General features: G+C 65.6%; 118 protein-coding genes, 2 tRNA genes and 1 pseudogene (1 of these 121 only partly in view). 66 read left to right on the forward strand and 55 right to left on the reverse strand.

The window, feature by feature from the left end; translation table 11 throughout:
- Positions 1-85 precede the first annotated feature (85 nt).
- The 3 genes and pseudogenes from EKH81_RS10195 to EKH81_RS10205 form a co-directional block, all read left to right on the forward strand.
- A pseudogene (locus EKH81_RS10195) lies at positions 86-553 on the forward strand (HemK2/MTQ2 family protein methyltransferase); the annotation flags it as partial.
- Between the two features lie 130 nt (positions 554-683).
- On the forward strand, positions 684-1,691 hold the full coding sequence (locus tag EKH81_RS10200; RefSeq protein WP_132058434.1) for a 5-methyltetrahydropteroyltriglutamate--homocysteine methyltransferase: 1,008 nt from the start codon (positions 684-686) through the stop codon (positions 1,689-1,691).
- On the forward strand, positions 1,688-2,755 hold the full coding sequence (locus EKH81_RS10205; RefSeq protein WP_132058435.1) for a methionine synthase: 1,068 nt from the start codon (positions 1,688-1,690) through the stop codon (positions 2,753-2,755). Before EKH81_RS10200 ends, EKH81_RS10205 begins: the two co-directional genes overlap by 4 nt.
- A 521-nt stretch (positions 2,756-3,276) precedes the next feature.
- On the opposite strand, the gene EKH81_RS10210 is transcribed toward EKH81_RS10205, so the two are convergent.
- Positions 3,277-3,618, reverse strand: a complete 342-nt coding sequence (locus EKH81_RS10210; protein ID WP_132058436.1) for a hypothetical protein — start codon at positions 3,616-3,618, stop codon at positions 3,277-3,279.
- Complete coding sequence (locus EKH81_RS10215) at positions 3,615-6,002, reverse strand: penicillin acylase family protein (protein WP_132058437.1); 2,388 nt, start codon at positions 6,000-6,002, stop codon at positions 3,615-3,617. The genes EKH81_RS10210 and EKH81_RS10215 overlap by 4 nt, the downstream gene beginning before the upstream one ends.
- Positions 6,003-6,132: 130 nt before the next feature.
- Between EKH81_RS10215 and EKH81_RS10220 the strand changes: the two genes are divergently transcribed.
- Entirely contained in the window at positions 6,133-6,465 is a 333-nt protein-coding gene (locus EKH81_RS10220) for a hypothetical protein (RefSeq protein WP_132058438.1), read from the forward strand.
- Positions 6,466-6,506: 41 nt separating this feature from the next.
- Here EKH81_RS10220 and ndk read toward each other — a convergent pair whose 3' ends face one another.
- From ndk to EKH81_RS10245, 5 genes are all read right to left on the reverse strand, one after another.
- Entirely contained in the window at positions 6,507-6,971 is a 465-nt protein-coding gene (gene ndk, locus EKH81_RS10225) for a nucleoside-diphosphate kinase (protein ID WP_132058439.1), read from the reverse strand.
- The gene (locus EKH81_RS10230; RefSeq protein ID WP_132058440.1) at positions 6,968-7,162 is read right to left on the reverse strand and encodes a 50S ribosomal protein L24e; all 195 of its coding nucleotides are present in this window, start codon (positions 7,160-7,162) and stop codon (positions 6,968-6,970) included. The genes ndk and EKH81_RS10230 overlap by 4 nt, the downstream gene beginning before the upstream one ends.
- Before the next feature lie 2 nt (positions 7,163-7,164).
- Positions 7,165-7,392: a 30S ribosomal protein S28e gene (locus EKH81_RS10235; protein WP_132058441.1), complete on the reverse strand. Its 228-nt coding sequence runs from the start codon at positions 7,390-7,392 to the stop codon at positions 7,165-7,167.
- Between the two features lie 9 nt (positions 7,393-7,401).
- Complete coding sequence (gene rpl7ae / locus EKH81_RS10240; protein ID WP_132058442.1) at positions 7,402-7,764, reverse strand: 50S ribosomal protein L7Ae; 363 nt, start codon at positions 7,762-7,764, stop codon at positions 7,402-7,404.
- A gap of 208 nt (positions 7,765-7,972) precedes the next feature.
- Positions 7,973-8,518 carry a GNAT family N-acetyltransferase gene (locus EKH81_RS10245; protein ID WP_132058443.1) on the reverse strand — a complete coding sequence of 182 codons (546 nt, stop codon included), beginning with the start codon at positions 8,516-8,518 and terminating at the stop codon, positions 7,973-7,975.
- A gap of 181 nt (positions 8,519-8,699) precedes the next feature.
- On the opposite strand from EKH81_RS10245, the gene phnD reads away from it, so the two are divergent.
- The 6 genes from phnD (at position 8,700) to EKH81_RS19340 (ending at position 15,134) form a co-directional block, all read left to right on the forward strand.
- Positions 8,700-9,812, forward strand: a complete 1,113-nt coding sequence (gene phnD, locus EKH81_RS10250) for a phosphate/phosphite/phosphonate ABC transporter substrate-binding protein (protein WP_132058444.1) — start codon at positions 8,700-8,702, stop codon at positions 9,810-9,812.
- Between the two features lie 4 nt (positions 9,813-9,816).
- Positions 9,817-10,671, forward strand: coding sequence for a phosphonate ABC transporter ATP-binding protein (gene phnC / locus EKH81_RS10255; protein ID WP_132058445.1), 855 nt, complete (start codon positions 9,817-9,819; stop codon positions 10,669-10,671).
- Positions 10,672-10,677: 6 nt separating this feature from the next.
- Positions 10,678-11,493, forward strand: a complete 816-nt coding sequence (gene phnE, locus EKH81_RS10260) for a phosphonate ABC transporter, permease protein PhnE (RefSeq protein ID WP_132058446.1) — start codon at positions 10,678-10,680, stop codon at positions 11,491-11,493.
- A complete protein-coding gene (phnE, locus tag EKH81_RS10265; RefSeq protein ID WP_132058447.1) occupies positions 11,493-12,320 on the forward strand; it encodes a phosphonate ABC transporter, permease protein PhnE in 828 nt (275 codons plus the stop codon). The genes phnE (EKH81_RS10260) and phnE (EKH81_RS10265) overlap by 1 nt, the downstream gene beginning before the upstream one ends.
- A 317-nt stretch (positions 12,321-12,637) precedes the next feature.
- A complete protein-coding gene (gene tmcA, locus EKH81_RS10270; protein ID WP_132058448.1) occupies positions 12,638-14,950 on the forward strand; it encodes a tRNA(Met) cytidine acetyltransferase TmcA in 2,313 nt (770 codons plus the stop codon).
- Positions 14,951-14,972: 22 nt separating this feature from the next.
- Positions 14,973-15,134, forward strand: a complete 162-nt coding sequence (locus tag EKH81_RS19340; protein ID WP_202935109.1) for a DUF8014 family protein — start codon at positions 14,973-14,975, stop codon at positions 15,132-15,134.
- 25 nt (positions 15,135-15,159) lie between these two features.
- Here the strand turns inward: EKH81_RS19340 and EKH81_RS10275 are convergent, their stop codons facing one another.
- Positions 15,160-16,881, reverse strand: coding sequence for a glutamate--tRNA ligase (locus EKH81_RS10275; protein ID WP_132058449.1), 1,722 nt, complete (start codon positions 16,879-16,881; stop codon positions 15,160-15,162).
- Between the two features lie 108 nt (positions 16,882-16,989).
- Between EKH81_RS10275 and EKH81_RS10280 the strand changes: the two genes are divergently transcribed.
- Both EKH81_RS10280 and EKH81_RS10285 read left to right on the forward strand, forming a co-directional pair.
- Positions 16,990-18,960, forward strand: a complete 1,971-nt coding sequence (locus EKH81_RS10280) for a bacterio-opsin activator domain-containing protein (RefSeq protein ID WP_132058450.1) — start codon at positions 16,990-16,992, stop codon at positions 18,958-18,960.
- Between the two features lie 109 nt (positions 18,961-19,069).
- A complete protein-coding gene (locus EKH81_RS10285) occupies positions 19,070-19,474 on the forward strand; it encodes a DUF7344 domain-containing protein (RefSeq protein ID WP_202935110.1) in 405 nt (134 codons plus the stop codon).
- Between the two features lie 119 nt (positions 19,475-19,593).
- Here the strand turns inward: EKH81_RS10285 and idsA3 are convergent, their stop codons facing one another.
- The 3 genes from idsA3 to EKH81_RS19345 form a co-directional block, all read right to left on the reverse strand.
- Positions 19,594-20,649: a geranylfarnesyl diphosphate synthase gene (gene idsA3 / locus EKH81_RS10290; protein WP_132058451.1), complete on the reverse strand. Its 1,056-nt coding sequence runs from the start codon at positions 20,647-20,649 to the stop codon at positions 19,594-19,596.
- A gap of 1 nt (position 20,650) precedes the next feature.
- A complete protein-coding gene (locus EKH81_RS10295; protein ID WP_132058452.1) occupies positions 20,651-22,003 on the reverse strand; it encodes a ribonuclease J in 1,353 nt (450 codons plus the stop codon).
- A gap of 289 nt (positions 22,004-22,292) precedes the next feature.
- The gene (locus EKH81_RS19345) at positions 22,293-22,463 is read right to left on the reverse strand and encodes an HEWD family protein (RefSeq protein WP_202935111.1); all 171 of its coding nucleotides are present in this window, start codon (positions 22,461-22,463) and stop codon (positions 22,293-22,295) included.
- 149 nt (positions 22,464-22,612) lie between these two features.
- Here EKH81_RS19345 and EKH81_RS10300 point away from each other — a divergent pair, with 149 nt between their 5' ends.
- The 4 genes from EKH81_RS10300 to EKH81_RS10315 all read left to right on the forward strand — a co-directional run bounded on the left by EKH81_RS10300 (position 22,613) and on the right by EKH81_RS10315 (position 26,345).
- Positions 22,613-23,263, forward strand: a complete 651-nt coding sequence (locus EKH81_RS10300) for a YbhB/YbcL family Raf kinase inhibitor-like protein (RefSeq protein WP_202935112.1) — start codon at positions 22,613-22,615, stop codon at positions 23,261-23,263.
- Positions 23,264-23,388: 125 nt separating this feature from the next.
- The gene (locus EKH81_RS10305) at positions 23,389-23,718 is read left to right on the forward strand and encodes an EthD family reductase (protein WP_132058453.1); all 330 of its coding nucleotides are present in this window, start codon (positions 23,389-23,391) and stop codon (positions 23,716-23,718) included.
- Between the two features lie 130 nt (positions 23,719-23,848).
- On the forward strand, positions 23,849-24,700 hold the full coding sequence (locus EKH81_RS19570; RefSeq protein WP_238392163.1) for a plastocyanin/azurin family copper-binding protein: 852 nt from the start codon (positions 23,849-23,851) through the stop codon (positions 24,698-24,700).
- A gap of 112 nt (positions 24,701-24,812) precedes the next feature.
- On the forward strand, positions 24,813-26,345 hold the full coding sequence (locus EKH81_RS10315; RefSeq protein ID WP_132058454.1) for a sulfite oxidase: 1,533 nt from the start codon (positions 24,813-24,815) through the stop codon (positions 26,343-26,345).
- Between the two features lie 21 nt (positions 26,346-26,366).
- Here EKH81_RS10315 and EKH81_RS10320 read toward each other — a convergent pair whose 3' ends face one another.
- Positions 26,367-26,846: an FKBP-type peptidyl-prolyl cis-trans isomerase gene (locus tag EKH81_RS10320; RefSeq protein ID WP_132058455.1), complete on the reverse strand. Its 480-nt coding sequence runs from the start codon at positions 26,844-26,846 to the stop codon at positions 26,367-26,369.
- Between the two features lie 95 nt (positions 26,847-26,941).
- On the opposite strand from EKH81_RS10320, the gene EKH81_RS10325 reads away from it, so the two are divergent.
- Entirely contained in the window at positions 26,942-27,976 is a 1,035-nt protein-coding gene (locus EKH81_RS10325; protein WP_162224594.1) for a DUF7551 domain-containing protein, read from the forward strand.
- Here the strand turns inward: EKH81_RS10325 and EKH81_RS10330 are convergent.
- Complete coding sequence (locus tag EKH81_RS10330; RefSeq protein ID WP_132058457.1) at positions 27,973-28,437, reverse strand: DUF7992 family protein; 465 nt, start codon at positions 28,435-28,437, stop codon at positions 27,973-27,975. The genes EKH81_RS10325 and EKH81_RS10330 overlap by 4 nt on opposite strands.
- A gap of 134 nt (positions 28,438-28,571) precedes the next feature.
- On the reverse strand, positions 28,572-30,746 hold the full coding sequence (locus EKH81_RS10335; protein WP_132058458.1) for a CDC48 family AAA ATPase: 2,175 nt from the start codon (positions 30,744-30,746) through the stop codon (positions 28,572-28,574).
- A gap of 205 nt (positions 30,747-30,951) precedes the next feature.
- Here EKH81_RS10335 and EKH81_RS10340 point away from each other — a divergent pair, with 205 nt between their 5' ends.
- On the forward strand, positions 30,952-31,725 hold the full coding sequence (locus EKH81_RS10340) for an NAD(P)/FAD-dependent oxidoreductase (protein WP_132058459.1): 774 nt from the start codon (positions 30,952-30,954) through the stop codon (positions 31,723-31,725).
- Positions 31,726-31,740: 15 nt separating this feature from the next.
- Positions 31,741-32,529 (forward strand): hypothetical protein, encoded by a 789-nt coding sequence (locus tag EKH81_RS10345; RefSeq protein WP_132058460.1) that lies wholly within the window; start codon positions 31,741-31,743, stop codon positions 32,527-32,529.
- A gap of 221 nt (positions 32,530-32,750) precedes the next feature.
- On the opposite strand, the gene EKH81_RS10350 is transcribed toward EKH81_RS10345, so the two are convergent.
- Positions 32,751-33,125: a DUF7344 domain-containing protein gene (locus EKH81_RS10350; protein ID WP_132058461.1), complete on the reverse strand. Its 375-nt coding sequence runs from the start codon at positions 33,123-33,125 to the stop codon at positions 32,751-32,753.
- A gap of 201 nt (positions 33,126-33,326) precedes the next feature.
- On the opposite strand from EKH81_RS10350, the gene coaBC reads away from it, so the two are divergent.
- The 12 genes from coaBC (at position 33,327) to hpt (ending at position 44,373) form a co-directional block, all read left to right on the forward strand.
- Positions 33,327-34,490, forward strand: a complete 1,164-nt coding sequence (coaBC, locus tag EKH81_RS10355) for a bifunctional phosphopantothenoylcysteine decarboxylase/phosphopantothenate--cysteine ligase CoaBC (protein WP_132058462.1) — start codon at positions 33,327-33,329, stop codon at positions 34,488-34,490.
- Positions 34,491-34,563: 73 nt separating this feature from the next.
- Positions 34,564-35,184 carry a hypothetical protein gene (locus EKH81_RS10360; RefSeq protein ID WP_132058463.1) on the forward strand — a complete coding sequence of 207 codons (621 nt, stop codon included), beginning with the start codon at positions 34,564-34,566 and terminating at the stop codon, positions 35,182-35,184.
- Between the two features lie 422 nt (positions 35,185-35,606).
- The gene (locus tag EKH81_RS10365) at positions 35,607-36,677 is read left to right on the forward strand and encodes a monovalent cation/H+ antiporter subunit E (RefSeq protein ID WP_132058464.1); all 1,071 of its coding nucleotides are present in this window, start codon (positions 35,607-35,609) and stop codon (positions 36,675-36,677) included.
- Positions 36,674-36,949 (forward strand): cation:proton antiporter, encoded by a 276-nt coding sequence (locus EKH81_RS10370; protein ID WP_132058465.1) that lies wholly within the window; start codon positions 36,674-36,676, stop codon positions 36,947-36,949. Before EKH81_RS10365 ends, EKH81_RS10370 begins: the two co-directional genes overlap by 4 nt.
- Positions 36,946-37,266 carry a monovalent cation/H(+) antiporter subunit G gene (mnhG, locus tag EKH81_RS10375; protein ID WP_132058466.1) on the forward strand — a complete coding sequence of 107 codons (321 nt, stop codon included), beginning with the start codon at positions 36,946-36,948 and terminating at the stop codon, positions 37,264-37,266. Before EKH81_RS10370 ends, mnhG begins: the two co-directional genes overlap by 4 nt.
- Positions 37,263-37,796 carry a DUF4040 domain-containing protein gene (locus tag EKH81_RS10380; RefSeq protein WP_132058467.1) on the forward strand — a complete coding sequence of 178 codons (534 nt, stop codon included), beginning with the start codon at positions 37,263-37,265 and terminating at the stop codon, positions 37,794-37,796. Before mnhG ends, EKH81_RS10380 begins: the two co-directional genes overlap by 4 nt.
- Positions 37,793-38,290 carry an MnhB domain-containing protein gene (locus EKH81_RS10385; RefSeq protein WP_132058468.1) on the forward strand — a complete coding sequence of 166 codons (498 nt, stop codon included), beginning with the start codon at positions 37,793-37,795 and terminating at the stop codon, positions 38,288-38,290. The genes EKH81_RS10380 and EKH81_RS10385 overlap by 4 nt, the downstream gene beginning before the upstream one ends.
- Positions 38,287-38,643 carry a cation:proton antiporter subunit C gene (locus EKH81_RS10390; protein ID WP_394352040.1) on the forward strand — a complete coding sequence of 119 codons (357 nt, stop codon included), beginning with the start codon at positions 38,287-38,289 and terminating at the stop codon, positions 38,641-38,643. Before EKH81_RS10385 ends, EKH81_RS10390 begins: the two co-directional genes overlap by 4 nt.
- Complete coding sequence (locus EKH81_RS10395; RefSeq protein ID WP_132058470.1) at positions 38,636-40,162, forward strand: monovalent cation/H+ antiporter subunit D family protein; 1,527 nt, start codon at positions 38,636-38,638, stop codon at positions 40,160-40,162. The genes EKH81_RS10390 and EKH81_RS10395 overlap by 8 nt, the downstream gene beginning before the upstream one ends.
- 3 nt (positions 40,163-40,165) lie before the next feature.
- Positions 40,166-41,782 (forward strand): cation:proton antiporter, encoded by a 1,617-nt coding sequence (locus tag EKH81_RS10400; RefSeq protein ID WP_132058471.1) that lies wholly within the window; start codon positions 40,166-40,168, stop codon positions 41,780-41,782.
- A complete protein-coding gene (locus EKH81_RS10405; protein WP_132058472.1) occupies positions 41,782-43,530 on the forward strand; it encodes a Na(+)/H(+) antiporter subunit D in 1,749 nt (582 codons plus the stop codon). The genes EKH81_RS10400 and EKH81_RS10405 overlap by 1 nt, the downstream gene beginning before the upstream one ends.
- A 276-nt stretch (positions 43,531-43,806) precedes the next feature.
- A complete protein-coding gene (gene hpt, locus EKH81_RS10410) occupies positions 43,807-44,373 on the forward strand; it encodes a hypoxanthine/guanine phosphoribosyltransferase (RefSeq protein ID WP_132058473.1) in 567 nt (188 codons plus the stop codon).
- Between the two features lie 45 nt (positions 44,374-44,418).
- On the opposite strand, the gene EKH81_RS10415 is transcribed toward hpt, so the two are convergent.
- The 3 genes from EKH81_RS10415 to EKH81_RS10425 form a co-directional block, all read right to left on the reverse strand.
- Positions 44,419-44,787, reverse strand: a complete 369-nt coding sequence (locus tag EKH81_RS10415) for a hypothetical protein (protein ID WP_132058474.1) — start codon at positions 44,785-44,787, stop codon at positions 44,419-44,421.
- Between the two features lie 482 nt (positions 44,788-45,269).
- Positions 45,270-45,342, reverse strand: a tRNA-Arg gene (locus tag EKH81_RS10420).
- Between the two features lie 14 nt (positions 45,343-45,356).
- Positions 45,357-45,635 carry a Sec-independent protein translocase subunit TatA/TatB gene (locus EKH81_RS10425; protein WP_132058475.1) on the reverse strand — a complete coding sequence of 93 codons (279 nt, stop codon included), beginning with the start codon at positions 45,633-45,635 and terminating at the stop codon, positions 45,357-45,359.
- 108 nt (positions 45,636-45,743) lie between these two features.
- On the opposite strand from EKH81_RS10425, the gene EKH81_RS10430 reads away from it, so the two are divergent.
- Positions 45,744-46,238, forward strand: coding sequence for a redoxin domain-containing protein (locus tag EKH81_RS10430; protein ID WP_132058476.1), 495 nt, complete (start codon positions 45,744-45,746; stop codon positions 46,236-46,238).
- 77 nt (positions 46,239-46,315) lie between these two features.
- A complete protein-coding gene (locus EKH81_RS10435; RefSeq protein ID WP_132058477.1) occupies positions 46,316-47,863 on the forward strand; it encodes a glutamate-cysteine ligase family protein in 1,548 nt (515 codons plus the stop codon).
- Between the two features lie 258 nt (positions 47,864-48,121).
- On the opposite strand, the gene psmB is transcribed toward EKH81_RS10435, so the two are convergent.
- On the reverse strand, positions 48,122-48,850 hold the full coding sequence (psmB, locus tag EKH81_RS10440) for an archaeal proteasome endopeptidase complex subunit beta (RefSeq protein ID WP_132058478.1): 729 nt from the start codon (positions 48,848-48,850) through the stop codon (positions 48,122-48,124).
- A 204-nt stretch (positions 48,851-49,054) separates the two neighbouring features.
- Positions 49,055-49,219, reverse strand: coding sequence for a hypothetical protein (locus tag EKH81_RS19350; protein ID WP_202935113.1), 165 nt, complete (start codon positions 49,217-49,219; stop codon positions 49,055-49,057).
- A 394-nt stretch (positions 49,220-49,613) separates the two neighbouring features.
- Between EKH81_RS19350 and EKH81_RS10445 the strand changes: the two genes are divergently transcribed.
- Positions 49,614-49,988, forward strand: coding sequence for a DUF555 domain-containing protein (locus tag EKH81_RS10445; protein WP_132058479.1), 375 nt, complete (start codon positions 49,614-49,616; stop codon positions 49,986-49,988).
- Positions 49,989-50,070: 82 nt separating this feature from the next.
- Here EKH81_RS10445 and EKH81_RS10450 read toward each other — a convergent pair whose 3' ends face one another.
- The gene (locus EKH81_RS10450; RefSeq protein WP_132058480.1) at positions 50,071-50,607 is read right to left on the reverse strand and encodes a DUF8108 domain-containing protein; all 537 of its coding nucleotides are present in this window, start codon (positions 50,605-50,607) and stop codon (positions 50,071-50,073) included.
- Positions 50,608-50,766: 159 nt separating this feature from the next.
- Here EKH81_RS10450 and EKH81_RS10455 point away from each other — a divergent pair, with 159 nt between their 5' ends.
- The 6 genes from EKH81_RS10455 to EKH81_RS19355 all read left to right on the forward strand — a co-directional run bounded on the left by EKH81_RS10455 (position 50,767) and on the right by EKH81_RS19355 (position 55,027).
- On the forward strand, positions 50,767-51,306 hold the full coding sequence (locus EKH81_RS10455) for a CBS domain-containing protein (protein ID WP_132058481.1): 540 nt from the start codon (positions 50,767-50,769) through the stop codon (positions 51,304-51,306).
- Between the two features lie 78 nt (positions 51,307-51,384).
- On the forward strand, positions 51,385-52,506 hold the full coding sequence (locus EKH81_RS10460; protein WP_132058482.1) for a pyridoxal phosphate-dependent aminotransferase: 1,122 nt from the start codon (positions 51,385-51,387) through the stop codon (positions 52,504-52,506).
- A 76-nt stretch (positions 52,507-52,582) separates the two neighbouring features.
- Positions 52,583-52,828, forward strand: coding sequence for an antitoxin VapB family protein (locus tag EKH81_RS10465; RefSeq protein ID WP_132058483.1), 246 nt, complete (start codon positions 52,583-52,585; stop codon positions 52,826-52,828).
- Complete coding sequence (locus EKH81_RS10470) at positions 52,825-53,220, forward strand: PIN domain-containing protein (RefSeq protein WP_132058484.1); 396 nt, start codon at positions 52,825-52,827, stop codon at positions 53,218-53,220. Before EKH81_RS10465 ends, EKH81_RS10470 begins: the two co-directional genes overlap by 4 nt.
- Before the next feature lie 65 nt (positions 53,221-53,285).
- Positions 53,286-54,137: a UbiA family prenyltransferase gene (locus tag EKH81_RS10475; protein ID WP_132058485.1), complete on the forward strand. Its 852-nt coding sequence runs from the start codon at positions 53,286-53,288 to the stop codon at positions 54,135-54,137.
- Positions 54,138-54,304: 167 nt separating this feature from the next.
- Positions 54,305-55,027 (forward strand): DUF7282 domain-containing protein, encoded by a 723-nt coding sequence (locus EKH81_RS19355; protein WP_202935114.1) that lies wholly within the window; start codon positions 54,305-54,307, stop codon positions 55,025-55,027.
- Positions 55,028-55,040: 13 nt separating this feature from the next.
- Here EKH81_RS19355 and EKH81_RS10485 read toward each other — a convergent pair whose 3' ends face one another.
- Positions 55,041-55,430: a histone acetyltransferase gene (locus tag EKH81_RS10485; protein ID WP_132058486.1), complete on the reverse strand. Its 390-nt coding sequence runs from the start codon at positions 55,428-55,430 to the stop codon at positions 55,041-55,043.
- Between the two features lie 55 nt (positions 55,431-55,485).
- On the opposite strand from EKH81_RS10485, the gene EKH81_RS10490 reads away from it, so the two are divergent.
- Positions 55,486-56,382 carry an alpha/beta fold hydrolase gene (locus EKH81_RS10490; RefSeq protein WP_132058487.1) on the forward strand — a complete coding sequence of 299 codons (897 nt, stop codon included), beginning with the start codon at positions 55,486-55,488 and terminating at the stop codon, positions 56,380-56,382.
- Positions 56,383-56,489: 107 nt separating this feature from the next.
- On the opposite strand, the gene EKH81_RS10495 is transcribed toward EKH81_RS10490, so the two are convergent.
- Positions 56,490-57,032 (reverse strand): hypothetical protein, encoded by a 543-nt coding sequence (locus EKH81_RS10495; RefSeq protein WP_132058488.1) that lies wholly within the window; start codon positions 57,030-57,032, stop codon positions 56,490-56,492.
- Between the two features lie 134 nt (positions 57,033-57,166).
- Here EKH81_RS10495 and EKH81_RS10500 point away from each other — a divergent pair, with 134 nt between their 5' ends.
- A complete protein-coding gene (locus tag EKH81_RS10500; protein ID WP_132058489.1) occupies positions 57,167-57,802 on the forward strand; it encodes a type 1 glutamine amidotransferase in 636 nt (211 codons plus the stop codon).
- A gap of 24 nt (positions 57,803-57,826) precedes the next feature.
- Here EKH81_RS10500 and EKH81_RS10505 read toward each other — a convergent pair whose 3' ends face one another.
- Positions 57,827-59,008: a redox-regulated ATPase YchF gene (locus tag EKH81_RS10505; protein WP_132058490.1), complete on the reverse strand. Its 1,182-nt coding sequence runs from the start codon at positions 59,006-59,008 to the stop codon at positions 57,827-57,829.
- A gap of 163 nt (positions 59,009-59,171) precedes the next feature.
- Here EKH81_RS10505 and EKH81_RS10510 point away from each other — a divergent pair, with 163 nt between their 5' ends.
- Together EKH81_RS10510 and EKH81_RS10515 are read left to right on the forward strand one after the other, a co-directional pair.
- A complete protein-coding gene (locus EKH81_RS10510) occupies positions 59,172-59,882 on the forward strand; it encodes a hypothetical protein (RefSeq protein WP_162224595.1) in 711 nt (236 codons plus the stop codon).
- Positions 59,883-59,998: 116 nt separating this feature from the next.
- Positions 59,999-60,208 (forward strand): dodecin family protein, encoded by a 210-nt coding sequence (locus EKH81_RS10515; protein WP_132058492.1) that lies wholly within the window; start codon positions 59,999-60,001, stop codon positions 60,206-60,208.
- An 89-nt stretch (positions 60,209-60,297) separates the two neighbouring features.
- Here the strand turns inward: EKH81_RS10515 and EKH81_RS10520 are convergent, their stop codons facing one another.
- The 3 genes from EKH81_RS10520 to EKH81_RS10530 all read right to left on the reverse strand — a co-directional run bounded on the left by EKH81_RS10520 (position 60,298) and on the right by EKH81_RS10530 (position 62,896).
- On the reverse strand, positions 60,298-61,065 hold the full coding sequence (locus tag EKH81_RS10520; RefSeq protein WP_132058493.1) for a DUF7979 domain-containing protein: 768 nt from the start codon (positions 61,063-61,065) through the stop codon (positions 60,298-60,300).
- A 38-nt stretch (positions 61,066-61,103) separates the two neighbouring features.
- A complete protein-coding gene (locus EKH81_RS10525) occupies positions 61,104-61,835 on the reverse strand; it encodes a bifunctional helix-turn-helix transcriptional regulator/GNAT family N-acetyltransferase (RefSeq protein WP_132058494.1) in 732 nt (243 codons plus the stop codon).
- A gap of 143 nt (positions 61,836-61,978) precedes the next feature.
- A complete protein-coding gene (locus EKH81_RS10530) occupies positions 61,979-62,896 on the reverse strand; it encodes a dihydrodipicolinate synthase family protein (RefSeq protein ID WP_132058495.1) in 918 nt (305 codons plus the stop codon).
- Positions 62,897-62,996: 100 nt separating this feature from the next.
- Between EKH81_RS10530 and EKH81_RS10535 the strand changes: the two genes are divergently transcribed.
- Positions 62,997-63,269 (forward strand): MoaD/ThiS family protein, encoded by a 273-nt coding sequence (locus EKH81_RS10535; protein WP_132058496.1) that lies wholly within the window; start codon positions 62,997-62,999, stop codon positions 63,267-63,269.
- Between the two features lie 66 nt (positions 63,270-63,335).
- Here the strand turns inward: EKH81_RS10535 and EKH81_RS10540 are convergent, their stop codons facing one another.
- The 5 genes from EKH81_RS10540 to EKH81_RS10560 all read right to left on the reverse strand — a co-directional run bounded on the left by EKH81_RS10540 (position 63,336) and on the right by EKH81_RS10560 (position 66,966).
- Positions 63,336-64,004 carry an HAD family hydrolase gene (locus EKH81_RS10540; RefSeq protein WP_132058497.1) on the reverse strand — a complete coding sequence of 223 codons (669 nt, stop codon included), beginning with the start codon at positions 64,002-64,004 and terminating at the stop codon, positions 63,336-63,338.
- A gap of 78 nt (positions 64,005-64,082) precedes the next feature.
- Positions 64,083-64,493: a CoA-binding protein gene (locus tag EKH81_RS10545; protein ID WP_132058498.1), complete on the reverse strand. Its 411-nt coding sequence runs from the start codon at positions 64,491-64,493 to the stop codon at positions 64,083-64,085.
- Between the two features lie 111 nt (positions 64,494-64,604).
- Positions 64,605-64,949: a DUF6176 family protein gene (locus tag EKH81_RS10550; protein ID WP_132058499.1), complete on the reverse strand. Its 345-nt coding sequence runs from the start codon at positions 64,947-64,949 to the stop codon at positions 64,605-64,607.
- An 85-nt stretch (positions 64,950-65,034) separates the two neighbouring features.
- Positions 65,035-65,685 (reverse strand): RAD55 family ATPase, encoded by a 651-nt coding sequence (locus EKH81_RS10555; RefSeq protein ID WP_132058500.1) that lies wholly within the window; start codon positions 65,683-65,685, stop codon positions 65,035-65,037.
- Between the two features lie 138 nt (positions 65,686-65,823).
- Positions 65,824-66,966, reverse strand: coding sequence for a hypothetical protein (locus tag EKH81_RS10560; protein WP_132058501.1), 1,143 nt, complete (start codon positions 66,964-66,966; stop codon positions 65,824-65,826).
- Between the two features lie 25 nt (positions 66,967-66,991).
- Here EKH81_RS10560 and EKH81_RS19745 point away from each other — a divergent pair, with 25 nt between their 5' ends.
- From EKH81_RS19745 to EKH81_RS10575, 5 genes are all read left to right on the forward strand, one after another.
- Positions 66,992-67,120: a hypothetical protein gene (locus tag EKH81_RS19745; protein WP_274380493.1), complete on the forward strand. Its 129-nt coding sequence runs from the start codon at positions 66,992-66,994 to the stop codon at positions 67,118-67,120.
- A gap of 156 nt (positions 67,121-67,276) precedes the next feature.
- A complete protein-coding gene (locus EKH81_RS10565) occupies positions 67,277-68,584 on the forward strand; it encodes a geranylgeranylglyceryl/heptaprenylglyceryl phosphate synthase (RefSeq protein WP_132058502.1) in 1,308 nt (435 codons plus the stop codon).
- A 134-nt stretch (positions 68,585-68,718) separates the two neighbouring features.
- On the forward strand, positions 68,719-68,892 hold the full coding sequence (locus EKH81_RS19360; RefSeq protein WP_202935115.1) for an FmdB family zinc ribbon protein: 174 nt from the start codon (positions 68,719-68,721) through the stop codon (positions 68,890-68,892).
- Positions 68,893-68,966: 74 nt separating this feature from the next.
- Positions 68,967-69,041: transfer RNA gene (locus tag EKH81_RS10570), tRNA-Arg, on the forward strand.
- Between the two features lie 75 nt (positions 69,042-69,116).
- Entirely contained in the window at positions 69,117-69,905 is a 789-nt protein-coding gene (locus tag EKH81_RS10575; protein ID WP_238392164.1) for a creatininase family protein, read from the forward strand.
- Positions 69,906-70,214: 309 nt separating this feature from the next.
- Here the strand turns inward: EKH81_RS10575 and EKH81_RS10580 are convergent, their stop codons facing one another.
- The 3 genes from EKH81_RS10580 to EKH81_RS10590 are packed head-to-tail and all read right to left on the reverse strand — an operon-like array spanning position 70,215 to position 74,030.
- The gene (locus tag EKH81_RS10580) at positions 70,215-71,264 is read right to left on the reverse strand and encodes an ABC transporter permease (protein WP_202935116.1); all 1,050 of its coding nucleotides are present in this window, start codon (positions 71,262-71,264) and stop codon (positions 70,215-70,217) included.
- Positions 71,257-73,146 (reverse strand): ABC transporter permease subunit, encoded by a 1,890-nt coding sequence (locus tag EKH81_RS10585; RefSeq protein WP_132058503.1) that lies wholly within the window; start codon positions 73,144-73,146, stop codon positions 71,257-71,259. The genes EKH81_RS10580 and EKH81_RS10585 overlap by 8 nt, the downstream gene beginning before the upstream one ends.
- Positions 73,143-74,030, reverse strand: a complete 888-nt coding sequence (locus EKH81_RS10590) for an ABC transporter ATP-binding protein (RefSeq protein ID WP_132058504.1) — start codon at positions 74,028-74,030, stop codon at positions 73,143-73,145. Before EKH81_RS10590 ends, EKH81_RS10585 begins: the two co-directional genes overlap by 4 nt.
- A gap of 345 nt (positions 74,031-74,375) precedes the next feature.
- On the opposite strand from EKH81_RS10590, the gene EKH81_RS10595 reads away from it, so the two are divergent.
- Positions 74,376-74,810, forward strand: a complete 435-nt coding sequence (locus EKH81_RS10595; RefSeq protein WP_132058505.1) for a DoxX family protein — start codon at positions 74,376-74,378, stop codon at positions 74,808-74,810.
- Between the two features lie 73 nt (positions 74,811-74,883).
- On the opposite strand, the gene EKH81_RS10600 is transcribed toward EKH81_RS10595, so the two are convergent.
- The 3 genes from EKH81_RS10600 to EKH81_RS10610 form a co-directional block, all read right to left on the reverse strand.
- Positions 74,884-75,933, reverse strand: a complete 1,050-nt coding sequence (locus EKH81_RS10600; RefSeq protein ID WP_132058506.1) for an NAD(P)-dependent glycerol-1-phosphate dehydrogenase — start codon at positions 75,931-75,933, stop codon at positions 74,884-74,886.
- Between the two features lie 52 nt (positions 75,934-75,985).
- Entirely contained in the window at positions 75,986-76,657 is a 672-nt protein-coding gene (locus EKH81_RS10605) for a hypothetical protein (RefSeq protein ID WP_132058507.1), read from the reverse strand.
- Between the two features lie 183 nt (positions 76,658-76,840).
- Positions 76,841-77,830 carry an NAD-dependent epimerase/dehydratase family protein gene (locus tag EKH81_RS10610; RefSeq protein ID WP_132058508.1) on the reverse strand — a complete coding sequence of 330 codons (990 nt, stop codon included), beginning with the start codon at positions 77,828-77,830 and terminating at the stop codon, positions 76,841-76,843.
- A gap of 213 nt (positions 77,831-78,043) precedes the next feature.
- Here EKH81_RS10610 and EKH81_RS10615 point away from each other — a divergent pair, with 213 nt between their 5' ends.
- On the forward strand, positions 78,044-78,808 hold the full coding sequence (locus EKH81_RS10615) for a GNAT family N-acetyltransferase (RefSeq protein ID WP_238392165.1): 765 nt from the start codon (positions 78,044-78,046) through the stop codon (positions 78,806-78,808).
- A gap of 24 nt (positions 78,809-78,832) precedes the next feature.
- Here the strand turns inward: EKH81_RS10615 and EKH81_RS10620 are convergent, their stop codons facing one another.
- Entirely contained in the window at positions 78,833-79,030 is a 198-nt protein-coding gene (locus EKH81_RS10620) for a DUF5800 family protein (protein WP_132058509.1), read from the reverse strand.
- Positions 79,031-79,150: 120 nt separating this feature from the next.
- Here EKH81_RS10620 and EKH81_RS10625 point away from each other — a divergent pair, with 120 nt between their 5' ends.
- From EKH81_RS10625 to EKH81_RS10650, 6 genes are all read left to right on the forward strand, one after another.
- Positions 79,151-80,242, forward strand: a complete 1,092-nt coding sequence (locus EKH81_RS10625) for a polymer-forming cytoskeletal protein (RefSeq protein ID WP_132058510.1) — start codon at positions 79,151-79,153, stop codon at positions 80,240-80,242.
- Between the two features lie 223 nt (positions 80,243-80,465).
- Positions 80,466-81,314 carry an electron transfer flavoprotein subunit beta/FixA family protein gene (locus tag EKH81_RS10630; RefSeq protein WP_132058511.1) on the forward strand — a complete coding sequence of 283 codons (849 nt, stop codon included), beginning with the start codon at positions 80,466-80,468 and terminating at the stop codon, positions 81,312-81,314.
- Between the two features lie 2 nt (positions 81,315-81,316).
- Positions 81,317-82,945 carry an electron transfer flavoprotein subunit alpha/FixB family protein gene (locus EKH81_RS10635; RefSeq protein ID WP_132058512.1) on the forward strand — a complete coding sequence of 543 codons (1,629 nt, stop codon included), beginning with the start codon at positions 81,317-81,319 and terminating at the stop codon, positions 82,943-82,945.
- Positions 82,938-84,605 (forward strand): FAD-dependent monooxygenase, encoded by a 1,668-nt coding sequence (locus tag EKH81_RS10640; protein WP_132058513.1) that lies wholly within the window; start codon positions 82,938-82,940, stop codon positions 84,603-84,605. The genes EKH81_RS10635 and EKH81_RS10640 overlap by 8 nt, the downstream gene beginning before the upstream one ends.
- Positions 84,602-84,961: a DUF8055 family protein gene (locus tag EKH81_RS10645; RefSeq protein WP_132058514.1), complete on the forward strand. Its 360-nt coding sequence runs from the start codon at positions 84,602-84,604 to the stop codon at positions 84,959-84,961. The genes EKH81_RS10640 and EKH81_RS10645 overlap by 4 nt, the downstream gene beginning before the upstream one ends.
- A gap of 368 nt (positions 84,962-85,329) precedes the next feature.
- Positions 85,330-86,571: a mandelate racemase/muconate lactonizing enzyme family protein gene (locus EKH81_RS10650; RefSeq protein WP_132058515.1), complete on the forward strand. Its 1,242-nt coding sequence runs from the start codon at positions 85,330-85,332 to the stop codon at positions 86,569-86,571.
- 204 nt (positions 86,572-86,775) lie between these two features.
- Here EKH81_RS10650 and EKH81_RS10655 read toward each other — a convergent pair whose 3' ends face one another.
- Positions 86,776-90,033 (reverse strand): methyl-accepting chemotaxis protein, encoded by a 3,258-nt coding sequence (locus tag EKH81_RS10655; protein ID WP_132058516.1) that lies wholly within the window; start codon positions 90,031-90,033, stop codon positions 86,776-86,778.
- A 332-nt stretch (positions 90,034-90,365) separates the two neighbouring features.
- Between EKH81_RS10655 and EKH81_RS10660 the strand changes: the two genes are divergently transcribed.
- Complete coding sequence (locus EKH81_RS10660) at positions 90,366-90,569, forward strand: hypothetical protein (protein WP_162224596.1); 204 nt, start codon at positions 90,366-90,368, stop codon at positions 90,567-90,569.
- Here EKH81_RS10660 and msrA read toward each other — a convergent pair.
- Positions 90,559-91,101 (reverse strand): peptide-methionine (S)-S-oxide reductase MsrA, encoded by a 543-nt coding sequence (msrA, locus tag EKH81_RS10665; protein ID WP_132058517.1) that lies wholly within the window; start codon positions 91,099-91,101, stop codon positions 90,559-90,561. The two genes, EKH81_RS10660 and msrA, sit on opposite strands and share 11 nt — an antisense overlap.
- Positions 91,102-91,158: 57 nt before the next feature.
- Positions 91,159-91,788, reverse strand: a complete 630-nt coding sequence (locus tag EKH81_RS10670) for a rubrerythrin family protein (RefSeq protein ID WP_132058518.1) — start codon at positions 91,786-91,788, stop codon at positions 91,159-91,161.
- Between the two features lie 106 nt (positions 91,789-91,894).
- Between EKH81_RS10670 and EKH81_RS10675 the strand changes: the two genes are divergently transcribed.
- A complete protein-coding gene (locus tag EKH81_RS10675; protein ID WP_162224597.1) occupies positions 91,895-92,572 on the forward strand; it encodes a haloacid dehalogenase type II in 678 nt (225 codons plus the stop codon).
- Positions 92,573-92,643: 71 nt separating this feature from the next.
- Here EKH81_RS10675 and EKH81_RS10680 read toward each other — a convergent pair whose 3' ends face one another.
- Together EKH81_RS10680 and EKH81_RS10685 are read right to left on the reverse strand one after the other, a co-directional pair.
- Positions 92,644-93,039: a universal stress protein gene (locus EKH81_RS10680; RefSeq protein WP_132058520.1), complete on the reverse strand. Its 396-nt coding sequence runs from the start codon at positions 93,037-93,039 to the stop codon at positions 92,644-92,646.
- Positions 93,040-93,064: 25 nt separating this feature from the next.
- Positions 93,065-93,385, reverse strand: a complete 321-nt coding sequence (locus EKH81_RS10685) for a DUF7520 family protein (RefSeq protein ID WP_368407709.1) — start codon at positions 93,383-93,385, stop codon at positions 93,065-93,067.
- A 144-nt stretch (positions 93,386-93,529) separates the two neighbouring features.
- On the opposite strand from EKH81_RS10685, the gene EKH81_RS10690 reads away from it, so the two are divergent.
- Positions 93,530-94,384, forward strand: a complete 855-nt coding sequence (locus tag EKH81_RS10690) for an SDR family oxidoreductase (protein ID WP_132058521.1) — start codon at positions 93,530-93,532, stop codon at positions 94,382-94,384.
- A gap of 93 nt (positions 94,385-94,477) precedes the next feature.
- Here EKH81_RS10690 and EKH81_RS10695 read toward each other — a convergent pair whose 3' ends face one another.
- The gene (locus EKH81_RS10695) at positions 94,478-96,250 is read right to left on the reverse strand and encodes a cytochrome c oxidase subunit I (protein WP_132058565.1); all 1,773 of its coding nucleotides are present in this window, start codon (positions 96,248-96,250) and stop codon (positions 94,478-94,480) included.
- 361 nt (positions 96,251-96,611) lie between these two features.
- On the opposite strand from EKH81_RS10695, the gene EKH81_RS10700 reads away from it, so the two are divergent.
- Positions 96,612-97,988: a sulfatase family protein gene (locus EKH81_RS10700; protein ID WP_132058522.1), complete on the forward strand. Its 1,377-nt coding sequence runs from the start codon at positions 96,612-96,614 to the stop codon at positions 97,986-97,988.
- A gap of 3 nt (positions 97,989-97,991) precedes the next feature.
- Here the strand turns inward: EKH81_RS10700 and EKH81_RS10705 are convergent, their stop codons facing one another.
- Positions 97,992-98,270, reverse strand: a complete 279-nt coding sequence (locus EKH81_RS10705; protein ID WP_132058523.1) for a DUF6684 family protein — start codon at positions 98,268-98,270, stop codon at positions 97,992-97,994.
- 45 nt (positions 98,271-98,315) lie between these two features.
- Positions 98,316-98,675, reverse strand: a complete 360-nt coding sequence (locus EKH81_RS10710; RefSeq protein WP_132058524.1) for a DUF7541 family protein — start codon at positions 98,673-98,675, stop codon at positions 98,316-98,318.
- A gap of 104 nt (positions 98,676-98,779) precedes the next feature.
- Here EKH81_RS10710 and EKH81_RS10715 point away from each other — a divergent pair, with 104 nt between their 5' ends.
- On the forward strand, positions 98,780-99,061 hold the full coding sequence (locus EKH81_RS10715) for an acylphosphatase (RefSeq protein ID WP_132058525.1): 282 nt from the start codon (positions 98,780-98,782) through the stop codon (positions 99,059-99,061).
- Positions 99,062-99,067: 6 nt separating this feature from the next.
- On the opposite strand, the gene EKH81_RS10720 is transcribed toward EKH81_RS10715, so the two are convergent.
- The gene (locus EKH81_RS10720; protein WP_132058526.1) at positions 99,068-99,973 is read right to left on the reverse strand and encodes an NAD(P)-dependent oxidoreductase; all 906 of its coding nucleotides are present in this window, start codon (positions 99,971-99,973) and stop codon (positions 99,068-99,070) included.
- Positions 99,974-100,083: 110 nt separating this feature from the next.
- Between EKH81_RS10720 and EKH81_RS10725 the strand changes: the two genes are divergently transcribed.
- Positions 100,084-100,272: a DUF1918 domain-containing protein gene (locus EKH81_RS10725; RefSeq protein ID WP_132058527.1), complete on the forward strand. Its 189-nt coding sequence runs from the start codon at positions 100,084-100,086 to the stop codon at positions 100,270-100,272.
- A 33-nt stretch (positions 100,273-100,305) separates the two neighbouring features.
- Positions 100,306-100,731 carry an RNA-binding protein gene (locus EKH81_RS10730; RefSeq protein WP_132058528.1) on the forward strand — a complete coding sequence of 142 codons (426 nt, stop codon included), beginning with the start codon at positions 100,306-100,308 and terminating at the stop codon, positions 100,729-100,731.
- Between the two features lie 512 nt (positions 100,732-101,243).
- Here the strand turns inward: EKH81_RS10730 and EKH81_RS10735 are convergent.
- Positions 101,244-101,849: a DUF2391 family protein gene (locus EKH81_RS10735; protein WP_132058529.1), complete on the reverse strand. Its 606-nt coding sequence runs from the start codon at positions 101,847-101,849 to the stop codon at positions 101,244-101,246.
- Positions 101,850-101,910: 61 nt separating this feature from the next.
- Here EKH81_RS10735 and EKH81_RS10740 point away from each other — a divergent pair, with 61 nt between their 5' ends.
- Positions 101,911-102,648 carry an SDR family oxidoreductase gene (locus tag EKH81_RS10740; protein ID WP_132058530.1) on the forward strand — a complete coding sequence of 246 codons (738 nt, stop codon included), beginning with the start codon at positions 101,911-101,913 and terminating at the stop codon, positions 102,646-102,648.
- Positions 102,649-102,657: 9 nt separating this feature from the next.
- Here EKH81_RS10740 and EKH81_RS10745 read toward each other — a convergent pair whose 3' ends face one another.
- The 6 genes from EKH81_RS10745 to EKH81_RS10770 form a co-directional block, all read right to left on the reverse strand.
- Positions 102,658-103,755, reverse strand: a complete 1,098-nt coding sequence (locus EKH81_RS10745; protein WP_132058531.1) for a trypsin-like peptidase domain-containing protein — start codon at positions 103,753-103,755, stop codon at positions 102,658-102,660.
- A gap of 60 nt (positions 103,756-103,815) precedes the next feature.
- On the reverse strand, positions 103,816-104,655 hold the full coding sequence (locus EKH81_RS10750; protein ID WP_132058532.1) for an enoyl-CoA hydratase/isomerase family protein: 840 nt from the start codon (positions 104,653-104,655) through the stop codon (positions 103,816-103,818).
- Entirely contained in the window at positions 104,652-105,539 is an 888-nt protein-coding gene (locus EKH81_RS10755; RefSeq protein WP_132058533.1) for a 3-hydroxyacyl-CoA dehydrogenase family protein, read from the reverse strand. The genes EKH81_RS10750 and EKH81_RS10755 overlap by 4 nt, the downstream gene beginning before the upstream one ends.
- A 33-nt stretch (positions 105,540-105,572) precedes the next feature.
- Entirely contained in the window at positions 105,573-106,265 is a 693-nt protein-coding gene (locus tag EKH81_RS10760; protein WP_132058534.1) for a hypothetical protein, read from the reverse strand.
- Positions 106,266-106,343: 78 nt separating this feature from the next.
- Positions 106,344-107,813, reverse strand: a complete 1,470-nt coding sequence (locus EKH81_RS10765; protein ID WP_132058535.1) for an OB-fold domain-containing protein — start codon at positions 107,811-107,813, stop codon at positions 106,344-106,346.
- Positions 107,810-108,405: the 3' portion of a thiolase domain-containing protein gene (locus EKH81_RS10770; protein WP_132058536.1), read on the reverse strand. 634 nt of this gene lie beyond the right edge of the window; the window shows 596 of its 1,230 coding nt (coding positions 635-1,230); its start codon lies beyond the right edge, outside the window — the gene reads right to left on this strand; it ends in the stop codon at positions 107,810-107,812. Before EKH81_RS10770 ends, EKH81_RS10765 begins: the two co-directional genes overlap by 4 nt.

Genomic DNA, 108,405 nt, shown 5'->3' on the forward strand with positions numbered 1-108,405 from the left:
GGGGGCGCCCCCCCCCCCCCCCCCCCCCCCGGCCCCCCCCCCCCCCCCCCGGGGGGGGCGGGGCCCCCCCCCGCCCCACCGCCCGCTCGCCCTCGAAGTCGGGACCGGGTCGGGCTACGTCGCCGAGCGAGTCGAAGCCGAAACCGGCGTGCGCGTCGTCGGCTCCGACGTGAACCCCCACGCGTGCGTGCAAGCCAGCGAGCGCGGCGTCGAAGCCGTCAGAGCCGACTTGCTCGAACCCTTCCAAGACGAGGTCTTCGACGCGATTCTGTTCAACGCGCCGTACCTCCCGACCGACTCGGACGACGAGCGCGACGACTGGATGGAAGTCGCGCTCTCGGGCGGCGAGGACGGCCGTGCGGTGGTCGAACCGTTCCTCGCGTCCGTCGGGCGCGTACTCGCGCCCGACGGTGCGGTGTACCTGCTGGTCAGTAGCCTCACCGGCGTCGAGGAAGTCGTGGACCTCGCGGCCAGCGAGGGGTTCTCGGCGGCGGCGCTCCGCGACGAGTCGTTCCCGTTCGAGACGCTGACCGTGCTGAAGTTGGTACGATAGACCTCGATTCGCCAGCAGTCGTGCGCTTTCGAGCCGATAGTAGTGGCGAGTGGTACCACATATCTATGAACCTCGGTTATTTTCCTAAGTGGAAAATATTAAGCCGCGGCATTCCGTAGGTGGAGACACCATGACAGAGCGCATCGCTACGACGCCGGGAGTGTATCCGCTTCCGGACTGGGCGAAAGACGACCTCGCCGACCTGAAAGGCCACCAGAAACACGACCTCATCGACGGCGACGAGGGCGACGACGTGGTCTCGGTGTACGACCAGGCCCGCGAGGAAGTCGTCGAACGCCAGCAGGACGCCGGACTCGACCGCGTGGTCGAGGGGCAACTCCGGTGGGACGACATGCTGGCCCACCCGTTCGCGGTCCACGACGCGGTGGAAACTCACGGCATCGTGAGATACTACGACAACAACAACTTCTACCGCGACCCCGTGGTGACGGGCGAACTCACGTTCGACGGCGACATCGCGGCCGAGTTGGAGGCGGCGAGCGAGTTCGCCGATTCGGGGTCCCTGCAAGCGGTCGTCCCCGGTCCGTACTCGCTCGCCGACCTCGCCACCGACGAGTACTACGGCGACGATGCCGACTTCCTCGCCGCGGTCGCGGAGTTCCTCGCCGGAGAGGTCGAAGCGTTCCCCGAGGTCGAGACGCTGTTCGTCCTCGAACCCTCGCTGGTGGAGAATCCGCCGGGCGAAGGCGACGACGAGCGTGCCAGCGAAGCCATCGACACGGTGGCCGACGCCGCGCCCGCGGGTACCGACGTAATCGTCCACACCTACTGGGGCGCGCTGGAGGAGAAGGTACACGCCCACCTGCTTGACGCAGACTTCCACGCCGTGGGCTACGACTTCGTCTCGGAACAGGAGCAGAACCTCTACAACATCAACGAATACGGCACGAAGGACTCCATCGCGGCGGGCGTCGTAGATGGCCAGAACACGCTGGTCGAAGACTCCGAAGCCATCGCCGAGCGCGCCGACTGGCTCGAAGAGAGCACTCCGGCCGCAGACTTCGAGGAAATTTACCTGACCCCGAACACCGAACTGTTCTATCTGCCGTACTCGACGTTCCAGGAGAAGCTCGCGGCGTTGGGCGAAGCGACCGAACTCGCGGAGGTGAAAGCATGAGCCAGAATCGAGACCAGTTCCGACCCGAGAATCACCCGAACGACCACTTCCTGCTGACGACCGTCGTCGGAAGCTACCCCAAGCCGAAGTGGGTGGACCGCGTCAGCGACCTCTACGAGGACCCCGACGCGGACTTCGGCGAAGCGGAGTGGCAGGAGGCGAAGGACGACGCCGCGCGCCTCATCACCGACGAACACGAGCGCGCCGGTCTCGACGTCGTCGTGGACGGCGAGATGCGCCGCAACGAGATGGTCGAGTACTTCGCCCACCGCATCGACGGCTACGAGTTCAACGGCCCGGTGAAGGTGTGGGGTCACAACACCTTCGACAAGCCCTCGGTCGTCTCCGACGTGGAATACGCCGAGACGTGGCTGGTCGATGAGTACGAGTTCACCGCGAGCGTCTCCGACCGCCCGGTCAAGGTCCCCATCACGGGACCGTACACGCTGGCGAACTGGAGCTTCAACGAGGCGTACGACGACACCGAGTCGCTGGCTCATGACCTCGCAGACCTCGTGAACACCGAGGTCGAGAAGCTGGTCGAAGCGGGCGCTCGCTACATCCAGATAGACGAACCCGCGCTGGCGACGACGCCCGACGACCACGCCATCGTGGGCGAGTGTCTAGAGCGCATCGTCGCTGGCATCCCCGACGACGTGCGAATCGGTCTCCACGTCTGCTACGGCGACTACTCGCGCATCTACCCCGAGATTCTGGAGTTCCCGGTGGACGAGTTCGACCTCGAACTCGCGAACGGCGACTACGACCAACTCGACGTGTTCAAGGAGCCGGATTTCACCGCGGACCTCGCGCTCGGCGTGGTGGACGCCCACGACGCGACGGTCGAATCGGTGGCCGAAATCAAGGCGAACATCCAGAAGGGCCTCGAAGTCGTTCCGCCCGAGCAACTGACCGTGAGCCCGGACTGCGGCGTCAAGCTCCTGCCGCGCGAAGTCGCCTACGAGAAGATGACGAACCTCGTTCGCGCGGCCCGCGAGGTGGAGCAGGAACTCGACGCCGGTGAGATAGAAGTCGAGAAGTCGGCCGTGACCGCCGACGACTGATGGCGATTCGGGAGTTGGGGTCTTGAAGGCGACGCGCTGGCGGTCGTCCGGAGCGCCGCGCGCCGCACAATCGCGGGTGCGCTCCGGCCTGATTCAGGTCACGAGGAGGATTGGTCTCGTTTTCGTACTTGAAGCTTAGGCCGGTCGAACCGTCGAGTCACGCGGTTGAATCTCCCGCCCGACGTCTGTGTGAGCGAAGCGAACACAGGCTCGGAAGACGCGGTTTGTCTTCCGGCGCGTGCGGGCGCGACCTCGTGTCGCGCCCAACCGCGCGAGGGGCGAGTAGCGCAGGCCTCTGGCCGAGCAACGCAGTCGGTTGGGGAGGTGTGAGGCTTGCAGTGCGGTGCTGTGCGGTTTGATTGGCTCAAGCAATAGCTAGCTCGTCCACAGTTCCCCTGGGGGTACGCGCAGTTTTTCTTCCGCCTTCCACTCAGAATCGGAGCTAAACGCAACCTCGGAAACTAAACACAATCACTGCCAGCGAAACCGTCAGCCAAAACCCCACAATCACATCGCAACCTTCAGACGACGCCTCGCACGAGCGACCCGAGTCCGGCCGCGACGACCGGAATCGCCGCGCTGACGCCGAGCACTTGACCCATCTCGACGTACTTCAAGAGCGCGCCGTTCGACGCTAACACCCCGGCGAACACCACCCACGCGAGAATCCCGAAGGCGAGTCCGGCGAGCAGTGCGCGCTTGGTGTCCTTCGAGACGAGTCCGACCAGTGCGCCGCCGAGGACGAAGCCGTACCAGTGAATCTGGGCGACCGCGAGACCGATGGCCACCGCGGTCGCCACGGCGAACCACCGGGCGCGGCGGTCCTCGCGGAGTTCGCCGAGCCACGCACGAAGGATGCTCATTCGTCGCCCTCCGTGGTCTCGCCGTCCGCGGATTCGAATTCGATTCTCGCTTCGCCGTCGGTGTCGCGGCCCATCGGCTTGTACTCGCCGTCGGCCCACATCCGGAGTTGGTCGTCGTAGTGGTCCGAGAAGTAGTCGCCCGAGTTGCCGCCCGGAAGGATGCAGACTGACTCCTCGCGCTCGGCCATCGGGCAAATCATCCGCCAACTGCTTCCGACCGCCGACTCCCTGCGGTAGTTGTTCAGGGTGTGGGCCGAACCGTCGGTCGCGTACTCGGGGTAGTTCAGGAACGACTGGCCGAACGGGTGGGTAATGGCGGCGGTCGTGTTGCGGTCGCCGTAGGTCTCGCCGTCGTCGATGTCTTCGAGCGCGAGGCGGAGCGCGCGGGCCATCACCACGCTTCGCCCTTCGTCACCGAACCACCGACTCTCCTCGGGGAGCGCGGCGAGAATCCAGTCGTCGGGGTAGTAGCTCTCGTCGAGACCGGCCGCTTCGAAGTCGTCGGCGAACGTCTCCTCGCGGAAGCGGTCGAACCACGCCGAGAAGACGAGCGCGGCCCGCGAGTCACGGTCCATCCGGTAGTCCCAGTCTCGGAGGGTATCGGCTGCGGCCTCGAGGTCGTCGTGAGCCTCTGCGGCGGCGACCAGTTCGTCGGTGACCTGCTCGGCGCGCTTCGAATGGGTGTCGCGCTGAAGCTCTTTCATGAACTCGGGGTCCATCGGGTCGTCCGACTCCGCCCGCGCGTCGAGCAGTTCGTAGAGGCGCTGGCCGCGATAGGGGGTGGCGTACCGCTCGCCGACGTAGTGTTCCGGGTCGTCCGTGATGCGCTGATTCGCGGTCCCGAGGTAGTCGGGGTTGACGGCGTGAGGCTTCTCCTCAAAGGGAACGAATCCCTCCCACGACGAGACGCCGAAGGGTTCGAAGCCCTCCCACTCGGCCTCTCCGGCCGACCCGTCGAAGACGCGGGTGCCCCACACCTCCTCGCCGTCGATGGTCCGAATCGGAATTCGGCCCGTAACGTAGTAGAGGGCGTTGCCGTCGCGGTCGGCGTAGACGACGCTCTGAGTCGGGAGGTCCATCTGCCGGGTCGCGTCGAGGAAGTCGTCCATTCCGTCCGCCTTGCTGTACTCGTGGATTGCTCTCGACGTTTCGGTCGCGGTGTGGCCGGTCCACGCCACGCCGACCCGTTGGCCCTCGCGTTCGAGGACCGGCCCGTGAACCGTCTTCCGGACCGTGACGGTTCTGTCCTCGGCGTCGGCAACTTCGACGGTCCGCTCCTCGGTGTCGAACTCGCGCCACTCGCCGTCGTACCGATACCGGTCGCCCGAGTCGTCGGTTTCGTAGGTGTAGAAGTCGATGATGTCGGCCCCCGCGTTGGTGAACCCCCACGCGCACGAGTCGTTCTCGCCGATGACGACGAACGGAACGCCCGGAAAGGTGACGCCGCGGACGGCGATCTCGTCGGTTCTGAGGTCCATCTCGTACCAGACCGGCGGGGCCGACAGCGCGAGATGGGGGTCGTTGGCGACGATTGGTGCGCCCGAATCGGTGTATTCGCCCGAGACGACCCAACTGTTCGACCCGACGCCGCGCGGACTCTCGAACGCTCGAAGCCACTCGAGGAGGTCGGGGTCGTCGAATCGTCCCGCGGGTTCGACCACCCGGCGCTCGATGCGCTCGCCGCCCGCGCCGTCTCGGATTATCGGCGCGTCGTGGTCGAGTCGGAACGGGTAGAGTTCGTCTGCCGCGTCGTCGCCGAGTTCGCTCGCGAGGAGTTCGCGTTCGAGCGTCCAGAAGTTCCCGGTCAGCGTCCACGAAATCTGGGTCTCCATCAGCATCGTGTCCGTGGGCGTCCACGAATCGGGTTCGTATTCGAGCAGGCCGAACTCCAGCGGGAGTTCCTCGCGGTCGATACAGGCGTTGACGCCCGCCGAGAACGCCTCGACCAGTTCGCCCGATGGCGTCCCGTCGAGGAGTTCGAGATTCGCCTCCGACCCTCCGACGAAGTCCATCTTGACGTTGAATTCGTCGGAGTCGAGCGTGGCCTCGCCCACCACTTCCGAAAGCTGACCGCGCATCACCCGGCGCTGGAGGTCCATCTGAAACAGTCGGTCGGCGGCCTGCACGTAGCCGACTGCGAAATAGAGCGCCCGCTCGTTCGCGGCCTCGACGTGGGGCGTGCCGTACTCGTCGTACCGAACCGTCGCTTCGCCGTGGGGACTCTCGACCCGACGATTCGTCGGGTCGGTCGCGTCGCGCCACGCCGACCCCGAGAACGGCGCGAACCGGTCGAGGTAGCCCCGGACCGGCGAGAGCGACCCGCCAGCGACCCCGCCGCCCACGATGGCGGCCAGCAGGGCGCGGCGGGTGATGTCGGTGTTCATGCTCGTGACGTTCGTATCACTCGCATAAAACGACTGTTCCACGCGATGTGGGTTGTCGGAGGTTTGTTCGAGAAGACTACTCACTCCAAAATGTAGGAAGATTTTAATTATTTCGGGCTGGATTTCGGGTATGGCTGCCCTCCCGTCACTGAACTGGCCCCTTCTAGCGGTCGTAGTCGTCGCGGCCGGGCTCGCGTATCTCGCATACCGAGAGTTTCGCCACGATTACGAATCCGGAGAGTACCACTTTACATGGGGCGTCGGAGTCGTGGTACTGTTCCTTCAGGGTCTCGCGCCGGGAGTGGTCGGTCTCGGTCTCTACCTGACCACCGAACGCGGATATCCGGTTCACTGGCTGTTCGCATCCGTGGTCGTCTCGCTGCTCATCTTCGGATTCCTCGATGTCGGGGCGAGCGCGACTGCTGTCGGAGAGTCGCTCGGTGGGGTCGCTACCGGGAACTGAAAAATTGAAGCAAAACCGAAACGAGAAAACCGACCGCTATCTCACTCGTACAGCCACGTCTCGTCGCTGCGCTCGTACTCGACCAGTTCGTCGTCGTCGAAGAACAGGTCGATTTCGCGCTCGTTCGCGCCCTCGTCCTCGTGGTCCGAACCGTGGATGACGTTCCGACCGAGGTCGAGTCCGTAGTCGCCCCGAATCGTGCCGGGGGCGGACTCGGCGGGGTCGGTTTCGCCCATCATGGTGCGGACCTGACGGGTCGCGTCTTGACCTTCCCACACCATCGCGAAGACGGGACCGGACGTGATGAAGTCCACGAGACCCTCGAAGAAGGGCTTACCCTCGTGTTCGCCGTAGTGGTCGTGGGCGAGGTCTTCGTCAATCTGCATGAACTTCCCGGCGACGAGCTTCAGACCGCGGTCCTCGAATCGGGAGACGATGTCTCCGATGAGGCCGCGCTGGACGCCGTCGGGCTTGACCATGACGAAGGTGCGCTCGGTCTCGCTCATTGTTCGGTCGTCTCCTCGTCTCTGCCGTCCTCGGTCCACTCGAGGTTTCGGGGTTCGCGTCCGAGGTCGGCGTTCTTCTCACACTTCGCGGAGCAGAAGTGGGTGGTGGTGCCGTCGGTGCGGACGAACATCGTGCCCGTTCCGGGTTCGATGTCCGAGCCACAGAAGTCACAGTCTCGGGTCTGGGGCATTGTCACTGACCTCCGATGGAGTCGGCTTCGCGAGCGGTCTCGCGGAGTTGGATTATGTCGCCCTCGCGGACCGGACCGAGGCAGTTCCGCGTGATGATGCGGCCCTGGTTCTCGCCCTCGCGGATGCGGCACTTGACCTGCATGGCCTCGCCGTGCATCCCCGTCTTGCCGACGATTTCGATGACTTCGGCGGGCGTGGAGCCTCCTTCTTCGGACTCTTCAGCACTCATGGGTCACACTCACCGAAGTTCCTCGACCTTGCTGGCGATGTCCTCCACGTCGTCGTCGGCCTCGCCCGCATCGACGATGGCCGCGGCCGCGCTTCCGACTTCCAGCCCGGCGGCGTGGCCGATGTCGTCCTGCGTATCGACGAAGATGAAGGGGATGCCCTTCTCGTCGGCGAGTTCGGGCAGGTGCATCACGATTTCCTCGGGCTGAACGTCCTCGGCGACGTAGATGAGGTCGGCGTTGCCGCGCTCGATTGCCTTGGTCGTTTCGTTGGTTCCTTTCTTCACGGTTCCCGTGTCTCGGGCGACCTCGAGCGCCTCGACGGCGCTGTCTTGGAGGTCGGCCGGAACGTCGAAGTTTACGTATACTGGCATTGGTTGTTCACCTTCCCGCACGTCGGCTCAAGCTCCCCTGCCGGAGTAGTCCTATGCGGCTAGGAGCATCATCAACCGCGCGCAGGTTGTACGACTTGGTAGTTCGTCACCCCTTAAAAGCGCTTTCAAATGCTGCTGGGGCGTGCGAAACGAAGACAAGGGGACATCGGTCGTGGACGAGGGCAGTGTCGGTCGTTTACGGGAGCGCTCACTGTCGCTCGGCGCCGTCCCATCCCTCGCACAGCAGACCGTAGACCACCACGTCGCGGTACTCACCGTTGAGAAATTCGTGGTCTCGAAATCGTCCTTCCTCCGAGAAACCGAGACGCTGGAGCAACCGCCGAGAGTCGTCGTTGAAATCCACGACTTTCGCATACAGTCGGTGGAGTCCGCGCGTCTCGAAGCCGTACTCCAACAGTAGGGAGGCCGCCCCGGTCGCGTACCCGTGGCCGCGAGCGTCGGCGTCGAGCCAGTAGGCCACTTCGGCGTGGTCGCGCTCGACTCGAAACAGATTGGCTTCGCCGATGGGTTCGTCCTCGCCGTCTCGGCAAATCAAGAAGTTCGCGTCGCCGTTATCCGCGGCAATCGTGTTCTCGTAGAACTCCTCGACTTGCTCGCGCGTCTGTGGTTCCGTGAACGTCAACGGCGTCCGTAAGTCGGGGTCGCTTCGAGCGCGCTGGAGGAAGTCGATGTCCTCGCGCTCGGTGACTCGGAGGTCGACTCGCTCGCCGGAAAGGTAAACGGGGCCGGGCATGTCTGATTCGAGGGACGGCGCGACCAAATGCGTTCGGGAGAACGTCGCCCGGTTCTCACTGCGAGCGGTATTCCTAGATACATTTCCAGATTGAACACTCACACCTAGAGAAACTATCTAAACGGAGGCCAATATATGAAAAAGCTTGAAAAGGGGTGCTGCGTATTCGCGGTTACCGCCAATGAGCAAGAAAAGATTGTCGCGTCGGTCGCTGTTGGCTTCCACAACCGCAACGGTCACCTACGGTCTCGCTGGCTGTATCCAAGGCGAGGGCGGCGACGAGGCGACCGAAACCGAGACGAGCGCGGGAGACTCAGAGTTCGACCCGGCGAACCCGGAGTTCCCGCAGTCGATGCAGGCGCTGATTCAGGCCGGGTACGAGACGGGGGCCATCGAGGACCTCGAGAATATGGAGGAGCGCGACGAACCGCGCTACGGCGACCCCGTCCAAGAGACGCCGTCGAGCGACGACGACTTGCTCGACCCCGACAAACTCGCGTTCGCGATGACGCCGACGGAGGACCCGGCGGCGTACCGCGACACGATGCAGCCCCTGATGGACAACATCGCCGAGGAGACCGGCAAGGACGTGGAGTACTTCCCGCTCCAGTCGTACGCTTCCATGATTGAGGCGATGCGCTCGGAGCGCCTCCACGTCGGCGGATTCTCGACCGGTCCGACCCCGTTCGCGGTCAACCTCGCGGGCGCGGTTCCGTTCTCGATTCAGGTGTCGGACGACGGCGCGTTCGGCTATCGGCTCTGGCTCGCGACCCAGTCGGACAACGACGAGATAAACGCGCTCGAAGACCTGGAGGGCAAGCGAATCGCTCACGCCGAGCCCTCGTCGAACTCCGGGAACCAAGCACCTCGGGCGCTGTTCGAGAACGAGGGCGTCGTCCCCGACGACGACTACGAAGTGTCCTACTCGGGCGGCCACGAACAGAGCATCCTCGGCGTCGCCAACGGCGACTACGACGCCGCGCCCGTGTGTAGTACGTGCGTGACGCGCGTTGCGGACGCCGACAACGTTGACCCGACGAACATCAAGGTCGTCTGGGCGAGCAACCCCTTCCCGACGACGAGTTTCAACTATCGCTACAACCTCACGCCCGAGATTCAGGAGGGTATCCGGACGGCGTTCCTCGAATACGACTACTCCGACACCGACATAGCCGAGACGTTCGAAGGGCGGGGCAAGTGGGTCGAAATCGACTACGCGACCGCCTACGACATCATCCTCCAGATTCAGGAGAAGAACGGCGTCGAGTACGAGACCGGTAATCTGGAGGAGTGAGGCCATGATACGGGTCGAAGACTTGGAGAAGGTGTACGATTCGGGCGACCGTGCGCTCGACGGCGTCTCGATGGAAGTCGGTGGGAACGAAATCGTCGCAATCATCGGCCCGAGCGGCGCTGGCAAGAGTACGTTCATCCGGTGTATCAACCGGCTTACCGAACCGACCGGCGGGAGCGTCTGGCTCGACGAAACGGAAGTCACCGCGCTCGGCGGGTCGGAACTGAAGCAGGCCCGCCGAGACATGGGGCTGATTCACCAGGAGTTCAATCTCATCGAGCGACTGACCGTGATGGAGAACGTCCTCTCGGGGCGACTCGGCTACATGAGCGCGTGGCGGGCGTTCCGCCGGGACTTCGACGCCGAGGACATCTCCCGGGCGCGCGAGGTGCTCGACCGAGTGGGTCTCGGCGGCCACGAGAACAACCGGGCCGACGAGCTGTCGGGCGGCCAGCGCCAGCGCGTCGGCATCGCTCGCGCGGTCATCCAGCGACCCAAGATACTGCTGGTGGACGAACCCACCAGCGCGCTCGACCCCGAAACGTCCATCGAGGTGATGGACCTGCTGACCGAAATCGCCCGCGAGGACGATATTCCGGTTCTCATCAACATCCACGAGGTGGACCTCGCCGTCGAGTACGCCGACCGCATCGTCGGTTTGAGCGACGGTCGAGTCGTCTTCGAGGGGACGCCCGAGGAACTCGACGAGCAGGCCAAAGACACCATCTACCGAGGCGGCGAGTCCCGAGAAGAGCGTGACGCCGCCGCGGAGGCGCGCGACGCGAACGCAGGCGGCTCGGACGACCGGGACGACGGACTCCCCGAGGACGTGACCCAACGGACCGCGAGGGAGGGGTAATCCCGAATGGCGACTCACTCGAATCCCGAGTACGACGGCGAGTGGCACCGTCCGACGGCGTTCTACAATCGCTACGTCAAGTACGCGGTGTACGCGCTCATCGTCGGGTTCGTGCTGTTCAGCATCTGGGACCTTCGAGTCTCACTCGACAGATTCCTTCAGGGGATGTCGGCCGGCGCGACCCTCGTCTCGAACATGCTCCCGCCCGCCGCGACCCCCTCGCAGTTCCAGTTGATGGTCCGCGGCGTCGTCGAGAGCATCGTGATGTCGATACTCGCGACCGCCATCGGCGTCGTCGTCAGCGTCCCGGTCGCGTTCATGGCCGCGAACAACCTCGCGCCCAAACCCGTCTACGCCGTGGGCCGAGGCATCGTCTCGGTCACGCGCGCGTTCCACGAACTCATCGTCGCCATCGTGATGGTGAAGGCGGTCGGGTTCGGGCCGCTGGCTGGCGTCCTCGCGCTGTCGTTCAAGACCGTCGGCTTCTTCGGCAAACTGCTCGCCGAGGAAATCGAGGACATCGACGTGGGCCAGATGGAGGCGGTCGAAGCGGTCGGCGCGGGCAAACTCCACATCTACATCTTCGGCGTCCTGCCGCAGGTCATTCCGCGAGTCATCGGTCTCACCATCTACCGACTCGACATCAATCTCCGCCACAGCACGGTGGTCGGCATCGTCGGCGCGGGCGGCATCGGCATCACGCTGCTGAACTCGTTCCAGAAGTACGACTACCAGTTCAGTTCGCTCATCATCCTCGTCATCGTGTGTCTCGTCATCGTGGGCGAAGTGGTTAGCGCCTACGCGAGACGGAGGGTACAGTGATGTCGGACTCGACGAACACGGAATCCGGCCCGAAGACTCCGACGGGCGACGACTGGCACCGCCACTCGCGCCGGGAGCGACTCGCCCGGTACGGTGCGGTCCTCGGAACGCTCGTGATTCTCGCGGTCGCGTGGCGGTCGATGGAGGTCAACTACGACTACGTGGCGTCCGCGCCGCGCGAAGTCGGCGACCTCGTCGCTCGGATGTACCCGCCGGACGTGGCGTACACGACCGAAATCGTGGGGCCGCTCATCGAGACCATCAACATCTCGATACTCGGCACCGGACTGGCAATCGTTCTCGCGGTCCCGGTCGCGTTCCTCGGGGCGGAGAACACGTCGCCGAACCGCCTGACCTACTGGTTCGGGAAGTTCATCATCTCGTTCACCCGGTCGGTGAACGTCATCATCTGGGCGCTCATCTTCGTCGTGCTGTTCGGACCGGGCGCGCTCTCGGGCGTCCTCGCCATCGCGGTCCGGTCGGTGGGCTTCACCGCGAAGCTCATCGCGGAAGCCATCGAGGAAATCGACCACGGGCAGGTCGAGGCGGTCACCGCGACCGGCGCATCCACGGTTCAGACGTTCGTCTACGGCGTCGTCCCGCAGATAAAGCCCGCGTTCGTCTCGGTCGCGACGTTCCGGTGGGACATCAACGTCCGGGCCTCGACCATCATCGGATTCGTCGGCGCGGGCGGCATCGGCGTCGCGCTCCAGACCAACATCAACTACTTCAACTGGTCGGCGGTCCTGACCATCCTCATCGCCATCCTCGGCATCGTCCTCCTGAGTGAAGGCATCTCGGCCTACCTCAGGAAGAAAGTGACGTGAGGTAGCGGACCGCCGCCGCTCGTTTCGCGAATCCGTTTTTCGACACTGCACTGACTGACGCAAACCACCGTGAATCGCCCGGAGAATCATCCACCACGAATCGGCCGGTGACACAGACAACGGGTGGGACTTCCGAAAGACGCGTCTTTCGACTTCCCGCTCGGTCCCCTCGCGGGAATGAAAGGGGCCACCCGCTCGCGCTTGCGCGAGCGGGCGGGGGCTTTCGAGACGACACCGACCGCGATTCCACTTCACCTCGAGGATTCTCGCCGGAGCCGAAGGAAAACGCCCTTCTTTCGCCCTTTCCAACGACGAGCATGGACGTAGCCGGGGTCGCGACCGCCCTGCGAGCGGAGGCCCGTCGGACGAACGAGCGCCGCCTGCTCGTGCTCGCGGGCGACCGGGAGGCGTGCTACGACGCCGCCGACCGGGCGCTCGACGCCGCCGAAATCGACCGCGAGGCGACCACGCTCGTCGGAACCGGGTGGCTCGACTGCGAGCGGGTCGGGCCGAAGCGCGCCGGTCGCCTGCTCGGCACCACTCGGGAGTGTGTGGTCCTCGACTGCCACGCCGATTTCCGACCGAACGCGGTCGGTCGAATCGTCGGCGCGGTAGACGGTGGCGGCCTGTTCGTACTTCTGATGCCCTCGCTCGACGACTTTTCGGACTGTCGGACCGACTTCGACCGGACGCTTGCGGTCCCGCCCGCCGACCTCGAAGCCGTGACGGGGCGCTTCCGACGGCGATTCGTCGGGACCCTTCTCGACCACCCCGGAATCGCGGTCGTTGACGTTGACGGCGAGACGGGAACGGTCGAGCGCGACGGCCTGACCCACCCCGCGCCGCGACTCCCCGACGAACCGCCCGAGCCGCCAGACGACCACGCGTTCCCCGCGAAAGCCTACGACGCCTGTCTCACGGGCGACCAGATGGCGGTGGTCCGGGCGTTCGAGGCCCTTCGGGACGACGACTCGCCGACCGCCGTGGTCGCGGAGGCCGACCGCGGTCGGGGGAAATCGAGCGCGGCGGGCATCGCGGCCGGGGCGCTCGCGGCCGAGGGGACCGACGTGCTTGTCACGGCACCGGAGTACCGGAGCGCGCGCGAGGTGTTCGTTCGGGCGAAGGCCCTCCTCGAATCTCTCGGGAGAACTATCGAGACCGACCGCGACCCGCCGCGCGAGATTCGGCTTCGCGGCGAGGGGAGGGTTCGCTTCGAGAAACCGACCGCGGCCGCCGACCTCCCGGGCGACCCCGACGCGGTGTTCGTGGACGAGGCCGCCGCGCTCTCGGTTCGGTTGCTCGAACGGTTTCTGTCGGCCCGGCGGGTCGCGTTCACCACGACCGTCCACGGCTACGAGGGCGCGGGCCGGGGGTTCTCGGTCCGGTTTCGCGACCGACTCGCCGAGACCGACCACGAGGTCACCGAGACGCGCCTCGACGAACCCATCCGGTACGCGCCGGGTGACCCCGTCGAGACGTGGGCGTTCCGGGCGCTCCTGCTCGACGCCCGGCCGCCGGTCGAGCAGGTCGTGGCCGACGCCGACCCAGATTCGGTCGCGTATCGCGCCCTCCCGCCCGACGACTTGCTCGCCGACGAGACGCTCCTCCGGGAGGCGTTCGGCCTGCTCGTGCTGGCCCACTACCGTACCGAACCCGACGACCTCGCGCGACTCCTCGACGCGCCGAACCTCGCGGTTCGGGCGCTGACCCACGGAAATCACGTCGTCGCGGTCGCCCTGCTCGCTCGCGAAGGGAACCTCCCCGCGGACCTGCGCGAGCACATGTACGAGGGTGGGCGCGTCCGGGGCAACATGCTCCCCGACGTACTGACCTCCCAACTCCGCGACGAGGCGGCCGGAATCTCGCAGGGAATGCGAGTGATGCGAATCGCCACCCATCACGCGGTCCGGTCGCGGGGACTCGGTTCGCACCTCCTCGGGGACATCCGGGCGGAGTTCGAAGACGACCTCGACTGGCTCGGGGTCGGCTACGGTGCGACCCCCGAACTCCTCGACTTCTGGCGCGAGAACGGCTATCGCGCGATTCAGCTCTCGACCACCCGCAACGACACCAGCGGCGAGTACTCCGCGCTCATGCTCGACCCACTAACCGAATCGGGGGCCGACCTCCGAGACCGCCACGCCCGGTGGTTCGTCTCCCGGTTCGCGTCGATGCTCGCCGACCCGCTCCGGGACGCCGACCCCGACGTGGTCCGGGCGCTCCTCCGGTCGGTCGAGGCCCCGGTGTCGCTCGAACTCTCGGCGTGGGACTGGCGGGCGGTCGCCGCGAGCGCGTACGGTCCGGGCCAGTACAATTCGGCCCCCCGGCCCTTCCGTCGGGTCGCGCTCAAGTATTTCGTCGATTGCGCGGCGGCGGCCTCGGAGAACTCCGAGGCCGCCGCGGGAGAGTCGGTCCCCTCTTCGAGGGACTCGACCCGGCTTTCGACCCGCGAGGAGCGCCTGCTGGTCCGAAAGGTCCTGCAGGCGCACCCGTGGGAACGGGTCGCCGACGAACTCGGCTTCCACTCGACGGGCCAGTGCATGCGGGCGCTCGGCGAAGCGTATCAGCCGCTGGTGGACGCCTACGGCGACGAAGCCGCCGAGACCGAAAAGCGGCGATACACCGATTAGGGAGCCGCGAGTACGTGGGACCGTGCCCGAGTGCGCCGAAGAAGAGTGTTCGGAGTCTGCCGGGGTCAGACTACACATTCCGTGGGCGGAGAGCCGCGAGGTCTGTGCGGCCCACGCTCGCGTGCTGGCCCGAACGGACGGCATCGTCGCCGAACCGCTGGAAGAAAATGACGAGTGGCCGTGAACGGAGTTCGATTCGAGAGTAGCGACTACTCGTGGGCGAAGTACGCGACCGACTCCTCGCCCGCTTCGTGATGGTCCACTCGCACGAAGCCGACGCGCTCGAACTGGACCATCTCGTCCGCGTCGGTGTCGGCGAAGCCGGGTTCGGCGTGGCCCTCCTCGTCGCCGTGAATCGTCCGGAGTCGGGTCGGCACCGCGCCGTCGGTCGGGACCCAGTGAACCACGTCCACGCCCTCCTCGCGGACCGCGGCGATGTCGTCGCCGGTGTAGCGCAGTCCGTCGTCGCCCATTCGGAAACAGCCCAGGCCCTTGAGCCAGATTCGGTCGTCTTCGGCGGGAACGTCGCCCTCTTCGAGAAGGACCGCGTCACCGACCGGGATGTCGCGGGTGCCCCGGTCCTCGTGGTCGGGGTGGACCGGCGGGTGGGCGGCGTCGGGCGCGTCGTCCGATATCGGGACCTCGACGCCGTCGCGCACGAAGAAGTAGCGGGCGGCATCGTCGTCTATCAGCTCGCGGTTCTTCGCGTAGACCGTACTCATCGCCAAATCGACGTTGCTCGTGGAGGTGCCGAGTTCGACCATCGAGTCGGTGAGCGCCGACCCCCGGATGCCCCGGCGCTCGACGCTCAGTAGCGTCGGCGCGCGCGGGTCGTCCCAACCGTCGAGTTCGCCGTCGTCGATTAGCTGTTTGATGGTCGAGGTGGACATCTTCACGTCGTACTCGTCCACTTGCACGTGGCCCCAGTGGATGACCTCGGGATACTCCCAGTCGAAGTAGTCGTAGACGAACCGCTGGCGCTTCGCGGAGTCTTGGAGGTCGATACCCCGGATGATGTGAGTGACGCCCGTTAGGTGGTCGTCTACGCCAGACTGGAAGTCGAGCATCGGCCAGCACCGATAGTCGGCGGCCTCCTCGCGCGGGTGGGGCGTGTCGATGATTCGGAACGCCACCCAGTCCCGGAGCGCGGGATTCTTGTGCTCGATGTCGGTCTTCACCCGGAGGACCATCTCGCCCGAGTCGTACTCGCCGTCTATCATCGCTTCGAACTCCGAACGAGTGGTCTCGGCGTCCTTCTCGCGGTGGGGACACGCCTTCCCGTCGTTCTTCAGGTCGGAGAACTCCCCGGCGGGACACGAGCAGGTGTAGGCCCCGCCCTTCTCGATGAGGTCGCGCGCGTGGTCGTAGTAGATTTCGAGGCGGTCGCTCGCTCGATAGACTTCCGCGGGTTCGAATCCGAGGTACTCGATTTCGTCGAGGATTTCGTCGTACACCCACGGAATCGGGCGCTTGGTCTCGGGGTCGGTGTCGTCGAACCGGACGATGAACTCGCCGTCGTACTCCTCGGCGTAGGTGCCGATGACCGCGGGCATTCGTGCGTGGCCGACGTGCCACGGGCCGTTGGGGTTGGGCGCACACCGCATCCGAATCTCGTCGTACTCGTCTGCGTTCGGAAGGTCGGGCAGGACCCGGTCGTCGCCCTCGTCGTCGCTCTCTAACTCCTCGACCCACTCGGGGTCGAGTTCGACCAGACGCTCCCTGCGCTCGTCGGGCGCGAGGTCGTTGACTCGCGAGATGACCGGCGCGATGACGCCGGGAATCTCGTCGCCGTGCTGGCGGAACTCGGGGTTCTCGCCCATCAGCGGTCCCATTATCGCGCCAACGTCGGCCTCGCTGTCGTGTTTGACCGCGTTCGCGAGCGCGTGAATCTCTGCTTCCGTCTCGATTCGGTCGCGAAGTTCGTCGTCCATTGGCGGGCAATTGGAGCGTCCGGGGGAAAACTGAACCGGATTCGTATCGACGTGTAAACGAATCGACCGGGACGTTTAGGTGAATCCGCATTCATCGGTTCAAAGCGTGTGACTCTCGACTCGCCCCGGAACGCGGTCCGCGTCCTCTACGTCGATAGCGACCCGCCGCCGGACGAACTGCCCGACGAACGCCTGAACGTCACTGCGGCCTCCAGCGCCGCGGCCGCGCGCGACCACCTCGCGGACGCGAGCGGCGTCGATTGCGTGGTCAGCGAGTACGACTTGCCCGAATCCGACGGCATCACGCTCCTCGAAACCGTCCGCGACGACTACCCGAATCTGCCGTTCGTCGTGTTCACCGGGTCGGGAAGCGAATCGGTGGCGAGCGAAGCGGTCGGAAAAGGGGCCTCCGACTACCTTCCGAAGTCCGCCGGACTCGACTCGCTCCGCGACCGGGTGCGGCGGGCGGTCGCCACGAACAGCGTCGAGTCCGACTCGGGGCTGACCGGCGACCGAATGCGCGAACTCACGAACGCGTTCCCCGACGTGGCGTTCATTATCGACGAGACCGGGCGGTATCTCGAAGTCCTCTCGGGACCCCGAACGGCGAATCTCAAAACCGTCGAGCAGGAGCGACTCGTGGGTCGAACGCTCCACGACGCGTTCGAGACCTCGAAGGCAGACCGATTTCTCGACCTCATCGAAACCACGCTCGAAACCGGGTCGGTCGAGACGCTGGAGTACCGGGTCGAGACCGACGCCGGCACCCGGTGGTTCGAGAGTCGAACCGCGCCGCTCGGAACCGACATCGACGACCGAGGAGCCGTCGTCTGGGTCGCCCGTGACGTGACCGACCGCCTGACGAACGAGCGACGGTTGGCCGCCCGGAGCGACGAACTCGAAACGCTGACCCGAATCAACGGCCTGATAAATCGCATCTTCCAGTCGCTCGTCGAGTCGGCGTCCCGCGAGGAGATAGAGCGGACCGTCTGCGAGGGACTGGCAAACTCGGAGTTCTACCAGTTCGCGTGGATAGGCGGGCCGTGGGTCAAAGACGAGCGGATGACTCCGGGCGTCATCTCGGGGGCCGACCCCGAAGCGGTCGAGCGCCTCGTGGAGGCCACGAGCGCCCGTCCGAATTCGGAGAACTCCTTCGCCGACGTCGTGACCGAAGGCGAGTCGGTCGTCGTGCGCGACGTGCCCGAATCGCCGCAACTCTCGGAGGCCGAGCGCGAGCAGATGCTCGAGCTCGGCATGCCGTCGGCGGTCCTCGTCCCGCTGAGTTACGGCAACACCAACTACGGCGTTCTCGGCATCAGCGGCGCGTGTACCGACACGTTCGGCGACCGGGAGCTGACCGCGCTCGAAACGCTCGGCGTCGTCGTCGCGTTCGCAATCAACGCGGTCAAAAACCGAAATCTGCTCTTCTCGGACACTGCGGTCGAACTGGAGCTTCGGGTCCCGCAGTCGAAATCGGTGTTCGGCCAACTGTCGGCGACGCTCGGATGTGAGTGTACGCTCGAAGGGTTCGTACCGATTGCCGACGACCGCCTTCTCGAATACGTCACGGTCGAGGGGGACGCCTCGACCGTCGGCGACCTGCTGACCGACGCCCCGAGAGTCGAGGAGCATCGCATCGTCAGCGAGGGCGAGGCGTGTCTGGTCGAGGTCGTCCTCTCGGAGTCGGGCGTGGCAGAGCTTATCAAGGCCGGGACGATGGTGAAGTCGGCGACCGCGAACGGCGGGACGGTACGACTCGCGGCCGAAGCGCCGTCCGACGTGGGCGTGCGGTCGGTCATCGACAGCTTTCGGCTGGCGTATCCGGACTCCGAACTGGTGAGCAAACAGGAGGTGAACCACCCGGTCCGTACCGCCAGGGAGTTCCGCCAGACGCTGACCGAGAAACTGACCGACAAACAGCGAACCGCGCTCAAGGCGGCCTACTTCGCGGGCTACTACGACTACCCTCGCGGGAGCACCGCCGAGGAGATAGCCGACTCGCTCGACATCTCCTCGCCGACCCTCCACCAGCACCTCCGGGCGGCCCAGGGCAAACTGGTCGGAACGTTCCTCGATTGATTAGGCGGCTGATATTGGGCGTTTGACACCCTCTCCCGACCGTACCTAACTATTGAGGCATGGGTTTGTTCCCTCCGCTGGTAAAAACAACCGTTGGAGGTCACCCGCCATGAGTAACGATTCACTCCGTCCGAAGACGAACGAGGGCGAACACGTCCTCCAGCGTGGTCGCGCAGTCAGAACGCTCTCGTTCGACACGATGTTCGACCTCCTCGCGGCGGACCTGCGTCGGTACGCCCTCTACGCGTTAGTGGGAGCCGACGACGGGTTCGCGGAAGTCGAGGCGCTCGCCGACGACGTCGCGATGTGGGAGGCCCGCGCGGACGACGTGACTATCACCGAGTCCCGCCGAACGGAGATTGCGGACGAACTCCGCCACAAACACCTCCCACGTATGGCCGACGCCGACCTCGTGGACTACGACTCGCGGAGCGACGTGGTCCGCTACTGGCGACAGCCGACGCTCGAGGAGTATCTCGAACACACACACTTCAAAGAATTTGCAGGCGAGTAGTCTCTCGCCCCCGTTGACGTTTTTCGGTCTCCATCCGTTTCCGCCGACGAGCGCGTTCACGCGCTCGTCGGCAGAATTCCGATTCGGTAGTCGCGACTGAGTCGGTAGCCGTGCCCGACTCAGTAGTCGCGCTCGACGAGGTAGTCCGCGATGCCTTCGAGCAGGTCTCGGGCGTCGTTCTCGGGCAGCACTTCGAGTCGGTCCTTTCCGCGCTCGACCAACTCTCGGGCCTTCTCGCTGGCGTAGTCGATGCTCCCGGCGTCTTCGAGCGCCGCGACCGCCTCCTCGATTTCGGCCTCGGTGACGGCTTCCACGCTGTCGGTGGCGACGAGCGAATCCACGTCCACGCCCTGCTCGCGGGCGTGGAGCGTGATGATGGTCCGCTTGTTCTCCACGAGGTCGCTCCCGCGCTGTTTGCCGAGTTTCTCGCTCGGGACCGTCAGGTCGAGCACGTCGTCCTGAATCTGGAACGCCCGGCCGACGTCGATGCCGTACCGGTAGAGCTGCTCGACGGTCTCGTCGTCCGCGCCGAGCAGGATGGCTGGCATCGACGCCGCCGCGGCGTACAACACCGCTGTCTTGTCCTCTATCATCGTGAGGTACTCCTCGGGGAGCACGTCGGGGCGCTCCTCGAACTCGATGTCGCGGGCCTGGCCCTCACAGATGTCGGTGCACGTCGTCGCCAGCACGTCCATCGCGCCGACGACGCGGTCGGCGGGAGCGTCGGCGTTCAGCAGGATTTCGAACGCCTTGGAGTAGAGCGTGTCGCCCGCCAGAATCGCGGTCTCGGTGTCGTACGCCCGGTGGACCGCGGGAACGCCCCGCCGGAGGTCGTCGTCGTCCATGATGTCGTCGTGGATGAGCGTGAACGACTGGATGACCTCGATGCTGACCGCGGCGCTCATCACGTCCACCGCGTTCCCGTCGAGGTCTGGGAACGCGCGATACGCCGCCGCGTCGGAGTCCGCGTCCGCGAGCGCCTCGGCGACCAGCAACAGCACGGTCGGACGCAGACGCTTGCCGCCCGCGTCGAGCAGGTAGCGAGCCGCTTCGTAGAGGCGTTCGGGTTCCTCGACGGGGAGGTCTTCGACGATGGCGTCGTTGACCAGTTCGCGACGCTGTTCGACCGCCCCTAACACCTGCTCCTCTAGCGTCTCGGCGCTCGCGTCTGTCATATTATTCGACGAGTTGGATGATATTCCCGTTGCTCGTCACGTGAACGTCTCGACCCAGCTTGTACCCCTGACTCTCGCAGAGATTGACGTAGGGCGAGAAGCCGGGCATGTCCTGGTGGGCCGGGATGACGTGCTGGGGCTGGAGCGCGTCGAGCATCGTGTAGTGGCCCTCCTCGCGGAGGTGGCCCGAAACGTGAACGTCGTCGTAGATGCGCGCGCCCTGCATCTTGAGAAGGCGCTCGGACTGGTAGCGCTGGCCCTCGTTCGTCGGCTCCGGAATCACGCGGGCCGAGAAGATGACCTTGTCACCGTCCTCGAGGTCGTAGGGCGTCTCGCCCCGACCCATCCGGGTCAGCATCGCGCGCGGTTCGCCCTGGTGGCCCGTGACGATGGGGAGGTAGTTCTCCTTGCCCTCCTTCATAATTCGCTTGAAGGTGCGGTCCACCGACTTCCGGTGGCCGAACATCCCCATGTCCTCGGGGAAATCCACGAAGTTCAGGCGCTCTGCGGTGCCCGAGTACTTCTCCATCGACCGACCGAGCAGCACCGGTTCGCGGCCGATGTCCTTCGCGAACTCGACGAGGCTCTTGACGCGGGCGATGTGGCTGGAGAACGTCGTCGCCACGATGCCGCCGTCGTAGTCCTCGACCGAGGTCATCACGTCCTGAAGGTGGCGGCGCGCCACCGACTCGCTCGGGGTGCGTCCCTTCCGGCCCGCGTTGGTGCAGTCTTCGATATAGCAGAGAACGCCCTCACCCTCGCGGCCGATTTCGCGGAACCGCTTCATGTCGATGGGGTCGCCGATGACCGGCGTGTGGTCCATCCGCTTGTCGAGACCGTAGACGACTGCGCCCTCGGGCGTGTGGAGGACGGGGTTGATGGCGTCGATGATGGAGTGAGTCACGTTGACGAACTCCATCTCGACCTGCCCGGAGTCGCCGATTGTCATCTTCTCGCCGGGGTCCATCTTGACGAGGTCGTTCTCGACGCCGAACTTCTGCTCGCTCTGAATCTCCTGTTTCACCAGTTCGATGGTGAACGGCGTGGCGACGATTGGCGCGTTGTACCGGTGTGCGAGCTTCGAGATGGCCCCGATGTGGTCGAGGTGGCCGTGCGTGGGCACGATGGCCTGCACGTCGCCTTCGAGGTCCGACATCACGCGGTCGTCCGGAATCGCACCCATGTCGATGAGGTCGAGGCTGTGAAGCTTCTCGGTCTCCACGTTGTCGTGGAGCAACACCTTCGAGAGGTTCAGTCCCATGTCGAAGATGACCACGTCGTCGCCCGCTCGAACCGCAGTACACTGTCGTCCGACTTCTTCGTAACCGCCGATGGTTGCAATTTCGATTTCCATAGTTTCACCTGTTGTACGCAAAGCCACGTCGCGTCTTCGTCGCGAAGCCACGCGGCGCGGCGTCCGTACGTACCGAAATCCACTCGCGGCGACGGGGTCCCGGCCCCGGCGTCTTACAGCCGTCGGTGGGACCGCGCGGTGGCGAGGCCACGAACCCGCGATTCTCGGTCTATGACGGGGTTACGCGTCCCGGTAATAAAAACTGCCGGGATTCGGCGAGTCGTCGGAGAACGCTGACGAAGAGAATCGTCAGGAGAACGGAAACGAGCTGGGCGTCGGTGTAACGGCGTCAGTCTCGAACCGGGGAGTACGCCCCGGTGATGTTCCACTCGTGGATACAGAACGTGTCGCCGATGGACTCGTCCGCAGCAATCGTCCAGTTTACTTTCGCGTCGTCCCACGCCTCCTCTCGGCCGCACCGGTGACACTCTCGTTTCTTCGGCGGATCTAGCGTCGTCATTGCATGCTATGTGGGAACAAGGATACTTAAATTAGACCCCTGCATCAGCATTTGCCACCACCCAGTTCGGAGACGTGTGTCGCCGCCGAGAGGTCGAACGATTCGCGGAGGCCCGGACGTATTTCACGGTCGGCGTGGAAACCGGTCGCATGCGCAGACGCACGCTTCTGCGCTCGGCCGCGGGGGCCGCGACGATGGGGGTCGGCGGGTACGCAGGCGCGAGCAGGGTCCGCGGCGAGCAAGAGACCGGGACCGACGGCGAACAGACCACGACTGATGGCGAAACGATAGCAGAGGGGGAGACGACGACCGCCGAAACCGACGGCGTCTCGATTTCGTCTCCAGCGTTCGAGAACGGCGGGACGATTCCGACCGAGTACACCTGCGACGGCGAGAATCTGTCGCCGCCGCTCCGAATCGAGTCGGTGCCCGAGGAAGCCGAGTCGCTCGCTCTGGTGATGGACGACCCCGACGCGCCGAGTCCGCCGTTCGTCCACTGGCTCCTGTGGGACGTTCCCGTCGATGCGGGCGAGATTCCGGAGAACGTTTCGCCGGGCGAGACCGTCGATGCGCTCGACGGCGCGGCGCAGGGCGCGAACGGCACCGGGGAACTCGGCTACGTCGGGCCGTGTCCGCCCGAAAACGACCCGCAACACACCTACCTGTTCACGCTCTACGCGCTGGAGGAGTCGCCGGGCTTAGACCCCGGCGCGGAGTACGAGGAGGTCCTCGAGGCCGTGATTCCGCGAGCAATCGACCGCGACCAGTACGTCGGCCAGTACGAGCGCGCCGACCAGTAAATCACACACTCGGTCCGAAGCGGACCGCGCGCGGTCCGCTTCGGACCGAAAACTCCGAGACGAAAACCACGGACCGAAAATCGCGGACCGATAGACCGAAGTTCGCGGCCGTCGCGGGTGAAATTATGACCGTGAAACTGGTCGATTTGCTCGTCCGAAAGGAGGGCCTGACGCACGAGGAGTTCGTCGAGCGCTGGCAGGGCGACCACGCCGACCTCGCCGAGCAGTTGCCCGGCCTCCAGAAGTACGTCACGTCGGTCCCGAAAGACCACGAGAAGGCGGGCTACGACGGCCTGCTCGAACTCTACTTCGAGGACACCGCCGCCATCGGCGCGGCGTTCGACTCCGAGGTGGGCCAAGAAGTTCAGGCCGACGCCGCCGAGTTCGTGGACATGGACGCCGGACCGACGCTCGTTGTGGACGAGACGGTTCAGTTGGACGACTTCGACGAATAGCGCCCGAACGCTTTTGCTCGGAAACGCCGACAGTACTCGCGTCATGGGGGACCGAAACGACGCGAATCCGACGGAGAACTCGGCAAATCGCACGAAAACCGGCGGCACGCGCCGCACATTTCTCCGTGCGATGGGTGCGGCAACCGCGCTCACCGGAACTGGGGCCATTGCTGGCGCACAGGAGACGACGACCGAGGAGGAAACGACCGCGACCGACGACGGGGAGACGACCACCGCTTCCGACGCGACGCCTATCGTTCTTGGCGCGCGAACATCCGGCTGGTACGGCCTCGCTCCGGCGAGCCTCGAGGGCGAGCAGAACCCGACGCTCGCACTTCGGGCGGGTGAACCGTACCGACTCGTCTGGATAAATCTCGACGGCGAAGAACACGAGTGGCATCTCGAAGACGAGGCCGGAAACGTCGGCGACCGAACCGAATCGGCTCGACAGGTCGGGGCCACCCGCGAAGTCGTCTTCGAGGCGAGCGAGCAGACGACGGCGTATCGGTGCGAGTTCCATCCCGAACAGATGGTCGGCACGGTCGAACTCGGCGGGGGATTTGAAACGACCGCCGAATCCGAGGAAACGACGGCCGACGGCGAAACTGCGACGGATGAAGAAACCACCGAGGACGGCGAGACGACCGCCTCGGGCGGAGGCGTCACCGAAGTCGCGGTCGGCCCGGAGGGGCAGTACCTGCGCTTCGTACCCGAAGAGGTCGAAATTTCGGTCGGCGACACGGTTCGCTGGACGGCCGAGAGCGAGGGCCACAACGTGAGCGCCAAACCCGAGGCGTCGAGCAAGGTCGAACTCCCCGACGGCGCAGAGCCGTTCGCCACCTACGAGGGGTCGCGGTCGTTCATGGTGATGGAAGTCGGCGAGACCTACGAACACACGTTCACGACGCCTGGCACGTACGTCTACGTCTGTGTTCCGCATGCAGGCCAAGGTATGGTCGGGACGGTGGTCGTCACTGAGTAACTTCTCTCAGTTACGCGTCGAATAGTTTGAAGAACGGCGCGTTCGATTAAACGTCGTTCAGTTTGCACGTCAGCCGGACGCTTATACGGGTTGCTGGCGGTACACATGGTGTATGTCTGGGGGCCAGGGGGAAGACGACACGGGAGAACAGACGCGGCGACAGCAGTATCTCGACCGGCGGCGGTTTCTGATGGCGAGCGGCGCGCTCGCCGGAGTCGGGGTGCTTTCGAGCAACGTCGGGGGACAGGACGACGAAACGACGACGGAGGGCGGAGGAGAAACCACGACGGCCGGAGACGACGAACCGAGTCTCCAAGAGCAGTATCCGGGGCTTCGGATCCTCTCGGAGGACCCACAGAACGCCGAGGCCGCCGCGCGGGCGACCTACGAGAGCTACATCACGCCGCGGGAGGAACACTACATCCGAAACCACTACGCGACGCCCGACATCGACGAGAGCGAGTGGACCGTTTCGCTCACCGGCATGGTCGATGAGGAAGTCGAACTATCGATGGAGGAGATACGACACGGCTACTCGACCGAGAGCGTCACCCACACCATGCAGTGTTCGGGCAACGGTCGGGCGTACTTCGACCCGCAGGTCGGCGGCAATCAGTGGACGTTCGGCGCTGTCGGCAACACCGTGTGGACCGGCACGCCCATCAGCGAGATTTTGGAGGAGTACGGCGCGAACACCGAATCGAATATGTGGCTGTCGGTCATGGGGGGCGAGGCCCCGGAGGGCGAGGACATCTTCACGCGTTCTATCCCGATGGAGAAGGTGATGGACGACTGCCTGCTGGCCTACGAGATGAACGGCCAACCCATGACCGGCGACCACGGATTCCCGGTCCGACTCCTCGTCCCGGGGTGGTTCGGCAACAACAACGTCAAGTGGGTCGACCGAATGCACGTCATGGACATGATGGTGTACGGCGAGGAGTGGGAGGAAGGAGACCAACAGTTGTACACTCACTGGCAGCAGTACTCCTACCGGCTCACGCCCATCGACGAGGAAACCGAGCAGTTCGAAACTATCGACGTGTTCGACATCGAAGACCAGATGGCATCCGACGAGATTCGCCACCCGTACATCTACGACCAAATCGTGAAGTCGATAATCGGCTATCCGGGCGAAGAAGCGACCGTCACGCCCGGTCCGGGCGGCACCGTCGAAGTTCTCGGAGTTGCGTGGGCGGGCGACGACGACGTGGAGGCGGTCGAAGTATCGACCGACGGAGGCGAAAGCTGGGAGGAGGCGGAGTTCTTCGGCCCGGTCGAGAATCCCTACTCGTGGCGGCAGTTCCGGTACGCCTGGAACGCCGACCCCGGCGAGTACACCGTCTACTCGCGGGCGACCGACAGCGAGGGTCGGACTCAGCCCGCGACCATCTCGGACCCCGACGAGCAACTGGTCGAGATTACCGACGACCAGTTCCCGTGGAATCAGGGCGGCTACTGTGCGACGGCGTACGAACCCCACGGCGTGACCGTCACGGTCGCGGCCGACGAGCAAGCGACCGAGGAGGGAACTGAAACGACTGCTGAAGAAGAGACTGAAACGACTGCTGAGGAGGGAACCGAAACGACGGAGTCCGAAACGACCGAAACCGCGACGGTGGTCGAAGAGACGACAACCACGTAGGCGTTCGACCGCGCCGATTTTTCACTCGTCGTCGAAACTATCGAGTAGTTTCACCGTTAGCTCGACTGGGACGCCAGCGAGTTCGTGATTGAAGTCTATCGTGACCGTCTCGTCGCCGGTCTGAGTCACCCATCCGGTTTCGCCGGTTTCAGCGCGAACGAGTTCTCCGACTTCGGCGGCCGAATCGCTCCGTTCTTCGAGCGGTTCGCGCGGACGCTCGACGATTCGGTCGTCGTCGTACTCGCCGAAGGCGTCGACCGGGTCGAGTCGAACCGTTCGCTCCTCGCCCACCGTCATCTCCCGAACCGCGTCTTCCAACCCCGAGAGGACGTTGCCGTCGCCGACTCGAAACTTGAGCGGCTTGTAGTCGCGGTGGTCGTGATAAATTCCCTCTTCGAGCGCCACATCCACGTCGGTCGTATCGAAAACCTCCCCCGCGTCCTCACCCTCCGCGATACGTCCCGTAAAGTGGACGACCGCTATCTCCCCTTCGGAAGCCATACGATACCAATCGACGCCCTCGGCCTTGAGTTCGGGGGGTGGGACGGGGCCGACCCTATACTTATTTACCCCGCCAGAATTTAGGTTAGCCTAAAATGGTCGGCGGCACGCTCCGAGAACTGCGCCAGCGAATCGTGGAGTACAGCACGGAGACCGGACGTTACTTCGTCAGTTGCGCTCGAACCGGCGAGCGACCCGTCCCGGTCGCGGGACAACGATTCCCCGACCGGGAGGGGGCGGCCGAGGCCGCGCGGGCCGCGGCCGCCTACCGGGCCGAACTCCGGCAGTACGACCCGCAACTCCCCTGTTACGACCTCGTGGTCTCCGAAGACCCCGGTCGCGGGGGGGGGGGGGGGGGGGGGGGGGGGGGGGCGGCCCCGGGGCGAGGGGGGGGGGCCGCGCCCCCCCCCCATCGCCCGGTGCACGACCCGGGGGTCCCGGCACCCCCGGGTCGCGCGGCGTCGTCCTCCGAGTCGGAGGACGACGCCGCGATTGACCGGGGTGACGCCGAGACTACCGGCGACGGCGGAACTATCGCCGACGGCAGAACCACCGGCGACACCGGAACTACCCTCGACTTCTGTCACGACGTGGCGGCCGCGACGTTCGAGTCGCTGTCGGAACTCGGTCACAGGGACGCAGAGCGCGGGACGATGGACGCCTACCTCCACTCGGCCGAGGCGATACCCGACCCCGACGACCTCTGTCTCGTCCTCCTCTCGACGATGGCGACCGAACTCGACGCCCGACTGTCGCCCGACCAGCAGGCCGAGGTCCTCGAAGGCGCGGCCGACAGGCTCGGGATTCGCGAACGCGCGAACGACCCGGTGACCGCGACGCTCGCGCGGTTCGACGGTCTCTCGTTGGTGGGCGACTACGCAGTCACGCCTCGGAGCGAATCCGGTGCGAGTCGGTCGTGGCGAGTCACGCTCGACGGTTACGCCTTCGACCGGTCGGGCGGTCGCCTGCCGACGCTTCCGCTCGCGGTCGAACTCCTCCGTCACCTCCCGGACCGAACGCTCGCGGTCACGGACGTTCGAACCGTCGGCGACCGGTCGTGGCAGTGCGTCGTCACCGCCGGTGCCGACAGGGCGGCGGGAGTCGCGAACGCGGTTCCGACGACGGATTAGGTGTCGAAATCCGGCAGGTCGTCGGGGGCCTCGTACTCGGCCTCCCAGTCGATGTAGTCGGTCTCCAGCACGTCGCAGACGATTTGGCCGAGTTCGGTCATCGCGGCGTTGATGCCCGAAACCGTGTTCCACGAGTCGAGGTCCTCGTGGTACTCCTTGACCTTCCAGTCCTCGGAGATACCGGGGGCGTGATACCCCACGCGGTCGGCGAAATCGTCCCAGAAAAAGTCGAACTCCTGAATCAGGCCGAGGTCGCGGACGATGGCGTACTCGTCGGCTTCGAGGTCGGTGTGTTCGGTCCACTCGCCGAACGCCTGGCCCCACGCGCCCTCGCGCAGGAACGTCTCTAATTCGGACCGGCGGTAGTCGGTGTCGCCGCGAATCTCAACGTCGTCGTACTCCTGCATATCCGTTTCGTCTCCGAGTTCCGGCGGGTCCGGAACCGACACGTCGAGTCCCATGCCCGCCGGTACGCACGGGACGCCGATAAGCGTTCCCGATGTGGTAGTCCGGATATAGTAGCCCGCTCGGCCGCCTGCGCTCGCGCTCCGGCGCGAGCGCAGGCGAGTCAGCCGTCGCTCGAGGTTGACCGCACTCACTCCTCGGTCAGGGTCGGCCGAATCTTCTCGACGGCGGCGTCGAAGTGCTTCTGCTGAATCCGAATCTCGTGGGCGTTCGCGTCGGCCTGCTCGACCCCCCACGCCTCGGCGGCCTCTCGAATCGCGCGCATCGAGGCGTCCCGGACGACGGCTTCGAGGTCCGCGCCGGTGTACCCCTCCAGGTCTGCCGCGAGTTCGTCCAAGTCCACGTCGTCGCCGATTGGCTTGTCGTCGGCGTGGACCGCCACGATGGCCTTCCGCCCCTCGGCGTCGGGCGCGGGCACCTCGACGTGTTCTTCGAGTCTGCCGGGTCGGAGCAGCGCGGGGTCGAGCGCGTCCCGGCGGTTCGTCGCCGCGAGGACCACGAGGTTGGGGTTGTCGGTCAGGCCGTCCATCTCGGTCAGGAGTTGGGAGACCACGCGCTCGCTGACCTCCGCGCCGCCGCCCATTCCGGACCCCCGTTTACCGGCGAGCGCGTCGATTTCGTCGAAGAAGATGATGGCGGGACTCGCCTGCCGGGCGCGCTCGAACAGTTCCCGGACCGTCTTCTCCGATTCGCCGACGTAGCGGTCGAGGAGTTCCGGCCCGTCGACGTGGATGAAGTTCACGTCGCTCTCGCCCGCCAGCGCCCGCGCGAGCAGGGTCTTGCCGGTGCCCGGCGGGCCGTGGAGCAGGATTCCGGCGGGCGGTTCGGTCTTGGTCGCTTCGAACAGGCTCCGGTAGGCGAGCGGCCACTCGACCGCCTCGGTCAGCGTCTGCTTGGCCTCGTCCAAGTTCCCGACCGCCGAGAAGTCGATTTCGGGCGACTCGGCCACGAACTCCCGCATCGCCGAGGGATCCACCGACGCCATCGCCGTCTCGAAGTCGGTGCGGGTCACCTCGACGTCCATCAGGGCGGCGTCGTCGGCCCCGGCGTCTCGCGCCCGCCGGAGCGCCGCCATCGCGGCCTCGGTCGAGAGCGCGTGGAGGTCCGCACCGACGAAGCCGTGGGTGCTGGCGGCGAGTCGTCCCACGTCCACGTCGTCTGCCAGCGGCATCCCGCGGGTGTGAACGTCGAGAATCTCGCGCCGCCCCGCCTCGCCGGGCACGCCGACTTCGATTTCCCTGTCGAACCGACCACCCCGCCGGAGCGCCGAGTCGATGGAGTCCACGCGGTTGGTCGCGCCGATGACGACGACTTCGCCGCGCGATTCCAGTCCGTCCATCAGCGACAGGAGTTGGGCGACCACGCGGTTCTCCACGTCGCTCTCCTCGTCGCGCTTGCCCGCGATGGCGTCGATTTCGTCGAAGAAGATGATGGTCGGGGCGTTCTCCTGGGCGCGGTCGAACACCTCCCGGACCCGCTCTTCGCTCTCGCCCTTGTACTTGCTCATGATTTCCGGGCCGGAGATGGTGATGAAGTGGGCGTCCACCTCGTTGGCGACCGCCTTCGCGATGAGTGTCTTGCCGGTCCCCGGCGGGCCGTACAGCAGGACGCCCTTCGGCGGCGAGATGCCGAGTCGCCGGAACAGCGCGGGGTTCGACAGCGGGAGTTCGACCATCTCGCGCACCCGCCGGAGTTCCTCTTCGAGACCGCCGATGTCCTCGTAGGTCGCGCCGGTCGGCTTCTGGGATGCGTCGTCGCTCGCGCTCGTCACCGGAATCGATGTCGGCTCGGTCTCGCCGTCGAGCGAGACCGAGACGCGCGTGTCCGAGGACACCCGGACCACGCCGTCGGGGTCGGTGGCCGTGACGTGGAACGTTCCGGAGTCGCCGAGACGCTCGATGCGGACGCGCTCGCCCTCCTTGACCGGTCGGTCGCGGAGCGCGCGCTTGAGCGCGGTCTCCAGCGTGTCGCGGTCGTCGGCCGAGAACGTCGCGGTCGGCGAGAGCGTGACGCTCCGGGCGTCTTCGACCGCGATTTTCCGGACCGTCACGCCGTCGCCGATGCTGACCCCGGCGTTCGCACGGGTCTCGCCGTCTACCTGGACCACGCCCGACCGGACGCCAGCGCCCGCGGGCCAGACCTTCACTACGGTGTCGCGTTCGCCTTCGATGACCACAGTGTCGCCGCTCAGCACGCCCAGCGTCGCGCGGGCGGATTCGGGGATGCGGGCGATTCCTCGACCCGCGTCCCGCTTCTCCGCGCCTTGGACGGTGAGTTCGACCGCCGCGGAACCTTTCGCGCTCATGTCAGACCGTCGTAGCTCTACCGTCTTGAGGATTCCCCCTTCGAACGTGGGGGTCGGTGAGTGCGAGTAGCCGTGTTCGGAATCCGAGGAGCGCGAGAATCGTCACGGGGATTGTCGCACAGGCGCGGCACAGGGATTGTCGCACAGGCGCGGCAGGAAAACCGAAATCGCACACTTTGTATTCTCCTGAATGCAACCCTCACTCATGCCAGAAGAACCCACGGAAGACGAATCCACGAAAGACGAGTTCACGGAGTACGACGTGGCGATAGTCGGCGGCGGTGTCGCGGGCCTTTCGGCCGGGGTGTACACCGCGCGCCACGGTCTCGAAACCGCGATTTTCGACGGCGGCGGCTCGATTCTCCGGCGGAACGCCCACCTCGAAAACGTCCCCGGTTTCCCGGCCGGGGTGAACTCTCGGCTGTTCCTCGATATGCTCTCCGACCAAGCCGCCCAGGCCGGGTGCACATTCCGGGAGACCACGGTCACGGCGGTCCGCGAGGCCGGCGACGGCTTCGCAATCGTGACCGCGGCGGGTGAGAGCCACCGCGCCGCGTACGTGGTTGCGGCGACCAAGAACGCGACCGACTACCTCGAACCCCTGCCGGGCGTCGAACTCGTGGACCGCGGCAAGACGTTCGTCGAAATCGACGACCGGGGGCGAACGGGCAAGGAGGGCGTCTACGCCGCGGGCCGAATCGCGGGCAAGCCCCACCAGACCGCGGTCGCGGCGGGCCACGGTACCGAGGTCGCAGTCGCGCTTCTGGAGGACGACGACCGGCCGTTCTACCACGACTGGGTCGCTCCGGAGGGCTACTTCACCGGGCGCGACCGCGACGTCCCGCCGGGGTGCGAGGAGATAGACGAGGCCGAGCGCCGCGAGCGCGAGGACGAGTCGCTCGAAGTGATGGCCGAGTACTTCGAGTCGCCCCACGACGAGAAGCCCGAACAGCACCCGAGCGTCGCGAGCGAGGACTGAATCGCTCGCCACGTCATGGACCACTACGACGAGTTCGAGGCGACCCATCGCATCGTCGCTACGAGAGGTGGAGGCGTCACCGAGTGCAAGCGCACAGTGATTTCGAATCTGTGCGACCTCGCGACCGAACTTCGCGCCGTCGTCCACTCGACGGTTCGCGAAGGCGTCCCGGAAGCCGTCACCGAACTCGATTTAGTCGCGCCGAACCGGGCGGCGTTCGGGGACGACGTGACGGAGCGAGAAGGTCAGCTCCCCGACGCCGAGCGCGCCGTGAACGCCGTGCTCGCTGAGATGGACGACGACGGCCGCCTCCCCGTGACGGCGCTCGGTTTCGCCGGGAACGGGTTCGAGGCGGTCGTGACAGCCAGTACGAGCCACAGCCACGTCGGGAAGTTCGACTGCGACGACCCCGGTCTGCTCGACGAGCTTTCGGACGCCGCCGCCGGAGTCGGCGCGGTCGTTCCCGACGGTCCGTCCATCGGCTGGGAGCGCGGCGGAACGTACTTCGAACTCGACGGTCCCGACCTCTGCGTGTACGCCGAGCGCCCGGCGAGCGCCGAGGAACGCCCGTTTACGAGCCACTCGTGTCACGACCTGACTCGGCTTACCGCCGTCTCTGCCGACGAAACCCGGAACCGCATCGAACTGTCGTGGCGCGACGGTGATTCGCTCTCGGAGAGAGCAATACGGGCACTCTTCGGTCGGCCCCCGGTGGAACTCGTGGTGCCCGGCGACGACTTCGACGCCGTCGAAGCGTATCTCGTTCGCTTCCTTCCCGAGTCGGACTCGTCGGCCGAACCGTAGCGTCGGGTCCACTTCCGAAACGCAAGCGCAGTTCCGTTCCGAATTCGAACCCCGGAACGAATGGACGACATCACGGACGACGCGGGCGCTCACGCTGGTCCCGCACGTGGTGCTCGGTATCGCCACCGTGGTGCTCGGTTTTCGAATCGACGTGTCCTTCGACCTCCCGCAGGTCCCCGTGGTGTGGGTTCCCGACGATATCTGAGTTCACCTTCCCGGCTTCACACGTTCGCTCGCGAGACGTCGGCCCCGGCCGGTGGCGACGACTCCCGCTCGCTCGTGTGCCGGAGGTACGGTTCGAGGTCGGCCGCCCGCGGGGTCAGCGTCACGACGTCGCGCTCGCGGTCGTACTCGACCGCGCCCGCGTCTTCGAGTTTCGGGAGGTGAGCGTGGACGAGCGACGTGTGAACCGCTTCGGGCGACGGTCCCTCCTCGTCGCCCTGCCACGCAGCGATGCGCTCGGCCAAGTCGGCCACGGTCGCCGCGCCGTCGCGTCCGACCGCGTAGAGGACGCCGCGACGACGGGCGTTCGCCAGCAGGTCGAACGTCGCGCTCACGTCGGCCGCCGGTTCGTTCGCGAGGATGCGTTCTGTCATACACTCACCCCGTGGTGTCGGGGGTATATCAACCGGGAGTTCGCTCCCGGTGCGTTCGGCCCGGGCGTCCCGACCGTTGCAACTGTTTCAATGCCCGATTTCTATTTTTAATAGCTCCGGCACAGTTCGCGTGACGGCCGCGAACCGGACCTTCGAGTGAACCCCCACCAATTTAACGTGACACGCTCCGAACGTCCGGCAATGCTCTCGGGAGTCAACGTCGCGTTGGGCGTGACGGGCAGCATCGCGGCGGTGAAGGTAGTCGAGTTGGCCCACGAACTCCGGAGGCGCGGCGCGTCGGTCCGGGCGGTGATGACCGACAGCGCCACCGGCATCGTCCACCCGTGGGCGGTCGAGTTCGCCACCGGCGAGTCGGTCGTCACCGAAATCACCGGTCGAGTCGAACACGTCGAACTCTGCGGTCGGGACGGGTGGGCCGACGTGTTTCTGATAGCTCCGGCGACCGCCAACACGGTCGGGAAGATGGCGGCCGCCATCGACGACACGCCGGTCACGACGACCGCGACCACCGCGCTCGGCGCGGACGTGCCGGTCGTGGTCGCGCCCGCGATGCACGAACCCATGTACGACCACCCCGGCGTGCTCGACGCCATCGACCGCGTCGAGTCGTGGGGCGTCGAGTTCGTCGCGCCCCGAGTCGAGGAGGGGAAGGCCAAAATCGCGACCGAGGACGCGGTCGCGCTCGCGGTCGCTCGCGCGACCGCGCCCGACGTCTTCGACGGCGCGAACGTCGTCGTCACGAGCGGCGCGACGAGCGAGCCAATCGACCCCGTGCGGGTCCTGACGAATCGCGCGTCGGGCAAGACCGGTCGAGCGGTCGCACGCGCGTGCTACGCGCTCGGCGCGGACGTGACGTTGGTGCACGACGGCGGAGACGTGCCCTACGCCGAAACCGTACGCGTCGAGACCGCCGCCGAGATGCTCGACGCGGTCCTCGACCGGGCGAGTGCGGGCGCGGCCGACGCGGTCGTCTCGGCCGCCGCCATCGGTGACTACACGGTCGAGGCTAGCAACGAGAAGATTCGGTCGGGACAGGACCTCTCGCTCGATTTGACGCCGACCCCGAAACTCATCGACGCGGTCCGTGCAGAGAGCGACGTTCCCGTCGTCGGATTCAAGGCCGAGACCTCCGGCGACGATGACTCGATGGTCGCGAAAGCCCGCGAGACGCTTCGGCGGGCGGACCTCTCGTTCGTGGTCGCCAACGACGCGAGCGTGATGGGCGACGACGAGACGCGGACGCTGTTCGTCCGCGAGAACAGCGTCCGCGAGTACGAGGGGACGAAAGCCGAGTTAGGGAGAAAAGTGGCCGAGCAGTTGGCGGTGGAATTGAAGACGCCGTAGACGGCCGTTCAAGGTAAATCTCAAGGCGAAACAGGAAGAATTTTGTCAGTCGGGATTTCAGATTAGGTATCCGATGACGGAGGATAACGGCGGCGAAGTTTGCGGTCGCATCTGTCAGGAGGCGCGTGAGACACTCGACAAGCAGATATACCGGAACGAGAATGTAGACCGAAAAGCCATCGGGATATTTCGATTAAACCTTTTGCTGGCCGGTCTCCTCCTCACCGTGTTTACGCTGATGGTAAACAATCCCGAACTTCCCGAGAACGAATTTATTAATGTGTGGTCGGTCGCTGCGCTCGTTTCGTTGCTGCTTTCGACGGTTTTTGCGGCGATGACGTACACCTCCACTTCGTACGACATCGGCATCGGTCCGGACATCATCGAAGACTCGAAATTCGGCCGATACGATTCCTCAGCCGACCTTGAACGGGAACTCCGCGAAGTGTATCGGGGGGCCCTAATCCACAACCGTAACGTCGGTCAGTTCAACGCATACTTCATCACTATCGCAATTGCGGCCCTCCTCGATTCCGTAATCCTGTTCGTCGGTGGTGGCGCGGTTACATTCCTTGGGTACTACGACACGTACACTGCGAAGGGTTTCTTTATCCTATCCGTGTTTGGACTGGTCATATTAAATCTCGTTATTTGGAAGGCAGACTGGATATTCTCCCAGATGTACACGGAGTAATGCTGGGACCAAAGAGGGCAAAACATTTATATCAGACGCCGAAGAATCCTAAAATAGAATCATGACCTCGAGTGGCGAAAATTCAGATCGGTCGCGTAAGGGGTCGGCGAAACCGATGCGAATGTCGAACTCACCCGACCTTGGCCCGCTCACTGCGGCGAAGACTGTAGCGCGTAAACTCCGCAGCAGTAACGACGAGTGACGTTCCCGCCTCGCGAGAATCGAAGGGCAGAGTCCTGACGAAACGACCAAGCGTATTTTGGTCGAGACGCTTTGTTCGTATTCCTACGACTACGCCGAGGTTCGAAAACCGAAGCAATCTTTAGACACTGGCCGCCCTACTCAAACAGAGTATCTACGATGGTCGGACACGCACAGGTGTATCGTCGTTCCGAGAGAGTCACGCCCCGAGAGCCACTGCAATGACCGAGGCCCGAATTCTGGTGCCGGTGCGCGAATCGAGTACGCTCCGAAACACGGTCGCGTACGCCGCGGACCGCGCAATCGAGGCGCTGGAGAGCCACCGACCGGCGATTCACTTCGTCTATCCGGTCGCCCAGCGGGTCCGAGAGAACGGGCTTCCCGACGAGGCCGACGAACTCCTCGACCGAGTGGACGCGTGGATAGCGGAAGACCTCGGAGACCACGCCGGAGACGTCGAGGTCGAAACCGCGTTCGTCGGGCGAAACGAGTACCTGTTCAACCCCGGCGACTACGCCGACGTACTCCGTCGGTACGCGACCCGAAACGACATCGACACGGTGTTGCTCGACCCCGAGTTCAACCCTCTCGGCATGACGCCGCTGTTGCCCCCGCTCGAACACGAACTCGAACGGGCGGGCTTCGAGGTCGAAGTCGCGCCGGTCGAGCGCCCGACTCGGCGCTTCCCCATCGTCCGCCGAGCCGGACTCGGCCAGTTCGTGGTGCTGTTCTGCTGGTCGTTCGGCTTCTACCTCCTCATCGGGGGGAGCCTCTCGACGTTCGACCTCGCGACGGGTGCCCTCAGCGGACTCATCGTCGCGAGCCTCCTCTGGCGAATCTCGCTGAGCGGCTTCGCGAACGTGCCCCGACTCCTCGCCCGCATCGCTCGGATGGCCGTGTACGCGCCGTTCCTGCTGTGGGAAATCGCGAAGGCGAACCTCCAAATCGCGTACGTCGTCCTCCACCCGGACCTCCCCATCGACCCCGAGATGGTCGAGTTCGACGCCGCGGTGTGGTCCGAACTCCCGGCGACGGTGCTCGCCAACAGCATCACGCTCACGCCGGGGACGCTCACGGTGGACGTGTCGCGGCGACACTTCACGGTCCACGCGCTGACGACAGACACGCGCGACGACCTCCTCGGCGGGACGTTAGAGCGGGCGGTCCGGTTCGTCTTCTACGGCCGGTCGGCCGCGCGCATCGCGAGTCCGGCCGAGCGAAGCGCCAGCGCGGAGGCGGCCGATGCCGACCGCACCGAATCCGCTGAGCCGACGGACGGTGAGAACGAATGACATTTATTGCCGACGTACTCCTGTTGACCGCGGCGGCGTTCGTCCTGATTTCGCTCGCGGTCGTCTACCGACTCGTTCGCGGGCCGACGATGCAGGACCGCGTCATCGCGGTCAACGTCATCGGGTCGAACATCGTGGTCATCATCGCGCTCATCGCGGCCGCGAACGACGACCCCTCGGCGCTCGACATCGCCATCGTGTACGCGCTGTTGAACTTCCTGATGAGCATCGCCATCTCGAAGTTCACGGTCGAGCGAGGTGGTGTGCTGTGACGCCCCGAGAAATCGCAATCGCGGCGCTGGCGGTCGGCGGCGTCTTCTTCGCCGTCGTCGCCGCGGTCGGCGTGATTCGCCTTCCGGACCTCTACACCCGGTCGCACAGCGCCTCGAAGAGCGACACCTTGGGCGCGGGGATGGCGCTCGCCGCCGTCGCGCTGACGTTCGGAGCCGACATCTCGACGGTCAAGACCGTACTTCTGTTGCTGTTCATGTTCATCACGAATCCGACCGCCGCCCACGCAATCACGCGGGCGGCCGCCGAGGAAGGTATCGAACCGTGGACCCGCGACGACGAGGAGGTGGACGAATGAGCGCGGTCGAGTTCGCGCTGATAGCGTTCGTCCTCGCCTGCGGGGTCGCGACCGCGATGCTCCGCGACGTGCTCGCGGCCATCATCGCGTTCGCCGCCTACAGCCTCGGCATCGCGGTTATCTGGATACTTCTGCGCGCGCCCGACGTGGGTCTCACCGAGGCCGCGGTCGGCGCGGGCGTGACGACCGTGCTGTTCTTGCTCACCATCGCGAAGACCGTCCGTCCGGCGGGCGAGCGCACGCTCGAACGAATCGACCTCCCGGCGCTCGGCGTCGCGGTCGTACTGGTCGGCATCCTCGCGACGACGCTCGGCGCGCTCCCGCCCGTCGGCGGGGCCGAGACCCCGGTCATCACCTCCGAGGTGACGCAGTACTACCTCGACAACGCCTACACCGAGACCGAGGTCAAGAACGCGGTGACGGCGGTGCTGGCGGGCTACCGAGGGTTCGACACGCTCGGGGAGGCCGTCGTGGTGTACGCCGCCGGAGTCGGGATTCTGGTCGTCCTCCAACGCGAGGTGTTCGCATGAGCGACGCCTCCGCGAACGGCGCGCCGTCGAACGACGAGACCGAATCCGACGAGCGCACGGTTCGGCCGTACGTCGAGAGTCCCATCATCATGGCGACGGTCCGGGTCGTCGCGCCGTTCGTGTTCACCTTCGGACTGTTCATCATGTTCCACGGCGCGGACTCCTCGGGCGGCGGGTTCCAGGGCGGCGTCATCGTCGGCACCGTCATCCTGATGCTCGGCATCGCGTTCGGCATCGAACCCACCCGCGAGTGGGTGGACCCCCGGACGCTCGTCTCGCTCGTCGGGGTCGGCGTGCTGGTGTTCCTCGTCATCGGATTCGGAACCGTCGTGGCTGGCGGCGGCTTCCTCGACTACGACGCGGTGGACATTTACCACGCGAACAAGTACGGTATCGAACTGGTCGAACTCGCCATCGGCGTCATCGTCTCCGGAATCATCACCGGCCTGTTCTTCGCCATCGCGGCCGGGGCGTCGGGAGGTGAGTCGGCGTGATGGACGTGCTCGCGACGCGGTACTACTACCTCGTCACGTTCGTCGTGTTGGGACTCGGTGCGTACATGATGATAGCCAATCGCAACATCGTCAAGAAGATTATCGGCATGAACGTGTTCCAGACGGGAATCTTCCTGTTCTTCATCGCGGCGGCGTACCTCGACGGTGCGAACCCGCCCGTGCTGACGGCCGAACCGCCGTACGTCAGCCCGCTCCCCCACGTCCTCATCCTCACCGCCATCGTCGTCGGAGTGAGTCTGACCGCGGTCGCGCTCGGACTCGTGGTTCGCATCTACGCCGAGTACGGCACGCTCGACGCCGAACTCATCCGGGAGGTGCGCCACGATGAGTGACCTCGTTCCCATCGCCGTCGCGGTCCCGATATTCGCGTCGGTGGTCGCACTGTTGGCGGGACTCGTCCGGCGGAAAACCGGGTGGCACGTCGCAGTCGCCGGGTCGGTCGTCCACGTCGGAATCGCGCTCGAACTCGCCCGGCGCGCGCTGTTCGACGAGACGGTTCGGTACGTCGTCGGCGGATTCACCAGCCCCTACGGTATCGAACTCGTCGTGGACGGTCTCTCGGCGACGATACTAGTCCTCGTCGCTGTCGTGTCGCTCGGCGTCCTCGGCTACGCGAGGGTCGCCGGGCCGCGTTCGAACGCGTTCTACGCGGCGTACCTCCTGCTCACCGCCGGACTCACCGGCCTGAGCGTCACCGGCGACCTGTTCAACATGTACGTCTTCCTCGAAATCACGGGGCTGGCGGCGTACGTGCTGGTCGCCACCGGCGAGGGCGGGCGGTCGGCGGTCGCGGCGCTCCGGTACCTGTTCATCGGAACCGTGGGCGCGTCGCTGTTCCTGCTCGGACTGGGCTACGCCTACATCGCCACCGGGACGCTCAACATGGTCCACCTCTCGGAACTGCTCGCGGAGGTCGGCCACACCACGACGCTGGTCCAGACCGCGTTCGCGTTCATCGTGGTCGGCCTGTTCATCAAGGTCGCCATCTTCCCGCTCCACACGTGGCAGCCGGAGGCGTACGCGAGTTCGCCCGATTCGGTGAGCGCGCTCATCTCGGCGCTCGTCTCGACCGTCTCGGCCTACGCGTTCGTGCGCGTGGTCTACACCGTGTTCACCGCCGACTTCCTCGCGGCGAATCCGCTCGCGCGGGACTTCCTGCTGGTGGCGGCCGCGGTCAGCATCGTCGCGGGAAGCGCGTTGGCCGTCGCCCAGTCGGAGGTCAAGCGGATGCTCGCGTACTCGTCGGTCGCACAGTTCGGTCTCATCGTGGCCGCGGTCTCGCTCGTGAGCGAGACCGCGATGGTCGGGGCGGTCGTCCACCTCGTCGGCCACGGCCTGATGAAGGGCGGCCTGTTCCTCGCGGCCGGAATCGTCGCGACCGCGACCGGCGCGCGGACCGTCGCCGACTACGACGGACTCGCCGACCGCATGCCGGTCGGCGCGGGGGCGTTCGGCGTCCTCGCGCTCGCGATGGTCGGCGTCCCGCCCGCAGTCGGGTTCGTGGGCAAGTGGTACATCGCGCTCGGCGCGGTCGAGTCCGAGGCGTGGGGGCTCACGGTAGTCATCGTCGCCAGCACGCTCCTGACGCTGGCGTACTTCGCGCGACTCGTCGAGCGGATGTTCTTCCGGGAGGCCCCCGAGGTGGTCGCCGACGGGGCCGACGCGACTGCCGAAGGCACCGTGACGCCGGCCGCGGCCGACGGCGGCGACGAGTCGCCGCCGACCGGCCGCGTGACGCTCGGGATGTACGCGCTCGTGGTCACCGCCGCGATACTGTCGGTGGCGCTCGGTGCGGGCGTCGTCGGGTACGAACAGCTCATCGAATCGACCGTGACCAGTCTCCTCTCCTGAACAATGACAGAAATAGACTCTCTCCGACCGGTCGCCGCGGTGTTGGTTTCGCTCGTCGCAATCGCACCCATCCTCGCCTCCCACGCCCGCCCGAACGTCCGGGAGGCGTGGACGATGCTCGCGGCCGGAGCCACGTTCGCAGTCGTCGCCAGCATGGTGCCGGGCGTCCTCGACGGCCACACCTACGTCACCGACTTCGGAACCTTCGTCCCCGAAGTGTCGTTCGCGCTCCGGGCCGACGCGCTCGGCATCCTGTTCGCGCTGCTCGCCAGCACCCTCTGGGTCGTGACCAGCCTCTACAGCATCGGCTACATGCGCGGTCTCGACGAACACGACCAGACGCGATACTTCGCGGCGTTCGCGGGGAGCGTGGCGTCGGCCATCGGGGTCGCGTTCGCGCACAATCTGGTCGTGCTGTACGTCTTCTACGAACTGCTGACCGTGGCGACCTACCCGCTGGTCGCCCACGACGAGACCGACGAGGCCCGCGCCGCCGGTCGGAAGTACCTCGCGTACACCTTCGGCGGCGGGGTCGCGGTACTGGCCGGAATCCTGCTCGTGTTCCTCTCGACGGGGACGACCGACTTCACCGCGGGCGGCATCTCGGCACTCGCGAACGCCGACCCCGCGATTGCGCGTGGGGCGTTCGGCCTGCTCGTCGCCGGATTCGGCGTGAAGGCCGCGCTGATGCCGATGCACTCGTGGCTTCCCGACGCGATGGTCGCGCCGACGCCCGTCTCGGGACTGCTCCACGCGGTCGCGGTCGTGAAAAGCGGCGTGTTCGGCATCGCCCGCGTCGTCCTCGACGTGTTCGGCCCGGACCTCGTGGGCGACCTCGGGATGGGGCTTCCGCTCGCGGCGGTCGCGGCGTTCACGCTCGTCGTTTCGAGCATCATCGCGCTCAGACAGGACAATTTGAAGCGCAGGCTAGCATTCTCGACAGTGAGCCAGCTTTCGTACATCGTGTTGGGACTCGCGATACTCCACCCGTTTGCGCTGATAGGCGGCCTGCTCCACATCCCCGCCCACGCGTTCATGAAGCTCACGCTGTTCTTCTGCGCCGGGGCGATTCACGTCGAGACCCACACCGACGACATCTCCGACATGGCGGGCATCGGAAAGCGGATGCCGCTCACGATGGGCGCGTTCGCCGTCGCCGCCGCGGGGATGGCCGGAATCCCAATCGTGGCCGGGTTCGTGAGCAAGTATTTCCTGCTCATCGGCACGGTGTCGGCCGGACAGGTGGTGTTCACGGGCGCGCTGTTGCTGTCGGGCGTGCTCAACATCGCGTACTTCTGGCCCATCGTCTACGCCGCGTTCTTCGAGTCGCGGGGCGACGAGGACGAAAAGCCCCTGCTCGAAAGCCCGCTCGGCGGCCGGTTCGCGAGCGACGCCCGGGCCGACGGCGGGGAGACCCAGAGTAACTCCGACCACGGACACGGCCACACCGGCCCGTGGGAGCGTCGCGCGCCCACCGGCGCGGAATCGACGTGGTTCATGCTGTTCCCGATTCTGTTCGCGGCCTCGGGGTCCATCGTCCTCGGCGTCGTTCCCGACGCCGCGGTGTTCCTCCGAATCGTCCGTCTCATCGTCAGCGGCGCGACGGGGGTGAGCGTCTGATGGAACCGATAGTTCCCCCGTTCGTTCCGGTCCTGCTCGCGGCGCTCCTGTTGCCCTTCCTCGGGCGGCGGGTCGGCCACGCGCTCGGCGTTCTGGCGACTGCGGCGGTCGTTCCCTACGTCTGGCTCGTTCCCGAAGGCGCGCACATCCCGGCGGAGCTGTTCGGCTTCCGCGTGGTGCTGTTCAATCTGGACGCGTTCAGTCAGCTAATGGGCCTCATCTTCGGGTTCATCGGCGCGGTCGCGGTGCTGTACTCGTACGCGAGCGAGGCCGACAACCTCCAGACCGCGTTCGCGCTGAGCTACGTCGGGACCAGCCTCGGAGCCGTCTTCGGCGGTGACTGGCTCTCGCTGTTGTTCTTCTGGGAGCTAATGGCGGTCACCTCCACCCTGCTGGTGTGGCACTACGGCGGGCGCGCGATTCGGGCGGGCTACCGGTACGCGCTTCTCCACGGCATCGGCGGCACGCTCCTGATGGGCGCAATCGTCTGGCACTACGTCGCGGTCGGGAGCTTCGCGTTCACCGGCGACGGCATTGTCGGCGGGTTCCCACAGGTACTGGCGGCCATCGGCATCGGCGTCAACGTCGGCTTCGTCGGGCTTCACACGTGGCTTCCCGACACGTACCCGCGCCCGCACATCGCCGCGAGCGTGTTCCTCTGCGTCTACACCACCAAGACCGGCGTGTACGGGATGTACCGGGCGTTCCCCGACGGCGAAATCGCCATCGCCTACATGGGCGGCGCGATGGCGGTCTTCGGCGCGACGTACGCCCTGTTCCAGAACGACATGCGTCGCCTGCTCTCGTATCACATCCAATCGCAGGTCGGCTACATGGTCGCTGGCGTCGGCATCGGGACGGCGCTGGGTCAGGCCGGTGCGATGGCCCACGTCTTCAACCACATCCTCTACAAGGGTCTGCTGTTCATGACCGCGGGCGTCGTCATCTACCGAACCGGCCAGGAGAGTCTGAAGAAACTCGGCGGACTCGGCCGCGAGATGCCGGTCACGGCCGCCGCGTTCACCGTCGCCGCGCTCTCCATCGCTGGGTTTCCGCTGTTCAACGGCTTCGTCAGCAAAGGGATTATCATCTCCGCGAGTCACTACACCTTCGAGGCCGGACCCCTCGCAGTCGGCGACTACCACACCTTGGAGCTACTTCTCCTGATTGGGGGCGTCGGCACCTTCCTCTCGTTCATCAAGTTCGGCTACTACGCGTTCCTCCACGGAGAGTACGACGGAAGCGTCGAGGACGCCAACCGCGGCCAGACGGTCGGGATGGTCATCGTGGCCGCGCTCTGTGTCTTCTACGGCATCTTCGACGGCGCGCTGTTCGCGATTTTGCCCTTCGACGTGACCAGCGACGCGGTCGTCTCGCACGTGTACGTCACCTACACGGTCGCCCACGTCGTCGAGGGACTCACGCTGGCGGCCATCGGCCTCGTCGGGTTCGTGCTCATCAAGAAGCCACTGAGCCGGTACGGCGGGGCGGTTCCGGACATCGACGCCATCTACAACCCCGCGGCGTTCTACGGCACCCGGTCGGTCGTGGTCGGGGTCACGGAACTGTACGCCGCAGTTGATAGGCTCGCGGTCCGACTCGCCGACGGGACTGGCCGCGCCGTCCGGACCGTCGGGTCGGGGACGTTCGATGTGGCGGGGCGTCAGGTAGCGGTCCACGTCGATATCCGCAACAGCGTTCTCGTCATCGTGGTCGCGCTCGTGGTCGCGCTCGCGGTCGTCCTCTGATAAGGTCGGTTGTAGTTCTTCACCGGCCTGCATCCGTCGCTGGACTGTACCACACCCGGTTCACCGCAAATAGCGTGCTCGGTTGATAATAGTTACAACCGTCTCTCTGATAGTGATTGCTGTGATTAGTTTCAGTACCCGATAGAAATTTTGAGGTGTCGAGAAGTGAAACCGTCGAGTTGTGACTGCCTCCCGGTACAGAGTCACAGCAATCACTATGACGCCGTCCCGCGATTGATTCCGTCACCTTTTATTGACGGGTCGAGTATCCCCAACATGGATAAGCTGAGGCAGTCTCTGCTCGACGCGCCGATTATCGAGAAGGACGGCTACCACTACTTCGTCCACCCCATCAGCGACGGGATTCCGATGCTCGAACCCGCCCTGCTCCGGGAAATCGTCATCCGAATCATCCGAAAGGCCGAACTGGAGGACGTGGACAAAATCGTCACCCCCGCGGCGATGGGCATCCACATCTCCACGGCCGTCTCGCTGATGACCGATATTCCGCTCGTGGTCATCCGCAAGCGCGAGTACGGACTCGAAGGCGAGGTCGCGCTCTCCCAGCAGACCGGCTACTCCGAGAACGAGATGTACGTCAACAACGTCCACGATGGCGACCGGGTCCTCCTGCTCGACGACGTGCTCAGCACGGGCGGGACGATGAAGGCCATCACCGAGGCGCTCGAACACATCGGTGCGGACGTGGCCGACGTGCTCGCGGTCATCAAGAAGGAGGGTCCGAACGAACTCGACGGCACCGACTACGATGTGAAGACGCTCATCAACGTGGACGTGCAGGACGGCGAGGTCGTCATCGTAGACGAGGACGGCGACGGATAGGGCATTTTTCGGACTTTTTTGGGTTCGACTTCGGCGTCGAACGACCTACGCTCCGGTCGCGCGAGTCTCGTCGCGCAGGAAGAGATACACCGCGAGAACGACGAAGGTCGTCGCCACGACACCGGCGGCCACCCCGAACGCGAGGAACTCCATTCCGGCGAACAGCCAGACCGCACCGAGATACAGCGCGAAGGCCGCTCCGAGGAGGTAGAACACCGGCCGCCAGTAGGTCGTGAAGTAGAAGAGCGGACCGACGAGGAGCGCGAGCGCGATGCCGACGAACTGGGTTTCTCGGTCGCCCGGCACGAACGGCGCGAACAGCCCGAGATACAGGTGAATCCCCGCGAGCAGGAGCGTCACGAGGAGGAAGAGCCAATCGACGGCGTCGGGTTTCCGTGAGGTTCGAAGTTCCATAGTGTAGCGGCGGCCGTTGACTGAACTGTCCACGCCCCGCGAGAAGGAAAAAGTTCCCCCGTGGACCTCGGATTTCGATTTCGGTCGCGTTCCGTCGTCGCTCGTCTTCCGGTTCGCTCGTCGCCCCGCGACTCGCTGCACGGGCGTGACGGGACCGAGCGAACGCGGTTTGTTCGCGAGGGTCGTCACGCCCGTGAGGCTGAGCGAAGCGAAGCCGAACGGGCGTGACGGGAGTGAGCAGACCTCCGGTCTGCGAACACCGAAAGGCGCGCTGCGTCTTTCGGAATTCGAACCGGAGCAAGACGGTCCGGGCATGCGGCGCTTCGCGCCGTTCCGGGCGTGCGACTTGCAGGGTTCGAACCCGCACGCTTCGCTGTCGGTCTCGCGTTGCTCGACACGACAGCGGGCGTGACGGGAGTGAGCGAACGCGGTTTGTTCGCGAACTACGTCACGCCGGTGAGGCTTCGCGAAGCGAAGCCGAACGGGCGTGACGGGATTCGAACCCGCGGTCAGAAGGTTAGGAACCTCCTGCCCTATCCACTAGGCCACACGCCCCGCGAAAAAGCAGTTCAGTTGGTCGTCTCGGTGTCCGTCTCGGTCTCGGTGGTCGGCTCCGCGCTCGACTCGCCGACGGGGTCGGAGTCGGTTTCGACGCCGCCCTCCTGCATCTGCTGTAGCTCTTCTTCGACTTCCTGACGCCCCTTCTTGAACTCGCCCATCGCCTCACCGGTCGAGCGCGCGAGTTTCGGAATCTTGTTCGCGCCGAACAGCAGGACGGCGATGAGGAGAATCACCATCATCTCCATCCCGCCGGGAATCGGGCCGAACAGTGGAATCATCTGTACCATCTCTACGTGAGGATAGCTGATTCTGAATTATAGGCTTTTTGCTCGGTATCCGTATGCAATCCCGGTTCCGGAACTGCCTTCCGTCGGAGAACTCTATGCACGGACGAAATGGTCAGCCAAGGCGACGACGCGCCCGACTTCACCGCACCGCTCGCAGACGGCGACGTATCCGAGTTCACCCTCTCGGAGAATCTGGACGACGCGCCGGTCGTTCTCGCGTTCTTCCCCGGCGCGTTCACCAGCGTCTGTACCGAGGAGCTGTGTACGTTCGAGTCCGAACTCGCCGCGTTCGAGGACGTGGGCGCGACCGTACTGGGCGTCAGCGTGGACTCGCCGTTCGCGCTCAACGAGTTCCGCGACCGGGAGGGTCTGAGCTTCGGTCTCGTGAGCGACACGAACAAGGAGATAATCGACGACTACGGCGTGGAGATGGACTTCGCCGACCTCGGTTACTACGGGGTCGCCAAGCGCGCGGTGTTCGTCGTGGACGACGAGGGCCAAATCGTCTACGAGTGGGTCAGCGACGACCCCGGTGTCGAACCCGATTACGCGGAGGTCACGGCCGCGGCAGTCGAAGCCACGACGGTCGAAGCCGCCGACTGAGTTCGGCGTGTGACGCTCCGAACACCTCCGAGCGCGTAGCCCGTGGATTGAAGGCGATTCCATGAGACCTACACGGTATGCCAGAATCGGACCTCGCCGCGCAGGTCGAAGACGTAGGCTCGGTCGACCCCGAGTCGTTTCAGTCGCGAGTCGAGGAGGACGCCGAGGTCATCGCGGAGGAAATCGACGCGGGAACGTTCGACAATCCGCAGGCCATCATCGGCTTCGAGTACGAATTTTACGCGGTGAACGCCGAGACCGGCGCGCTGACTCGGGTGCCGCGACGGCTCCTCGACCTCATCGGCTTCGAGAAGGAACTGGGGCTTCACAACGCCGAGATGTCCACCAGTCCCCAACCGCTGAACGCCCACGGTCTCGCGTCCCAGGAGTCGGAGGTCAAAGCCCGGCTCTCGGCCGCCGAGGACCGGACCGGCGCGGAGGGGATGCGACTGGTCAGCGACGCGATGTGGACCATCCCGCCGGAGGGCGAGACCGCCCGCCGATACCTCACCGACAGCGTCGAGGACCGCGGGGTTCGCATCGCCTCGAACATGAGCGACTCGGTGCGATACCACGCGATGGCGAACACCGACGCCGACGCGGGGATGGTTCTCGACGCCCCGCACGTCAGTCTGGAGGCCGACACCGTGATGCCCGAGAGCCTCATCACCTCCATCCAGCCCCACTATCAGGTGCCCCACGCTCGGGACCTCCCGACGTACTTCCAGTACGCGCTCCGAATCGCCGCGCCCCTGCTCGCGCTCGGTGCCAACTCGCCGTTCTTCCCGCCGGACCTCTACGACTCCGACGCCGACCCCGAAGAGATTCTGGCCGACGGGTGGGACGAGAACCGCATCCGCGTGTTCGAGACGGTGCTGAACGGTCGGGACGACGACGCCGACAAAGTTCGATTCCCGAGAGACATCGAGACGGTCGAGCAGGCGGTCGAGCGCATCGCGGCCGACCGCACCATCGTCCCGATGCCGGTCGAGTCGAGCGACCGCTTCGACGACGAGTTCGCCCACTTCCGACTCAAACACGGCACCTACTGGCGGTGGGTTCGGCCGGTGTTCGGCGGGGCCACCCGGTCGGCCGCGAACGCGCGCATCGAGTTCCGGCCCATCGCGGCCCAGCCCACGGTCCGGGACTCCATCGCGTTCCAGGCCGCCTTCGCGGGCCTACTCGAATCCACGTTCCGGCGCGAACACCCCGTGCGCCACCTCGACTGGGTCGTCGCCAAGGACAACTTCTACGACGCGATGCGCGACGGACTCGACGCGGACATCTACTGGATTACGAACGCGGGCACCGAGACGACCGACCGCGAGGCGGTGTTCGCCGACATCTTCGCCCACGCCAAGGACGGCCTCCAAGCCAGAGGCCTCTCCGACGAGGAGGCCGCGAAGTACCTGTGGCCGCTCCGCCAGCGCGCCCGCCACGGACTCACCCCCGCGAGCTGGAAGCGCGAGCGAGTCCGAGACCGACTCGACGACGGCGAGAGCTTCGAGGACGCGGTGTACGGGATGCAACGCGACTACATCGAACGCCAGTCCGAGACGCTCATCGACGGGACTTTCGCGGACTGGGTCGGACGGGGCGGGACGGAGATGAAACGTGAAGAGTGACGCGACGCCTTCGTCCACCTCCGACGAGCGACCGAGCGAAGCGAGGGAGCGCGCACGAGTAACTGTGGCGCACCAACGATTCGACCGCGACGAGCGATAGCGAGGAGCGGACCAAGGAACCTTCGATTGAGCGAGAGCAAGGCGGCTCCGCCGCCTTGCTCGAAGCGAAAGAGGAGGTGACGCCGGTTTTTGGTCGAGCTTTTACCAGAGAGGAAATCCGCCGGAGGCGGATTTCCGAACGCAGTAAAAGGTCGTGGTTTACAGCGCGTCGTCGTAGTCGTCGTACTCCGAGATTCCGACGCCGTCACCGGTCATCTCGGCGAGCCACATGCCGTTGCCGGAGGCGGTGTCGCGCTCGACCGCGCTCTTGAGCGCGCGGACCGCGACCTCGCGGGCCTCGTCCTGACCGATGTCCTCGTGGTAGTCCTGTTCGAGGACGCCGAGCGCGAACTGCGACCCGGACCCCGAGACGGTGTAAGTCTCCTCGGTCACGCCGCCGAGCGCGTCGAAGGAGTAGACGTGGCCGCCTTCCTCGTCCACGCCGCCGAGGATGGGGACGACGATGAGGAACGCGCCCGAGCGGAGGAGGTTGGCGGTCAGCGTCGAGAGCGCCTCCATGCTCATGTCCTCGCCGCGGCGGGCCTCGTAGAGATTGTTCTCGACTTCGAGCGTGCGGATGAGCGACTGGGCCGCCGACACGCCGCCTGCAATGGTGAGCGCGCCGTTCGGGTGAATCTGCTCGACCTTCTGTGCGGTCTTGCTCGAAACCATGTTACCGAGGCTGGCACGCTTGTCCGTGACCATGACCACGCCGTCGGTGGTCGTCAGACCGACCGTCGTGGTACCGGTCTTCAGTTGCTCGACGTCGGAGGTGTCAACCGAGCGGTCCGGAAGCGAGCCGAGTTCGGGCTCGTAAGGGTTCGGGCCGTCGGTCGCGAGACGCGCGGTATTCTGGGAGAATTCGGAGCCGTGCATTGGGTTGCGCATTATCAGTCCGTAGTCCGTCAGCACTGATAAAACCAACCCTTCGGGCGGATGCGCCCGGAAGGCGCGCCGGCCCGAGGAGTCGAAAAGCGGTCTCGTAGCGATTGCTGTGAGTATTTTCGGTACCTCTCCAGAAGTCTCGGGGTATCGAGGAGTGAATCCGTCGGTCTGTGACTACCTACCGGTAGAGAGTCACAGCAATCACTATCAGGCGGCGTCGTAGGCCTGCCCGAGTCGGTTCACCACGCGGTGGACGGGGAGCTGGAGGCCAGCCTGCTTGGCCAGAAGTGCCAGGGGCAGGAGGCAGATGCTGATTGCGACGCTCATCTGGTACAGGGCGAACAGGGTTGCGCGGTGAAGCCGTGTGGGCATTGGACTGCTACCTCGTTCGGGGGTCAGCCCACCCTACATAAAAGCGTTTCTGAATGTTATATTTCATAATCATCTATCGCCTTCCTCGACATCGCCGCCCGCTTGCGATTCAAGCGAGGTTGCGTTACGCCCAACGAAACTGGGTGCGGGATGCGCGCAGACGTAGGCACGGACTTGGCGACACCGGGCGTACGCATAACTTATGAGGATTATCGGTCTCTCGTGCGCGACTCGCGCGCAGGTCGCGTGCGCCGCGAACGCCTGCCAGCACGCGAGACAGACTCTCTCACTCGCGTTGGTCTCGCCCACTCGCGCTGGCCTACCCGGTCGTAATTTCGAATCCCACGCTCCGAATCATCACCCCTATGTGTAGCGACCACCGAGTAGTGACTCAATGAGTAATTATCTCGTTGCGATGGAGGCGGCATGGCTCGTACGCGACGTCAACGGAATCGACGACGCAATCGGCGTGGCGGTCAGCGAAGCAGGGAAGCGACTCAACGACCAGAGCATGGACTACGTCGAAGTCGAGGTCGGCGCGACCACCTGCCCCGCCTGTGGCGAGCCGTTCGACTCGGCGTTCATCGCGGCCGGAACCGCGCTCGTGGGGCTCCTGCTGGAGATAAAGGTGTTCAACGCCGAGGGCGAGGAACACGCCCAGCGCATCGCCAAGAGCGAAATCGGCGGCGCGCTCCGGGACGTGCCGCTCGAAGTCGTCGAGACCATCGAATATCAGGACGACGAGAGCGTCGAGTTCGGCGACGAGTGAGGACCCGACCGGAGAACCCTCCGAGACCGAATCCTTTTCGAAGACTCGCCGTACAGCGGCGAGTCCGCACCCGAACGGCGAGTCACGGCTTCGTCGCGGATTCCGGGTCGGCGCACTCCCCGGTGCTCTCGGGGGAGCGAGAGTGAGAATCAGGGTGGGAACGGGCTTCCGAGTCCGTCGTCGCGCACGCGGGACAGTAGTAATTGAACCCTTCCGAGAGCGTGTACACCGGAACGCCAGCGAGCGCGAACTCCTCGCGGTAGCGCCGAATCAGACCTTCGCGCAGTTGCGAGTCACACCCCACGCACTGCTCGGACCGACCTTCCGCCGAACGGAGAACACGAGCATCGACGCTCCGCACCCGACCGAACCGACCGACAGCGTGACGGCGGTTCAGTCGCCGACGAAACCGCGGGTTCACGAAAACCCCGAGCGAGACCGAGAGCATCGAGACGACGAACACGACGACCGGGGCGAGACTCGGCCGCTGAATCGCTCCGCCGACGGCCGCGACGACGCCGAGCACGCCGAGACCCACCAGTAGCCATCCGGCGATGCCGTAGAGCAGTTCTGAGACGGCGTCCGCGAGCGCCACGACGTTGGAGGGCGTGTCCGTCATGCGTCTGCTTCGGATTTCGGCGCGAGTAATCTAATTTCTGTCGTGTTCTCTCGGGATGCGAGTCGGCTCGAAGGGAGTTCGCCGCGTCGGAACGCCGCGCCAAAGGCGAGTCCGGACGTAGTCCGAAGCTTTATCCATAACCCGTGGTTATCAGGCGGTATGGAACTCCCGACCCCACAGGATATCCGGGAGCGACGAACCGAACTCGACCTGACTCAGAGCGAGTTGGCCGACCAGGCGGGCGTCTCGCAGCCGCTCATCGCACGCATCGAAGGCGGCGACGTGGACCCTCGTCTCTCGACGCTCCGGCGAATCGTGGACGCGCTCGACCAATCGGAAGGCGACATCGTTCGCGCGGGCGACCTGATGCACGAGCAGGTCGCCCACGTCGCGCCCGACGATTCGGTCAGCGCCGCAGTCGCCGAGATGCAGGACGCGGGCTACTCCCAACTCCCGGTCATCGAGAACGGCGTCCCGGTCGGCTCTATCAGTTTCGAGGACCTGATGAGCGTGGACGAGGACGCCCGCGACCGGCCGGTGAGCGAGTACATGGGCGAGAGTTTCCCGACCAAGTCGCCGAACGCCACGCTCGACGAAATCAGCACCGACCTCGGCCACAACAAGGCGGTCATCGTGACCGAGCGCGGCAACACGGTCGGAATCATCACCGAGGCGGACATCGCGGCGCGACTGTCGTAGGGTCCATTTTGCGGTCGATTCGGCTGGGGTCGCCCCGGAACACCAACAATTATCGTTCGGGAACGCACAGTTCGAGCCATGACGGACTTCTCCGAGCGAGTCGAGCAGGTCTCCATCAGCGGCATCCGCGAAGTGTTCGAGGCGGCGGGCGACGACGCCATCAACCTCGGCCTCGGCCAACCCGACTTCCCGACGCCCGACCACGCCCGGCGGGCCGCAATCGACGCCATCGAGGCGGGCGACGTGGACGCCTACACCTCCAACAAGGGGACGCTCGAACTCCGCGAGGCCATCAGCGCGAAACACGAGCGCGACAACGGCGTTTCGGTCCCGCCGGGCAACATCATCGCCACCTCCGGGGGAAGCGAGGCGCTCCACATCGCCATCGAAGCCCACGTGGACGCGGGCGAGGAAGTCGTCTTCCCCGACCCGGGCTTCGTCTCCTACGACGCGCTGACCCACCTCGCTGGCGGGACTCCCAAGCCGGTCGCGGTCCGCGACGACCTCACCCTCGACCCCGCGGCGGTCGAGGACGCGATTACCGACGACACCGCGGCGTTCGTGGTCAACAGCCCCGCGAACCCCACGGGCGCGGTCCAGTCCGAAGCCGACGTGCGCGAGTTCGCCCGCATCGCCGACGAGCACGACGTGCTCTGCATCTCCGACGAAGTGTACGAACACTTCGTCTTCGACGGTGAACACCACTCGCCGCTGGAGTTCGCCGACTCGGACAACGTGGTCGTGGTCAACGCCTGCTCGAAGGCGTACTCGATGACCGGGTGGCGACTCGGATGGGTCACCGGGAGCGAGGAGCGAATCGAGCGCATGCTCCGGGTCCACCAGTACGCCCAGGCCTGTGCGAGCGCCCCGGCCCAGTTCGCCGCGGAGGCCGCTCTCTCCGGCCCGCAGGACTGCGTAACCGAGATGGCCGAGGCGTTCGAGGAGCGCCGCGACGTGCTTCTCGACGGCCTCTCGGACATCGGTCTCGAAACGCCGACCCCCTCCGGCGCGTTCTACGCGATGCCGAAGGTTCCCGAAGGCTGGTGTGACGAGGTCGTAGAGCGCGGGGTCGTGGTCGTCCCCGGTGAGGCGTTCGGCGAACACGGCGCGGGCTACGCCCGCATCTCCTACGCGACCGACATGGAGCAGATAAAGGAGGCGCTGGAAATCATGGGCGAGGCGGCCGAGGCGGTTCGGTAGGCCGTCCGGTTTCTCGAAGAATCGTTCGTGCAAGTCACGCTAACATTCATGTAGACGTAGACAGCTACGTGTACACATGGGGACGAAAACGATTCGGGTGAGCGAGGAGATTTACGACCGACTCGAAGCCCGAAAGCGAGAGAGCGAGAGTTTTACCGACCTTCTCGCACGTCTCACCGAGGAAGAGCGCGACATTTACGCCGGGTTCGGCGCGTGGGCGAACACTGATGCCACCGAGAAGATGCGCGAAGCACACGAAAATCTGAACGAATCACTGGACGACGACACGAGCGAGTTTCGAAACTCCGAGGCGAAGCGATGAAATGCTTCGACAACACGTTCGTAGTGGACTATCTCGATGGAAGACCGGAGACCATCGAATACTTGGAGCGTTGTTCCACTGATAGTCTCTATCTTCCGTCTATCGTTCTGTACGAAGCACTTCAGGGACAAGTACGGAGTACTGGGCCGACGGAGTTCGAACAGACTATCGGCCATCTCACGTGGGCGGATATTGCTCCGTTCCGGAAGACCACCGCGAGAGAGACCGGAAAGCTACAGGAAGAACTCGCGAACAGAGGCCGCGAACTTCGGAGTGCGGACGCGATGATTGCAGGCACAGCACGCGAACTCGATGCAACGCTCGTGACCGCCGATACTGATTTTGCGAACGAGGACGTGCGGACGGTTCTCGACGTTGCCGAGTACCGATAATCGACACTACCGCGCTCCGCTCGCCCGCCTGAGTTTTTATTTGTGTCGCCACTGTGGATAGTTCTATGCCCATCTCTCGCCGGGGGTCCGGCGTCGTCCCCGCGATTCGCGCGCTCGCCTCGCAGGTCCACCCGGTGTTCATGCTCCCGCCAGTCGCCTGCTCGCTGTTCGGCGGCGTGTTGGCTGGCGCGTTCGCCCCGCTGGCGGGCGTTCTTCACACGACTGCCATCTTCGCAGCGGTGTACACCGCCCACGTCAAGGACGGCTACGTGGACTTCCACGTCCGGGGCGAGGACGACGACCACCCCCTGACCGAGCGCGGATGCAAGCGGGCGCTCGCCGCTTCCACCGGCCTGTTTTTCGCGTGTCTCGCGGGCCTGTGGCTCGCGGTCGGTTTCGGCGCTGTCGCGCTCACGCTCCCGACGTGGCTCGTGGCGTACCACCACGCGCCCCAGTTGGACACCAACCCCGTGACCGCGACCACGGGCTACCCGCTCGGCATCGCGCTCGCCATCCTCGGGGGCTACTACGCGCAGGCCGGGGCGCTCGGCGCGGTTCCGGTCGCGTTCGCCGCGGTTTTCCTCGTCCTGCTCTCGGGCGTGAAGGTCATCGACGACGCGCAGGACTACGACTACGACCGGTCCATCGACAAGCGGACCGTCGCGGTCGCGCTCGGTCCCGAGCGCGCCCGCACCGCGGCCTACGCGCTGATGGCGACTGCGCTCGTCCTCGTGGTCGGCTTCGCCGCGCTCGCGGTCTTCCCGCCGAGCAGCGTGGCCGCCACCGCCGGATTCGGGGCCGTGGCGGTCGTCGCGCGCCGGGCCGACCCGACGCTGGCGACCATGTTGCTGGTCCGGGGGTCGTACGTCTTCCTCGCGCTGTTGTTGGTGGCGGTGTGGTTCCGACCGCTCGCGTAGTCGCTTCGCCCCTGGGGATGGCTTCCGAGACGACGGTTTAGCCCCGGCCTATCGCCTCGAAAATCGACGTTACGGCCGCGAAAACTCGGATTGCCCCGGAGTATTCGGTCGTTCACGCGATGAACGGTAGAGCCGTTTCTTTCCGAAACTCGGCGTGTGTCGAACCGATGGTACGAAAAACAGCACTCGTCGCGCTCGTCGCGCTCCTCGTCGTCGGGGGTTCGGCGGCGGCGCTCGGCGCGACGCCCGCGGCGACCGACGCACCGGCGGTGCAGAACGACGCGCCGATGGTGCAAGACGACACGACCGAGGAGAACGAGACCGACGAGGACGACGAAGACGACGAGGAGACGACTGAGATGGACGACGAAGACGAGGAGACCACCGAGATGACGACGACGGTGGCCGAGAACGAAACCGAGAGCGCGACCGTCACCTTCGAGAATCAGACCTCGAACGGGTCGGCTGTCGTGGTCAACGAGACGAATCTCCCCGAGGGCGGATTCGTGGTGATTCACACCGCTGCGAACGTCACGGGAGAGACGTACGACGACCCCGCGAACGCCTCCATCGGCCCGGTCGTCGGGAACTCGACCTACCTCGAAGCCGGGACTCACGAGAACGTGACGGTCGAACTCAACGAGACGCTCGAAGAGAGCCAGCCGCTCGTGGCGATGGCCCATCAGGACACCGACGACGACCAGGAGTACAACTTCCCGGAGGCTGACGGTCCCTACACGCAGGACAACCTCCCGGTAGTCGATTTGGCGCTCGTGACGCTCGAAGACGGTGAGATGAACGAGACGACCGAGATGACGGAGACGACCGAAGAAGACGAGATGACGACCGAGATGGACGACGAGGACGAGGAGACGACGACCGAAGAGTAGACCGAACCGACGGCTACTCGCGGTCCGCGACCGACCGACACCGAGCGACCCACTTTTTTTCGAAGGCGTCCGCGCTCACTACTCGACCGGCGAGGTCGCCGATTTCGGTGACGCCCTCGTCCTCGCACCACTCGACGCACCGCCGATACGTGCCCATCGGGAGGTCGTCGTCGTCCCGAGTCGCGCGGAGTTCGGTCGCACCCGAGAGGAAGGCGACGAACGCACGAGTGTGGCCGTCCGTGAGGGTCCAGCGCCCCTCGATTTCCCGGACCGGAAGCGGGTCGTAGTTCGGGTCGTCGAAGTCGAACCACTGCGTTACGAGCGCGAGTTTGCGTCCGTTGAGGTAGAGTTGGCTCGGTCGAACGCCGGTGAGCGGAACTGCGAAAACTTCGGCGTCTCTCATGTGTCGGCGTCGTGACTCCTCAAGCCTTAATCTACCGGCGAACGAAGATTCTCGCATGAACGTCGAGGGGCCGTGGACACACGAACAGGCCGTGGTGAACGACGTGCGACTCCACTACGTCGAGGCGGGCGAGGAAGGCGACCCGCTCGTGGTTCTCCTCCACGGCTTTCCGGAGTTCTGGTACTCGTGGCGACGCCAGATTCCCGCGCTCGCGGACGCCGGATACCGAGTCGTCGCGCCCGATATGCGCGGGTACGCGACCTCCGAGAAGCCTCGCGGGGTGTCGAGCTACCGAACCGAGAAATTGGTCGGCGACGTGGCGGGACTCGTCGAACACTGCGGCGCGGAGTCCGCGCGCGTGGTCGGCCACGACTGGGGCGGACTGGTGGCGTGGGAGACCGCGATTCGACGCCCCGACGTTGTGGACCGATTGTCGGTCCTGAACGCGCCCCACCCCGGTCGGTACCGCGAGGAACTCCGACGAAACGCCGACCAGATTCGCCGGTCGTGGTACGTGGGATGGTTTCAGGTTCCGCGCGTCCCCGATTTCCTGCTCGGTGCGCGCGACGGTGCCGGAGTCGCGAAACTGCTCGAAGACACCGCAGGCCCGGACACCTTCTCGAAGACCGACCTCCGGCGCTACCGCGAGGCGGCGAGCCAACCGGGAGCCGTGACCGCGGCGCTGAATTACTACCGCGCGGTGTTTCGTGAAGGTCTCGGCGAGGAGGTCCGGGCGCTCGTCGCCGACGAGCGCCCGGACCGCGAGGTTCGAGTCCCGACTCTCCTGCTCTGGGGCGAGGACGACCCGGCGCTCGGCGTGGCGTTGACCGATGGACTGGACCCGTGGGTGGCCGACCTCCGAATCGAGCGGTTCCCCGACGCGACTCACTGGCTTCAGCACGACCGACCCGAGGAAGTCACCGAGTCGCTCCTCGGGTTCTTCGGCGAGTAGTGACTGTTCACTGGCGAGTGGCGACCGTTCGCCGACGGGTAGCGACTCGCGGGCCGCGAGTCGCTACTCGTTTCGCGAGGCGAGACACCAGTCGTCTCTCGGAGTCGCTACACGGCGTCCTCCGGAAGTCGGACGATTTCCTCGGGGTTCTGGAACGCGTAGAGGACCAGCGACCCGTCCAGTCGCTGGCTCCGGAGGAGGTCGCGGGCCGCGCCGCGGTCCACGTCCGCGATGATTTCGACCGCGGTCAGCAGGTCGTCCTGATTGATACCGAGTTCGCCCCTGTCGATTTCGACGCCCTCGGGCGCTCGCACGCTTTCCAGCATCACCCGCACGAACTCCGCGAGGTCGGTGGTCTCGGCGAGTCGCTCGTGCCACGACGCCGGGTAGATGCTGACTCTCCCGTCGAGGTCGTAGAGTCGCTCGCCCGGTTGCCACGTCCGAGCGTCGGTCAGGCGGTCGTCGAGCGAGGTCCGTATCCGGTCGAGGTCGTAGTCGAGTTCCTCGGCGTACGCCTCCACGAGGTCGCGCGGAATCCCCGGTCCCTCGACGGGGTGGTGGCGTTCGAGATACTCGACCAGTTTCGTCGCCGTGAAGTAGTCGTCGTGGTGCGAGAGCCGGTCCGCGAGGTCAGAATCGACGGCTGTCATAGCACTGACCCACGACGCCGACCGTCAAAAGCGTCCGCGTAAGGAATCTGAGAGGCGCGAGTCGGCACGGTCTCCTCGTCGCGGATTTCCGCGGGAGATAGTCTTTTGGCCCCGCGACACGCGATTGCTACCAGATGCTACTCGTCCTCGAAAACGAGGTGGACCCCGACACGCGCTACTTCGTCCCCGAAATCGTCCGGTACCTATCGGAACACGACGTGTACACCTACGCCGACGAGGGCGGTCAACCGTCCGTAGAGGACGTGGACGGCGTCGTGATAAGCGGGAGCACCGCGGGCGTGTACGACCGCGAGGACTACCCGTGGATGGACGAACAGGCCGAACTCGTCCGGGAGTTGGTCGAGCGCGAGATTCCGACGCTCGGGGTCTGCTTCGGCCACCAGATAATCAACCACGCGCTCGGCGGCCGCGTCGAACACCGGGGGCTGACCAACCGACTCGTTCGGGCCGACTTCGACGACGACCCGCTCTTTTCGGGCGTCAACGACGTGGTTCCGATGGTCCACGGCGACCACGTCGTCGAGCGCGGCGACGGGATGGAGCGAATCGGGTCGGCCGACTACTACGAGAATCTCGCCACGCGCCACCGCGATGCGCCGGTCTGGACGGTCCAGTACCACCCGGAGTTCACCGACCGACTCCTCGGTCGGATTCGCGACGACTTCGGATGGGAGGAAACAGATTTGTCGTTCTCGGACGTGAGCGTCGAGGAGACGTTTCGGAATTTCGAGCGACTGGCGAGCGAGTGACCTGCCGGGAAGCGAGTAACCGAACTACTTCGCGGTACTCACAATTTTCACCACGTCGCCTTCCTCCAGTTCGTAGTCGTCGCTGATGTCGCGGTTCGTCTTGCCGTTGACGGCGTGGAGATAGCCGTCGCCGATATCGGAGTGGACCGCGTACGCGAGGTCCTTCGGAGTCGAACCCCGGCGCAGGAGGAAGGCGTCGGGGAGGACGTTGCCCTTCGCGTCGGTCCACTTGGTCTCGTTCTGGACCGGGAAGGCGGTGATTCGGTCGAGCAGACCGTACACCGCCTCGTCGAGCGCGTCCTGCACGCCGGTCCCGCCCCAGTCGGTCATGACCTCCCGAATCTTGTTCAGGCCCGCCTCCTGTTCTGCCGAGAGGTCGCCGACTATTTCGAAGTCCTCGTCGCCGGGGTCGTACTCGACGACTCCGGCCTCCGCGGCCTGCCGGAGCGCCAGTTCGCCCTCGGCGGTCGCGGGGATGACGGGCTTGCCGGTCGCTTTCAGGGCCTCGATGTTCTCGGGCGGGGCCACGTCGGCCTTGTTCGCCACCAGGATAATCGGTTTCGTGCGCTCGCGCACGTCGCGGGCGAGCGCGACCCGGTGGTCGTCGGTCCACTGAATCGGGTCGTCGGGGTAGTCGAGTTCGCGGAGGCTGGCGGCCACGTCGGCCTCGCTCGCGCCGAACCCGGTCAGCATGTCGGCGAGCGCCTCGTCGATGTCGAAGTCGGGCGACCGCGACTGGCGCTCGACCGTCTCCCAGTTTCGGTCGATGATGCCCGCGAGCCACTGGTCCATCTCCTCCTCGATGAAATCGACCTCCTCGACCGGGTCGTAGGAACCGACCTCGACCGGTTCGCCCTCCTCGTTCGTCCCACCGGAGGCGTCCACGACGTTGATTATCGCGTCGGCGTTCGTGAGTTCGTCCAGAAATTGGTTGCCGAGACCCCGCCCCTCGTGCGCGCCGGCGACGAGTCCGGCCACGTCGAGGAGTTCGATGGGGACGTATCGCTTGCCGTCGCGGCAGTTCTCGTCGCCACAGCGCTCGTCGCGTTCGAGGCAGGGACAGCCGGTTCGGACGTGGCTCACGCCCCGGTTCGCGTCGATAGTCGTGAAGGGGTAGTTCGCCACGTCCACGTCGGACATCGTGGCGGCCTTGTAGAAGGTGGACTTGCCCGCGTTGGGCTTGCCCGCGAGCGCGATGGAAATCATGCGCGTGACTACCGGCGTGTCCGGGAACTGCCTTTCGGTTCCGTAGACCGGACTCACCGACGGTCACGACGCTCCCTGAATCGGTCGCTTGCGCCAGCGAACGCGATTCATCTGCCCGAATACTTTTCCACGGATTCGGCCTACATCACCCGTGGGGGAAACAATGAGTGAGAAAATGGGACGGAGTGGAACGGAAACGACGAAAGAATCCGTGATTGGGGCGGTTTCGAGGGTAGCCGACCGAATCGAGACGAATCGGTCGAGCGGGGCGTCGAGACGCGGAATGTCGGGGCCGTTCGTGGTAATCGACCTCGGGCCGGTCGCGGAGCGATTCTTCGGCGACTCGAACTCCGAGGGGTTAGAAGAGCGCGCCGAGTCTGCCCTCGACGCGGTGAACACCGGAATGCAGGCGACGAGTAGTTCCGACCGGGATGGTCAGAGCCAAGGCCGAGGCATGCTCTCGCGACTGTTCGTCGTCGGTCTCGTCGTCGGTCTCGGATACGTACTCCGAAGACGAGGTGGGTCGCTCGGCGGAGTACTCCGCCGAGCGACCGAGCGCATGCGCTCGACCGCGGACGAGACCGCCGACCGAACGGACGAGGCCGCCGACCGAACGGAAACCGTCGCCGGAACGGCCGCCCAGCGAATCCGAGAGACCGGCGAGATGGCGGCCCAACAGGTCGAACAGGGGAGCGAGATGGTCGCCACCCGAATCGAAGAGGGCGGCGAGACGGCGTCCGACCGCGTCGAAGAGAGCGGCGAAATGGCCGCCGACCGGATGGAGGAGGCCGCGGACACGGCCGAAGAGACCGCCGAGGAGGCCGAACAGGCGTCCGCCGAGATGTCCGATTCCGGCGAAGAGACCGAAGAATAACGCGGACTCGGGCGACCTTCGCGAACGCCGTTTTGACCCGGCGAGCGGAGCGGGTCGCTCGTCGGGTCGGCCCCGGCCACAAAGGGCTACACCAACCTCGTCGTACCACCGATGCCATGACGGCAGTGAAAATCATCAAAGTACTCGGCACTTCGGAGGAATCGTGGCAGGACGCCGCCGAAGAGGCGTTCCGGCAGGCGAGCAAAACCGTGGACGACATCAGCGGCGTCGAAGTCGAGGACTGGACCGCGAACGTCGAGAACGGCGAGATTACGGAGTACCACGCGACCGCGGAAATCGCGTTCCCGGTCCACGACGAGCAGTAGCGACCGGGATTCGACTTCGACCCGACACGGAACCGACCTCGATTCGCTCAGAACCGACCTCGATTCGCTCAGAACCGACCTCGATTCGCTCAGAACCGACCTCGATTCGTCAGTAGAAAGCCGAATACCACCGCCGGGAAGGCGAGCGGCGCGGCGACGAAGCCCGCCATCCACGGATTTGCGCCCGTCGCGAACGCCGCGACCGACCCGACGAGAGCGAGGGCGACGACGAACCCGATAGCTCGCCAGTCGTCGCGGGAGAGCGCCGACCCGGCCGCAACTCCGAGGAGCGCGACCGGACCGAACGTCTCCTCGACCATGAGAAACGATTCGGACGCGCCCGAGAAGACGGTGTCGTAGGCGTTCGTGGCGGCGACGGCGACTCCCGCGACGACCGGGACCGCGAGCGCCGACCGAGGCGCGAGCGGTCGAAACGACCCGGTTCGTGCGACCAGCGCGCCGACGACGAGCGCGAGCGACCCGAGTCCGGTCAGGAAGACCCGAATCGAGGTTCCGATGCCGGAGATGATACCGCCACCATACCCCAAATCGTACTCGTAGTAGGTGCCGTCACGGTCGAGATACTGGGCGTCTCCGAGCGCGTCGATTGCGGCGTCGTCGTCGCCGCGCCACAGCGTCGAGGATTCGCTCTCGTGTGCGGCGTCGAGTGCGCGCTGGGCGTCCGGCGGGAGGTCGGCGTACGCGACGACCGAATCTCCGGGAGGTTCGCTTCCGACCTCCTCGTACTGGAGGACGAACACCGACGACTGGCCGTGGTGCGGAAAGAGGTACAGCGGGTGTGCGAGAACCGCGAGTCCGAGGACCACGAGGAGGACGGCGACGCGACGGTGGGACATACCGCCTGATTTTCAGCCAGCCGACAAATTTCTTGCGTCTACAACTCCACGGCCATCATCACTTCGTCCACGTACTCGCCGTCGATTTTGTAGTGGTCCTCTCGGACCGCCTCGGTCTCCCAGCCGTGTTGGCTCAGGAACTCGATGGCGTCGTCGTTCGAGGACGGGACGCTGTTGTACACCTTCTCGTAGCCGTTCGAGGCCGCCCAGTTCAGGCCGCGTTCGAGCAGGTGGCTCCCGATGCCGTGGCCCCGGTACTCTTCGAGGACGCCGACCGTGAGTTCGGCGGTGTGCGCGAGTTTGTCGAGTTCGGGCGCGTGGATGTGGACCCACCCGACTACCTCGTCGCCCACGGTGGCGACGAAGAACATCCGAGATTCGAGTTCGTTGTGCCGGAGCAGGGTGTCCTGATGGTCCACCTCGTCGGCCACGCTCTCGGCGACGATGTAGCGCCCCTGCTCGGCGACCCGCCGAATCGCGCCCACGATGCCCGAGAGGTCCTCCTGACGCGCGGGCCGGATAGAGAACTCGACGCCCGAGTCCTCGTACTCCTCGACCGCTCCGGCCTCGAACGCCGCCCGAAGCCGACCCTCGTCCTCCTCGACGTAGCCGTCGCGCTTGAGGATGGCGACGTGGTGGCGGAAGCCGCCGGGGTCCACGCGCAGGCGGTCGCGCACGTCGTCGGCATCCACCTCGCCGTGGCTCTCGACGAACTCGTAGATTCGCTTGCGGTCCTCGTGGCCGAACTCCAGCGTCTCCGAGAAGTTCATGGTTAATGATAACACTTCGCAGTTACTTAATCCTTACTCGGCCCCGATGGTCGTGTTGGGTTGGACAGAATCGAATGACTACGACCGGACACCCCCCATTTACCGACCGTTCCGGCGGTACAAACGTCCGAGCGAAGCGCGGCTCAAAGTAGGCCGAGGTCGGTGAGGTCGGCGGCGAGCGCCTCGCGGTCGGCGTCGTCCATCTTCCGAAGCGGACTCCGGAGCGGACCGGGGTCGAAGCCCACGTCGCGGAGGTCGAGCGCGGTCTTGACACCCGCCATGTACGGGCCGCGCTTGAGCGCGTCTCGGACCGCGTACACCTCGCTCTGGAGTTGCCGGGCGCGCTCCTCGTCGCCGTCGTCGTAGGTCTCGTAGAGGTCCACCACGAGTTCGGGGAAGGCGTTCGCGACTGCGCTGACCATTCCCGCACACCCGAGTTCGAGTCCGGGGAACAACAGCGAGTCGGACCCCGCCAGGAACGTCTTCTCGGGGTGGGCGTCGATGGCTTGGCCGAGCCACGGCACGTCCTTGCTCGAATCCTTGAGACCGACGAGATTGTCGATGTCCGCGAGCGCGTCGAGCGTGTCGAGCGACAGCGAATTGCCGGTCTTGCTCGGGATGTGGTAGACGTACACCGGGAGGTCCACCGACTCGGCGACTCGCCGGTAGTGGGAGACGGCCGCGTCGTGGTCGAGCGGGAAGTAGTACGGCGTGACGACGACCACGCCGTCAGCGCCCGCCATCTCGGCGCGTTCGGCGTGGCCAACCGTCTCGCGCGTGCTCGGCGCGCCGACGCCCGCGATGACCGGCGCGTCGTCGCCCACGGTCTCGACCACGGCTTCCACCACGTCGTCGCGCTCCTCGGGCGTCAACAGGGGGAACTCGCCGTTGGTCCCGAGCGGAAAGACGCCGTGCGCGCCGTGTTCGACGACGAACCGCGCGTGGGCCGCGGTCGCCTCGTAATCGACCGACTCGTCCTCGTCGAACGCCGTAATCGTCGGCGGGACCACCCCGTGGAGGTCGAGGGGGTCGTCCGCGCCGGGTGCTGGTGCGTTGCCCATACCCGTGGCGTCGAGAGCCGCGTCCTTAAGCGGTTCCGTCTCGGCAGGACTTTTTCGGGCTTGAGTAAACTTTTAGTTGGTGGGGGCCACAGAAAGTGATATGAACGTGACGGTCAAACTCACGGGGACGTTGGTCGCCCGCACCGGCACCCACGAGGCCCGCGTGGCGGTGCCCGCGGGTGCGACGGTCCGCGACGTGGTCGAAGCACTCGCAGACTCCTACGGCCCGCAGGTCCGCGCGGGCGTCCTCGACGGCGAACGCCTGCGCTCTGACACGGTCGTCGTGCGCGAATCGGTCGATTCCACCGAGACGCTCTCGACCGCGACCTCGCTGGAGAACGGCGACACGGTTCGGTTTCGGCTGAACGTCTAATCTCTGTCCGGCACTTCTCGATTCTCTCGAACTCGTTTTACGATTCACTCCGCCCGCAGGATTATCTCACGCCCACGGCGGCGAGCGAAGTTCGTGCATCGAGTCGATGGTGTGGTCCGGCGTGTGGTCGGTCGCCGGGTCGGCCCCCGCGAGCCACACCGACCCGACTCCCGCGGCGTGTGCGCCCGCCACGTCCGACCGGAGGGAGTTGCCGACGTGGACCGTCTCGGCGGATGAGGCGCCCATCGCGGTCAGTGTTCGGTCGAACGGCTCGGGGTCGGGCTTGACGGGGCGACCCGGTTCGGCGAACGTCGCGGTCTCGAAGTAGTCGGCGATGTCGAGCGCCGCGAGTTTCGCCTCCTGTGTCTCGCGCCCGCCGTTAGTCACCAGCGCGAGGTCGTAGTCGTCGGCGAGCGCGGCGAGGGCCGTCTCCGCACCGGGGAGGAACTCGACCGACTCGGGGTCGGGGTCCTCGTACGCGCGAGCGACCGCGGTCGCTCGCGCGGGGTCGATACCGTACTCGTCGGCGATGCCGCCGAAGCACTTCTCCCGGAGTTCGAGTTCGGTCTCGGCGACCACTTTCGGGAGCCACCGCCGAAAGTCCGACACGTCGAAGAAGGGTTCGACGCCCGCGAGTTCGAAGGCGTCGGCCAGTCTGTCAGCGGTCGAGTCCGAGTGGTCGCAGATGGTTTCGTCGAGGTCGAAGAAGACCGTCGAGACGTCCGCAGTACTCATTGGTCGGGCTACGCGCTCGAACGTCAAAAGCGACTCGTCGGGCGAGCTCGGCGAGTGAATCCCGCGCAGAAGGGTCTCTTAGGCGACCAACCGCGAGTGTTCGACTTTCAGGCATCTATCCTGCACGACGCGCTTTCCGGCGGCCTCGGCGCGCTCGGCCGCCTCGTTGTCGGCGATTCCCAGTTGGGTCCAGATTACTTTCACGTCGTCGCGCTCGATTGCCTGCTCGACGATGCCCGCGACCTCGTCGCTCGGCCGGAACACGTCCACGATGTCCACCTCCTCGTCCACGTCGGCGAGCGAGTCGTACGCCTCGCGGCCGAAAATCTCGTCGGCGTAGGGGTTGACCGGAACCACCTCGTAACCCGCGTCGAGCAGGTACTTCGGCACGTCGTGGGCGTCCTTGCCGGGCGTGGTCGAACAGCCCACGACCGCGATTCGCTGCATTCCGAGGATTTCGCGGAGTTCGGCGTCGCTCTCGACTGGCATGGTGTGTGAACCGAGGGGTGGGTCGTGCAAAAGCGTGTGGGGTCGGTGCTATTGAGATAGCGATTCCAACGAAGTGGAACGTGATACGTTCGTAGTGCGTATCGATTACTGCTACGGTAGTTCCGGGTTATCCAAGTGATACAGCAAGTCGTAGTCTCCGACGTTTTCTCCGTTTTCGAGTACGTCCAACATCACTTGTTGGTGTTCTTTATCGATGGCGTGCGAAGATTCCTCGTACGCTTCGTACACTCGCTGGATGTCCTCTGCTTTCATATAATAGACCAAGAAATCACCCTCGTCCGTGTGTTCGACAAAGGCTGTTTCCGCGTACACCCCCTCGTTCCGTAATGTTTCGACTGCCTCGGCTTCGCGGTCGCGGACTTCCTGTGCCCACTCCTCGAGCCGTTGGGTTTTCTCGGCCTCTATTTTCTGCTTCAAGAGAACTACATCCACCATATAAAATAGTAGAACACATACACTATAAGAATGGGCCGGATCGAACAGTACTCCGCACTGCTTCCCCAGCAAACTCGCTCCGCCCTCACGCCATCGGTCGCCACTCGGACTCCGTTCCCACGCCCGTCACCCGGAGCTCCGACCCGCCGTCGTCGTCCTCGCGGATTTCGATTTGGCCGTCGAAAAGCTGTTTCAGCGTGCTCATCGTCTGCTTGTCGTGTGTCGTCGAGTCGATGACGAACACGCCGAGCGCGTCCGCACTCTGGACGCGCCCGGTGAACACGTGGAGAAACCGGAACACGGTCTGGAGATTCGAGTACATCAGCAGCGTCGAGAGCGAGTGAAGCAGGATGCGGTTGCGCTTGATGCCCTGGTCGCGGTAGAACGACTGGAGGAACTCCGAGAGCTGAATCCCGATGCCGGTCATGTCCACGGGCGAGGAGGCGTACTTCACCTCGGAACTCGACGAGGGGTTCGTCCCCTGCTGTTTCGAGACGCAGTCCACGATGCCGAGCGGTCCACCCTCCTCGCGGCCGAGTAGCTCACGGAGGGACGTACGCACGTCGTCGCCGTCGTCTTTCGTCGTGACGATTATCGACCCGTCCCCTCGGCGACTGCCGTGCGCGAGAACCTCTAATGCAAGATTTCGCTTACCCGTCATCGGCGGCCCGGCGACCAAGAGGTTCGTTCCCGGTTCGACCTCGACCCCCGGACAGGCCGCACCCAGTTCGTACATGGCGGTTCCTCGTAGCGAATCCACGGGAGACACCACGTAGTGAGTCCCGGTGGCGTCTTGGCGTAAAATATCCTGTTCCGCTTATATTCTTTTTGATTGCAGTCTGGCATTTGGCACGCTTCGACCCCCATTCGGGAGTCAGAGCGCGAGCGCGTCGATTCGGTCGAGCGACTGCTGGCGGATGTACTCGACCGCGATACGCGTTAGATGGTCGTCGGATTCGGCGCAGGCGTCCGCGCGGTCGAGGTAGCCGTTCACGATGCGCCGAACGTTCTCGACGCCCGCGTCTCGACTCTCGGCGATGTTCAACTCCGCGGTCACGGGCGTCAACTGCGTGCCCCTGTCCTCGGGGTAGTCGTCGGTGTCGTCGAGTCCGATTTGCGCGCCGACGACCATCAGCACGATGGCGCGCTTGAACCCCTCGCCGAGGTCCATCCCGAGGTCGGCCTCGTACATGTTGAGCATGTCCTCGTAGAGGATGCCGACCCGGGCGTACTGGGTCGCGAAGTAGGGGAGGTCGGCGTCGGCTTCGAACAGGTCGGCGTCGAGCGGCGCGAACTTGTACTCCTCGCGGATGGCGTCGGCGGCCGCCTCCCGGTCATCATTTCCGGAACCGGCGTTCGCGTCGGCCTCCCGATACCGGTCGAGCAGGTCGCGAAAGCCCTCGTCTTCGTCCTGATGTCGTTCGGAGAGTTCGACCGCGTGCTCGTAGTGTTCGCGGACCTCCTCGGGAGTGTCGTCGTCCTCGAACCACGATTCGACGCCCTCCCGAAGGCTCTCTTGGGCGACTTCCGCCACGCGCTCGCGCGGGCGGAGGTTCGTCTCGAAGTCCTCGTACTCGTCGTCGTTGATGGCGTCGCGCATGTCGCCGTCGAGGAGCGCCCGAACCACGTTTCGAGTCGTCTCGCGACCGCGCGCCACGAGGTCGCAGTCCACGTCGCCACGGATTCGGGCCACCGGCACGTCCCCGGCCAGCACGCGAATCCGACCGAGGGTGAGGAGCGCCGGGAGGACGAGTCGCGTGTCGTAGTCGAATCGAGCGCGCTCGCCGTCCGACCCCGGCGCGAATTCGAGGTCGCCAGCCTCTCGCGCCTGTTCGAGGTCGTCCTCGACGTCCAAAAACAGGCGCTCGACCATCGCGTCGATGTCCGACTCGACCTCGTTACGGAGCAACACGACCGACAGCACCCGCGGGTCGCGCGCCTCCGCGAGATGATTCATCAGTGCCCGAGCGGTCGCCGGTACTCGGGACCGGACGGTGCCGACCATACCCTGTGTCACGTGCGTGAGTCGCTCGTCGCGTTACATGAGTATTGTGAAACTCGGGTCGGGCGCGTTCGGAAACGATGACGCCCGCCGAACCAATCCACGGGACTCGCTCGGCGAGACCGACAACAGGGCGGGAATGAAAGGGGCCGCCCGGTCGCGGGCCTGAGGCCCGCGACCGGGCGGGGCTTTCTGGCCGTCGCAGTTCTACCGTTATCTACGGCTCGTAGCGACCGGACTGAGATTTTTCGAGGGTGCGTTCCAAATTCGGAGGGTTGCAGTTCGTAGCGAGTGACTTATGTGGGTCACGCGACCCTTCGGGTACATGACGAACGCCGACGAGTTCGCTCGGAGTGTCGGCCGCCTCGCCAGCGGCGCGTCGCTGGCCGCGCGGACGGTCCTGCCGGTGGACACCAACCCGGTGCCCGCCGAGTGGACCCACATCACCAAAATCGACCCCGAAGAGGACAAGAAGCTCCCGCTGCTCTACCCCTGCTATCTCCGCCACACCAGCGCGGTGTCTGTCGGCGGGTCGGCCGACGTGACCGCCCGCAACACCGAGGAGACGTTCGACCTGCTCGAACCCGCATCGGTGCCGGTGTTCCACGAACCCAGCGGCCCCCGGCACGTCACCCGCCAGACCCACGAGCAGGCCGACCTGCTCGCGATTCCGGAGGTGCTGAACGGCGATTCGGAGTCGCTCGTGGGCCAACTCGGCGAGGCCGTCGAGTACGTCCGCGAGGAGATGGCTCCCGACATGCTCGGCGACAGACTCCCGTGGCTTCCGAGCGTCGCGGCCGACGCGCTCGCGAACTTCGCCACCTCGTGGCTCCTCGCCGACGCGGTGTTCGAGGCGTACATCATCCAGAACCCCGACAGCGCCGCGGCCCGCGAGGCGAACGTCGCTCCGGACGACCTGCTCACGCCCCGGGAGGCCAAACAGCGCGCGATGGCGGCCGAACGCCACCTCGAAAGCGAACTCGTCTACCTCGAATACTCGGGGACCTACGGCGGTGAGGAGGCGGTCAAGACTCTCCGGGCCATCTCCGAAAGCCTATCGTGGTCGCGCCTGTGGTACGGCGGCGGTCTCGACTCACGCGAACACGTCGCCGAGATACTCGCCGCGGGCGCGGACGCAGTCGTGGTCGGCGACGCCTTCCACCGAATCGCCGAGGAGGAGGCCGACGTGTGCGCGCGAGCGGCCCGCGCGCTCGACCACGACGCCTCCGAATCGGAAGCCCGCGAGTGGGTCCGCGACAACGTCGCCCTCGAAGACTCGCACGCCGCGAAGTATCTCGCCACGACGCCGTCCGTGGCCGACCCCGAGCGACTCGCCGAGCGATATCTCGGTGCCGCGGTACGGGCGTCCCTCCGCCTGCACGACCGCGCGGCCGAAATCGGAACGGACGACGCTCCGAGCGCCGCGTCGAACGCTTCGACCCGCCGCCGCGTCCTCGAAGACGCGGACGGCGAGTGGGTCGGCGACGGAATCGACCTCGCGGGCGACGACGCGGAACTGCTCCGGCGGTGTCTGGTCGCACTCCTCGCCGACGAGACGGGCGTCGAGACGACCGACTCGCTCTCGACGACCCACTTCGCGCTCTCGCTATCGCAGACCTCGAATCCGGCGTAACCGGGGCTCTCGGATTTCGAGACGTTCGAACGTTGTTTTCGAGTAATATTTTTAAGTACCAGAAGTAGAGAATGGAAAGGTCTTGAGGGGAGTCTTCGTACGCCGCGGTACGCCTCGTCGAGAACAGACGAAATATGGGTCTCACAATCAAACTCGCGCGGGCGGTTCGAGCCGCCGGGAAAACCGGCCGAAGAGACGCCTACGAGTGCCAGCACTGCGGCGCTCGATTCGACCTCGACCGCCAGACCTGCCCCGACTGCGGCGGGTGTACCATCGACCGCACCGAGTGGAGCGGCCAGCCGAACTGACGGTTCGATACCGAATCGCACACCCGGTTCCAAACCACGGTGTTTAAAACCGACCGGCCAGTACAATCAGATGCGGGCGCTTAGCTCAGTCTGGACAGAGTACTTGGCTTCGGACCAAGCTGTCGCGGGTTCAAATCCTGCAGCGCCCATCATCCTACGACAACTCCGCCCGACCGATTTCCGCTTTCAGTCACGCTTTTGTCCGACCTCGCGAACGCTCCGATATGAGCGACGACTTCGACACCGACGCGTACCGAGTCGCCGAGATGACGTGGCAGGAGGTAGAGGCGGCGGTCGAGCGAACCGCCACCCTGCTGTTACCGGTCGGGAGCACCGAACAGCACGGCCACCACATGCCGCTCGGCGTGGACGTGTTCATGCCCGAGGCCATCGGCGAACTGGTCGCAGAGCGGAGTCCGGCGCTCCTCGCGCCGCCGATTTGGTACGGCGTCAGCCCGCACCACACCTTCAAGCCGGGGACGTTCACGGTCTCGACGGAGACGTTCCAGCGCTACGTGACCGACGTGTGCGCGTCGGCGAGCGAGTGGGGAATCGAGCGCGTGCTCCTGCTCAACGGCCACTACCTCGGACAGGACCCCGAACTCGAAGTCGTCGTTCGCACGCTCCGAACCGACCACGGCGTGGAGGCGTTTCACGTTCCGCTCGTGAACCTCTTCGCGGAGGTCGCCGAGGAGATTCGCACGGGCGAGGTGTCGTTCCACGCCTCGGAGTTCGAGACGAGCATCCTGCTCTCGCTCCTGCCCGAACTCGTTCACATGGACCGCGCGAAGTCGGTCGAACCGCCCGACGATTCGCTTCCGCTGACCGACTACGACGCGCTCGGCGACAACGAGGTCGGGTGGTCGCTCACCGCCGAGGACATGGCGGAACTCACGCACGCCGGAAATATCGGCGACCCGACGGTCGCCACCGCCGAGAAGGGCGAGAAACTGGTCGAGGCCGCGGTTTCGAACATCTGCCGACTCGTTGACGAACTCGAATCGGAGGAGTGAGCTTCGTAACAAACGGTTCCCGTGAGCACCGTCTTTTCACCGAAGCGTCCCGCTCCAGCCAAAGCGTCCTGCTCGCACGTCACATGTGAAGACCGCACAGCACCGCGACCGCAGGCCACGCCCTCCCCAACCGACTGCGGCCTCGGCCTTCGCTTCGCTCCGGCCTGCGGTCCTCGTCCCTCGCGCATATTGGCGCTCCACGAGGGAGCGCCAGCGCGCGCCGAGCTGGAAGGTCAGTCTCAACCGAGATGGAAAGTCGGCCTCGAAACCGACGTAAAACGCTCAGCTCCCGAAAATCAGTCGGCCGACCTACTCACCCAGTCCGTTCGCCCCGACGAAGCGCCGGACCGCCGCGTAGCCCGCGAGCGCGACGACGAGGTAGACGCCGACCATCGCGTGGGTCAGCGTCGTCGGACTCCCGATGGCGAGCTTCGCCACCGAGTTCGCGGGCGACTCGGGCAGGAGGTAGGTGGAGCTAAACACCACCAGAATCCCCATCGAGAAGAGGAACTGGGCCTGTTTTCGGTCGCGGAATCGGAGCGCGGCGAACGCGCCCATCGACACCACGCCGACCGAGAACCCGGTCACGAGCAGGAGGATTTCGACCGGATTCGAGACGCTCGTACCGTTGAACGAGAGGAGCGCGAGCCACGCGCCCGCCTGCAGGGGCGCGAGGAGCCCCATCGCGAGCATCTTGCCGTCCACGATGTCGGTGCCGGTCAGCGGCGTGACTCGGAGGAGTTCGAGCGTGCCGCGGTCGTACTCCTCGGCGATGGCGTCCACCGCGACGCTCCCGCTGAGGAACACCGGCAGGAACATCAGCAGCGGGAGCAGGACCGTGTAGGTGAACCCGAAGTAGGGACTCGACTCGCCCTCGGGCGGGAGCGGAATCGGTGTGCGTTCGAGTCGCGAGTCCAGACGGGCCCGCTCGGAGCGCTCGAACGCGGCGAGCGCGTCCCGAATCTGTGTCACGACAAGCGTCGTTCGGATGTTGCCGTCGGGCGCGACAGCCTCGACGTCCGCCCTGCCGTCGGCCGACCGACTCACGTGCAGGACGGCGTGTACCTCACCCCCGCGGAAGTCGTCCATCGCGTCGCCGTAGCTGTCGTACTCGACCGCCTCCCAGCCGTCTTCGGCCTCGATGACCGGCGTGAGGTCGTCGCTCGCGTCGCCCGAGACGCCGAACTCCACGACGAACCCGTTCGACACCGAACCGGGGTCGTACAGCGACACGAGTCCGACCGCGAGGAACGACGAGAACGCCGCCACGAACAGCTGAATCAGAATCGCCAGCACGATGGTCTTCTCGCTCCGCAAGGATGCGAGTTCGCGCCCGGCGACCGTCAGGCGGTTATCCAACGTAGCTCACCACCGTGAGGTTGTAGGCCGCGTGAACCACCGTCGCGAGCGCGAGCGCGACGAAGTAGCGATTCCGCCCCCGACTCGCGCCGAGCGCGGTCATCGTCGCCGTCACGGCGTGGAGCGCGAGCGGCGCGAACAACAGGCCCGCGAGCAGGAGGGGCGACGTTTCGATACCGAGTCCGGTCACGGTTCCGAACGCCGCCCGACCGAGTTCGAGGTTCGGCAGCCCCACGAGCTGGGCGACCGCGGTCGCCTTCTCGCCGAGGAAGAAGCCGAGTCCCGAGAGGAACCCGAGCAAGCCGACCGACCCGAGCGACCGGTCGAATCTGGCGTGGGCGAACCCGGCGTAGATGCCGACGCTCTTTGCGACCTCCTCGATGAACGCGATGACGACGAGCAAGACCGGCATCGACACCGACACCGGAAGCGCGAACAGGAGCGCGACCGCGAGGAGTTCGGCCACGAACACGAACGGAATCGAGAGCGCGCTGAGTTTCGCCACGCTCCGGGGCCGCGAAAGCTGGCTGTCGAGCGCGTCGAGGAACTTCAGGGGAATCGACCGCTGGGTGAACATGTCCTCCTCGCGGTAGACGCCCACGCCGAGTGCGAACAGCACGCCCGCGGTCAGGTAGAGCGGGAGCGTCGAGAACGCGTAGTCCGAAAGCGCGAGTCCGCCGCCGCCGAGGACGCGCACCACGAGCGTCAGCGGCGAGATGGCCGCCACGGGATGCACGTCGGTGAAGATGGCCGGGATGAACGCGTAGGAGGTCAGGAACACCGAGAGCGTCACCGTCACGAAGGTGAGTTCCTTGAACGACCGCGCGAACATCGCGCCGACGAACGAACTCGCCAGAAAGAGGAGCGCGATGGGAACGACCGCGGCGACTGACGCCGCCGCGGTCCGCGCGATTTCGAGCGGCGCGTCGCCTCCGGCGGGGGTCAGCCCCGCGATTCCGACCGCCGTGACCGTGGCGATGGCGACCATGCCGAGGAAGTACGGCAGGGTCTTGCCCGCCACGATGTCGCCCCGCGACACCGGTGAGACGAGCAGGAGTTCGCCCCTGTCGTTGATGCGCTCGTTCAGCACGCTGGAGGCGTACGCCTGAATCACGAAGTTCATCGGGAGGACGAACGCGAACGCCAGCACCAGCGACTCGAAGGGGAACGGCGGCGTGATATCCGAGGGCGTCCCGCCCGCGGTGTCGCCGCCGAACAGCGACGACCCGCTTCCGACCGACGGGGCTTCGACCGCGCCGTCGGAGGGGGAGGATTCCGACCCGTCGCCGCTCTCTCCGGCATCGCTACCGCCATCGCCGTCGCCTGAATCGCCGCCGTTGCCGTCGCCGGACTCGCCACCGCCGAGACCGACCTCGCCGTCGTCGGGGGTCGAATCGGCGTCGTCCGAGTCGCCGCCCGACGCCGCGAGCGACGCGTTCTGCTCGACGTACCGGACCGAGACGTTCACCGGGAACGCGGCCTCGAAGTCGGACTCGTCGGCCATCGTCCGGTCGTTGTACGCCTCGACGCTCCCCCGGAGTTCCGAGAGGGCGGCCTGTCCCTTCTGCGAGCGGGCGGGAATCGGCGGCCTGTCGGGGAGGACGAGCACGTCTATCTCGCCCGACTGGAACGCGCGGGCGTCGGGTTCGACCGCCACGAACGTCGGGTCCTCGACCACGGGGTCGTGGTACGGACTGTCCTCGGCGACGCCGACCCGGTAGATGCCGTCGTCGAGCGCGATGCCCTTGCTGGCGACCATCGGGGTGAGCACGGCCACCAGCACGAGGACGACCCCGATTGCGGCGAGCGTCCGGCGGTCGAGTTGGCCCGCGTTCTTCGAGACCTCCCACCGGGCGATTCGGAGGGTCTTGTCCGGCTTCACGGGCGGCCCTCCACGTCCGGGGATTCGGCGGCGAGTTCGAGGAAGATGTCTTCGAGGCTCGGGGTTCGGGTCTGGATGTCTTCGACTTCGCCCCCGGCGGCGGCCGCGAGGTCGCGGGTCTCCTCGACGCCGTCCATGCTCTCGACGACCCGGCAGTACGCACCGTTCTCCGCGATTGCGCCCTCGACATCGACCGTGGTGTAGACGCGGTACTCGGTTCGGCCGTGTTCCTCGCGTATCTCTTCGACGCTCCCGCCCGCGACGATGCGGCCGTCGTTCATCACGACCACGCGGTCGCAGATGCTCTCGACGTGAAAGAGATTGTGCGCGCTGAACACGACCGTCTTGCCCGATTCAGCGAGGTCGCGGGTGAACTCGATGATGTAGTTCGTCGTCAGCGGGTCGAGACCGCTCGCGGGTTCGTCGTAGACGAGGACCTCGGGGTCGTTGACCAGCGACCGCGCGATGGCGACCTTGCGGGCCATCCCCTTCGACACGTCGCCGAGTCGCCGGTCGCGGTGGTCGAGGTCGAGTCGGTCGAGCGTGTCGTGGATTCGGTCGGTCGCGACCTTCGACGGCACGTCGTAGAGGTCGGCGAAGAATTCGAGGTACGAAATCGGGGTCATGTCCTCGTAGAGCGGCGACTCCTCGGGGAGGAAGCCGAGGTACTGGCGCATCTCGGAGTCCTGAGCGTCGTAGCCCGCGACTCGCGCCGAGCCGCTCGTCGGCTCGACCAGCCCAGCCAGCATCTTGAGGGTGGTCGTCTTGCCCGCGCCGTTCGGGCCGATGACGCCGAACACCTCGCCGTCCGCGACCGAGAAGGTGCTCCCCTCGACCGCGGTGAAGCCGCCGTACTCCTTTCGCAGATTCTCGACTTCTATCATCGAACGTTCGACAGTGTTCGCCGGGGTGACTTCATTTTGTGGTTCGCGGGTAGGAAATCGTGATATTCGTTGTGGTGGAATAGCTTCGTCCGGTCGCAATCGCTCGAATCGTGAACAGTAGAGCAAAAAACACCTCGAAAGCCCCCGCCCGGTCGCGGTCGCTCAGCGACATATCGCCGCAAACCGCGCGGCGATAGGGGTCGCTGAGACGACCAAGCATTGCGCGACCGGGCGGCCCCTTTCATTCCCGCCCTCCGCCGGTGGTTCGCCGGGCGATACCCGACCCAAATTCGGCCTGCCGAGGCGGCGAACAGACGTAAGTCCGACCTTGGCGTAGCCCCGTCGATGGCATCGAAATTGGTCGAACGCACGCCCGAAGCCGAGTCCGAATCCCCGGAACCGAGGACGGATTCGACCGCCTTCCGACTCGCGCGTCTGCTGTTCGGGGGCGCGACGACGCTGATGGCGGTGGACAACTTCCTCTCGATGGAGGGGACCGTCGAGTACGCCGAGGGGACCGCACCCGCGCCCGAGCGGACGGTTCCCGCCATCAGCGGCGCGCTCCTGTTCGGCGGGGTCGGCATCGCGCTCTGGAAAGCTCCGAGGCTCGCGGCGGGCGCGGTCGCCACCTTCCTCGTGAGCGTCACGCCGACGATGCACGACTTCTGGACCGTCGAGGACGACCAGCAGCGCGAACAGCAGTTGATTCACTTCCTGAAGAACGCCGCGATGCTCGGCGGCGCGCTCGCGTTTCTCGGCGTGGCCGAGGACGAGCGGTAGGAGAGAGGTACGAGCGATACGAAAACGGACGAGCGAGAGAGGACACCAGACGGGCGAGCGGAGACGACCGGCGTCAGATGACGCCGGTCGTCTCCGCGGCCTCGAACGCGGCGGCCTCGCTCATCCCGTTGCCGAGAATCGTGTAGCGGTCCCGAATCTCGTGGGCCGAGGTCAGCGCCTCCACGACCGTCTCGGCGTCGATGCCGAGTTCCGCCGCGGTCGTGGGCGCGCCGATGGTCGCCAGCGCGTCCCGAACGCCCTCCCAGTCGCCGCTGTGGAGGTACTCGGCAATTATCGTCCCGACGCCGACCTGATGGCCGTGGAGCGCGGCGTCCGGAACCATGCGGTCGAGTTGGTGCGAAAACAGGTGTTCGGACCCGCTGGCGGGCCGCGAGGAGTCGGCGATGGACATCGCCACGCCCGAGGAGACGAGCGCCTTCACGACTATCCACGCCGACTCTTCGAGACCCTGCTTCACTGAATCGGCGTTGTCCACGAGCATCTCGGCGGTCATCTCGGCGAGCGCCGCCGAGTAGTGGGAGTACTCGACGTTCTGAAGCCGGTTCGCCAGCCGCCAGTCCTTGACCGCGGTGTAGTTGCTGATGATGTCGGCGCACCCCGCCGTGGTGAGTTCCCAGGGGGCGTCCGACAGAATCTCGGTGTCGGCGACGACCGCGAGCGGCGGGGCGGCGGCCACGCTGTGACGGGTGTCACCCTCCGGGACCGACCCCCGGCCCGACACGATGCCGTCGTGGCTCGCGGCGGTCGGCACCGAGACGAATCCGGTTCCGAGTTCGTCGCTCGCCATCTTCGCGATGTCGATGGCCTTCCCGCCGCCGACGCCGACGAGGTAGCCCGCCTCGGCGTCCCGAGCGACTTCGATGACGCGCTGGACCGCGTCGAAGGTCGCGGTCTCGATTTCCACGATTGCGGGGTCCTCGCCCGCGTCCGCGAAGTCCTCGGCGACTCGCTCGGCCGCGACCTCACGGGGCGTCGGACTCGTGACCACCAGCGGTCGGCCGTGTAGATGAAGCTCAGAAACGGCCTCGACCGTCCGGTCGAGGACGCCGTGGCCGACCACCACGCTCCGGGGCAGGCGAATCCACGTCGATTTGTCGAACATACCTCTACTCTCTCGCGGGCGGGGAAAACAGTTTACGTCTCTCCGGACGCGCCTACTCCGGCGGCGTCCCCCACGACGACCGCCAGCCCACGCGCTCGACCTCCCGCGACGTTCGGAGCGCGTACCGGACCGCGAGCGCGTGCTGGACGACCAGCACCACCGCGAGGAGCGCCCCACCGACGACCGCGCTCGACGGGATGGTGCCTATCGAGACCGGGGCGAACCACTCGGGAATCGCGACTCGCTCCGAAACCACGAGCAGCCACGCGGTCGCGCCCGCCGCCTCGACCGCGGCGAGTCCGGCGGGCACGCGTCCGACGAGCGACGAGAGCGCCCGCCGACCCCGGAGGAGATTGTCGGTGACGGTGTGACGAACCACGAGCGCGACCGCGAGTGCGAGACCCAACAGTCCGATTTCTCGGAAGTCGCCGACCTGCCGAAACGCCGCGAACCACGCGACCCACAGCAGGGTCTCGCCCAGCGCGAGGAGCGCGACCGACGGCGACGGGGCTTCCCGCCGCCACCCGTTCACGGTGACGTAGGTCAACAGACCTTCCACGAACAGTCCGGCCGCGAGCGCCGCGACTCCGACTATGACCGCGAGCGAAATCGGCGGCGCGTCGGCGACGAGACCGAACCACACCGACAGCGCGGCCACCTCGACCGCGGTCAGGAGCACGACGCCGACGCCTCTGACGGTCGCACGAAGCGCGGAGCGTATCATCGTCCTGTTCGGAACGAGAATCGTCGCGTCTCGGTCGGAGCCGTTCGCGGACGACGCGAGAGTGTCATGCCCTATCAATCGCGGTCGGGGGTGTTTGTTATCACCCACCTGATAGGGTTAGCGGGAGCCTTCGAACGGTCGAACGCTCGGATTAACGCGGAAAGAAGCGAGTTCGCGGTCCTCTTAGAGCGTGTCCAGCACGCCGAGCACGCGCTCCTCGGCGTCGCGTCCGGGGTCGTGCTCGCTCCCGTCGCGGTCGCTTTCGAGGTGTTCTTCGACGGTTCGGGCCATTGCCTCCTCGACGGGCGTGGAGGTCCACCCGAGGTCGGCGAGTTTGCCGGTGTCGAGGACGTGCGGGTAGTCCCGGTAGAGGATGAAGTCGTCGAGCGAGAGGTCGGCGGCCGCAAGTTCGCGCCCGCCCGCGTGGACGATTTCGATATCGGTGTCAAGCGCGTCGGCGATGAGTCCGACCATCTCGTCGATGGTGACGATGCGACGGTCGCCGACGTTGTAGGCCTCGCCGGGCGTCCCCTCCTCGGCCACGATGCGGAGCGCGCTCGCCACGTCCTCGACGTACGCGCGGTGCCAGACGTTGTCGCCGTCGCCGGGAACGACCACGCGGTCGTGGTTCGCCACGCGAGATATCCAGTAGTCGAGTCGCTCGGTGTAGTCGTAGGGACCGTAGACGATGCACGGCCGGACGCTGAGGGCGTTCACACCGCGGTCGGCCGCCTCGAAGATTGCGCGGTCGCCCTCGGCCTTCCGGTTTCCGTACGTTTCCCCTGTGTCGTCGGTCGCCTGCTCGGGCGTGCAGTCGTGGAGCTCGGTCTCGCCCTCGCGCTTGGGAATCTCCTCGGAACCGTACGCGCCGCCGCTGGAGATGTAGACGTAGGCGTCCGCGTCGGCGAAGATTTCGGTCGCGGCCCGAACGTCGCGGGGTTCGTAGGCCACGCAGTCGAAGACCGCGTCGGGTTCGACCTCGTCCCTCGCGGCTTCGAGCGCCGAGTCGTTCGTCCGGTCGCCCTCGAAGTGGGCGACTGCGTCGTTCTCGGCGAAGGGGTTGTCGTGGTTGCCGCGGTTGAAGAGTGTCACGTCGTAGCCGTTATCGAGCAGGTCGGCGACGAGGTGGCGGCCGATGAACCGCGTCCCGCCGACGACGAGTGCTGTGTCCATAGTCGGCGATGACCGTCTCGGGTCAAAACCCTACCGAACTCGGAACCGACGACGCGGAATATCTGCCTCGTAAAATTCCCGATTCGCTCTCGTTCGGGATATATCTGGATAAACATCCAATTCTGCAACCGCTCTCGAACGTATCTCGAATACACTTCGGACATGAATGTACGGGTACAACATTTATCACTCGGAACGTCGTACGTCGGTGGCATGGCACCGAGTGAGGCCGATTCGGACGGCATCGAAATCCGCGAAGCATCCCCCGACGACGTGGACGGCATCCGAACCGTGGCGGCGAGTTCGCTCCACGCCTCGTACGACGACATCCTCGGCGCGGACGCCATCGACCGCGCGGTCTCGGAGTGGTACGGCGACGACGCCGTCGAGGCCGAACTCGAAACCGACGGCATGCTGTACCTCGTCGCGGAGGCGGGCGGCGAAATCGTGGGTTTCTCCCAGAGTACGGTCGCGCCGGAGGACCCGGTCAGCACCGTCCTCTGGCTTCACATCGACCCCGATAGCCGCGATACCGGAATCGGCTCGACCCTCCTCGAACGGACGCAGGCCGAACTCGCCGACCGCGGGGTCGAGCGAGTCACCGCCGAAGTCCTCGCGGACAACGAGGCTGGCAACACCTTCTACGAGACCCACGGCTTCGAGAAGGCGACCGACCGCGACACCCAAATCGGCGACAGCACCTACACCGAGAACGTCTACGTGCAGGCGGGCACCGAGAAGTTCGAGGTCCGCGAACTCGGCGACAAGACCCTCTACGTCGACTGGACCGAGAGCGGCCGCGGGTCGAAGGCCCCGTTCTACGCGGCCTACAGCGACGAGAGCGAGGAGGACCTCTACGGCTGGTACTGCTCGAACTGCGGGAGCTTCGACACCGCGATGGACTCGATGGAGCGACTGGAGTGCAACAACTGCGGGAATCGGAAGAAGCCGGTTCGGTGGGACGCGGCGTACCTCTAAACGCGGCGATAGAGCAGCGTGACGCTACTTGAGGATGTCGCCGATTCGTCGCGCTTGGCCCGACACCTCGGGGTTCTCCTCGACGATTTTCAGCACCTCGTGGTCGGTCACGTCGAAGTACGACTTCTGAGTCGCGTCCTCGATGAGGTCCTTCGAAAGCCTGAATTCGGTCCCCTCGTAGACGACATCTACGCCGTCGTCCTCGAACGCGAGCGTTGTCATACACTCGGGTTTGGCCCGGTCGGTTAAAAACCCTCAGAACCGCGGACGGGCGACAACCCTCCGAAAACTGGGGTGTCGTCTGACGGAACTTTATTAGGGGCGAGCGGAACAGGTGATGGTGTGTCGCTCCGCTCGGACCCGCTCGACGGACTCTCGATTCCCGACGGTACGACCGTCGAGGAACACGACCTCGTGACCGACGGCGACGTGCTCGTCGGCGGCCAGAGCACGGTCGAGTTCGGCGTGCGCGGGCACAACGTCATCGCGGGCGAGCGGGTGCAGTTCGGCGGCCACATCGAGGCCGAGGCCGACTGTCGCCTCGACATGTGGTGCGACGTGGACGGCAACGTCCTCGTCGGCCGGGACGCCTACCTCGGCGAGCGCGTCCACCTCGCGGGCCGCCTGATGGTGTCGGGCGACCTCGACATCGGCGACGACGTGAACATCGAGGAGGGGTTCGAGGCCAACGGGTGGATAGTCATCCGCAACCCCATGCCGACCATCGTGTTCGTGTTCGTCTACCTCTCACAGCTCCTCCGAATCGGCGAGGAGGAGGCGGCCGAAGAAGTCGTCTCGGACCTGCTCGAAAACGAGGAAATCGAGGCCGAACCGCTCGTGATTCCCCGGAGCGGGTCGGTGTCCGACGACTCGTGGCGGGTCTCGACGCCCGCGACCATCGGCGACGACTGTCGGCTTCACGGCAACTTCCGGGCCGAATCCATCGACGTCGGCGAGCGAAACGAGGTGTTCGGGAGCCTCCGCGCCCGCAGTGACATCGCGGTCGGCGAGGACACCGTCATCCACGGCGACGTGACCACCCGGAACGGGACGGTCGAACTCGCTGACGGCGTCGAGATTCGCGGCGACGTGTCGTGTGAGGACCTTCGGTTCCACGACGGCGCAATCGTAGACGGCACGATGCGCGCTGGCGGCGAGATGACGATTGTCCAACCCGGCGGAACCAAGCGTATCGCGGCCGACGGCGATGGGGGGTCGGACTCCGATGAGAGTTCAGACTCGGAGGGGAGTTCCGAGTTGCGGGAAACGCCCGACTCCGAAGGGTCGTCGGACTCGGATGAGACGCCCGACTCCGATGAGACACCCGGCCCTGAAAGCGACGAACGCGCGGCGTCCGAGTCGTCGGACGACGACTCGGACGCCGGGGAAGACACCCCGGCAGACTCCGTTGAGTCCACCGAAAGCGACGAGTAGCCGTCTGCATTTCGACTCTGTTCTTTTTTGGCTTTTCGAACGCGTCGCTCGCGAGCGACGCGTTCGGTAGAGCCATCCCGAGACGTGGATTGGGCGCTCGGCGAGAGGTGTCACCGCGAATCGTGGTCGTACAGACACAGTTCCGGGGTTAATGTAATAAACGATGGGCACGAATACCGAGAGTACGTATGGGAGAGAAGCTCATCCGTGAGCGGTGGTGTCGATGCACTCGGTAGTGCTGACGAAGGGCGTCCCGGACTTCCGGGAGGGGAAGGTGTCGTTCGACGAGGACGGCCACCTCGAACGCGGGGCGACCCCGACCGTGATGAACCCGAACGACGAGTTCGCGTTACAGGCCGCGCTCCAGACGAAAGTGAAGCGGGGCGGGCGCGTCAGCGTGATGAGCATGGGACCGCCGGGTTACGAGAGCGTCCTCGAAGAGGCGATGGGCGTCTACGCCGACGACTGCTACCTCCTGTCGGACCGCGAGATGGCGGCGGCCGACACGTGGGCGACCGCCATCACGCTCTCGGCGGGCATCGAGAAAATCGGCGACCCGGATTTGGTCATCGCGGGGTTCAAGACCGCGGACGGCGAGACCGGCCAGACCGGCCCCCAAACGGCGTGGTGTCTCGACCGGCCCATCGTGACTCACGTCATCGCGATGGAGGTGGACGAAGATGCGGGCACCCTCCGCGCGAAGCGACTCGTCGAGGGCGACGTGGACGAAATCGAGACCGTGGAGGCCCCCCTCCCGGCGTTCGTCGTGACCGACCCCGAGTTCGACACGTCCTATCGGCGGGCAGAACACCGACTTCGGCACAAGCAACTCAAAGCAGAAACCGAGGCGCGCGCCGAGAATTACGAAGACCATCTCACTTCGTGGAGCGCCGAGGAACTCGAACTCGACCCCGATTTCATCGGTCTCGACGGGTCGCCCACCATCGTTTCGGCGGTGGACCCGATTCCGAAAGCACCCTCCGAGCGCGAGGCCACGATGGTCGAACCCGACGATTCGGAGGGGATGGGCGAAGTCCTCGAAACGATGCGACCGCTCGCGGGGGGTGACTGACGATGGCCGACGACGCCACCGACGACCTCGAGGTGGACCTCGACCCGAGCGAGTACACCGTGGACGAACTGGAGGAAAAACTGAATGCCGTCTCGAACCCCTCGGACCTCGACGCAGTGCTGGCGGCCGAGCAGGGCGACAAGGACCGAAAGACGGCGAAGGAAGCGATTCAGAAGCGAATCGACGACCTCCAAGAGGCGACCGAAGGTGGCGAGGCGGCCGCCGATGCGGACAGTGAGGGGGAGTACGCCGACAAAGAGGGAACGGAGCCTCCGGAGGATGCCGGAGACGCCGACGAAGGCGAAGATGCGCCCGGAAGTGAGGGCGAAGACGAGGCGGGCGAGGCGGACGAAGGAGAAAGCGAGGAAGCGCCTTCCGAACCCCCGACTCGCGACAAGAAGCACGTCCGGGCGCTCACCGACGGTACCTACGGAGATATGTGGGTGTACTGCGAGACGCAGGGCGGCGAACTCCTCGACGTGTCGAAGGAGATGCTCGGGAAGGCCCGAGAGCTGATGGACGGCTACAACGACGACTACGATTCGGAGGAGCGCGTGGTCGGCATCCTCGTCGGCAACGACATGGACGACCTCGCCGACGAGGTGGTCGCGTACGGCGCGGACGTGGCACTCTACCACGACGACGAGCGACTCGAACGATTCCGCCACAAGCCGTACACCGAAATCGTCTCGGACATGGCGAGAGGTGGCGCGGAACCGCCGAACTGGGCCACTGGCGAGGAAGGGACCGAACCTACCGCCGACTGGCGCGACTACGACAAGCCCCGGTACTTCCTGTTCCCGGCGACCAACAACGGTCGGGACCTCTCGGCGCAGGTACAGGGCGAACTCGACTCCGGACTGGCGAGCGACTGCTCGGGACTCTTCATCGAGGAGGAACTCATCTCGAACCCGGTCAAGACCGGCGAACCCGGCGAGAAGGTGGAGTTCGACCGCGTCCTTCACATGAAGCGTCCCGACTTCTCAGGGTTCGAGTACTCCACGATTCTGTGTCTCGACAATCCCGGACGTGACTTCCACCCGCAGGGGTGTTCGGTGATTCCGGGGAGCTTCGACGCCCTCGACCCCGACTTCGACCGCGAGGGCGAGCGAATCGAACACGACCTCGACCTGCCCGACGAGTGGTTCCGGGTGGACGTGACCGAGTGGGACCGCCTCGATTCGGGCGTGGACCTCACCGGCCACGACGTGGTCGTGGCCCTGGGCCGGGGCATCGGCGACGACCCCACGAAGGGCATCGAACTCGGTCTCGACCTCGCCGAAGCGTTCGAGGACGCGGCGCTCGGCCTCTCGCGTGGCGTGGTCACGGCCTCCTACAGCGTGGACGGCCACGTCGAGCGCTACGTCGCTGAGGAGCGCCAAATCGGTGAGACCGGCCAGATGGTCGAACCCCGACTCTACATCGCGGCCGGAATCTCGGGCGCGATTCAGCACAAGGTCGGGATGGACGAGTCCGACACCATCGTCGCCATCAACACCGACCCCGACGCGCGAATCCGAGACTTCAGCGACTACTTCATCGAGGGCGACCTGTTCGACGTGCTTCCTCGCCTCACCGAGTCGATTGAGGCGGGCGAACTGACGATGCAAGCGGAGGTAAGCGATGACTGACGAGTACGAACACTACGAGGCGGTCGTCGTCGGGGGCGGACCCGGCGGGGCCGCAGCGGCGGCGACGTTGGCGCGCAACGACGTGGAAACGCTGGTCCTCGAACGCGGCGTCGAGGCCGGGTCGAAGAACGTGACGGGCGGACTCGTCTACGCCGAGGAGTCCGCGCCGTACACCATCGACGGCCTGTTCCCCGACTTCCGCGAGGAGGCCGCCGAGCGACCGGTGACCGACTACTACCTCCACAACGTCGCGGGCGAGAAGGTCAAGACGTTCGACATCTCCGACCTGCACGACCACGACACCGAGTGGGCCGACGCGGTGCTCCGCCGGAAGATGGACTCGTGGGTCGCAGACCGGGTCCACGAGATAGCGAGCGAGACCGGCGGCGGCCTCCTGACCGACGTGCGAGTCAACGGCCTCCTGCGCGAAGATGGCGAAATCGTGGGCGTGACCTGCGACGAACTCGACCCAATCAGGGCCGACTTCGTCGTGGCGGCCGACGGCGTGAACTCCGAACTCGCACGCGACGCGGGCCTGATGGACTGGGAGGACCCCGACGAGTGGTTCCAAGGAGTGAAGGCGGTCGTGGACGTGCCGCCCGAAGTCATCGCCGAGCGATTCGACATCGACGACGACGAGGGCGAAGCCCACCTGTTTTCGGGCGACCTGTTCGAGGACGTGCGCGGCGGCGGGTTCGTCTACACCAACGAGGACTCCTTGTCAATCGGGACGGTGTTCCACCTCGACAGCCTCGTCGCCGAGGAGGCCGAACCCCACGAACTCCTCGACAGTCTGCTGACCCATCCGCTGATGGCGAACTGGCTGGAGGGCCACTACGACGAGGTCGAATATAGCGCGAAGTTGGTGCCCGATTCGAAGAAGGCGGCCCATCCGTCGCCCCACGACGGCCGACTCGTCCTCGTGGGCGATGCGGCCGGGCAGATGCAGGCGCAGGGACCGATTATCAAGGGGATGAACCACGCTGTGACCGCGGGCGCGCTCGCTGGCGAGGCGTTCGCCGAGGCGCGGATGCGCAACGACCCCGAATCGGTCGGCGACCTCTACGAGCGAAAGCTCCGCGACGAGGGCCTGATGGCGAAGCTCAGACCCTCGGGCTACCGCCTCGCGAGCGCGCTCGGCGAGCACGCGCCCGTGACCGCCCTCACGGATTCGGTCCTGACTTCGGGCGTCGGTCGCGCGGCCGTCGGTCTACTCGGCGACCGACTGGAGAGCCTCTACTCGTCGCCGACGCTCTCGCAAATCGTGCCGGACACTCGGACACCGTACGTCACGATGCCGACGGTCATCGCCGAGGAACTCGGCGAGCGCGTCGAAGGCGAGGCCGACTACGAGCCAAAGAGCCTGCTCGACCGAATCGGCGACCTGACCTACGACACCGACGTTGGCAACCCCCACATCCGACTTCGGGACGCCTCCGCGGAGGCCAGCGGCGCGGCCGTCTCGGCGTGCCCGGTCAGCGCCCACGACTTCGGCGGCGGGTGCTACCGCGAGGAGACGGTCGAGACCAACGGCGACGAGGAAACTATCATCAGCCTCGACACTCAGCCCTGCGTCGAGTGCGGGACGTGCGCCGTCGTGGCCGACACCGAGTGGGAGCACCCCCGCGGCGGGAAAGGCGTCGAATTCAAACAGGGATGAGCGACTACCGCGACCGAATCGCGGCGCTCGCGGCGCGCGCCCGCGAGGACCGCCGGACGTTCGACGCGCCCGACGACCCTCCCGACGAGGAGCGCGCGGTCCGAGTCCTCCGCGAGGGCGTCGGGGACGTGGTCGCCGTCTACGTGGACGCCCGAACGGGAGAGTTCGCACCGCTCGACCGCGAGGAGATGGCGCTGCTCGAACGCGCGTTGAACGACTGGCTCGAACTCTACACCCGGTGTCACGGCCGCGAAATCGACACCGAGTTCACGGTTCGGGAGGTCGCCGAACTGGCCGTGGACACCCGCGACCTCGCCGACACCGCACAGCTTCTGACCGGGGTTCCGGGGCGGTAGGTTCGATGAGCGACAGCGTCAGGAACTTCGCATCCGCTGATTCTATCGAACTTGACACGGATGCCGAAACCACCGGAAGTTTTAAGCGACGTGTGTGCTAATTATTAGCATGATTTTGGAGCGCACGACGCCCCGCGGACACCACGAAATCACTCATGACACCGAACACCCGTCGCGTGGATAAGCGTACCGTCCTCGGAATCGAGTGTTGGTCGGTCAGTGCGCTGAGCGCGCTCGCACCCGAAAACGTTGGTTTCACCCTCCTGATGGCTGCAGTCGGCGCGTCCCTCGTATTCAGACCCGACTGTCGAACGTCCCGCGCGGCGACATCCTCCAAACTTTTACTCCAGGCGAAGTAAGTATCTCGCATGGTGCGAAACTACGCGGAGTTACACGACCCGAACGCCGAGTACACGATGCGCGACCTCTCGGCCGAGTCGATGGGTCTACAGGCCGACCGCGGCCCCGGACCGCGCGACCTCGAAATCACGGACGTACAGACCACGATGATAGACGGCAACTTCCCGTGGACGCTCGTCCGGGTGTACACCGACGCGGGCGTCGTCGGCACCGGCGAGGCATACTGGGGCGCGGGCGTCCCCGAACTGATTCAGCGAATGCGACCGTTCCTCGTGGGCGAGAACCCCCTCGACATCGACCGCCTCTACGAGCACCTGATTCAGAAGATGTCGGGCGAGGGGTCCATCGAGGGCGTCACCGTGACCGCCATCTCGGGTATCGAAGTCGCGCTCCACGACCTCGCCGGAAAAGTGCTCGACCTGCCCGCCTACCAACTGCTCGGCGGGAAGTACCGCGACGAGGTGCGGGTCTACTGCGACTGTCACACCGCTGACGAGGCCGACCCCGACGCGTGCGCCGACGAGGCCGAGCGCGTGGTCGAGGAACTGGGCTACGACGCGCTCAAGTTCGACCTCGACGTGCCCTCGGGCCACGAGAAGGACCGCGCGAACCGCCACCTCCGAAACCCCGAAATCGACCACAAGGTCGAAATCGTGGAAGCCGTCACCGAGCGCGTCGGCGACCGGGCGGACGTGGCGTTCGACTGCCACTGGACGTTCTCGGCCGGGAGCGCAAAGCGCCTCGCCAGCGCCCTCGAATCGTACGACATCTGGTGGCTCGAAGACCCCGTCCCGCCCGAGAACCACGACGTACAGAAGAACGTGACCCACTCGACCACCGTTCCCATCGCGGCGGGCGAGAACGTCTACCGAAAACATGGCCAGCGCCGACTCCTCGAAGAGCAGGCCGTGGACATCATCGCGCCCGACATGCCGAAGGTCGGCGGGATGCGAGAGACCCGGAAAATCGCCGACATGGCCGACACCTACTACACGCCGGTCGCGATGCACAACGTCTCCTCGCCCATCGCGACGATGGCGTCCGCACACGTCGGCACCGCCATCCCGAACTCGCTCGCGGTCGAGTACCACAGCTACCAACTCGGCTGGTGGGAGGACCTCGTCGAAGAGGACGTTATCGAGGACGGCTACATCGAGATTCCCGAAAAGCCCGGACTCGGCCTGACTCTCGACATGGACGTGGTCGCCGACAAGATGGTCGCGGGCGAGGAACTGTTCGACGAGGAGTGAGTCACACCCGACAGTCTCGATACCGTCACTTTTGACGCCCTCGATGTCGTCGTCTTGGACGCCGTCGATATCGTCGTCCACGTCTGCGCCCCCGCTTTGGCGTTCGCTCTGCTGTCGGGATTTCCGGTCGGAAATCCCGACGGTCACCGACCGGAAACCCCGACGCTCTCCGACCCACCGCGAATTTCGCCGTTCGAAGCGAGTCTACTGACTCTCGCCCGCGTTACCGGGCCGGGGTCGCTCCCTATCGTCGAACGAGACGGCCGCGTCGTCCCCTTGCGTGGTGGTCTCACCGAGGCCGCCGTCGGAGGTCACGTCGTCGGGTTCGCTCTCGACGGTCGCTTCGTCGCGCTCGCCGACCTCGAACTGTCCGACGAGTTCCCGGAGTGACTTCGCTGACCGGGAGACGCGCTGGACGTTCCCGGCCACCTCGTCCACGACTGCGGCCTGCTGCTCGGTCGCCGCGGAGACGGTGCTCGCCTCCGACGCCGTCTCCTCGCTCACGCTGGAGATGTCATCGACCATCGTCACGACCTCCTCGGTCGAGACCGACTGCTCCTCGGTCGCGGCCGATATCTCCTCGATGCCGTGTTCGGCGTCTCGAACCGCCTCGTCGATGTGGTCGAACATCTCGATGGCGCTTCCGATGGTCTCGGTGCCGGTTTCGACGCTGTCCTGCATCGACTGCATCTCGCCGACCGTCTCGTCGGCGCTCTGTTGAATCTCGTGAGTCAGCACCTCGACCTCCTCGGTCGCCGCTTCGGCCTCGTTCGCGAGCGCCTTGATTTCGTCGGCGACGACCGCGAAACCCTCGCCAGCCTCGCCCGCCCGGGCCGCTTCGATGGAGGCGTTGAGCGCGAGCAGGTTCGTCTGCTCGGCGATGCGCTGTATCAGTTGGACCATCTCGTTGATTTCGGTCACTTGGTCCCCGAGGCTCTCGACCTGCTCGACCGCGGTGTCGGCCTCCGATTCGATTTCGGAGATTTCCGCGGTCGCGTCGGCCGCGTACTCCCGACCTTGGTCGGCTAACTCGACCGCTTCGGTCGCGGTATCGACGACCCCGTCGGCAGACGACGCCACTTCCTCGATGGTCGCCGAGAGGCTGTTCATCTCGTTCGACGCCGCCTGCAGTTGCTCCGTCTGTCGCCCCGCCCCGTGTGCTATCTCCTCGACGGAGTCCGCGATTTCCCTGCTCGCGGATTCGATTTCCTCGGTACTCGCGGCGGTCTCGGTACTCAGCGCCGCGAATCGGTCCGCGACGTCGCGGACTTCGGCGAGGCTACGCCCGATTTCTGTCAGCCCAGTCTCCACGTCGTCCATCACTGCACCGTACTGACCGGGGAGGTCGGTTTCGAGTTCCTGGTCGAAGTCCCCCTCGCGTAGCTGGCTGCTCGCACTCCGTATCTGGTCGAAGCTGTCGGCGAGTTGCTGGACGCCCGCGTCCAAGTCCGCGAGGACCGCTCCGTACTCGCCGGGCAGTTCGGTGTCCACGTCTTGGTCCAACTTTCCGTCTCGGATTTGCTGGCTCGTGCGCCGAATCTCGTCGAATCCCTCTTGGAGTTGCTCGACGCCCTCCTCGATGTCTGTCATGATGGCCCCGAACTCGCCCGGGAAATCCGTTCGTACTTCGCGGTCCAGTTCGCCCGCCCCGAGATTCTCGCTCACGCTTCGGAGTTCGGTCACCTGCCGTCGGAGGTTCCCCTGCATGTCCGAGAACGCGTCTACGAGTTCGCCGACCTCGTCGTCGGGCGCGGAGATGTCAACTTCGTCGTCGAAGCGGCCGTCGGCCAGCAATTTCGCTCGGTCTCGGAGTCGCTCTATCGGCGTCGAGATGTACCTCGCGGACCCGTATCCGACCGCCACCGCGACCACGACCACGCCGCCGATTAGCGCGAGGAGGAAGTCCCGCGCGGCGGTGGTGCGGTCGCTCAGACTTCGACCGAGCGCGAGACTCGGCCCCGTCACGTCCTCTTCGGGCACCGTCGCGAGCAGCGACATCCGCTTGTCGCCGATTTCGATTGGCGCGTACGCCACGTACCGACCCGCCCGTTCACCACTCGCTGTGGTTTCGTACGTCGTGAGTCCCCGTTCGCCTTCGAGAATCCGATTTTCCGAGACGTTCGCGAGGGTTCCCGCGTAGTCTTCGTCCGTGATGTACGTCTGGTTCTCGACCACCGAACTCTCGGGGTGGCTCAGTATCCGCCCGTTGTCGTTCACGATGCTCAGATGGCCGTTGTCGCCCACCGTAACGTCGTTCGTTATCTCCGAGAAGATGTCGTAGTTGAATCGGAGCGCGATGTAGCCCGCGAACAGATTGTCGTGATAGACTGGCGTCGTGACGTACATCACCGACTTCCCGTCGACGGTCTGGACCTCTCCGAAGTGTACTTCACCCTGGTCGAGCAACGACGTTTCCAGGAACCATCCGGCATCGCCGTACGTCTCGGCTTCGACCGATTCGGTGACGACTTCGTCGCCCGACCTGTGTGCGCGAAGGACGCCGCGGCCGTTCTTGTCGGTGAGGAGGATTTCGTCGTACGCGGGCATCTCGGTGCCGTCAACCGTCACCGAGCGCGTGTCGAGATAGCTCTCGAACGATTCGTTGATGCCGTCCTTGGCGTCGTTCACGGCGGTCGTCTGGAGTTCGTAGTAGAAGACGCTCGGGGAGAGTATCCAGTCGAAGTCCTCGTGGTAGGCGTACGCGACGAACATCTGCTCGACGGGGTTGCCCTCTTGGGTGGTGTCCTGCCACTCGTACTCGGCGATGCCCCACGCCTCGCCGTTTCGAATTTCGGAGTCCGACCGGGCGTTCGCCCGGATGTCGTCGTAGACCGCTAGCGACCCGTCCTCTCGGTAGTTGTAGCCGTCCGGGAGGCTGTGGTGGACGACGACGTTCGAATCCCCGTCGGTCACTTGGGCGTAGCCGGTGTCGCCGATGTAGCCCGGTTGGAACGCCTGAGACATCGTGCCGTCTGCGTCGGTCCCGTTACCGCTGGTCCCGGCGATAACGCGCTCGGTCTTCGCCTTGACCCGCCGCTGTTCTTCGTCGGTCAACTCCTCCCAGTCCCGGCCGTCGTACTCCTCGTCGAGAATCGTTCGCTTCGTACTCTCGACCGTACTGTGCATCTGGAGGGCCACGTAGCCGACCTGCTGTCTGCTCTGGTGTTGGATGAGTTCCATCTCACCCGCGCTCGCGGCCTGATAGTTCTGTACCGGCGTGGATTCCGCCAACGAACGCGCATCCACTCGCCGAACGTCGAACAGGTTTTCGAACTCCTCCTGTCTCGCACCAACCGTGTTGTTCAACTCTCCGGTTATCTGGTCCTCCAAGTGGGTCGCGCTCTGGTCCTGTGCGTACGACCCCACGGACTCCATGTTCTGTAGCCCGCCAGCGCCGACGACGAGGACCGGAACCATCGAAATGAGGAGGCACAGGCCGATGAGCTTCGTTCGTATCTTCATTGCTCCTCCCGAATTTCGGTATCCGACCGCTCGACGGGACTGCGTCGGTGACAGCGACCGGTTCCTGAGAATCGACCGCGACGACTGTGCGCTTCGGGTTCCGACAGACTCGACGGTCTCATACCCGAGGTAGCTGAAAGCGAAGTCTTAAAAATTTGGACGTGATTTTTACGTGCGATAACTATACCCTTGTATTTTCTCAAAGGACGGTATTTTCTTGTGCGCATCCCCATCCGGACGGGACCTCACGCTTCCGAACTCACGCTCTGGCGAGCGACGCCACCGATACGCCTCCGGCGTTCTCGAGTCTCGGCATCACGCTCGACGTGGACGTGGCTGCCGACAGGATGGTCGCGGGCGAGGAACTGTCCAACGGGGGCTACTCGGTCGCGGGCCTTCGAGGGCGGAGCCTGTCTCGAAACGCGACTCCATCTGCGATTGCAATCGCGGCGACCCACACGCCGACGATTATCATCGCGGAAGCGTCACGTGAGGCTAGCGCGCCGAAAACGGAGTCCTGCGTGGCTACTGCGTGACTTTCTCGGCGAACTGCTCGCGGACCTTCTTCACCTTGGGTTCGGCCTGTATCGAGCAGTACTGGTCGTCGGGATTCTTCTCGTAGTAGTCCTGATGGTACTCCTCGGCTTCGTAGAACGTGTCGAGGGGTTCGACCTCGGTCACGATTTCGTCCTCGTCGTAGGCCCCCTCGGCTTCGAGCGCGTCGATGAATCGCTCGGCGGTCTCCTGCTGGTCGTCGTCGTGGGTGAAGATGGCCGACCGGTACTGGGTGCCCACGTCGGGTCCCTGTCGGTTGAGTTGGGTCGGGTCGTGGACCGTGAAGAACACCTGAAGGAGGTCCTCGTAGCCGAGTGTTTCGGGGTCGTACTCGACCTGCACGACCTCGGCGTGGCCCGTCTCGCCCCGACAGACTGCTTCGTACGTGGGGTCCTCGACGTGGCCGCCAGCGTATCCGGAGGTGACTTCCGAGACGCCATCGAGTTCCTTGAAAGCCGCTTCGGTACACCAGAAGCACCCGCCTGCGAGCGTGGCTCGTTCGGTTCGAGTCATGGTCGGACGTAGGCACCGCGGACGGTTAGGTTTGCGGGAAGCGGTCAGAACGCGGAGTCAGCAGATGGGCTTCGGGTCTAACCCCATCCCTGTCAGCGTCTCGGCGTAGGCGTCGTAGGCGACCCGAATCGTCTCCTCGGCCGTCTCTCTCGCACGCTCCCAGTCGTCGTCGGCGTCGCACCGACCTGCCAGCAGTTCGACCCCCGTCTCGACGCCGTCCTGCGTGTCCGCGCGCAGGCCCCGAAAGAGGTCGGCCCGGCGCTCGTCGGCGTCGTTGACGAAGAAGTTCACGACCTGCAACTGGGTTCGGTCGGCCACGAGCGACCGGCCGACGAGTCCCGCCGCGCGCTCGACAGTGGCGTCGAGTCCGCGCAGGTGTTCGTGCATCGAGTCGGTCTCGTCGGTCGGTTCGAAGTCGTCCAACTCCGCGACCACTCGGTCGAAGTGGTCGGACTCCTGTCGAGCGAGCGCCGCGAACGCGTCGCTCGCTTCGGCGTCGTCCTCGGAGTCGGCCCACTCGCCGAACGTTTCGCTGGCGAGGCGCTCGCTCTGAGCGGCGGCCCGGAGGACGGTTTCGGCGTCGAGGGTCGCGTCGGTCAGCGCGACGAGCGACTGCTGGGAGCCGAGCCTATCGAGTTCGGTCGCCATCGACTGTTCGACTCGCTCGGAGAACGTCGCGGCGTTCATACTCTCGCTTAGGATGTCGCCGGGCTTGAATGTTCGCGGCGGCGCTCGCCGCCGAGAATCCGCCGCGAGACCAACACCCAAGGTCGGGCGACTCGTAGCCACGCCGATGCTCGACTCCGACACGCTCTGTTTCGACATGTACGGGACGCTGTGTGACACCACCAGCGTCTCCGAGACTCTCAGCGCGGAACTCGACCTCCCGGCGGGATTCGTCGCCGACGTGGACGCGCTCTGGCGGCAGACTCAGCTTCGGTACGCCCAGCAGGTCGCGCTGATGGACGACTACGTCACCTTCCGAACCGTGACCGAGCGCGCGCTGGCGTACGCGCTGGACTATTACAACCTCGACCCGGACCGGTCTGCCCGCGAGCGAATCCTCGCGTCGTACGACCACCTCGAACCCTACCCGGACGCCGTAGACGCGCTCGGACGACTCGGCGACGACCGAACTCTCGCGGTGCTGTCGAACGGCAACCCCGAGATGCTCGAAACTCTCGCCGAGAACGCGGGTCTCGCGCCCCACCTCGACGAACTCGTGAGCGCCGACGAGGTGGCGACGTTCAAGCCCGACCCCGCGGTGTACCGCAACGCGGCCGACCGCCTCGACCGCGACCTCGGCGACTGCGTGCTGGTCTCCTCGAACGCGTGGGACGTGGCGGGCGCGGCCAGCGCCGGGATGGCGACCGCGTGGGTAAATCGTGCTCGCGAACCGGCCGAGACCGTGGGTGGCGACGCCGACATCGCGGTCGAGTCGCTGTCTCACCTCGCGGATTCGCTGTCGTAGGACGCCTCGAAACGCGCGCCTCGACCCACTTGCACGGCGACTGCGGTCGCGGAACGCGACCGCAGTCGCACTCAGCTCTCCAGTCCGCCGGTCACGAGCACCGGCCGGTCGGCCTGCAGAATTATCGACTGAGAGACGCTCCCGAAGATGGCCTTCCCGGCGGGCGACCGCCTGCGCCCTCCGACACAGATGGCGTCGGCGTCGGCGTCCTCCGCGATGTCGAGGGCGGTCGCGGCGGGTTCACCGGTGCGCTCGGTGATTTCGAGTTCGACCCCCGCCCTCTCCAGCGCGTCCCGCGCGCGCTCGACCGACCCGAGTTCCGTCGCCGAGGCTCCTCCGTCGTCGGCGAACACGTGCAACAGCGTCGCTCGCACCTCGTCGGCGGCACAGGGCAGATTGGTGACCGCGCGCGCCTGCCGACGCGCGCGGTCTGCGTCCTCGTCGATGGCGACTACGACGTGGTACATACGCCCACCGACGACCGACGCCGCCTTATCTGTTCTCGCCGTTGCCCTCGACGCCCGTCCCGGCGGATTCAGTCTCGTTCCGCTGTCCCGCGGATTCGGCGTCGGCCCATCGAGAGACGTAGGCCACGAGCGCGAGCAGAACTCCCAGAACCAGGCCGACCGTGACCACGCCGTAGACGGCGAGACCGAGCGGCGTCGGCTGGAGTTCGACCACGCCCAGCAGTCGCACGGACGTGAGGTCCGCGGGACCGAACGTCCCGAGTATCGCGCCGACGACGCCGGTAATCGCCACGATGAGCGCGTAGAGTGCGACCACGAATCGCCGACCGCCGAACGTCCCCGTCACGAACGGAGGTCGGGACGGCAGAAGGATTAGCCTTTTCATCCGCTCGGACCGTAGCGTCAGTATGACCGAAAAAGACCTTCTCGCGCTTCTGCTCGGCGGAATCGCCCTCCTGATGTTCGCGATGGGTATCATCCTCGCGGTGACGTGACCGTCCTCGTCACGGGCGCGACCGGCACCGTCGGGTCCCACGTGGTCGAAGCCCTCGTCGAGCGCGGCGCGGAGGTCCGGGCGGGCGTGCGCGACCCCGCGAGCGCGCGCGACCGATTCCCCGAACCGGTCGAACTCGTCGCGTTCGACTTCACCAAACCCGAGACGTACGGCTTCGCGCTGGACGGTGTCGAGCGACTGTTTCTGGTTCGGCCGCCGGCGATGTCCCGAGTCGGCCGCCACCTCCTGCCGTTCGTGGACGCGGCTCTCAGGACCGGCGTCGGTCGAATCGCGTACCTCTCGGTCCTCGGCGCACAACACAACCCCCTGCTTCCCCACCGACGGGTCGAGCGCCACCTCGAATCCGCCGGGGTGGACTACACCATCCTCCGGGCGTCGTTCTTCATGCAGAACCTCGCGGAAGTCCACCGGCCCGAAATCGCCGACAGCGACGAACTCCTCGTCCCGGCGGGCGACGGCACGACCAGTTTCGTGGACGCCCGCGACGTCGCCGCGGCCGCCGCGACGGTGCTGACCGAACCCGGCCACCGGAACCGCGCGTACGACATCACCGGACCTGAGGCGCTCGACTACGACGAAGTCGCGACCGTGTTCACCGACGTTCTCGGCCGCCGAATCGAGTACGCCGACCCCTCGATTCCCGAGTTCGCGTGGCACATGACTCGCAGAGGCTTCGACATCGGCTACGTCGCGGTGATGGTCGCGATTTACACCACCGCGCGCCTCGGACTCGCCGACCGCGTGACCGACGACTTTTCGCGGGTGGTCGGCCGGGAACCGCGGACGCTCCGGGAGTTCGTCGCCGATTACGCCGATAGCTTTCGGGCGTAGCCGCGGCTACGCCCGAAAGCGGTCGGTGGAAAACGCGAGACGTGAGCGGTCGATAAACAGCGCGAAAATCGCAAAAATGGCTGAGTCGCCGCGCTACTCGTCGGCGGTCGTGTCGCTAACCCTATCGCCGTCGGACAGTTCTTCGCCGCCGTCGGTCGCGACTTCCTCGCCGCCGTCGGTGACCGCCATCTCCTGTTTGCGCTCGAACCACGTCCACTCCTTCGTGAGCAGGCCGTCGTCTTCGAGGTCCCACGGGTCGCTCGACGTGATTTTGGGGCCTTCGAGCCACGAGGTCACGATGTTCCAGACGAAGATGAGCTGGCCGAGACCCATGATGAACGCGCCCACCGTCGCGAGCAGGTGGAGGTTGGTGAACAGCGACACCAGTTCCGGGTTGTCGAACACGTAGGTCGCGTACCGGCGGGGCATCCCGCCGTAGCCGAGGAACAGCATGGCGAAGAAGGTCACGTTCGACCCTATCATCGTGAGCCAGAAGTGTATCTTCGCCAGCGTGCGCTGGTACATGCGACCGGTGTACAGCGGGAACCAGTAGTAGATGCCCGCGAACCCGGCGACTGCGATGGCCCCCATCACGATGAAGTGGAAGTGACCCACGACGTAGTAGGTGTCGTGGAGCACGAGGTCGACCGGAATCGACGCGAGGAAGATACCGGTGACGCCGCCGATGATGAAGTTCTGGACGAACCCGATGCAGAACAGCATCGGCGCGGCGAGTCGGAGCCGACCGTTCCACATCGTGGTGATCCAGTTGAACACCTTGACCGCGCTCGGGACCGCGATGGCGAGTGAAACGGCCATGAACGACGCCCGAATCCGCGGGTCCATGCCCGTGCTGAACATGTGGTGTGCCCACACGCCGAAGCTCAGCACGCCGATTGCGAGCGTCGAGTAGACGACGAACTTGAATCCGAACAGCTTCCGACCCGCGAACCGCGGGAGGATGAGGCTGACGAGGCCCATCGGCGGCAGGACCAGAATGTAGACCTCGGGGTGACCGAAGAACCAGAACAGGTGCTGCCAGAGCATCGCGCCGCCGCCCTCGACGGCGAAGAACGTCGTCCCGAAGTTGCGGTCAAGCAGGAGCATCACGAGCGCGCTCCCGAGCAGCGGGAACGAGAACAGAATCAGCCCCGACTGGGTTATCATCGTCCACGAGAAGATGTCGAGCTTCTCCCAGCCGACATCCTCGCCGCGCTCGGTGAACACGGTCGCGATGAAGTTTATCGCGCCCATCGTCGCCGACACCCCCGAGAGGTGAAGTCCGAGCAGCATCAGGTCCACGCCCGGATTCGCCTGTTCGACCGACAGCGGCGTGTACATCGTCCAGCTCGTCTCGGCCGCGCTGATTCCGATGTCCGTCGCCGCGAGCGGGAACCCAATCCAGATGAGGACCGCCGCGGGCGGGAGGAGCCAGAACGCGATGGCGTTGATGCGCGGGAACGCCATGTCGTCCGCGCCGATGAGCAGCGGAATAAAGTAGTTCCCGAACGCCGCGATGATGGGCGTCCCGAACAGGAACAGCATCGTGATGCCGTGGGTCGTCAGCAGGGCGTTGTAGAAGTTCGCCCCGATGATTGCCTCCTCGGGCACCGCGAGTTCGGTCCGCATCAGGAGGACCGCGATGCCCCCCCACGCGAACGCGATGAGTCCGTAGAGACCGTAGAGCATTCCGATGTCCTTGTGGTCTACGGTCGTGAGCCAGCGGATGAGTCCCGCGGGTTTCTCGTGGTGTACCTGTCCAGTCTGTTCGCCGACGTATCCCCCACCGCCCGCGAGGGGCGTGTACGATCGCCAGTTCTCCAGTCGCGTGAGGAACGCGGCGACCGCCAAGAGGAACACCCCCATGACGACGGTGAGTGCTATCTGCCCGGCTTCTACCATACCGGACGGTCAGGACTACAAGGTAAAGAAAGGTTAGGTTCCGTCGCCGCGAACTCCCGGTCCGATTACGCCGAAAAAGGGCCGGAGGGCGGACGGCACCGCTCGCTCGGCGAGCGGTGCCGAGAGCTCGTTTCGAGCAGTCGTCAGGTCGAGAACGCGAAGCTTGTTCACGGAAGGTCGCCACCACACCGGGAGAAACGAGCCGATTCGGTCCGTCCGCGATGCGGTCGCTCCCGACTCGTAACGGGGAGTGTGACCGAACCGTTGGGTTTTTGCCCACTACGGCCGTCTTCAGGCCCGAAGTTATCTCAATCGGAGGATACTAATGCACACGATTCTCATCACTGTCGATTCGCTCCGTGCCGACCACCTCGGTCAGTACGGCTACGAACGCGACACGATGCCGGTGCTCGATAGACTGACGACAGAGGGTACTCGCTTCGACGCCGCGTTCTCGAGCGCGCCTTACACTCGCATCTCGATTCCGTCGTTCCAGACCTCGCAGTTTCTCGCCTACGACGAACTCGACGACCTCCCGACCATCGCGTCCGTCCTCGGCGACTCCGGTGTGAAGACCGCCGCGGTCGGCACGCAGACCGGCGTGGGTCTCGTCGATGGGGACTTTCGATTCGAGGAGAATATCGACCTCGGTCGGGACGACTACTACGACGATGCCAACAACGACCAGTCGTTGGGCGACCGACTGAGCCACCGCGTGGACCGACTGGCTTCGCGAATCGGTCCCCTCTTGCGGAAAGTGGAGCCGGTGTACCAACTCGCAGACGATGTTTACCGACGGGTGTTCCCGACTCCCGATTTCCAGTATCTCGGGTACACGAGCGCCGAGGAAGTCACCGATACCGCGGTCTCGTGGCTCGACGCCAACCACGACGAGGAGTTCTTTCTCTGGGTCCACTACATGGAGGCCCACCGACCCTACGGCGTCCACGACGACGACCCACAGTATCTCGACGGCCCAATCGACACCGACCGAATCAAAGACCTGATGAAGACCGCCGGAACGGCACCCGACGATATCTCGGAGTCCGAACGTCGGCTTCTGAAGGACCTCTACGACTCGGACCTCCGATACTGCTCGCGCCATCTCGAACGACTGTTCGACGCGATGGCCGACCTCGGGATTTGGGACGACGCGAACGTCCTCTTTTCGAGCGACCACGGCGAGGAGTTCTACGAACACGGGCGCTACTTCCACCGAAACTACCCCTACGACGAGCTGATACACGTTCCGTTACTCGCCAAGCGTGCGGGTTCCGACCGCGGGGATTCGACCGCGGTCGAATCCCCGCGTACGCTCCTCGATTTGGCACCGACCATCTGTGAGTGCCACGACGTCGACCCCGAGGAGTTCGACTTCGAAGGCGAACCGCTGTTCGAGGACGGGGACCGCCGGGTCGTGGCGCTCGGCTCCGGGCGACCCGACGACGAACAGGTGGTAGCGGGTCGCTGGGACGGATGGAAGTTCATCTACGACGACGACTCGGTTCAGTTGTACGACCTCGAAGCCGACACCGGTGAAACCGACAACGTGGCCGACGACCATCCCGAAGTCGTTCGGGAGTTCCGTGACGAGATTCCGGACTACCTCTTCGACCGTGAAGACGAACGGCTTCGCGACCCGGTGGACGACGTGGACAAAAAGCAGTTGGAAGCGCTCGGCTATATGGAGTTGACGGAGTAGCGTTTACTCCTCGATTGCGGCTTCGCCACCGGCTTCGAGTTCTGCCTCCGCGTCGCTCTCGCTTTCGGCGCCCTCGATGAGGTCGGCCGCGATGTACGTGAGGTACGCCAACAGGACGAGCGGAACGATGAGCAGCGCGTACGCGATGGCCGAGGTCAGCCCTTCGATTTCCCACGGTGTCGCGACCGTGAAGAACACGATGAAAAAGCCCATGATGACCAGCGGGATGATGTTGACCGAGATGTCGAGCCACGTCTCGCGTTCGAAGATGGGGGTTGCCATACCCGGGCGTAGTCACGCGGGCATCAAATAGATTGTCGATTCGAGCTACACCGCTTCGGGTTCCCAGACCGACCCGAACACGCCCGCGAACAGCACGAGGAGACCGCCGACGAGAATCGCAAGCCCCCGCAGGCGAATTGCGTCGGTCGTCGTGAGCGCTACCGCACCGCCCGCGGCCAGACAGAACACCGACGCCACGACGAGTCCCTTCCACGGCGACGCGACGTACCCCGATTCTGTGAGAATGCCCACGACGCTCCCGACGAACAGCAACAGGCCGCCGACCGCGACGGGAAACAGCGCCATCACGATGCCGACCTCGAAAATGGCGAGACCGAACGCGACGAACACCGGCCACGGACTCGCCTTCCGATACTCGTCGCTCAGCCCGGGTTGTTCGTCCATACGGGGAGATGAGTTCGGGGTGGACTAAAGCGCTCCGACTGCGGATTTGGGGCGTTCGGAGGACCGCAACCACATTTATCCGTCAGGACGAATCACCCACGACTATGACCGCGGACCGAACTCGCGCACGCGTCTTCGTCTCCGGAACCGTACAGGGCGTCTACTACCGGGCGAACACCCGCGACACCGCCCGTGAAAAGGACATCGACGGCTGGGTCCGAAACCTCGCGGACGGCCGGGTCGAAGCCGTCTTCGAAGGCCCGGAGGACACCGTTGCGGAGATGGTCGAGTGGTGTCACACCGGAAGCCCCGCCGCCGACGTGGACGACGTGGAAGTCGAGTACGCCGACCCCGAGGGCGAGGACGGCTTCCGGATTCGGCGGTAGGCCGTCCTACTCGTCGATGCGGGCCTCGGTTCCCGCGAGCAGCTCGACCACCTGCATCACGCCCGAATTGTCGTCCCGGCCCATCCCGTTGGCTTCCATCGACTTGTACATCTCGTGTGTGACCTCGGTGATTGGCATCGGCGACCCGAACGCCTCGCCCGCGTCGGTCGCGATGCGGAGGTCCTTGTACTGATAGCTCGCGAAGAATCCGGGGTCGAACTCGCCGCGAATCATCTGGGGCGCGCGATTGTCGAGCGCCCAACAGCCCGCGGCCCCGCCGCTGATGGCGTCCACGACGGCTTGGAGGTCCGCGCCCGCCTTCTCGGCGAAGACGAGCGCCTCGCTGATGGCCTCCATCGTGTTCGCCACGACGATTTGGTTGCACGCTTTCGTGACCTGTCCCGACCCGGACGGCCCGCAGTGGGTGACGGTCTCGCCCATCACGTCGAGGAGGTCCCGATGGGTGGCCAGCACGTCGGCGTCGCCGCCGACCATGATGGAGAGCGTGCCGTCTATCGCGCCCTCCTCGCCCCCGCTTATCGGCGCGTCGAGCATCTCGACGCCCATCTCCGCGAGGTCTTCGGCGAGGTCCTCGGTCACGGTCGGCGAGATGGTGGACATGTCGATGACCGTCTCGCCGCCGTCGAGGCCCGCGATGATGGCGTCCTCGGCGCGCATCACGTCGGCGACGACGTCGGAGTCCGGCAGGCACGTGATTACCACGTCCGCGCGCGATGCCGCCTCTTTCGCCGTATCCGCGCCGTCGCCGCCGTATTCCACGATTTCCTCGACCGGCTCCTGCGAGCGATTGTGCCCGACGACGGGGTAGCCCGCGTCGAGGAGGTTCTTCGCCATCGGTTTGCCCATGAGTCCGAGCCCGACGAAGCCGACCGTGTTCTGTGACTGTGACATGCTCTAACGTGCGTGGCCGATTCTCAAAAGGCTACCCGTACCGGAAGGGGCGGCGTCCGAATCGACCGCGAACCGGGCCGCTTTTACCGTGCGCCGGGCTACTGGGAGGTATGAGCTTCGAGGAAGACGACGCTGTCGTCCTGCACGACGAACACAGCGAGTACGACGGTCAGGAAGGACAGGTCACGCAAGTCATGGAGAACATGTTCGGCGACAGCACGTACACCGTGAGCTTCGAGGACGGCCAGGAGAGCGGCGTCCCCGAGGACGCGCTCGAAGCCGCCGAAGACGAAGAGTAACGACTTTTCAGGGTTCCCACCGACGATTCTCCAATGGCCGAAGTTCCGTTTCACTACATCGATCTGCGGGCGTTCTGCTACGCCACCGAGGACGACAAGCGCGTCGAGGACGCGCTCGAAACCTTCCTCCCCGAGGAAGTCGAACTACAGCGCACCGAGAGCGAGGGCCACCACGGCGACCGAATCGTGGTGTTCTCCGCGCGCGTCGAGAACGCCGACGAGATGCGCCACGTCCTCTCGAAGGTCGCCGAACTCGACGACGCCGACCGCCTGCTCTCGGAACTCGACGACCGGGTGGACGCCAACTGCTCGCTGTTCCTGCGATTCGACAAGCAGGAAGCCTACCGGGGCGAGGTCGCGCTCGGCGAGGGCATCACCTTCCGCGCGAAGGTCGAGGCCTACCCCGCGAAGAAGGAGGCCGCCGTCGAGAACGCCCGCGAGGCGCTGGAAACGCTGTGAACGTTGAGCTTTCGCGAGACGACCGCCGCGCCCAGCGGCGGTCGTCTCGCGGGATAGGACAGTCCACCGAAAACCCCGGCGCGCTCGCGGTGTGCGAGCGCGCCGGGGCGTCCTGGTGGTCTCGGTTCTGAAATCGCCATTTGCGACTCGCAGAGCCAGCATCGCGAATCAGGACAACTCCTCGCTTCGAACTACCGTCTGTCCGTCTCGCCGCCAGCAAAAAATGGGGTCCAATCGGGCGTCAGTGCGCCGTGAAACCGTCGATTACGCCATCGCAGTCCGGACAGGAGACCAGTTCCGAGCCAGTGCTTTTCGCGCCGAGCGGGTCGCCGTTCCGCAACGTCTTCGAGTTAGTTCGTCGATTCAGGTCCGAACCGCAATGTGGACATTCTATCATACGTCGCATCACGAACCCACTATGGGAACAGCTAGCAATAGCCGCACTACCGTGATATACTTTGTGTCATACACCCGATTTACTGACACGTCCGCAAAAATTGCCGGAACTTCGCCTACGACCCCGGAAGGATGTCACCGAGTGCGGCCCCGAGCGCCATCGCGGTGAACGTTACGCTCGTCTGACACACCGCGAGCCACGGGTCGGCCCAGTCCACTCGACCCCACACGGTCATCGTGACGAACGCGGTGGCGAACGAGACGCCGAGAACCCCGACGAGTCTTCGCGGGACTACGCCGAACAGCGGGCGGTGAATCTCGACCTGCTGAATCTCCGCGACGTACAGCACGCCGATGACGAGCGCGACGGTCCCGACGAGCGTGACCAGCAGGGCGGGCGGGTTCGCCGCGACGAACTCGCCGATTTCGAGGGTGCCGCCCTCCACCAGCATCGGGATGCCGAACACCACGCTCCCGACCAGCGCCTCGGCGGCGTCGTGGCGGTCGAACCCCTTGATGACCCGACCGAACGTTCCGGGAGTCGAGACCCGCCGGGCGACTCGCATCGTCTCGCGCACCTGCTCGCGCTCCTCGGGGTCGTCCACCGTCTCTTCGAGTTCTTCGAGTTCGTCCAGCAGGTCGTCGATATCGGGGTCAGGCGGATTCTTCGACCGCGACGAACTCTTCGCGGCGCGGTCCGGGCGCGATTCGCGGTTGCTCATGAGTCCCCCGTAACGTTCCGCAGTCATAAACGCCAAGGTGCCCCGGAACTCGGCTTGAGGTATGCCAGCAGCACTTGTCACCGGGTCGTCGCGAGGTATCGGACGGGCAATCGCCGAACAATTCGCACGCGACGGCTACGACGTGGCGGTCAACTACGTCCGGAGCGCAGAGCGCGCGAAAGCGGTCGCCGAGAGCATCGCTGCCGAGACTGATGCCGACGCCGTCGCGGTGCAGGCCGACGTGGGCGACGCCGACGACGCCGCAGACCTCGTAGACGAGGCGGTCGAGGCGTTCGGCGGTCTCGACCACGTCGTCAACAACGCGGGCATCGACCAGCACGTCTACACCGACGACCTCTCGCCCGCCGACTTCGACCGGGTGATGGACACCAACGTCAACGGCGCGTTCAACGTCACGAAGGCCGCGCTCGCGCACCTCCGCGAGTCCGACGACGACCCGAGCGCATCGGTGACGAACGTCTCCTCGATTCTGGCGTACACGGGCGCACCAATCGAGTGTCACTACGCCGCGTCGAAGGCGGGCCTGCTCGGCCTGACCAAGAGCCACGCCGCCGACTTCGCGCCCAAAGTTCGGGTCAACGCGGTCGCGCCGGGTCACGTCGAAACCGACATGACCGCCGACCGGAGCGACGAGGAAAAGCGCGAGGAGATGGCGAAGATTCCGGTCGGCCAGTTCGGCCAACCCGAGGACATCGCCGACGCCGTCGCGTACCTCCGGGACGCCGGGTTCGTCACGGGCGAAACGCTCAACGTCAACGGCGGCGAACTGATGCGGTGAGTCGGCGAATCAGCCCTGGATGTCGTCCGGCCGCTCGCCGAGTTCGAACGGAACGGTCTCTTCGTCTCCGTCACGGCGTATCGTGAGTTCGACGGTCTGGTTCGCTCGCGTCTCCAGCGCGAGGTAGCTCCCGAGGTCTTCGGCGGTCAGCAGTTCGCTCCCCTCGATTTCGAGTAGCACGTCGCCGCCGACCGGGACGCGCCTGCCGTCCACCACTTCGGGGTCGCTCCCCTGAAGCGTGCCGTCCGCCGGGCCGCCGTCCACGACGTTCACTATCAGAAGGCCGCGAGGTTCGTCGAGGTCGTTCGCGTCCGCGACACTCGGCGTGACGTTCGTGAACGTCACGCCGAGGTAGGCGTGGTCGAACTCGCCGTTCTCGATGAGTCGCGGGACCACTCGCTCAGTCAGCGCCGCAGAGATGCCGAAACCGATGTTGTCGCCGCCGCCGGAGTTGATGACCGCGACCACCTCGCCGTCGAGCGACACCAACGGGCCGCCGCTGTTGCCGGGGTTGACCGCGGCGTCGGTCTGAATCGCGTCGGGAATCCGGTAGCCGGTCGGCGACGGAATCGACCGGTCGATACCGCTCACGATTCCGGTGGTCGCCGACCCGTCGAGGTCGTAGGGATTACCGATGGCGACCACCTCCTGACCGACGACCGGGTCGCGCTCGGCGAACGAGACCGGTGTCGCCGACGAGGGAACCTCCTCGACTTCGACGGTGGCGAGGTCGCTGTGCGGGTCGCTACCGACGACCTCGCCCGAACTCCACTGGCCCTCGCTGAACCGTATCTCGGTCTCGGTCGCGTCGCCGACCACGTGGGCGTTCGTCACGACGTGGTCGTCGTCGTAGACGAACCCGGTTCCCTGCCCCTGTCCGGTCCTGACCAGCACCACCGACCCGATGGTGTCTCGGTACAGTCGCGTGTAGACGCTTTCGGACCCCTCTTGGGTGGTCTGGGTACCGGTCTCGGTGGGCGAATCGGTCGTCGCGGTCGCACCGTCGTCGGCCGCGGGCGCGTCGGCGCTACACCCCGCGAGACCGGTCGCCGCCGCGACGCCGCCGAGTCTGAGAAACTGCCTGCGGTCGAGCGTCGAATCGGGCATGTCTTCGACAGTCGGGGCTTCGGACGGGAATAGTTTTCTCCGGAACGCGGGTACCGTACCTTATTCCCCCTGCCACTCGGGGTCGCGGCCATCGAGGAAGGCGTCGATACCCTCGTTCTTGTCCTCGGCGGCGAACAACTGGGCGAACAGTTCGGCCTCGTACTCGATTCCGGCGTCGAGGTCCATCCGACTCGACGCCTTCACGGCCTTTTTCGCGAATTCGAGCGCGAGCGGACTCTTCGCGGCCATCCGCCCCGCGAGTTCGGTCACGCGCTCTTCGAACTCGCCGTCGTCACAAACTTCGTCCACGAGGCCGATGTCGCGGGCTTCGGCGGCGTCGATTATCTCGCCCGACAGAATCAGTCGCATCGCTTGGCCCTCGCCGACGAGTCGGGCGAGTCGCTGTGTCCCGCCGCCGCCGGGCATGATGCCGAGGTTGATTTCGGGCTGGCCGAGTTTGGCGTCCTCGCGCGCGATGCGCACGTCGCAGGCCTGCGCGAGTTCGCACCCGCCGCCGAGCGCGTGACCGTTGATGGCCGCGATAACCGGCTGTTCGAGGTCGTCCACGTACTCGTAGACGCGGGGGCGCTTGCTCGCCTCGCGCTGTTCGAGCGGGCCGCGCTCGCGGAGTTCCTTCACGTCCGCGCCCGCCACGAACGCGCCCGACTCCGCCGACCCGGTGAGGACGACCACCCGAACGTCGCTGGCCTCGACGGCGTCGAGTACGTCTTTCAACTCCGCGCGGAGTTGGGCGTTCAGCGCGTTTCGCGCGTCGGGCCGCGAGAGCGTGACTGTGGCGACGTACTCCGTCCGGTCGCCGACCGACACCGAGACGGTTTCGCATTCGCCGGCGACCGCTTCGGGGCTTCCGGGCGCGGGAGCGTCGTCCTCGTCGCTCATTCGTCGTCACCCCAGTCGCCGCTGGTGGCGACTATCTCTCCGTCCTCCCAGACGTAGAACCCCTCGCCGGTCTTCTTGCCGAGCTTTCCGGCCCGGACCTTCCGGCGGAGAATCTGAGGCGGTCGGAACCGCTCGCCCAGCTCCTCGCGGAGGTGTTCGAGGATGTCGAGGCGCACGTCGAGTCCGACCACGTCGCCGAGTTCGATGGGACCCATCGGGTGGTTGTACCCCAACTCCATCGACGCGTCGATGTCGCGGGGGCTGGCGACGCCCTCCTCGACCATCCGCATGGCTTCGACGCCGAGCGAGACGCCGAGCCGCGACGACGCGAACCCCGGGGAGTCGCGGACCGTCACCGCGGTCTTGCCGATGTCCGCGACGAACTCCTCGGCGAATTTCCGGGTCTCGTCGCTGGTCTGCTCGCCGACGACCACCTCGACGAGTCCCATGATGTGGACCGGATTGAAGAAGTGGAGACCGATTCCCCGGCCCGAGTCCGAGAGCGCGGCGACGATTTCGGTCACGGGGAGCGACGAGGTGTTCGACGCGATAACCGCCTCCTCGGGCGCGTGGGCTTCGACCTCCGAGAACGTCTCCTTCTTCAACTCCACGTCCTCGGGCACCGCCTCGACGACGAGGTCGGCGTCCGAAACGGCGTCGGGAAGGTCGGTCGTCCCCGAAATGCGGTCGAGGGTGGCGGTCTTCTCGTCTTCGGTCACCTTGTCGCGCTCGACGCCGCCTTGGAGATTCTCCGCGATGGATTCGAGTCCGTCCTCCACGATGTCCCGTTCGATGTCGCGCATCGTCACGCTGTGGCCCGCCATCGCCGACACTTGGGCGATGCCGTGGCCCATCGTTCCGGCTCCTAACACGGTGACGTTCATACTTGCACTGGCGAGCGGTGCGAGGTTAAGCGTTTATCTCTCGGCGGGTCCGTCGCCGCGCCACTGCCATCGGAGCGTTCCGAGACCGACGAGGAACGCGACAGCGCGATAGAACTTCGCGTCGAACGTGTTCGGGTCGGCGTCCCACCCGCCGGACTCGTAGATGAGGTAGTACCCGTCGTCCGACCGGACGACTTCGCCCGCATCCGGTAGCGGTCGTCCGTGGGTCTGCACCGTCTCTCCGTCGAGGGTCCGGGCGGCTTTCGGCGAGAGGTCGCTTTCGTTCACCGCGATGTCGGCGAGTAACGTTTCGGGGGCGACCGCTTCCAGCGAGTACGAGACAGTGCCCTCGCCGCGCTCGACCACGCGACGATAGAAGTGTTTCTCCGAGTCGCTGTCCCCGACGACGACGTACTCCGCACCGGAGTCGTAGGGGTAGTAGAAGTCGGTGACGTTCACGACCACCGGGCCGTGCTGAGCGACGTGCGCGGCGAACAGACACCCTGCCTTGCTATCGTAGTACTGGCAGTCGAGACGCTCGATTTCGCCGTCCGCGCGAATGTAGCCCCGAACGCCTTCGCTGTACTCTATCTCCGCGGCTTCGTGGGCGTAGACGCGTTCCCCCTCGTGGGGGTCTTCCCCTGCGTCGGCGAACAGCCAGAACGGACTCGTCACGAGAACGAGTCCGACGACGAGGAGGACGAGCGAGGACCAATCGCGTGCCATCGACTGGTGAGTCGAAGAAGACCAGTAAATGCTTTTTCACTTCTCGGTCGCTCGAAACGCCGACTCGTTCTCGCGTCGCTACTCTGATTTCACCTTGAATCCGTACCGCGTCACGCCTTCTTGGGTGTAGATGCGCCGAATCGTCGTCGCCACGCGGTCGCCGATTGCCACGGCCTCCGAATCCACGACCTGCGCCGGGACGCTAACGGATTCTCTACCGGGGCCTTCGAGAGCCACAATCGCCACGCCGAAATCGCCCGATTGAGCCTGCTGTTCGGCGAACTCCGGCGGCGCACCGCCCTGCGAGATTGTCGTGGCGGCTTCCACGGTCCCGGTCCCCGGCAGTTCAACATCCTCGTACCCTTCGACCAAGGTCTTGCACGAATTGCACGCACCCTCTGGCGGGAAATTGAGCGCGGCACACTCCGGACACTTGCCCGCCACCAACCGATACCGCTGGTCGAGCGTCCGCCGCCACGAGGGTACGCTGACGTACGCGCCGCCGCCCTCCGGCGCTCCCGAGGTGAGTTCGCCCCGCCGCCGGAGGTACTCGGCGTAGCTCACCGACTCCCCGGCGTCGAGCGCCAACTCCGCCGCCACGCCGCGATTCTCGATGAGTAGGGCGTCCGCGCCCGCGCCGCTTCCGTGGGCCGCCACGAGGATTCGCTCGTCGCCCTGGGCCAACGCTTTCGCGAGACTCAGCGGGACGCTCGCCGCGCCCGTATCGCCGAGGTCGTGGACCGTGGCGCACTGCTGGATGGCCTCGGTTTCGACGCCGAGCGCGCCCGCCGCGCGGTAGGGAAGCTTCCCGTTCGGCGCTTGGATCGCGGCGGCGTCGGCCGTGCTCGGGTCCCACTCACCGTCCAACCCCTCGACCGCTCCCGCGAGCGTCTCGGTGAACGCCCGGCGGTCGTAGCTCGTGACGCCCAGTCCCTCGGTCGCGTCGCTCCCGCGCCGCCGGAACCGCGTGCCGGGGTAGTCGGCGGCGTACTCCGCCCGCGAGAGGATTTCGGCCCCACCCGATTCCGAAAGGACGAACGCGGCCGCGCCCGCTCCGGCGGCGTGTTCCTCCGGACTGTCGGGTTCGCCGCGCGGGCAGTCCGACGCGACGACGAGACCGACGCGGTCGGTCTCGTCGTCGCGCGTCTGATTCCTACTGTCCCCTGTCCCACCCCACGGTCCCGCCGAGAGCGCGGCGTCGAGCGCGCGCGTCCCGGCCCGAGTGCTCCCCGAAAATTCGTGGCGCGTGGCGCTCTCGGGCACCCCCAGCATCGCGCCGAGGCGGGCCGTCAGGTCCGCCTCGGCGACCGGCGGGGTGGTCGAAGCGAACGCGAGGAACGCGATTTCGTCGCCCGCGCGCTCGGCCGCGCCGAGCGCACGCGTTGCGGCTTCGTAGGCCATCGTCACGCTGTCCTCGTCGGCGTTCGGGACCGCCGTCTCCGAGATACCGGGCGCGTGGAACTGACCCCACGCGTCTTCGAACTTCTCGGCCGAGACGCGGAATCGCGGTGCGTAGGCTCCGACGGCTTCGATTTTAGGTTGGCTCATCGCGCCACCTCCGATTCGCTGGCTCGCGGGCGTCGCCCGCTCGCCCCGTTCGAGGCGCTCCGCGCCTCGCGCTCGAAGACGTGAACCACCGCCGCGCCCCCGCTCCCGCCGACGTTGTGGGTCAGGCCGCGAGTCGCGCCCTCGACCTGTCGGTCGCCCGCCGTGCCCGAGAGCTGTTTGAACGCTTCGACGACCTGCCCCGCGCCGGTCGCGCCGATGGGATGGCCCTTCGACTTGAGGCCGCCTGAGGTGTTGACCGGGAGGTCGCCGTCGAGCGCGGTCGCGCCCGACTCGACGAGTCGGCCGCCTTCGCCGGGTTCGCAGAAGCCCAAGTCCTCGTAGGCCAGAATCTCCGCGATGGAGAAGCAGTCGTGGACCTCCGCGAAGTCGAGGTCGTCGGGCGAGATATCTGCTCGCTCGTAAGCCATCTCGGCGGCGCGCCGGGAAGCCTCGATTCGGGTGTACGAGTCGCGCTGGAACAGTCCCACCGAATCGCTCGCCGCGCCGACGCCCGCGATGCGAATCGGGTCGTCGGTGTAGGTTTCGACCGCGTCCTCGCTCGCGATGAGGGCGCAGGCCGCGCCGTCGCTCG

Origin of the sequence: Halorussus amylolyticus (assembly GCF_004143485.2) — an archaeon.
GTDB classification, from domain to species: domain Archaea; phylum Halobacteriota; class Halobacteria; order Halobacteriales; family Haladaptataceae; genus Halorussus; species Halorussus amylolyticus.

Bases quoted from the DNA above. Each gene is read 5' to 3' on its own strand.
- EKH81_RS10200 (WP_132058434.1), top strand. From the start codon at position 684: ATGACAGAGCGCATCGCTACGACGCCGGGAGTGTATCCGCTTCCGGAC.
- EKH81_RS10205 (WP_132058435.1), top strand. From the start codon at position 1,688: ATGAGCCAGAATCGAGACCAGTTCCGACCCGAGAATCACCCGAACGAC.
- EKH81_RS10210 (WP_132058436.1), bottom strand. From the start codon at position 3,618: ATGAGCATCCTTCGTGCGTGGCTCGGCGAACTCCGCGAGGACCGCCGC.
- EKH81_RS10215 (WP_132058437.1), bottom strand. From the start codon at position 6,002: ATGAACACCGACATCACCCGCCGCGCCCTGCTGGCCGCCATCGTGGGC.
- EKH81_RS10220 (WP_132058438.1), top strand. From the start codon at position 6,133: ATGGCTGCCCTCCCGTCACTGAACTGGCCCCTTCTAGCGGTCGTAGTC.
- ndk (WP_132058439.1), bottom strand. From the start codon at position 6,971: ATGAGCGAGACCGAGCGCACCTTCGTCATGGTCAAGCCCGACGGCGTC.
- EKH81_RS10230 (WP_132058440.1), bottom strand. From the start codon at position 7,162: ATGCCCCAGACCCGAGACTGTGACTTCTGTGGCTCGGACATCGAACCC.
- EKH81_RS10235 (WP_132058441.1), bottom strand. From the start codon at position 7,392: ATGAGTGCTGAAGAGTCCGAAGAAGGAGGCTCCACGCCCGCCGAAGTC.
- rpl7ae (WP_132058442.1), bottom strand. From the start codon at position 7,764: ATGCCAGTATACGTAAACTTCGACGTTCCGGCCGACCTCCAAGACAGC.
- EKH81_RS10245 (WP_132058443.1), bottom strand. From the start codon at position 8,518: ATGCCCGGCCCCGTTTACCTTTCCGGCGAGCGAGTCGACCTCCGAGTC.
- phnD (WP_132058444.1), top strand. From the start codon at position 8,700: ATGAGCAAGAAAAGATTGTCGCGTCGGTCGCTGTTGGCTTCCACAACC.
- phnC (WP_132058445.1), top strand. From the start codon at position 9,817: ATGATACGGGTCGAAGACTTGGAGAAGGTGTACGATTCGGGCGACCGT.
- phnE (WP_132058446.1), top strand. From the start codon at position 10,678: ATGGCGACTCACTCGAATCCCGAGTACGACGGCGAGTGGCACCGTCCG.
- phnE (WP_132058447.1), top strand. From the start codon at position 11,493: ATGTCGGACTCGACGAACACGGAATCCGGCCCGAAGACTCCGACGGGC.
- tmcA (WP_132058448.1), top strand. From the start codon at position 12,638: ATGGACGTAGCCGGGGTCGCGACCGCCCTGCGAGCGGAGGCCCGTCGG.
- EKH81_RS10275 (WP_132058449.1), bottom strand. From the start codon at position 16,881: ATGGACGACGAACTTCGCGACCGAATCGAGACGGAAGCAGAGATTCAC.
- EKH81_RS10285 (WP_202935110.1), top strand. From the start codon at position 19,070: ATGAGTAACGATTCACTCCGTCCGAAGACGAACGAGGGCGAACACGTC.
- idsA3 (WP_132058451.1), bottom strand. From the start codon at position 20,649: ATGACAGACGCGAGCGCCGAGACGCTAGAGGAGCAGGTGTTAGGGGCG.
- EKH81_RS10295 (WP_132058452.1), bottom strand. From the start codon at position 22,003: ATGGAAATCGAAATTGCAACCATCGGCGGTTACGAAGAAGTCGGACGA.
- EKH81_RS19345 (WP_202935111.1), bottom strand. From the start codon at position 22,463: ATGACGACGCTAGATCCGCCGAAGAAACGAGAGTGTCACCGGTGCGGC.
- EKH81_RS10300 (WP_202935112.1), top strand. From the start codon at position 22,613: ATGCGCAGACGCACGCTTCTGCGCTCGGCCGCGGGGGCCGCGACGATG.
- EKH81_RS10305 (WP_132058453.1), top strand. From the start codon at position 23,389: ATGACCGTGAAACTGGTCGATTTGCTCGTCCGAAAGGAGGGCCTGACG.
- EKH81_RS19570 (WP_238392163.1), top strand. From the start codon at position 23,849: ATGGGTGCGGCAACCGCGCTCACCGGAACTGGGGCCATTGCTGGCGCA.
- EKH81_RS10315 (WP_132058454.1), top strand. From the start codon at position 24,813: ATGTCTGGGGGCCAGGGGGAAGACGACACGGGAGAACAGACGCGGCGA.
- EKH81_RS10320 (WP_132058455.1), bottom strand. From the start codon at position 26,846: ATGGCTTCCGAAGGGGAGATAGCGGTCGTCCACTTTACGGGACGTATC.
- EKH81_RS10325 (WP_162224594.1), top strand. From the start codon at position 26,942: ATGGTCGGCGGCACGCTCCGAGAACTGCGCCAGCGAATCGTGGAGTAC.
- EKH81_RS10330 (WP_132058457.1), bottom strand. From the start codon at position 28,437: ATGGGACTCGACGTGTCGGTTCCGGACCCGCCGGAACTCGGAGACGAA.
- EKH81_RS10335 (WP_132058458.1), bottom strand. From the start codon at position 30,746: ATGAGCGCGAAAGGTTCCGCGGCGGTCGAACTCACCGTCCAAGGCGCG.
- EKH81_RS10340 (WP_132058459.1), top strand. From the start codon at position 30,952: ATGCCAGAAGAACCCACGGAAGACGAATCCACGAAAGACGAGTTCACG.
- EKH81_RS10345 (WP_132058460.1), top strand. From the start codon at position 31,741: ATGGACCACTACGACGAGTTCGAGGCGACCCATCGCATCGTCGCTACG.
- EKH81_RS10350 (WP_132058461.1), bottom strand. From the start codon at position 33,125: ATGACAGAACGCATCCTCGCGAACGAACCGGCGGCCGACGTGAGCGCG.
- coaBC (WP_132058462.1), top strand. From the start codon at position 33,327: ATGCTCTCGGGAGTCAACGTCGCGTTGGGCGTGACGGGCAGCATCGCG.
- EKH81_RS10360 (WP_132058463.1), top strand. From the start codon at position 34,564: ATGACGGAGGATAACGGCGGCGAAGTTTGCGGTCGCATCTGTCAGGAG.
- EKH81_RS10365 (WP_132058464.1), top strand. From the start codon at position 35,607: ATGACCGAGGCCCGAATTCTGGTGCCGGTGCGCGAATCGAGTACGCTC.
- EKH81_RS10370 (WP_132058465.1), top strand. From the start codon at position 36,674: ATGACATTTATTGCCGACGTACTCCTGTTGACCGCGGCGGCGTTCGTC.
- EKH81_RS10380 (WP_132058467.1), top strand. From the start codon at position 37,263: ATGAGCGCGGTCGAGTTCGCGCTGATAGCGTTCGTCCTCGCCTGCGGG.
- EKH81_RS10385 (WP_132058468.1), top strand. From the start codon at position 37,793: ATGAGCGACGCCTCCGCGAACGGCGCGCCGTCGAACGACGAGACCGAA.
- EKH81_RS10395 (WP_132058470.1), top strand. From the start codon at position 38,636: ATGAGTGACCTCGTTCCCATCGCCGTCGCGGTCCCGATATTCGCGTCG.
- EKH81_RS10400 (WP_132058471.1), top strand. From the start codon at position 40,166: ATGACAGAAATAGACTCTCTCCGACCGGTCGCCGCGGTGTTGGTTTCG.
- EKH81_RS10405 (WP_132058472.1), top strand. From the start codon at position 41,782: ATGGAACCGATAGTTCCCCCGTTCGTTCCGGTCCTGCTCGCGGCGCTC.
- hpt (WP_132058473.1), top strand. From the start codon at position 43,807: ATGGATAAGCTGAGGCAGTCTCTGCTCGACGCGCCGATTATCGAGAAG.
- EKH81_RS10415 (WP_132058474.1), bottom strand. From the start codon at position 44,787: ATGGAACTTCGAACCTCACGGAAACCCGACGCCGTCGATTGGCTCTTC.
- EKH81_RS10425 (WP_132058475.1), bottom strand. From the start codon at position 45,635: ATGGTACAGATGATTCCACTGTTCGGCCCGATTCCCGGCGGGATGGAG.
- EKH81_RS10430 (WP_132058476.1), top strand. From the start codon at position 45,744: ATGGTCAGCCAAGGCGACGACGCGCCCGACTTCACCGCACCGCTCGCA.
- EKH81_RS10435 (WP_132058477.1), top strand. From the start codon at position 46,316: ATGCCAGAATCGGACCTCGCCGCGCAGGTCGAAGACGTAGGCTCGGTC.
- psmB (WP_132058478.1), bottom strand. From the start codon at position 48,850: ATGCGCAACCCAATGCACGGCTCCGAATTCTCCCAGAATACCGCGCGT.
- EKH81_RS19350 (WP_202935113.1), bottom strand. From the start codon at position 49,219: ATGCCCACACGGCTTCACCGCGCAACCCTGTTCGCCCTGTACCAGATG.
- EKH81_RS10445 (WP_132058479.1), top strand. From the start codon at position 49,614: ATGAGTAATTATCTCGTTGCGATGGAGGCGGCATGGCTCGTACGCGAC.
- EKH81_RS10450 (WP_132058480.1), bottom strand. From the start codon at position 50,607: ATGACGGACACGCCCTCCAACGTCGTGGCGCTCGCGGACGCCGTCTCA.
- EKH81_RS10455 (WP_132058481.1), top strand. From the start codon at position 50,767: ATGGAACTCCCGACCCCACAGGATATCCGGGAGCGACGAACCGAACTC.
- EKH81_RS10460 (WP_132058482.1), top strand. From the start codon at position 51,385: ATGACGGACTTCTCCGAGCGAGTCGAGCAGGTCTCCATCAGCGGCATC.
- EKH81_RS10465 (WP_132058483.1), top strand. From the start codon at position 52,583: ATGGGGACGAAAACGATTCGGGTGAGCGAGGAGATTTACGACCGACTC.
- EKH81_RS10470 (WP_132058484.1), top strand. From the start codon at position 52,825: ATGAAATGCTTCGACAACACGTTCGTAGTGGACTATCTCGATGGAAGA.
- EKH81_RS10475 (WP_132058485.1), top strand. From the start codon at position 53,286: ATGCCCATCTCTCGCCGGGGGTCCGGCGTCGTCCCCGCGATTCGCGCG.
- EKH81_RS19355 (WP_202935114.1), top strand. From the start codon at position 54,305: ATGGTACGAAAAACAGCACTCGTCGCGCTCGTCGCGCTCCTCGTCGTC.
- EKH81_RS10485 (WP_132058486.1), bottom strand. From the start codon at position 55,430: ATGAGAGACGCCGAAGTTTTCGCAGTTCCGCTCACCGGCGTTCGACCG.
- EKH81_RS10490 (WP_132058487.1), top strand. From the start codon at position 55,486: ATGAACGTCGAGGGGCCGTGGACACACGAACAGGCCGTGGTGAACGAC.
- EKH81_RS10495 (WP_132058488.1), bottom strand. From the start codon at position 57,032: ATGACAGCCGTCGATTCTGACCTCGCGGACCGGCTCTCGCACCACGAC.
- EKH81_RS10500 (WP_132058489.1), top strand. From the start codon at position 57,167: ATGCTACTCGTCCTCGAAAACGAGGTGGACCCCGACACGCGCTACTTC.
- EKH81_RS10505 (WP_132058490.1), bottom strand. From the start codon at position 59,008: ATGATTTCCATCGCGCTCGCGGGCAAGCCCAACGCGGGCAAGTCCACC.
- EKH81_RS10510 (WP_162224595.1), top strand. From the start codon at position 59,172: ATGAGTGAGAAAATGGGACGGAGTGGAACGGAAACGACGAAAGAATCC.
- EKH81_RS10515 (WP_132058492.1), top strand. From the start codon at position 59,999: ATGACGGCAGTGAAAATCATCAAAGTACTCGGCACTTCGGAGGAATCG.
- EKH81_RS10520 (WP_132058493.1), bottom strand. From the start codon at position 61,065: ATGTCCCACCGTCGCGTCGCCGTCCTCCTCGTGGTCCTCGGACTCGCG.
- EKH81_RS10525 (WP_132058494.1), bottom strand. From the start codon at position 61,835: ATGAACTTCTCGGAGACGCTGGAGTTCGGCCACGAGGACCGCAAGCGA.
- EKH81_RS10530 (WP_132058495.1), bottom strand. From the start codon at position 62,896: ATGGGCAACGCACCAGCACCCGGCGCGGACGACCCCCTCGACCTCCAC.
- EKH81_RS10535 (WP_132058496.1), top strand. From the start codon at position 62,997: ATGAACGTGACGGTCAAACTCACGGGGACGTTGGTCGCCCGCACCGGC.
- EKH81_RS10540 (WP_132058497.1), bottom strand. From the start codon at position 64,004: ATGAGTACTGCGGACGTCTCGACGGTCTTCTTCGACCTCGACGAAACC.
- EKH81_RS10545 (WP_132058498.1), bottom strand. From the start codon at position 64,493: ATGCCAGTCGAGAGCGACGCCGAACTCCGCGAAATCCTCGGAATGCAG.
- EKH81_RS10550 (WP_132058499.1), bottom strand. From the start codon at position 64,949: ATGGTGGATGTAGTTCTCTTGAAGCAGAAAATAGAGGCCGAGAAAACC.
- EKH81_RS10555 (WP_132058500.1), bottom strand. From the start codon at position 65,685: ATGTACGAACTGGGTGCGGCCTGTCCGGGGGTCGAGGTCGAACCGGGA.
- EKH81_RS19745 (WP_274380493.1), top strand. From the start codon at position 66,992: ATGAGTATTGTGAAACTCGGGTCGGGCGCGTTCGGAAACGATGACGCC.
- EKH81_RS10565 (WP_132058502.1), top strand. From the start codon at position 67,277: ATGACGAACGCCGACGAGTTCGCTCGGAGTGTCGGCCGCCTCGCCAGC.
- EKH81_RS19360 (WP_202935115.1), top strand. From the start codon at position 68,719: ATGGGTCTCACAATCAAACTCGCGCGGGCGGTTCGAGCCGCCGGGAAA.
- EKH81_RS10575 (WP_238392164.1), top strand. From the start codon at position 69,117: ATGAGCGACGACTTCGACACCGACGCGTACCGAGTCGCCGAGATGACG.
- EKH81_RS10590 (WP_132058504.1), bottom strand. From the start codon at position 74,030: ATGATAGAAGTCGAGAATCTGCGAAAGGAGTACGGCGGCTTCACCGCG.
- EKH81_RS10595 (WP_132058505.1), top strand. From the start codon at position 74,376: ATGGCATCGAAATTGGTCGAACGCACGCCCGAAGCCGAGTCCGAATCC.
- EKH81_RS10600 (WP_132058506.1), bottom strand. From the start codon at position 75,933: ATGTTCGACAAATCGACGTGGATTCGCCTGCCCCGGAGCGTGGTGGTC.
- EKH81_RS10605 (WP_132058507.1), bottom strand. From the start codon at position 76,657: ATGATACGCTCCGCGCTTCGTGCGACCGTCAGAGGCGTCGGCGTCGTG.
- EKH81_RS10610 (WP_132058508.1), bottom strand. From the start codon at position 77,830: ATGGACACAGCACTCGTCGTCGGCGGGACGCGGTTCATCGGCCGCCAC.
- EKH81_RS10615 (WP_238392165.1), top strand. From the start codon at position 78,044: ATGGCACCGAGTGAGGCCGATTCGGACGGCATCGAAATCCGCGAAGCA.
- EKH81_RS10620 (WP_132058509.1), bottom strand. From the start codon at position 79,030: ATGACAACGCTCGCGTTCGAGGACGACGGCGTAGATGTCGTCTACGAG.
- EKH81_RS10630 (WP_132058511.1), top strand. From the start codon at position 80,466: ATGCACTCGGTAGTGCTGACGAAGGGCGTCCCGGACTTCCGGGAGGGG.
- EKH81_RS10635 (WP_132058512.1), top strand. From the start codon at position 81,317: ATGGCCGACGACGCCACCGACGACCTCGAGGTGGACCTCGACCCGAGC.
- EKH81_RS10640 (WP_132058513.1), top strand. From the start codon at position 82,938: ATGACTGACGAGTACGAACACTACGAGGCGGTCGTCGTCGGGGGCGGA.
- EKH81_RS10645 (WP_132058514.1), top strand. From the start codon at position 84,602: ATGAGCGACTACCGCGACCGAATCGCGGCGCTCGCGGCGCGCGCCCGC.
- EKH81_RS10650 (WP_132058515.1), top strand. From the start codon at position 85,330: ATGGTGCGAAACTACGCGGAGTTACACGACCCGAACGCCGAGTACACG.
- EKH81_RS10655 (WP_132058516.1), bottom strand. From the start codon at position 90,033: ATGAAGATACGAACGAAGCTCATCGGCCTGTGCCTCCTCATTTCGATG.
- msrA (WP_132058517.1), bottom strand. From the start codon at position 91,101: ATGACTCGAACCGAACGAGCCACGCTCGCAGGCGGGTGCTTCTGGTGT.
- EKH81_RS10670 (WP_132058518.1), bottom strand. From the start codon at position 91,788: ATGAACGCCGCGACGTTCTCCGAGCGAGTCGAACAGTCGATGGCGACC.
- EKH81_RS10675 (WP_162224597.1), top strand. From the start codon at position 91,895: ATGCTCGACTCCGACACGCTCTGTTTCGACATGTACGGGACGCTGTGT.
- EKH81_RS10680 (WP_132058520.1), bottom strand. From the start codon at position 93,039: ATGTACCACGTCGTAGTCGCCATCGACGAGGACGCAGACCGCGCGCGT.
- EKH81_RS10695 (WP_132058565.1), bottom strand. From the start codon at position 96,250: ATGGGGGTGTTCCTCTTGGCGGTCGCCGCGTTCCTCACGCGACTGGAG.
- EKH81_RS10700 (WP_132058522.1), top strand. From the start codon at position 96,612: ATGCACACGATTCTCATCACTGTCGATTCGCTCCGTGCCGACCACCTC.
- EKH81_RS10705 (WP_132058523.1), bottom strand. From the start codon at position 98,270: ATGGCAACCCCCATCTTCGAACGCGAGACGTGGCTCGACATCTCGGTC.
- EKH81_RS10710 (WP_132058524.1), bottom strand. From the start codon at position 98,675: ATGGACGAACAACCCGGGCTGAGCGACGAGTATCGGAAGGCGAGTCCG.
- EKH81_RS10715 (WP_132058525.1), top strand. From the start codon at position 98,780: ATGACCGCGGACCGAACTCGCGCACGCGTCTTCGTCTCCGGAACCGTA.
- EKH81_RS10720 (WP_132058526.1), bottom strand. From the start codon at position 99,973: ATGTCACAGTCACAGAACACGGTCGGCTTCGTCGGGCTCGGACTCATG.
- EKH81_RS10725 (WP_132058527.1), top strand. From the start codon at position 100,084: ATGAGCTTCGAGGAAGACGACGCTGTCGTCCTGCACGACGAACACAGC.
- EKH81_RS10730 (WP_132058528.1), top strand. From the start codon at position 100,306: ATGGCCGAAGTTCCGTTTCACTACATCGATCTGCGGGCGTTCTGCTAC.
- EKH81_RS10735 (WP_132058529.1), bottom strand. From the start codon at position 101,849: ATGAGCAACCGCGAATCGCGCCCGGACCGCGCCGCGAAGAGTTCGTCG.
- EKH81_RS10740 (WP_132058530.1), top strand. From the start codon at position 101,911: ATGCCAGCAGCACTTGTCACCGGGTCGTCGCGAGGTATCGGACGGGCA.
- EKH81_RS10745 (WP_132058531.1), bottom strand. From the start codon at position 103,755: ATGCCCGATTCGACGCTCGACCGCAGGCAGTTTCTCAGACTCGGCGGC.
- EKH81_RS10750 (WP_132058532.1), bottom strand. From the start codon at position 104,655: ATGAGCGACGAGGACGACGCTCCCGCGCCCGGAAGCCCCGAAGCGGTC.
- EKH81_RS10755 (WP_132058533.1), bottom strand. From the start codon at position 105,539: ATGAACGTCACCGTGTTAGGAGCCGGAACGATGGGCCACGGCATCGCC.
- EKH81_RS10760 (WP_132058534.1), bottom strand. From the start codon at position 106,265: ATGGCACGCGATTGGTCCTCGCTCGTCCTCCTCGTCGTCGGACTCGTT.
- EKH81_RS10765 (WP_132058535.1), bottom strand. From the start codon at position 107,813: ATGAGCCAACCTAAAATCGAAGCCGTCGGAGCCTACGCACCGCGATTC.